This is a genomic window from Exiguobacterium sp. s101 (assembly GCF_018617835.1).
GTDB lineage: Bacteria > Bacillota > Bacilli > Exiguobacteriales > Exiguobacteriaceae > Exiguobacterium > Exiguobacterium marinum.
Genome location: NZ_JACSKX010000002.1, coordinates 113939 through 227816, shown reverse-complemented (window position 1 = coordinate 227816; position 113878 = coordinate 113939). Strand labels below are relative to the sequence as shown.

Annotated in this window: 125 protein-coding genes and 4 pseudogenes (2 of these 129 cut by a window edge); 97 read left to right on the top strand and 32 right to left on the bottom strand. The window is 48.5% G+C overall.

Going from position 1 to position 113878, the window contains the following annotated elements:
- From fsa to KNO76_RS03300, 6 genes are all read left to right on the top strand, one after another.
- Window positions 1-337: the 3' portion of a fructose-6-phosphate aldolase gene (fsa, locus tag KNO76_RS03325; protein WP_214700194.1), read on the top strand. 314 nt of this gene lie to the left of the window's left edge; only the last 337 of its 651 coding nucleotides appear in the window; its start codon lies off the left edge, out of view; it ends in the stop codon at window positions 335-337.
- Window positions 338-364: 27 nt separating this feature from the next.
- The gene (gene murA, locus KNO76_RS03320; protein ID WP_026825066.1) at window positions 365-1621 is read left to right on the top strand and encodes a UDP-N-acetylglucosamine 1-carboxyvinyltransferase; all 1257 of its coding nucleotides are present in this window, start codon (window positions 365-367) and stop codon (window positions 1619-1621) included.
- Window positions 1622-1635: 14 nt separating this feature from the next.
- Window positions 1636-2607, top strand: coding sequence for a class II fructose-bisphosphatase (glpX, locus tag KNO76_RS03315; RefSeq protein ID WP_026825067.1), 972 nt, complete (start codon window positions 1636-1638; stop codon window positions 2605-2607).
- An 87-nt stretch (window positions 2608-2694) separates the two neighbouring features.
- On the top strand, window positions 2695-3621 hold the full coding sequence (locus KNO76_RS03310; protein WP_026825068.1) for a daunorubicin resistance protein DrrA family ABC transporter ATP-binding protein: 927 nt from the start codon (window positions 2695-2697) through the stop codon (window positions 3619-3621).
- Window positions 3611-4381 (top strand): ABC transporter permease, encoded by a 771-nt coding sequence (locus KNO76_RS03305; RefSeq protein WP_214882509.1) that lies wholly within the window; start codon window positions 3611-3613, stop codon window positions 4379-4381. The genes KNO76_RS03310 and KNO76_RS03305 overlap by 11 nt, the downstream gene beginning before the upstream one ends.
- A gap of 12 nt (window positions 4382-4393) precedes the next feature.
- The gene (locus KNO76_RS03300; protein WP_214703160.1) at window positions 4394-4879 is read left to right on the top strand and encodes a DUF421 domain-containing protein; all 486 of its coding nucleotides are present in this window, start codon (window positions 4394-4396) and stop codon (window positions 4877-4879) included.
- A 43-nt stretch (window positions 4880-4922) separates the two neighbouring features.
- On the opposite strand, the gene KNO76_RS03295 is transcribed toward KNO76_RS03300, so the two are convergent.
- Window positions 4923-5624, bottom strand: coding sequence for a C40 family peptidase (locus KNO76_RS03295; RefSeq protein WP_214882506.1), 702 nt, complete (start codon window positions 5622-5624; stop codon window positions 4923-4925).
- A gap of 395 nt (window positions 5625-6019) precedes the next feature.
- On the opposite strand from KNO76_RS03295, the gene rho reads away from it, so the two are divergent.
- The 10 genes from rho to KNO76_RS03245 all read left to right on the top strand — a co-directional run bounded on the left by rho (window position 6020) and on the right by KNO76_RS03245 (window position 14230).
- Window positions 6020-7357, top strand: a complete 1338-nt coding sequence (gene rho, locus KNO76_RS03290; protein ID WP_214882503.1) for a transcription termination factor Rho — start codon at window positions 6020-6022, stop codon at window positions 7355-7357.
- Between the two features lie 82 nt (window positions 7358-7439).
- Entirely contained in the window at window positions 7440-7682 is a 243-nt protein-coding gene (locus KNO76_RS03285) for a type B 50S ribosomal protein L31 (RefSeq protein WP_012727387.1), read from the top strand.
- A 99-nt stretch (window positions 7683-7781) separates the two neighbouring features.
- Window positions 7782-9005 (top strand): cation:proton antiporter, encoded by a 1224-nt coding sequence (locus tag KNO76_RS03280; RefSeq protein ID WP_214882500.1) that lies wholly within the window; start codon window positions 7782-7784, stop codon window positions 9003-9005.
- 106 nt (window positions 9006-9111) lie between these two features.
- Window positions 9112-9723: a thymidine kinase gene (locus KNO76_RS03275; protein WP_214882497.1), complete on the top strand. Its 612-nt coding sequence runs from the start codon at window positions 9112-9114 to the stop codon at window positions 9721-9723.
- A gap of 82 nt (window positions 9724-9805) precedes the next feature.
- Window positions 9806-10876 (top strand): peptide chain release factor 1, encoded by a 1071-nt coding sequence (gene prfA, locus KNO76_RS03270; RefSeq protein WP_026825074.1) that lies wholly within the window; start codon window positions 9806-9808, stop codon window positions 10874-10876.
- Window positions 10876-11733, top strand: coding sequence for a peptide chain release factor N(5)-glutamine methyltransferase (gene prmC, locus KNO76_RS03265; protein WP_214878911.1), 858 nt, complete (start codon window positions 10876-10878; stop codon window positions 11731-11733). The genes prfA and prmC overlap by 1 nt, the downstream gene beginning before the upstream one ends.
- Window positions 11714-12724: an L-threonylcarbamoyladenylate synthase gene (locus KNO76_RS03260; RefSeq protein ID WP_214878734.1), complete on the top strand. Its 1011-nt coding sequence runs from the start codon at window positions 11714-11716 to the stop codon at window positions 12722-12724. The genes prmC and KNO76_RS03260 overlap by 20 nt, the downstream gene beginning before the upstream one ends.
- A 21-nt stretch (window positions 12725-12745) precedes the next feature.
- Window positions 12746-13246 (top strand): low molecular weight protein arginine phosphatase, encoded by a 501-nt coding sequence (locus tag KNO76_RS03255; RefSeq protein WP_034770840.1) that lies wholly within the window; start codon window positions 12746-12748, stop codon window positions 13244-13246.
- A gap of 4 nt (window positions 13247-13250) precedes the next feature.
- Entirely contained in the window at window positions 13251-13691 is a 441-nt protein-coding gene (gene rpiB / locus KNO76_RS03250) for a ribose 5-phosphate isomerase B (protein ID WP_026825076.1), read from the top strand.
- A 5-nt stretch (window positions 13692-13696) separates the two neighbouring features.
- On the top strand, window positions 13697-14230 hold the full coding sequence (locus KNO76_RS03245; protein ID WP_214703163.1) for a TIGR01440 family protein: 534 nt from the start codon (window positions 13697-13699) through the stop codon (window positions 14228-14230).
- A gap of 48 nt (window positions 14231-14278) precedes the next feature.
- Here KNO76_RS03245 and KNO76_RS03240 read toward each other — a convergent pair whose 3' ends face one another.
- Window positions 14279-15064: an alpha/beta hydrolase gene (locus KNO76_RS03240; RefSeq protein WP_026825078.1), complete on the bottom strand. Its 786-nt coding sequence runs from the start codon at window positions 15062-15064 to the stop codon at window positions 14279-14281.
- Window positions 15065-15195: 131 nt separating this feature from the next.
- On the opposite strand from KNO76_RS03240, the gene glyA reads away from it, so the two are divergent.
- The 23 genes from glyA (at window position 15196) to KNO76_RS03125 (ending at window position 35725) form a co-directional block, all read left to right on the top strand.
- Window positions 15196-16449, top strand: a complete 1254-nt coding sequence (gene glyA / locus KNO76_RS03235) for a serine hydroxymethyltransferase (RefSeq protein ID WP_214882494.1) — start codon at window positions 15196-15198, stop codon at window positions 16447-16449.
- A 4-nt stretch (window positions 16450-16453) separates the two neighbouring features.
- A complete protein-coding gene (locus KNO76_RS03230; protein WP_214882491.1) occupies window positions 16454-17401 on the top strand; it encodes a hypothetical protein in 948 nt (315 codons plus the stop codon).
- A 99-nt stretch (window positions 17402-17500) separates the two neighbouring features.
- The gene (locus tag KNO76_RS03225) at window positions 17501-17749 is read left to right on the top strand and encodes a hypothetical protein (protein ID WP_214703166.1); all 249 of its coding nucleotides are present in this window, start codon (window positions 17501-17503) and stop codon (window positions 17747-17749) included.
- Between the two features lie 66 nt (window positions 17750-17815).
- Window positions 17816-18493 carry a response regulator transcription factor gene (locus KNO76_RS03220; protein ID WP_026825082.1) on the top strand — a complete coding sequence of 226 codons (678 nt, stop codon included), beginning with the start codon at window positions 17816-17818 and terminating at the stop codon, window positions 18491-18493.
- Window positions 18494-18496: 3 nt separating this feature from the next.
- Entirely contained in the window at window positions 18497-19732 is a 1236-nt protein-coding gene (locus KNO76_RS03215) for a sensor histidine kinase (RefSeq protein WP_214703167.1), read from the top strand.
- Between the two features lie 110 nt (window positions 19733-19842).
- On the top strand, window positions 19843-20508 hold the full coding sequence (locus KNO76_RS03210) for a hypothetical protein (protein ID WP_214882488.1): 666 nt from the start codon (window positions 19843-19845) through the stop codon (window positions 20506-20508).
- Window positions 20509-20712: 204 nt separating this feature from the next.
- Window positions 20713-21927, top strand: coding sequence for a hypothetical protein (locus KNO76_RS03205; protein ID WP_214882485.1), 1215 nt, complete (start codon window positions 20713-20715; stop codon window positions 21925-21927).
- Window positions 21928-22024: 97 nt separating this feature from the next.
- Window positions 22025-22654 (top strand): uracil phosphoribosyltransferase, encoded by a 630-nt coding sequence (gene upp, locus KNO76_RS03200; protein ID WP_026825086.1) that lies wholly within the window; start codon window positions 22025-22027, stop codon window positions 22652-22654.
- A 659-nt stretch (window positions 22655-23313) separates the two neighbouring features.
- The gene (locus KNO76_RS03195; RefSeq protein ID WP_026825087.1) at window positions 23314-23541 is read left to right on the top strand and encodes a hypothetical protein; all 228 of its coding nucleotides are present in this window, start codon (window positions 23314-23316) and stop codon (window positions 23539-23541) included.
- Complete coding sequence (locus KNO76_RS03190; RefSeq protein WP_214882482.1) at window positions 23538-23945, top strand: ATP synthase subunit I; 408 nt, start codon at window positions 23538-23540, stop codon at window positions 23943-23945. The genes KNO76_RS03195 and KNO76_RS03190 overlap by 4 nt, the downstream gene beginning before the upstream one ends.
- Complete coding sequence (gene atpB, locus KNO76_RS03185; RefSeq protein ID WP_026825089.1) at window positions 23945-24682, top strand: F0F1 ATP synthase subunit A; 738 nt, start codon at window positions 23945-23947, stop codon at window positions 24680-24682. The genes KNO76_RS03190 and atpB overlap by 1 nt, the downstream gene beginning before the upstream one ends.
- A gap of 65 nt (window positions 24683-24747) precedes the next feature.
- Window positions 24748-24969 (top strand): F0F1 ATP synthase subunit C, encoded by a 222-nt coding sequence (atpE, locus tag KNO76_RS03180; RefSeq protein WP_012727360.1) that lies wholly within the window; start codon window positions 24748-24750, stop codon window positions 24967-24969.
- A 71-nt stretch (window positions 24970-25040) separates the two neighbouring features.
- Window positions 25041-25568 carry a F0F1 ATP synthase subunit B gene (gene atpF, locus KNO76_RS03175; protein WP_026825090.1) on the top strand — a complete coding sequence of 176 codons (528 nt, stop codon included), beginning with the start codon at window positions 25041-25043 and terminating at the stop codon, window positions 25566-25568.
- A complete protein-coding gene (locus KNO76_RS03170) occupies window positions 25568-26101 on the top strand; it encodes a F0F1 ATP synthase subunit delta (protein ID WP_214882469.1) in 534 nt (177 codons plus the stop codon). The genes atpF and KNO76_RS03170 overlap by 1 nt, the downstream gene beginning before the upstream one ends.
- A gap of 18 nt (window positions 26102-26119) precedes the next feature.
- Complete coding sequence (gene atpA / locus KNO76_RS03165) at window positions 26120-27628, top strand: F0F1 ATP synthase subunit alpha (RefSeq protein WP_026825092.1); 1509 nt, start codon at window positions 26120-26122, stop codon at window positions 27626-27628.
- Between the two features lie 36 nt (window positions 27629-27664).
- The gene (gene atpG, locus KNO76_RS03160; protein ID WP_214882466.1) at window positions 27665-28522 is read left to right on the top strand and encodes an ATP synthase F1 subunit gamma; all 858 of its coding nucleotides are present in this window, start codon (window positions 27665-27667) and stop codon (window positions 28520-28522) included.
- A 49-nt stretch (window positions 28523-28571) separates the two neighbouring features.
- Window positions 28572-29975: a F0F1 ATP synthase subunit beta gene (gene atpD, locus KNO76_RS03155; RefSeq protein ID WP_371742778.1), complete on the top strand. Its 1404-nt coding sequence runs from the start codon at window positions 28572-28574 to the stop codon at window positions 29973-29975.
- Between the two features lie 28 nt (window positions 29976-30003).
- A complete protein-coding gene (locus KNO76_RS03150; RefSeq protein WP_026825095.1) occupies window positions 30004-30414 on the top strand; it encodes a F0F1 ATP synthase subunit epsilon in 411 nt (136 codons plus the stop codon).
- 148 nt (window positions 30415-30562) lie between these two features.
- Window positions 30563-31753 carry an EAL and HDOD domain-containing protein gene (locus KNO76_RS03145; protein WP_214882463.1) on the top strand — a complete coding sequence of 397 codons (1191 nt, stop codon included), beginning with the start codon at window positions 30563-30565 and terminating at the stop codon, window positions 31751-31753.
- Between the two features lie 200 nt (window positions 31754-31953).
- Complete coding sequence (locus tag KNO76_RS03140; protein WP_084483563.1) at window positions 31954-32172, top strand: DUF1146 family protein; 219 nt, start codon at window positions 31954-31956, stop codon at window positions 32170-32172.
- Window positions 32173-32410: 238 nt separating this feature from the next.
- On the top strand, window positions 32411-33712 hold the full coding sequence (murA, locus tag KNO76_RS03135; RefSeq protein WP_214798364.1) for a UDP-N-acetylglucosamine 1-carboxyvinyltransferase: 1302 nt from the start codon (window positions 32411-32413) through the stop codon (window positions 33710-33712).
- Window positions 33713-33793: 81 nt separating this feature from the next.
- Window positions 33794-34780 carry a rod shape-determining protein gene (gene mreB / locus KNO76_RS03130; protein WP_026825099.1) on the top strand — a complete coding sequence of 329 codons (987 nt, stop codon included), beginning with the start codon at window positions 33794-33796 and terminating at the stop codon, window positions 34778-34780.
- Window positions 34781-34963: 183 nt separating this feature from the next.
- Window positions 34964-35725 (top strand): SDR family oxidoreductase, encoded by a 762-nt coding sequence (locus KNO76_RS03125; protein ID WP_214882460.1) that lies wholly within the window; start codon window positions 34964-34966, stop codon window positions 35723-35725.
- Between the two features lie 38 nt (window positions 35726-35763).
- On the opposite strand, the gene KNO76_RS03120 is transcribed toward KNO76_RS03125, so the two are convergent.
- Complete coding sequence (locus KNO76_RS03120; protein ID WP_214882458.1) at window positions 35764-36543, bottom strand: response regulator; 780 nt, start codon at window positions 36541-36543, stop codon at window positions 35764-35766.
- Window positions 36544-37024: 481 nt separating this feature from the next.
- Here KNO76_RS03120 and KNO76_RS03115 point away from each other — a divergent pair, with 481 nt between their 5' ends.
- From KNO76_RS03115 to KNO76_RS03100, 4 genes are all read left to right on the top strand, one after another.
- The gene (locus KNO76_RS03115; RefSeq protein WP_214882455.1) at window positions 37025-38980 is read left to right on the top strand and encodes a HAMP domain-containing sensor histidine kinase; all 1956 of its coding nucleotides are present in this window, start codon (window positions 37025-37027) and stop codon (window positions 38978-38980) included.
- Window positions 38981-39078: 98 nt separating this feature from the next.
- Complete coding sequence (locus KNO76_RS03110) at window positions 39079-39852, top strand: flagellar hook-basal body protein (protein WP_214882440.1); 774 nt, start codon at window positions 39079-39081, stop codon at window positions 39850-39852.
- A gap of 11 nt (window positions 39853-39863) precedes the next feature.
- Window positions 39864-40646, top strand: coding sequence for a flagellar hook-basal body protein (locus KNO76_RS03105; RefSeq protein WP_214882438.1), 783 nt, complete (start codon window positions 39864-39866; stop codon window positions 40644-40646).
- Between the two features lie 64 nt (window positions 40647-40710).
- Entirely contained in the window at window positions 40711-41814 is a 1104-nt protein-coding gene (locus KNO76_RS03100; RefSeq protein WP_214882436.1) for a glycerate kinase family protein, read from the top strand.
- A 17-nt stretch (window positions 41815-41831) separates the two neighbouring features.
- Here KNO76_RS03100 and mscL read toward each other — a convergent pair whose 3' ends face one another.
- Window positions 41832-42212 (bottom strand): large conductance mechanosensitive channel protein MscL, encoded by a 381-nt coding sequence (mscL, locus tag KNO76_RS03095; RefSeq protein ID WP_026825106.1) that lies wholly within the window; start codon window positions 42210-42212, stop codon window positions 41832-41834.
- 194 nt (window positions 42213-42406) lie between these two features.
- On the opposite strand from mscL, the gene KNO76_RS03090 reads away from it, so the two are divergent.
- From KNO76_RS03090 to KNO76_RS03045, 10 genes are all read left to right on the top strand, one after another.
- A complete protein-coding gene (locus tag KNO76_RS03090; RefSeq protein WP_026825107.1) occupies window positions 42407-42667 on the top strand; it encodes a DNA-directed RNA polymerase subunit beta in 261 nt (86 codons plus the stop codon).
- Between the two features lie 13 nt (window positions 42668-42680).
- Window positions 42681-43103, top strand: coding sequence for a 3-hydroxyacyl-ACP dehydratase FabZ (gene fabZ, locus KNO76_RS03085; RefSeq protein ID WP_026825108.1), 423 nt, complete (start codon window positions 42681-42683; stop codon window positions 43101-43103).
- 11 nt (window positions 43104-43114) lie between these two features.
- Complete coding sequence (locus KNO76_RS03080; RefSeq protein WP_214882433.1) at window positions 43115-43570, top strand: hypothetical protein; 456 nt, start codon at window positions 43115-43117, stop codon at window positions 43568-43570.
- A gap of 140 nt (window positions 43571-43710) precedes the next feature.
- Window positions 43711-43887: a hypothetical protein gene (locus KNO76_RS03075; protein WP_214882431.1), complete on the top strand. Its 177-nt coding sequence runs from the start codon at window positions 43711-43713 to the stop codon at window positions 43885-43887.
- Entirely contained in the window at window positions 43847-44173 is a 327-nt protein-coding gene (locus KNO76_RS03070; protein WP_214882428.1) for a hypothetical protein, read from the top strand. Before KNO76_RS03075 ends, KNO76_RS03070 begins: the two co-directional genes overlap by 41 nt.
- Window positions 44149-45198 (top strand): C45 family autoproteolytic acyltransferase/hydrolase, encoded by a 1050-nt coding sequence (locus KNO76_RS03065; RefSeq protein ID WP_214882425.1) that lies wholly within the window; start codon window positions 44149-44151, stop codon window positions 45196-45198. Before KNO76_RS03070 ends, KNO76_RS03065 begins: the two co-directional genes overlap by 25 nt.
- A gap of 57 nt (window positions 45199-45255) precedes the next feature.
- Window positions 45256-45534, top strand: a complete 279-nt coding sequence (locus KNO76_RS03060; protein ID WP_012727334.1) for a hypothetical protein — start codon at window positions 45256-45258, stop codon at window positions 45532-45534.
- Between the two features lie 117 nt (window positions 45535-45651).
- The gene (locus KNO76_RS03055) at window positions 45652-47190 is read left to right on the top strand and encodes a maltose/glucose-specific PTS transporter subunit IIC (RefSeq protein WP_026825113.1); all 1539 of its coding nucleotides are present in this window, start codon (window positions 45652-45654) and stop codon (window positions 47188-47190) included.
- Window positions 47191-47213: 23 nt separating this feature from the next.
- Window positions 47214-48017, top strand: coding sequence for a MurR/RpiR family transcriptional regulator (locus KNO76_RS03050; protein WP_214882422.1), 804 nt, complete (start codon window positions 47214-47216; stop codon window positions 48015-48017).
- Window positions 48018-48022: 5 nt separating this feature from the next.
- Window positions 48023-48718, top strand: coding sequence for an N-acetylmannosamine-6-phosphate 2-epimerase (locus KNO76_RS03045; RefSeq protein WP_214882419.1), 696 nt, complete (start codon window positions 48023-48025; stop codon window positions 48716-48718).
- 145 nt (window positions 48719-48863) lie between these two features.
- On the opposite strand, the gene KNO76_RS03040 is transcribed toward KNO76_RS03045, so the two are convergent.
- Together KNO76_RS03040 and tnpA are read right to left on the bottom strand one after the other, a co-directional pair.
- Entirely contained in the window at window positions 48864-49940 is a 1077-nt protein-coding gene (locus KNO76_RS03040) for an RNA-guided endonuclease InsQ/TnpB family protein (protein WP_214882416.1), read from the bottom strand.
- A gap of 4 nt (window positions 49941-49944) precedes the next feature.
- Entirely contained in the window at window positions 49945-50346 is a 402-nt protein-coding gene (tnpA, locus tag KNO76_RS03035; protein ID WP_214882410.1) for an IS200/IS605 family transposase, read from the bottom strand.
- 294 nt (window positions 50347-50640) lie between these two features.
- On the opposite strand from tnpA, the gene KNO76_RS03030 reads away from it, so the two are divergent.
- Entirely contained in the window at window positions 50641-51213 is a 573-nt protein-coding gene (locus KNO76_RS03030; protein ID WP_251127858.1) for a GGDEF domain-containing protein, read from the top strand.
- Window positions 51214-51318: 105 nt separating this feature from the next.
- Here KNO76_RS03030 and KNO76_RS03025 read toward each other — a convergent pair whose 3' ends face one another.
- On the bottom strand, window positions 51319-51948 hold the full coding sequence (locus tag KNO76_RS03025; RefSeq protein WP_214882407.1) for a class I SAM-dependent methyltransferase: 630 nt from the start codon (window positions 51946-51948) through the stop codon (window positions 51319-51321).
- Window positions 51949-52012: 64 nt separating this feature from the next.
- On the opposite strand from KNO76_RS03025, the gene KNO76_RS03020 reads away from it, so the two are divergent.
- The 7 genes from KNO76_RS03020 (at window position 52013) to KNO76_RS02990 (ending at window position 59078) form a co-directional block, all read left to right on the top strand.
- On the top strand, window positions 52013-53494 hold the full coding sequence (locus tag KNO76_RS03020; RefSeq protein ID WP_214882405.1) for a cryptochrome/photolyase family protein: 1482 nt from the start codon (window positions 52013-52015) through the stop codon (window positions 53492-53494).
- Window positions 53495-53694: 200 nt separating this feature from the next.
- Window positions 53695-54282, top strand: coding sequence for a glycerol-3-phosphate responsive antiterminator (locus KNO76_RS03015; RefSeq protein WP_483297383.1), 588 nt, complete (start codon window positions 53695-53697; stop codon window positions 54280-54282).
- Window positions 54279-55370, top strand: coding sequence for an ABC transporter ATP-binding protein (locus tag KNO76_RS03010; protein ID WP_214882399.1), 1092 nt, complete (start codon window positions 54279-54281; stop codon window positions 55368-55370). The genes KNO76_RS03015 and KNO76_RS03010 overlap by 4 nt, the downstream gene beginning before the upstream one ends.
- A complete protein-coding gene (locus KNO76_RS03005) occupies window positions 55367-56272 on the top strand; it encodes a carbohydrate ABC transporter permease (RefSeq protein WP_026825126.1) in 906 nt (301 codons plus the stop codon). The genes KNO76_RS03010 and KNO76_RS03005 overlap by 4 nt, the downstream gene beginning before the upstream one ends.
- Window positions 56269-57078, top strand: a complete 810-nt coding sequence (locus KNO76_RS03000; protein ID WP_214882396.1) for a carbohydrate ABC transporter permease — start codon at window positions 56269-56271, stop codon at window positions 57076-57078. Before KNO76_RS03005 ends, KNO76_RS03000 begins: the two co-directional genes overlap by 4 nt.
- A 16-nt stretch (window positions 57079-57094) precedes the next feature.
- Window positions 57095-58402, top strand: a complete 1308-nt coding sequence (locus tag KNO76_RS02995) for an ABC transporter substrate-binding protein (protein ID WP_214882393.1) — start codon at window positions 57095-57097, stop codon at window positions 58400-58402.
- A complete protein-coding gene (locus tag KNO76_RS02990; protein WP_214882379.1) occupies window positions 58365-59078 on the top strand; it encodes a glycerophosphodiester phosphodiesterase in 714 nt (237 codons plus the stop codon). Before KNO76_RS02995 ends, KNO76_RS02990 begins: the two co-directional genes overlap by 38 nt.
- 21 nt (window positions 59079-59099) lie before the next feature.
- Here KNO76_RS02990 and KNO76_RS02985 read toward each other — a convergent pair whose 3' ends face one another.
- Both KNO76_RS02985 and KNO76_RS02980 read right to left on the bottom strand, forming a co-directional pair.
- Window positions 59100-60206, bottom strand: coding sequence for a GGDEF domain-containing protein (locus KNO76_RS02985; protein WP_214882376.1), 1107 nt, complete (start codon window positions 60204-60206; stop codon window positions 59100-59102).
- A 90-nt stretch (window positions 60207-60296) separates the two neighbouring features.
- Window positions 60297-60440 carry a hypothetical protein gene (locus KNO76_RS02980; protein ID WP_026825140.1) on the bottom strand — a complete coding sequence of 48 codons (144 nt, stop codon included), beginning with the start codon at window positions 60438-60440 and terminating at the stop codon, window positions 60297-60299.
- A 239-nt stretch (window positions 60441-60679) separates the two neighbouring features.
- Here KNO76_RS02980 and KNO76_RS02975 point away from each other — a divergent pair, with 239 nt between their 5' ends.
- Window positions 60680-62122 carry a carbon starvation CstA family protein gene (locus KNO76_RS02975; RefSeq protein WP_214882373.1) on the top strand — a complete coding sequence of 481 codons (1443 nt, stop codon included), beginning with the start codon at window positions 60680-60682 and terminating at the stop codon, window positions 62120-62122.
- Window positions 62123-62146: 24 nt separating this feature from the next.
- On the opposite strand, the gene KNO76_RS02970 is transcribed toward KNO76_RS02975, so the two are convergent.
- Both KNO76_RS02970 and KNO76_RS02965 read right to left on the bottom strand, forming a co-directional pair.
- Entirely contained in the window at window positions 62147-63292 is a 1146-nt protein-coding gene (locus tag KNO76_RS02970; RefSeq protein WP_214882370.1) for a sensor histidine kinase, read from the bottom strand.
- A gap of 158 nt (window positions 63293-63450) precedes the next feature.
- Complete coding sequence (locus KNO76_RS02965) at window positions 63451-64971, bottom strand: multicopper oxidase family protein (protein ID WP_214703197.1); 1521 nt, start codon at window positions 64969-64971, stop codon at window positions 63451-63453.
- A 133-nt stretch (window positions 64972-65104) separates the two neighbouring features.
- On the opposite strand from KNO76_RS02965, the gene KNO76_RS02960 reads away from it, so the two are divergent.
- Window positions 65105-67123, top strand: a complete 2019-nt coding sequence (locus KNO76_RS02960; RefSeq protein ID WP_214882367.1) for a heavy metal translocating P-type ATPase — start codon at window positions 65105-65107, stop codon at window positions 67121-67123.
- A 58-nt stretch (window positions 67124-67181) separates the two neighbouring features.
- Entirely contained in the window at window positions 67182-68126 is a 945-nt protein-coding gene (locus KNO76_RS02955; RefSeq protein WP_214882364.1) for a F510_1955 family glycosylhydrolase, read from the top strand.
- Between the two features lie 18 nt (window positions 68127-68144).
- Here KNO76_RS02955 and KNO76_RS02950 read toward each other — a convergent pair whose 3' ends face one another.
- The 3 genes from KNO76_RS02950 to KNO76_RS02940 are packed head-to-tail and all read right to left on the bottom strand — an operon-like array spanning window position 68145 to window position 70594.
- A complete protein-coding gene (locus KNO76_RS02950; RefSeq protein WP_214882361.1) occupies window positions 68145-69554 on the bottom strand; it encodes a sensor histidine kinase in 1410 nt (469 codons plus the stop codon).
- The gene (locus tag KNO76_RS02945) at window positions 69551-70225 is read right to left on the bottom strand and encodes a response regulator transcription factor (protein ID WP_026825147.1); all 675 of its coding nucleotides are present in this window, start codon (window positions 70223-70225) and stop codon (window positions 69551-69553) included. Before KNO76_RS02945 ends, KNO76_RS02950 begins: the two co-directional genes overlap by 4 nt.
- A gap of 30 nt (window positions 70226-70255) precedes the next feature.
- Entirely contained in the window at window positions 70256-70594 is a 339-nt protein-coding gene (locus KNO76_RS02940; protein ID WP_214882358.1) for a hypothetical protein, read from the bottom strand.
- A gap of 169 nt (window positions 70595-70763) precedes the next feature.
- Between KNO76_RS02940 and KNO76_RS02935 the strand changes: the two genes are divergently transcribed.
- Window positions 70764-71240: a DUF305 domain-containing protein gene (locus KNO76_RS02935; protein ID WP_214882355.1), complete on the top strand. Its 477-nt coding sequence runs from the start codon at window positions 70764-70766 to the stop codon at window positions 71238-71240.
- A 199-nt stretch (window positions 71241-71439) separates the two neighbouring features.
- Window positions 71440-72156, top strand: a complete 717-nt coding sequence (locus tag KNO76_RS02930; RefSeq protein ID WP_214882352.1) for a peptidoglycan DD-metalloendopeptidase family protein — start codon at window positions 71440-71442, stop codon at window positions 72154-72156.
- 46 nt (window positions 72157-72202) lie between these two features.
- Here the strand turns inward: KNO76_RS02930 and KNO76_RS02925 are convergent, their stop codons facing one another.
- Window positions 72203-72364, bottom strand: coding sequence for a hypothetical protein (locus tag KNO76_RS02925; RefSeq protein WP_161634144.1), 162 nt, complete (start codon window positions 72362-72364; stop codon window positions 72203-72205).
- 89 nt (window positions 72365-72453) lie between these two features.
- A complete protein-coding gene (locus KNO76_RS02920; RefSeq protein ID WP_214703203.1) occupies window positions 72454-73371 on the bottom strand; it encodes a TerC family protein in 918 nt (305 codons plus the stop codon).
- 148 nt (window positions 73372-73519) lie between these two features.
- Here KNO76_RS02920 and KNO76_RS02915 point away from each other — a divergent pair, with 148 nt between their 5' ends.
- Window positions 73520-74377, top strand: coding sequence for an SDR family oxidoreductase (locus tag KNO76_RS02915; RefSeq protein ID WP_214703204.1), 858 nt, complete (start codon window positions 73520-73522; stop codon window positions 74375-74377).
- A gap of 38 nt (window positions 74378-74415) precedes the next feature.
- On the opposite strand, the gene KNO76_RS02910 is transcribed toward KNO76_RS02915, so the two are convergent.
- The 4 genes from KNO76_RS02910 to KNO76_RS02895 form a co-directional block, all read right to left on the bottom strand.
- Window positions 74416-75948, bottom strand: coding sequence for a methyl-accepting chemotaxis protein (locus KNO76_RS02910; RefSeq protein ID WP_214878666.1), 1533 nt, complete (start codon window positions 75946-75948; stop codon window positions 74416-74418).
- A 129-nt stretch (window positions 75949-76077) separates the two neighbouring features.
- Window positions 76078-76719, bottom strand: coding sequence for a TVP38/TMEM64 family protein (locus tag KNO76_RS02905; protein WP_214882349.1), 642 nt, complete (start codon window positions 76717-76719; stop codon window positions 76078-76080).
- 78 nt (window positions 76720-76797) lie between these two features.
- The gene (locus KNO76_RS02900; protein ID WP_214882347.1) at window positions 76798-77229 is read right to left on the bottom strand and encodes a DUF1801 domain-containing protein; all 432 of its coding nucleotides are present in this window, start codon (window positions 77227-77229) and stop codon (window positions 76798-76800) included.
- The gene (locus KNO76_RS02895) at window positions 77226-77582 is read right to left on the bottom strand and encodes a DUF2200 domain-containing protein (RefSeq protein ID WP_214882344.1); all 357 of its coding nucleotides are present in this window, start codon (window positions 77580-77582) and stop codon (window positions 77226-77228) included. Before KNO76_RS02895 ends, KNO76_RS02900 begins: the two co-directional genes overlap by 4 nt.
- A 115-nt stretch (window positions 77583-77697) precedes the next feature.
- Between KNO76_RS02895 and KNO76_RS02890 the strand changes: the two genes are divergently transcribed.
- Both KNO76_RS02890 and KNO76_RS02885 read left to right on the top strand, forming a co-directional pair.
- On the top strand, window positions 77698-78150 hold the full coding sequence (locus KNO76_RS02890) for a MarR family winged helix-turn-helix transcriptional regulator (RefSeq protein ID WP_214882341.1): 453 nt from the start codon (window positions 77698-77700) through the stop codon (window positions 78148-78150).
- A gap of 13 nt (window positions 78151-78163) precedes the next feature.
- Window positions 78164-78676: a GNAT family N-acetyltransferase gene (locus KNO76_RS02885; protein ID WP_074035808.1), complete on the top strand. Its 513-nt coding sequence runs from the start codon at window positions 78164-78166 to the stop codon at window positions 78674-78676.
- Between the two features lie 51 nt (window positions 78677-78727).
- Here the strand turns inward: KNO76_RS02885 and KNO76_RS02880 are convergent, their stop codons facing one another.
- Complete coding sequence (locus KNO76_RS02880) at window positions 78728-79339, bottom strand: haloacid dehalogenase type II (protein WP_353047862.1); 612 nt, start codon at window positions 79337-79339, stop codon at window positions 78728-78730.
- A 71-nt stretch (window positions 79340-79410) separates the two neighbouring features.
- Between KNO76_RS02880 and KNO76_RS02875 the strand changes: the two genes are divergently transcribed.
- From KNO76_RS02875 to KNO76_RS02850, 6 genes are all read left to right on the top strand, one after another.
- Window positions 79411-80004: an FMN-binding negative transcriptional regulator gene (locus KNO76_RS02875; RefSeq protein WP_214882338.1), complete on the top strand. Its 594-nt coding sequence runs from the start codon at window positions 79411-79413 to the stop codon at window positions 80002-80004.
- Window positions 80005-80159: 155 nt separating this feature from the next.
- Window positions 80160-81191, top strand: a complete 1032-nt coding sequence (locus KNO76_RS02870) for an iron-siderophore ABC transporter substrate-binding protein (RefSeq protein WP_214882625.1) — start codon at window positions 80160-80162, stop codon at window positions 81189-81191.
- A gap of 20 nt (window positions 81192-81211) precedes the next feature.
- Window positions 81212-82213 carry a FecCD family ABC transporter permease gene (locus tag KNO76_RS02865; protein WP_483297384.1) on the top strand — a complete coding sequence of 334 codons (1002 nt, stop codon included), beginning with the start codon at window positions 81212-81214 and terminating at the stop codon, window positions 82211-82213.
- Window positions 82210-83241, top strand: a complete 1032-nt coding sequence (locus KNO76_RS02860; protein WP_214882335.1) for a FecCD family ABC transporter permease — start codon at window positions 82210-82212, stop codon at window positions 83239-83241. The genes KNO76_RS02865 and KNO76_RS02860 overlap by 4 nt, the downstream gene beginning before the upstream one ends.
- The gene (locus KNO76_RS02855; RefSeq protein ID WP_214882333.1) at window positions 83242-84078 is read left to right on the top strand and encodes an ABC transporter ATP-binding protein; all 837 of its coding nucleotides are present in this window, start codon (window positions 83242-83244) and stop codon (window positions 84076-84078) included.
- A gap of 178 nt (window positions 84079-84256) precedes the next feature.
- On the top strand, window positions 84257-84655 hold the full coding sequence (locus tag KNO76_RS02850; RefSeq protein ID WP_214882330.1) for a cytidine deaminase: 399 nt from the start codon (window positions 84257-84259) through the stop codon (window positions 84653-84655).
- A gap of 354 nt (window positions 84656-85009) precedes the next feature.
- Here KNO76_RS02850 and KNO76_RS02845 read toward each other — a convergent pair whose 3' ends face one another.
- Complete coding sequence (locus KNO76_RS02845; RefSeq protein WP_214878654.1) at window positions 85010-85747, bottom strand: GntR family transcriptional regulator; 738 nt, start codon at window positions 85745-85747, stop codon at window positions 85010-85012.
- 143 nt (window positions 85748-85890) lie between these two features.
- Between KNO76_RS02845 and KNO76_RS02840 the strand changes: the two genes are divergently transcribed.
- On the top strand, window positions 85891-87243 hold the full coding sequence (locus tag KNO76_RS02840; protein ID WP_214882327.1) for a 6-phospho-alpha-glucosidase: 1353 nt from the start codon (window positions 85891-85893) through the stop codon (window positions 87241-87243).
- Window positions 87244-87314: 71 nt separating this feature from the next.
- Entirely contained in the window at window positions 87315-88868 is a 1554-nt protein-coding gene (locus tag KNO76_RS02835) for a PTS transporter subunit EIIC (RefSeq protein WP_214703217.1), read from the top strand.
- Between the two features lie 38 nt (window positions 88869-88906).
- Here KNO76_RS02835 and KNO76_RS02830 read toward each other — a convergent pair whose 3' ends face one another.
- Entirely contained in the window at window positions 88907-89797 is an 891-nt protein-coding gene (locus tag KNO76_RS02830) for a helix-turn-helix transcriptional regulator (protein ID WP_214882324.1), read from the bottom strand.
- Window positions 89798-89872: 75 nt separating this feature from the next.
- On the opposite strand from KNO76_RS02830, the gene KNO76_RS02825 reads away from it, so the two are divergent.
- Complete coding sequence (locus KNO76_RS02825) at window positions 89873-90388, top strand: dihydrofolate reductase family protein (protein WP_214882321.1); 516 nt, start codon at window positions 89873-89875, stop codon at window positions 90386-90388.
- Between the two features lie 237 nt (window positions 90389-90625).
- Here KNO76_RS02825 and KNO76_RS02820 read toward each other — a convergent pair whose 3' ends face one another.
- From KNO76_RS02820 to KNO76_RS02785, 8 genes and pseudogenes are all read right to left on the bottom strand, one after another.
- Window positions 90626-91105: a GNAT family N-acetyltransferase gene (locus KNO76_RS02820; RefSeq protein WP_251127857.1), complete on the bottom strand. Its 480-nt coding sequence runs from the start codon at window positions 91103-91105 to the stop codon at window positions 90626-90628.
- Between the two features lie 5 nt (window positions 91106-91110).
- On the bottom strand, window positions 91111-91437 hold the full coding sequence (locus KNO76_RS02815; RefSeq protein WP_251125136.1) for a hypothetical protein: 327 nt from the start codon (window positions 91435-91437) through the stop codon (window positions 91111-91113).
- Between the two features lie 72 nt (window positions 91438-91509).
- The gene (gntK, locus tag KNO76_RS02810) at window positions 91510-93009 is read right to left on the bottom strand and encodes a gluconokinase (RefSeq protein ID WP_214882316.1); all 1500 of its coding nucleotides are present in this window, start codon (window positions 93007-93009) and stop codon (window positions 91510-91512) included.
- Between the two features lie 16 nt (window positions 93010-93025).
- Window positions 93026-94368 (bottom strand): annotated as a pseudogene (locus KNO76_RS02805) (GntT/GntP/DsdX family permease).
- A 91-nt stretch (window positions 94369-94459) separates the two neighbouring features.
- Window positions 94460-95341, bottom strand: coding sequence for a phosphogluconate dehydrogenase (NAD(+)-dependent, decarboxylating) (gene gnd, locus KNO76_RS02800; RefSeq protein ID WP_214882313.1), 882 nt, complete (start codon window positions 95339-95341; stop codon window positions 94460-94462).
- A gap of 309 nt (window positions 95342-95650) precedes the next feature.
- Window positions 95651-96739 carry an IS200/IS605 family element RNA-guided endonuclease TnpB gene (gene tnpB, locus KNO76_RS02795; protein ID WP_214882310.1) on the bottom strand — a complete coding sequence of 363 codons (1089 nt, stop codon included), beginning with the start codon at window positions 96737-96739 and terminating at the stop codon, window positions 95651-95653.
- Window positions 96740-97010: 271 nt separating this feature from the next.
- Window positions 97011-98216, bottom strand: a complete 1206-nt coding sequence (locus KNO76_RS02790; protein WP_214882308.1) for an MFS transporter — start codon at window positions 98214-98216, stop codon at window positions 97011-97013.
- Between the two features lie 371 nt (window positions 98217-98587).
- The gene (locus KNO76_RS02785; RefSeq protein WP_353047859.1) at window positions 98588-101095 is read right to left on the bottom strand and encodes an EAL domain-containing protein; all 2508 of its coding nucleotides are present in this window, start codon (window positions 101093-101095) and stop codon (window positions 98588-98590) included.
- Between the two features lie 109 nt (window positions 101096-101204).
- Between KNO76_RS02785 and KNO76_RS02780 the strand changes: the two genes are divergently transcribed.
- The 4 genes from KNO76_RS02780 (at window position 101205) to KNO76_RS02765 (ending at window position 103895) form a co-directional block, all read left to right on the top strand.
- Window positions 101205-102053 (top strand): MurR/RpiR family transcriptional regulator, encoded by an 849-nt coding sequence (locus tag KNO76_RS02780; RefSeq protein ID WP_214703223.1) that lies wholly within the window; start codon window positions 101205-101207, stop codon window positions 102051-102053.
- Window positions 102054-102136: 83 nt separating this feature from the next.
- Window positions 102137-102523 (top strand): hypothetical protein, encoded by a 387-nt coding sequence (locus KNO76_RS02775; RefSeq protein ID WP_012727263.1) that lies wholly within the window; start codon window positions 102137-102139, stop codon window positions 102521-102523.
- 144 nt (window positions 102524-102667) lie between these two features.
- Window positions 102668-103282, top strand: a complete 615-nt coding sequence (locus tag KNO76_RS02770) for a flavodoxin family protein (RefSeq protein WP_214882306.1) — start codon at window positions 102668-102670, stop codon at window positions 103280-103282.
- A 19-nt stretch (window positions 103283-103301) separates the two neighbouring features.
- A complete protein-coding gene (locus tag KNO76_RS02765) occupies window positions 103302-103895 on the top strand; it encodes a hypothetical protein (RefSeq protein WP_214703225.1) in 594 nt (197 codons plus the stop codon).
- Window positions 103896-103943: 48 nt separating this feature from the next.
- Here the strand turns inward: KNO76_RS02765 and gnd (KNO76_RS02760) are convergent, their stop codons facing one another.
- Window positions 103944-104870 carry a phosphogluconate dehydrogenase (NAD(+)-dependent, decarboxylating) gene (gnd, locus tag KNO76_RS02760; RefSeq protein ID WP_274356607.1) on the bottom strand — a complete coding sequence of 309 codons (927 nt, stop codon included), beginning with the start codon at window positions 104868-104870 and terminating at the stop codon, window positions 103944-103946.
- 85 nt (window positions 104871-104955) lie between these two features.
- On the opposite strand from gnd (KNO76_RS02760), the gene KNO76_RS02755 reads away from it, so the two are divergent.
- From KNO76_RS02755 to KNO76_RS02700, 15 genes and pseudogenes are all read left to right on the top strand, one after another.
- Window positions 104956-105801: a YihY/virulence factor BrkB family protein gene (locus KNO76_RS02755; protein WP_214882303.1), complete on the top strand. Its 846-nt coding sequence runs from the start codon at window positions 104956-104958 to the stop codon at window positions 105799-105801.
- A gap of 101 nt (window positions 105802-105902) precedes the next feature.
- Window positions 105903-106826 (top strand): LCP family glycopolymer transferase, encoded by a 924-nt coding sequence (locus KNO76_RS02750; RefSeq protein ID WP_214882301.1) that lies wholly within the window; start codon window positions 105903-105905, stop codon window positions 106824-106826.
- 86 nt (window positions 106827-106912) lie between these two features.
- Entirely contained in the window at window positions 106913-108118 is a 1206-nt protein-coding gene (locus KNO76_RS02745; protein WP_214882298.1) for an alpha-amylase family glycosyl hydrolase, read from the top strand.
- Window positions 108119-108124: 6 nt separating this feature from the next.
- Window positions 108125-108892 carry a tyrosine-protein phosphatase gene (locus KNO76_RS02740; RefSeq protein ID WP_214882296.1) on the top strand — a complete coding sequence of 256 codons (768 nt, stop codon included), beginning with the start codon at window positions 108125-108127 and terminating at the stop codon, window positions 108890-108892.
- 183 nt (window positions 108893-109075) lie between these two features.
- A complete protein-coding gene (locus KNO76_RS02735; RefSeq protein WP_214882293.1) occupies window positions 109076-109411 on the top strand; it encodes an HTH domain-containing protein in 336 nt (111 codons plus the stop codon).
- 21 nt (window positions 109412-109432) lie between these two features.
- Window positions 109433-109843 (top strand): PRD domain-containing protein, encoded by a 411-nt coding sequence (locus KNO76_RS02730; protein ID WP_214882291.1) that lies wholly within the window; start codon window positions 109433-109435, stop codon window positions 109841-109843.
- 120 nt (window positions 109844-109963) lie between these two features.
- A pseudogene (locus KNO76_RS14145) lies at window positions 109964-110146 on the top strand (PRD domain-containing protein); the annotation flags it as partial.
- Between the two features lie 15 nt (window positions 110147-110161).
- Window positions 110162-110878 (top strand): PTS sugar transporter subunit IIA, encoded by a 717-nt coding sequence (locus KNO76_RS02725; protein ID WP_285800428.1) that lies wholly within the window; start codon window positions 110162-110164, stop codon window positions 110876-110878.
- A gap of 80 nt (window positions 110879-110958) precedes the next feature.
- Window positions 110959-111531 (top strand): annotated as a pseudogene (locus KNO76_RS14140) (PTS fructose transporter subunit IIBC); the annotation flags it as partial.
- Between the two features lie 5 nt (window positions 111532-111536).
- Complete coding sequence (locus tag KNO76_RS14135) at window positions 111537-111977, top strand: PTS sugar transporter subunit IIA (RefSeq protein WP_285800422.1); 441 nt, start codon at window positions 111537-111539, stop codon at window positions 111975-111977.
- 79 nt (window positions 111978-112056) lie between these two features.
- Window positions 112057-112308 (top strand): annotated as a pseudogene (locus KNO76_RS14230) (type I phosphomannose isomerase catalytic subunit); the annotation flags it as partial.
- A 165-nt stretch (window positions 112309-112473) separates the two neighbouring features.
- Window positions 112474-112947 (top strand): class I mannose-6-phosphate isomerase, encoded by a 474-nt coding sequence (locus KNO76_RS14225; protein ID WP_353047866.1) that lies wholly within the window; start codon window positions 112474-112476, stop codon window positions 112945-112947.
- A gap of 57 nt (window positions 112948-113004) precedes the next feature.
- Window positions 113005-113481, top strand: a complete 477-nt coding sequence (locus tag KNO76_RS02710) for an ROK family protein (RefSeq protein WP_214882619.1) — start codon at window positions 113005-113007, stop codon at window positions 113479-113481.
- Window positions 113481-113705 carry a tRNA-dihydrouridine synthase gene (locus KNO76_RS02705; protein ID WP_214882283.1) on the top strand — a complete coding sequence of 75 codons (225 nt, stop codon included), beginning with the start codon at window positions 113481-113483 and terminating at the stop codon, window positions 113703-113705. The genes KNO76_RS02710 and KNO76_RS02705 overlap by 1 nt, the downstream gene beginning before the upstream one ends.
- 65 nt (window positions 113706-113770) lie before the next feature.
- Window positions 113771-113878: the 5' portion of an aldose epimerase family protein gene (locus KNO76_RS02700; protein ID WP_214882280.1), read on the top strand. The gene runs 861 nt beyond the window's last position; the window shows 108 of its 969 coding nt (coding positions 1-108); its start codon is at window positions 113771-113773; its stop codon lies beyond the right edge, outside the window.

Genomic DNA, 113878 nt, shown 5'->3' with positions numbered 1-113878 from the left:
GAACGTCACGCTCATCTTTAATGCGAATCAGGCGTTACTCGCAGCGCGTGCCGGAGCTTCGTATGTTTCTCCATTCATCGGACGATTAGATGATATCGGACAGGATGGACTCGATTTAGTCGAGACGATTGCGAACATCTTTGCGATTCATGGCATCGAGACAGAGATTATCGCGGCATCTGTACGTCACCCGATTCACGTGACGAAAGCCGCACTCCTTGGGGCTGACATTGCGACAGTACCATACAAAATCATCGAACAGATGATGAATCATCCGCTCACAGACAAAGGTATTGAGCAGTTCTTAGCGGATTGGAACAACGCTCAATCCAAATAAGTCCGTCGTAGAAAGGTTTTGATCAGCGTGGAAATTCTCCATATCGTTGGGCAGCAAAAACTAGAAGGAACCGTCGAGATTAGCGGAGCGAAACAGAGCGCTCTTCCTTGCCTTGTGGCTGCACTTCTCACGGAAGAGTCGGTGACGATTGAAAACGTCCCGATGATTGAAGATGTAGAAGTGATGGTCAATCTGTTGACAGAGCTAGGGGTTCGAGTGGAGCGCGATGGCGAGCAGGTGACCATTCATTCGAATGAAGCGGTTGCGATGCCCCTTCTCGGTTCCGAGACGAGGAAAGTTCGTGCCGCTGTCTATTTACTTGGTGTCTTCGCCGCTCGTTTCGGAAAAGGAGCAGTTGGGCTACCTGGAGGATACGCGATTGGTCCACGACCGATTGATTTGCATGTGAAAGCACTAGAACGGCTCGGAATACACGTTGAGAATGAATCTGGTTTGTATCATGTCCGAGTCGAAGAACTCGTCGGGAATCGAATTTATTTGGATTTACGGTCATTTGGGGCAACTGTAAGCGCGATGCTTGCTGCGGTCTTAGCGAAAGGGACAACGGTCATTGAAAATGCAGCCTGTGACCCTGAAGTCGTTGATTTAGCGACGATGTTGACATCGATGGGGGCACATGTGAGCGGAGCAGGGACAGATGAGATTCGCATCAAAGGGGTTGAACGGCTACACGGATGTACACATACATTGATTCCAGATCGCCTCGAGGCAGGAACATTCATGATGTTCGGTGCCGTATCTGGTAGTGTGACCGTACAATCAATCATTCCAACACATCTTGAGGGTGTCATACAAAAACTATTGGATTTTGGTGCAAATGTGGAAGTCGGTGAGGAGTCAATCACCGTTACCGCCAATGAATTTGTGCCGACGGATATTCGTGTGTTTCATTATGCGGGGTATCCGAGTGATTTGCAGCCAATCATGTCAGCCGCTTTGTTGAAAGCGGACGGCACGAGCATTGTCACAGATAAATTGTATGCCCAGCGCTTCCGACATATTGCGGAGATGCGTCGAATGAATGCACAAATCACACTTGAAGACGCGTCGGCTGTGATTCGTGGGGGAAACCAACTTGCGAACGCAGAGATGGAGTGTACAGACGCAAGGAGTGCTGCGGCACTTGTCTTATCGGCACTTCAAGCATCAGGAGAATCCACATTACTGCATGCAGAACGATTAAATGATTCATATGTCGACTTCGTCGGCAAATTAAAACAACTCGGTGCGCTCGTTTGGCTAGAAGAACACACTGAGGCATAAAGGGGAGATTTCGGGTGGAAAGAAGTTTATCGATGGAACTGGTTCGGGTGACAGAAGCAGCGGCACTTGCTTCAGCCCGTTGGATGGGACGAGGTTTGAAGGTCGAGGCAGATGATGCAGCGACAACAGCCATGCGAGATGTCTTTGATACGATTCCGATGAAGGGGATTGTCGTCATCGGGGAAGGTGAAATGGACGAAGCGCCGATGCTCTATATCGGAGAAAAGGTCGGGAATGGTTATGGTTCGCGTCTTGATGTCGCAGTCGATCCTTTAGAAGGCACGAACATCGTCTCCACAGGGACGTGGGGGGCGCTCGCAGTCCTCGCGGTTGCGGATGCGGGGGATCTACTTCATGCACCGGACATGTATATGGATAAAATCGCGGTGGGACCGGAAGCTGCAGGTCTCGTCAGCCTCGACAACTCGATTGAAGAAAATATTGAGATTGTGGCAAAAGCGAAGAAGAAAAACGTGGAAGATGTCGTCGTGACGATTTTGCATCGGGATCGACACGAAGAAATCATCCAACGCGTTCGGACGACTGGGGCGCGAATTAAACTGATTCCAGACGGGGATGTCGCCGCAGCCATCAATACGGCTTTCGCGAAAACAGGTGTCGACTTGTTACTTGGTTCAGGTGGGGCACCGGAAGGCGTCATTGCAGCGGTCGCGATGAAATGTTTAGGAGGAGACTTCCAAGGACGTTTGCTTCCAGAAGACGAAGCTCAAAAACAGCGTTGTCATGACATGGGCATCGAAGACACGGATCGAATCCTACTCCTAAATGATTTAGTGAAAGGTGAAGATTGTATCTTTGCGGCGACTGGTGTCACGGACGGTGAATTGTTGCGTGGGGTACAATTCACATCACAAGGTGGACAGACACATTCAGTTGTTATGCGTGCGAAGTCTGGTACGGTGCGTTTTGTTGAAGGGAACCACTCTCTCAAGAAAAAACCAAAAATGGTCATGAAGCCAGAATAACGCGAAGTCGTGGACGTGCAAACGTCCGCGGCTTTTTTTGTGATGAAACATCTAAAAACGGGAATGGATAGTGAGGAGGTGGGTGTGGTGATTGAAGTAGAAGGGCTCGTGAAAACATATAAAGATGTTCCCGCTGTAGATCATGTTTCATTTTCTGTAAACGAAGGAGAAATCTTTGCGTTCTTAGGGCCGAACGGTGCCGGAAAGTCGACGATGGTGCAGATGTTGACGACGCTTGTTCGTCCAACGTCAGGATCTGCTCGGGTCAATGGATTTGATATCGTCAAACAAGAAAAAGATGTTCGACTTTCCATAGGAGTCGCTTTACAGGAGACAGGCATTGACAAAGTGTTGACCGGGCGTGAACTGCTCGTCTTACAAGGTCGTTTATTCAAAATGTCGAATGAGGAGGCACGACGTCGTGCAGATGAGTTGTTAAAAGTCGTGTCTTTGACGGATGCCGCAGATCGACGAAGTGGTACGTATTCCGGAGGGATGCGGCGACGTCTCGATTTGGCACTCACGCTCGTTCATCGACCGACGGTGTTGTTTTTAGATGAACCGACGACAGGTCTCGACCCGGCAAGTCGAATCGAGATATGGAACGAAGTAAGACGATTGAACCAAGAGTTTGGAACGACAATATTTTTAACGACTCAGTACTTAGAGGAAGCCGATGAATTGGCTGACCGAATCGCCATCATCAATCACGGTCAAATCGTCAGTGAAGGGACGGCTGATGAGTTGAAGCAACTTGTCGGTGATGAGACAATCGCAATGGACTTTTCAAGCGAATCGGATGCAGCAGCAGCTGCGACGTTATTTGATACGACTGCGGATGGGGCACATGTGTCTTTCGAGTTGCGCGACGTCACGTTGACTGAGATTGTTCGTGCGTTAGATGAACAGCGACTTCAACCTGAACGTCTGACCGTGAAACAACCGTCGCTCGATGACGTCTTTTTAAAGGTAACGGGAGAGTCGTATGAAGGGGGAGAGATTCATGTGGACTGAGACATGGTTATTCACAAAGCGGAGTTTATTGACGACGATTCGAAATCCGTTTTCATTTATTCCGAACTTGATTATTTCTGTATTTTTTTTACTCGTCTATACGAGTGGTTTATCGAGTGTGGCCTCTCTTCCACAATTCGAGGGAAGTGATTATTTGAACTTCATCTTGCCGGTATCGATTGTTTCAGGTGCAGTCGGTGGGGCAGGCGGGACGGGGCAAGCGCTCGTTCGTGATATCGAAAGCGGTTATTTCGCAAGGCTACTGTTAACGCCTGCGACTCGGACGTCCATCGTGCTCGGACCAATGATTGCTGGCATGTTGCAACTGTTCGTCCAAACATTACTTATCTTTGCTGTCGCTTTTCTACTTGGTCTCACGATTCCTGTCGGGGCAGTTGGATTCTTTTTCACGGTACTACTCGCCATCGGGTTTGGACTTGGGTTCGCCGGGTATTCTGTCGGTGTTGCACTGAAGACGAGGAATGCGCAAGCAGCACAGGCCGGTACACTTTTGTTCTTCCCACTCATCTTCTTATCGACCACGTTCGTTCCGAAAGAGTTGATTGAAGCGGAATGGCTGAAAGTGGCCGCCACATTCAATCCAACGACGTATATTTTCGAAGGGATGCGGGCGGTTCTGACTCAACCTGAGATTGATTGGGGTGCCTTGTCAGCAGGACTTGCGGTCGCTGGCACGATGAGTGTACTCATGATTGTTTTTGCAGCAACAAACGCGAGAGGGGCGCTGAAACAAAAATAAGGGAGGAGTTAGATGGAACAGCTATCGACAATCATCCGTATTGTCTTGACTGGGGTTGGGGCGTATATCTCAATCATTCTGATGTTGCGTGTTTCCGGAAAAAGAACGTTGGCAAAAATGAATGCGTTCGATTTTATCGTGACGGTTGCATTAGGATCAATCTTAGCGACGACCTTGACGAGTCAACAAACTTCTTTAATCGCTGGGTTGACCGCGTTTGGCACACTGGTCGCCTTACAATATATATTGGCGAAATTGTCGAAGCGTTATTCAACAGTGAACAAAATGATTAAATCAGAGCCGACTTTACTGTTCTATAGAGGGGACTATCTACACGAGTATTTAAAAAGGGAGCGAATATTAGAAATGGAAGTCGTTCAGGCGATTCGTGCAAGTGGGACTCCTGTTGATCAAGTCGAAGCGGTCGTACTAGAGACGGATGGGACATTCTCAGTGCTGAAAGATTCGCAATATTTGATGGAACATGTGAAAATATAAAAAACGACTCGGTTCCGATGAACCGAGTCGTGTTACTGTTGTATTAGAGATATGATCCAGCGCCAACGTAACGCGGTGCCCAATATCCAGAAGTGAAGCTCGCGTACTTGACGCCACCTGTTTCTGAGTTGATCATTTTTGTTTTGCTAAGAGCCATTCCAACGTGATGAATCGTACCGCCTGAATGAGAGAAGAAGACGAGATCTCCTGCTTGAATCGATGACTTCGAAATTTTCTTCGCGCTTGAGTATTGCTGACGTGAAGAACGTGGAAGTGTCTTCCCGATTGCTTTTTTGTAAACATATCCTGTGTAACCAGAGCAGTCAAATCCAGAAGTTGATGTTCCACCGTAACGGTAAGGTTTACCTAAATATTTTTTTGACTCAGCGACGAGTTTTGAACGTTTGCTAGATGATGATGTTGAAACCGTTTTTGAAGTTGATGTCGATGTTCTAGGTTTCAAGTAAGAATATTTTGAAGAGGCTGAGATATAACGATGTTTGCCTTTATAATTGATTTTATAGAACGAACCGGATTTACCAAGGTATGTATAGCGTTGACCTTTATCCATTTTCGCAACAACTTTCGATGACGTAAGTGACGGGGCAGTACGGATGTTCAAACCGTTAACTTTCGAGTAGGCAAAAGTTCCTTTAGCGGCTTCTGCTTGTTCTCCTGTTGAGAACATGAGACCCGAGAAAGCAACAGTGGCAGCGACGACGATAGATGCAATACGCTTTAACATTGTATAAATCCCTCCGTTTTTTAAAATCAATATGTGGCTATATGACAGAATCGAGTAATATTATTAGGTAGAGCACAAGTTGCGAGATATACCCGGTTTCCTGTGCAAATAAACTATATCATGCGCAAGACCGATAGCATTTTTCAATCACAAGTCAAAAAAGCGTTTTCTTGTAATGGAAATGAAACAATATGTGGATATAGCACTTATTTTGTTACAAAACTATCATTTACTGTGTAAGGATTTGTACAAGAGGGAAACGGTTGAACAAAAGGTGATTTTTGCACAGTGACGGCACGGACAAAATATGGTTAGATGATGGCAGAACATAAATGAAAAGTTTGCATAAACTCGAATACTTCTTGTAATGAAATGTAGAAAGATAGGTGACTTGAATGAGTCAACAGACAGAACCGGCAAAGAATTATACGCTTCGTGAACTAGAAACGAAGACGTTAAAAGAACTATATGAGATCGCCAAAGAAGTGAAAGTACCAAATTTTCGAGAAGCACGGAAACGTGAACTCACGTTTCGTATCTTGAAGTCACAGGCAGAATCAAAAGATTTGTATTTCCTCGAAGGTATTTTAGAAATCATACCACCGAACCCACAGTCCCAAAATGACGGCGGTTTCGGATTCCTCCGACCAATCAATTACTCCCAATCTTCCGAAGACATTTACATCGCCGCCTCACAAATCCGTCGCTTTAATCTTCGAAACGGAGATCTTGTCACGGGGAAAGTCCGTAAGCCGAAAGAGAATGAACGCTTTCAAGGGTTGTTGAGTGTAGAAGCGGTCAATGGTGAGTCGACGGACTCGACACGTTCGCGTGATTATTTCCCGGCGCTGACACCGATTTATCCTGAACAGCAAATGGAGCTCGAGACGGAACCGAAGCATCTTTCCGTTCGCGTCATGGATATGATTGCACCAGTTGGGTTCGGACAACGTGGTTTGATTGTGGCGCCACCAAAAGCCGGTAAAACCTCACTCTTAAAGGAAATTGCGAATTCAATCACGACGAACCATCCGAACGTCGAACTGATTATTCTCTTGATTGATGAACGACCAGAGGAAGTGACTGACATCCAACGGTCGGTACCGGGTGCGGACGTAGCGTTCTCGACATTTGATGAGACACCGGAAAACCATGCACGAATCTCGGAACTCGTACTTGAACGGGCGATGCGTCTCGTTGAACATAAGAAAAACGTGGTCATTTTACTCGACTCCATCACTCGTCTCACTCGTGCGTATAACCTTTCTGTCCCGCCGAGTGGGCGGACACTATCTGGGGGGATTGATCCGGCGGCTTTCCATAAACCGAAAAAATTCTTCGGCGCAGCTCGAAATATCGAAGATGGAGGAAGTTTGACGATTCTTGCCACGGCACTCGTTGAGACCGGTTCACGAATGGATGACGTCATCTATGAAGAATTCAAAGGGACTGGGAACATGGAACTTCATCTAGACCGGAAACTAGCTGAACGTCGCATCTTCCCGGCGATTGATATTCGTCGATCGGGTACACGGAAAGAAGAGTTGTTGCTTGGGAAGGGCGAACTTGATTCACTATGGACGATTCGTCGCACGATGAACGAGTCTCCAGACTTCGTTGAACAGTTCTTACGTCGCGTTCGTGAGACAAAAACGAACCTCGATTTTTTCGCTGCGCTTGAGGCAGATAAGAAAAAAAGACGACCAGTGAAAAAAACGAAATCAGACTTGTAAATCCTATAGTTGGGTGATATTATATTCTAGTGAACTTTCTCTAGGTTGAAAGAATACTTAGGGCCGAAGGAGTTGAAAAGCAATGAAACAAGGAATCCACCCAGAATACCGTAAAGTCGTATTCATGGACTCGACGACAGAATTCAAATTCATCACTGGTTCAACTCGTTACTCTAACGAGACAATCACGATGGAAGATGGAAACGAGTACCCACTCATCCGTGTCGATGTATCTTCTGATTCGCACCCGTTCTACACAGGTCGCCAGAAATTCGCATCTGCAGATGGTCGTATCGAGCGCTTCAACAAGAAATACCAACGTTAATCGTAAAGTTGTATGCTCACCGCCTAGGGATTGCCCTTGGCGGTTTTTTGTTACAATAACGCGGGTAAAGAGACGAAAGAATGTCATGAGGGGGCCTTTATGGAATTTATACTCATCAGTATCAGCTTGTTAATCGGAGTCGGTATCATGTCACAATGGTTGGCATGGCGCTATCAAATCCCAGCAATCATCATTATGACACTCGCCGGAGTATTGGCAGGTCCGATTCTTGGCCTGTTCGACCCACGTGAATTATTAGGGGATCTATATAGTCCTATCATATCGTTTGCGGTTGCCATTATCTTATTTGAAGGAAGTCTCGGGCTTCATTTCAGCGAAATCAATCAGTTCCGTCGGTCGATTGTGCGAATCGTTACAGTCGGGGTTGCCTTGTCGTTTGTCGGGTCGTCGCTACTCATCCAATATGTCGGTGGGTTGCATTGGGTGGTCGCGTGGACCATGGGTGCGCTCTTCGTCGTGACGGGACCGACCGTCGTTATTCCGTTGTTGCGCCAAGCGCATTTGAAAGATCGGGTCGGTGCGATTCTGAAGTGGGAAGGAATTATCGTGGATCCTGTCGGTGCGCTACTTGGTCTCTTCGTCGTACGACTTGGCTACATCGTATATGAAGGGATGGATTTATGGATGCAACTCCTCTTTGCAGGTGCTTGTATCGTAGGGATTGGACTCGGTTACTTGTTTGGTCATCTCTTGATGGGGTGGTTTGTCGCTGAAAAAGTGCCGCGTTACCTTCGTGCCTCGGTCACATTGACGGCCGTCCTCGTCTTATTCTCACTGAGTGAGCTTATGATGCACGAAGTCGGGCTTCTTGCCGTGACGGCAATGGGGATGACGATGGCCAACACGAAGCATCGGGATGAAGAAATTATTGAAGAACTGCAATCATTTAAAGAAGATATTTCGATCTTGCTCATCTCATCTGTATTCATTTTATTGACGGCATCGCTGTCCCGAGAGGAACTATTGAATATTTTCCAATGGCCACTTCTATTGACGATTGCCGGCATCCTTCTCTTAGTACGTCCGGTAGCAATTTATTTTTCCACGATCGGTGGGGGCTTACCGCTTGCGGAACGAGGGTTTATCGGTTGGATTGCACCACGTGGTATCGTGGCGATGACGGTTGCTGGATTCTTTGCCGAAGAGGTCGCGCATCTTGGGATTGAAGATGCGAAGCAAATGTTACCGCTCACCCTCGGACTCGTCTTCATTTCCGTAACGTTGCACGGTCTCACGATTCGACCGCTCGCACGCAAATTGAAATTAATTGATGAGCAAAAAGAAGCGAATGCCGACGAATAAAGGACTTGTCCACGGCTAATGGGAATTGAGAGAAGTCAACCCTTTTCCTCAACTCGAAAGATAGGTATAATCGGAAAGCGATTATCGATGGAGAGGGCGAAGAATAATGATGCATGTGACGAACCGATATGGTTGGATTGAAGTGATTTGTGGGAGTATGTTTTCAGGGAAGTCGGAGGAATTGATTCGCCGTGTCCGCCGCGCTCACTATGGAAAGATTCCGGTCCAAGTGTTCAAACCAGCAATCGACGACCGGTATCATGAAGAGAACGTCGTCTCACACATGGGCAACTCGGTCGTGGCAGTACCTGTCGCATCGAGCCAGGACTTATACGATGCCGTACGTGAAGAAACACAAGTCATCGCGATTGATGAGGTGCAATTCTTTGATGAAGGCATCGTTGATGTCATCGAACAGCTCGCGAACGAGGACAAACGCGTTATTTGTGCAGGGCTCGATATGGACTTTCGTGGTGAACCGTTCACGATGATGCCTGAACTGTTGTCCCGTGCCGAGTTTGTGACGAAACTGCAGGCGATCTGCCTGTCTTGCGGGGCACCTGCTTCGCGGACACAGCGTTTGATTGACGGGAAACCGGCTCGTTATGAAGATCCGATCATCTTAGTCGGAGCTTCAGAATCGTATGAGCCGAGGTGCCGTCATTGTCATGATGTGCCGAATAAACCACGTCCGGTCCGCCATACGGTGGTAGACTGATGAATCGACGGACCGCCCTCGGCGGTCCGTTTTTTTGCTATAATAGATAGAGTTTGATTTGACGGAGAAAGGACGGATCATCATGTTTGACCGTTTAAGTGTATTAGAAGATCGTTATATGCAATTGAATGAGATGCTCGCCGACCCTGAGGTGCTCAGTGACTCGACGAAGTTGAGACAATATTCGAAAGAGCAAGCACAGTTAGAAGAGACGGTACAGATGTATCGGCAGTATAAGGGTAAGAGTGAGGCCTTCAAGGAAGCGAAGTCGATGCTCGAAGACCGGACGCTCGATGCCGAGATGCGTGAACTTGCAAAAGAAGAGATGCAGCTTTTAGAACCGGAAGTAAAAGAGTTAGAAGCGAAGTTACGGATTTTGTTACTTCCAAAAGACCCGAACGATGACAAAAACGTTATCGTCGAAGTCCGAGGTGCGGCAGGTGGAGACGAAGCGGCCCTTTTTGCAGGAGATCTTTATAAGATGTACACACGATTCGCTGAACGTCAAAATTGGAAAGTTGAATTGATCGATGCAAACTATACCGAGCTCGGCGGATTTAAAGAAGTCACGTTCATGATCAATGGGGCTGGTGCCTACTCAAAACTTAAGTTTGAGAATGGGGCACATCGTGTGCAACGGGTCCCGTCTACGGAATCGGGTGGACGAATCCATACGTCTACGGCAACGGTCGCTGTCTTACCTGAAGCGGAAGATGTCGAGGTCCATATCGATATGAAAGATGTGCGTGTCGATACGTTCACCTCGTCCGGTCCAGGTGGACAGTCAGTCAACACGACACAGTCTGCCGTTCGTTTGACACACATCCCATCAGGCCTCGTCGTGTCTTGTCAGGATGAGAAGTCGCAACATAAAAATAAAGACAAGGCGATGAAGGTCCTTCGGGCACGCCTGTATGACAAGATGCAGAGCGAGCATATGGAAGAACTGTCGGCACAGCGGAAATCCGCTGTCGGGACAGGTGACCGCTCAGAGCGGATTCGCACATATAACTTCCCGCAAAGTCGTGTCACAGACCATCGCATCGGTTTAACGCTCCAAAAGTTAGACCGTGTGTTAGCGGGTGAACTAGAAGACATCATCGACGCACTCATCATGGATGAACAGGCACGTCTCATGGAGGATGCAGAATGATGCGTGTCGCCGCGCTACTCAAACAGACAGAAAAACGGCTTTCAGAAGCCGGGCGCGACCACGCGGCTGCCGAGTGGTGGCTCATGCATGTGCTTCGCGTTGATCGGACTGGTCTCCTCGTCCGCCTGTCGGATGAACTGTCGGAAGATGAGGCGACACGATTTGAGGAAGGCGTTGAGCGTATGTTGACCGGGGAACCGGTACAACATGTGATTGGACGAGCGCCGTTTTACGGGCGTTCTTTCGAAGTGAATCGCGACGTCTTGATTCCGAGGCCAGAAACAGAAGAATTGATTGACTGGGTGCTCGGTCAAATTCGTCACATAACGGACGATGAAATCGTGGATGTCGGGACGGGGAGTGGAGCGATTGCGATCACGCTTAGTTTAGAACTCGGTATCCGGGTACACACGGTCGATATTTCTCCGGAAGCGATAGTGGTCGCGAAACGAAATGCGGAAGCGCTCGGTGCGAATGTTCGTTTTTATGAAGGAGACGGGCTCGCTCCAATCGCCGATCGGTCGATTCGTATTCTCGTCTCGAATCCGCCTTATATCGAAACGGAAGTGCTGTTAGATGAGACCGTTGTCGCCTACGAGCCGCATCTAGCCCTCTTTGGAGGCGCGGACGGACTTGATATGTATCGTCAACTCATTTCGGAATCAGTGCGCGTCTTACGTGCCGATTGGCAATTGATTGCGTTTGAAATCGGGTATAACCAAGGACAAGATGTGAAATCATTGCTGTCTGAACGTTATCCTGAAGCAGAAACGGGTATTTTAAAAGATATAAACGGTAAGGACCGTATCGTCTATGCCGTAAGGGAAGGGATTGCGTATGGAAACGAAATGGATTAAATCGAATGAGGTTGAAGAGGGGGTACGTCTTCTTCAAGCGGGTGAAATCCTCGCCATGCCGACAGAAACCGTTTATGGTCTCGCGGGGGACGCCATGAATGATATGGCGATTCGCAAGATTTTTGAGGCGAAAGGTCGTCCGTCGGATAACCCACTCATCGTCCATATTGCTTCAATCGAACAAGCGAAAATGTTCGCCGATTCGATCCCTCCCGTTGCCAAACGCTTAATGGATGTGTTTTGGCCAGGCGCTTTGACAATCATCTTGCCTTCAAACGGCCGAGCCTCATCGCTCGTGACCGCGGGCCTCGATTCCATCGGATTACGGATGCCGAACCATTCGGCAGCACTTGAATTGATTCGTGAGTCGGGTTTAGGACTTGCGGCTCCAAGTGCGAATCGTTCTGGGCGCCCCTCGCCGACCACCGCTCAACATGTGGCTGATGATTTGGCCGGGCGAATCGCAGGGATTGTTGATGGGGGTCCAACTGGAATCGGTGTCGAGTCAACCGTCATCGATTGTACGGGTGACATGGTGACGATTTTACGACCTGGTGGTGTGACGCGAGAAGAAATCGAAGCCGTCATTGGATCGGTCGCTTTAGATGCCAACTTAAGTGACGAAGAAGCCGCACCAAAGTCACCGGGAATGAAATATACGCATTATGCCCCGACAGCGCCCGTCTTTTTGGTCGATGGCACACGTGAAGATTTAGAGCGTGTCATCGAAGAGCGTCAGCGAGTGGGGCGGCGTATCGGTGCACTCGTATTTGATGAAGAGCCGACATTGGCAGAAGTTACCTTTTCTCTCGGTACCTCGATGGAAGTGGCGGCGCAACGTTTATACGATGCCCTTCGTCGATTTGATGAGACAGATGTCGAAGAGATTTATGTGAACAAGATTGAACCGGTCGGGGTCGCGTTAGCCGTCTATAACCGCTTATACAAAGCGTCCGGAGGGAAGGTCGTGCAACCGACGAAAGATGCCTAAAGACATAGAGGAGGACACGCGATGTCAATGAAACGCGTATTATTCATATGTAGTGGCAACACGTGCCGAAGCCCGATGGCGATGGCCTTGCTCCGTTCGAAAATGACAGGAGATGAATTTGATATTCGTTCTGCCGGTCTACGGACGATGCAAGGATTCGATGCTTCTGAAAATGCACTGCAAGTTCTCAGAGAACGTGGGATTGAACTCGATCATGTCACGCAAACGTTTGATGAGGTGTTAGGAAACTGGGCGGACATCATCTTGACGATGACGCGTGCACACCGTGAACAAATCCGGGATACATACCCGGATTTAGGGGAGCGGACGTACACTCTCTATGAATTCGTAACAGGACTTGAACGAGACATCAACGACCCGTTCGGCGGCTCGATGAATGTCTATCGCCAAGTGCGAAATGAACTTGAGCCACTCGTGAATCGACTTGTGTTAAAATTAACGAATGATGGGTCAAAGGTGACGAAACCACCGAGACGCCTACCAAAGAAGACGGGGGAATGAACGAATGAAAATTGCAATTGGCGCCGATCACGGCGGATTCAACTTAAAAAAAGAAATTGTAGCCTTGCTTGAAGAGCTTGGACATGAGTATAAAGATTTCGGGACCCACTCAGCTGAATCGATTGACTACCCAGACGTAGCCATCCCGGTCGCTGAAGCTGTCGCGGCTGGTGAGTTCGATCGTGGAATTTTGATTTGTGGTACGGGAATCGGAATCGGGATTGCGGCGAACAAAGTCAAAGGGATTCGTGCGGCACTCGTCCATGATTCATTCAGCGCGAAAGCGACACGTCAGCATAACGACTCGAACATCATGACGATGGGCGAGCGTGTCATCGGACCTGGTCTTGCACTCGACTTGGTGACGACGTGGCTCGATACGAACTTTGAAGGTGGTCGCCATTCAAATCGTGTCGGCAAGATGAGCGCTTACGAATCGAAGTGAGCCTGATGAAGACGGAACTTCTCGGATTATTAACGGAGCTAAACGGACGGTTTCCGTTACATGATGAGCGTATTCTCGTCATCGGATGCTCCACAAGTGAAGTCCTTGGCAAAAAGATCGGCAAGGCGGGGTCCATCGACGTCGCAAGTGAGTTGATGGAAGCCTTCCTTGAATTTAGAGAAAAGACGGGTGTCCATCTGGCGTTTCAAGGGTGCGAGCACATCAATCGTGCCCTCACCGTTGAGCGCCGGACACTTAAACAGTTCGGCCTCACTGAAGTGACAGTCGTCCCGGTCCGCGCGGCCGGCGGAGCGATGTCAGAGAAAGCTTATGCAATCTTCGATGAGCCGTGTGTCGTCGAATCGATTCAAGCAGATGCTGGAATTGATATCGGCTCGACATTGATTGGGATGCATTTGAAGCCGGTCGCCATTCCGGTCCGACTATCATCGAAGCATCTCGGGGAGGCGTACGTCACGTTCGCGATTACGAGACCGAAACTGATTGGTGGGCCACGGGCTCAATATCCAAACAAATGAAAAGCATCGCATTCGATTTTTTCGACCGGATGCGATGCTTTTTTGTGATTATAATTCTTCACCGAATAAATACGACACGACCATCGGGAAGCGCTCGCGCCAGGCAAGTTCGTTATGGACGCCTTCTTCAATCACTTCGAAACGGATGTGTTCGACCTTGTCCTTTAACAAGTTATACACGCGTTCGCTCGATTCGCGATACATCTCGTTCGTCGGACCGTTCTCCATCGGTTCCTCAACTTCTTTGGCGCCGACGTCTAAGTAAAGACGCTCGACGCCCTTCACGTCGCTCGCTTCAATCAATTGTTCCAGCTCCGTTTGGTTGAACCAAAACGCGGACGACAGGGAAGCGACCCGCTTGAAGATGTCTGGATATACACACGCTGCGTACACGGAGATAAGCCCACCCATCGAACTGCCCATCATCGCCGTTTCTTCCGGGATGGTCCGATAGTCGGCATCGATTTGAGGTTTCAATTCCTGAGCGATGTATTCGATATAGGCTGAACCTTGCCCTCCGAGTACGATGTCTCGTCCGAGCAAACTTTCCCCGATGAAGGGATTTTCCCATGGTCCATACTCATCAAGTCGTTGTTCGCCTGGCGCACTATCAATCGCAACGACAATTAAGTCGCGCTTCGAGTCGTTCAGATATTCACTTACGCGCCAGCTCATCTTGTAGCTCGCGTCCTCGTCATTAAAGCAGTTCTGTCCGTCATGCATGTAGAGGACCGGATACTGTTTTTCCGATGTCTCATAGTCAGCAGGCGTGTAAATTCGGACTGTTCGTTTACGTTCGAACGGTGTAATCGTCATTTCTTTTGTCTCAATCATAAGTGACCTCCTCACAGTTGCATTCTTTCTAATGATACCCAACTTTCCGTCAGATTATAGCGATACCCAAAAAAACAAGCATATGGTACGATGGGGATATTGATTTTTAGACATTTAGAGGGGGTCTTCACATGGTAAACACGACGAAGTTAAAAGTGCAGGATGCGGAATTGTTTGAGGCAATGCAACACGAGCTCGGTCGTCAACGCGACAACATCGAACTCATCGCCTCAGAAAACTTTGTTTCAGAAGCGGTCATGGAAGCGCAAGGAGGCGTATTGACGAACAAATATGCCGAAGGATATCCGGGACGCCGTTACTATGGCGGCTGTGAATTTGTCGACGTTGCGGAAAACTTGGCGCGCGACCGTGCGAAAGCATTGTTCGGTGCAGAACATGCGAACGTACAACCACACTCTGGTGCGCAAGCGAATATGGCGGTTTATTTTACGGTGCTTGAAGCAGGAGACACGGTGCTCGGGATGAACCTTTCTCATGGCGGTCATTTGACGCACGGTAGCCCGGTCAACTTCTCGGGTATCCAATACAACTTCGTCGAATACGGTGTAGACAAAGAGACAGAACACATTGACTATGACGTTGTCGCGGCGCTCGCGAAAGAACACAAGCCAAAATTGATTGTGGCAGGGGCTTCGGCTTATCCACGCACAATCGATTTTGCGAAGTTCCGCGAGATCGCGAATAGTGTGGATGCGTACCTCATGGTCGATATGGCCCACATCGCCGGGCTCGTGGCGGCGGGTCTGCACCCGAACCCAGTCGAGCATGCGCATTTCGTCACGACGACGACACACAAGACGCTTCGTGGACCACGGGGCGGGATGATTCTTTGTAAAGAAGAGTCCGCCAAAGCAATCGACAAGTCAATCTTCCCAGGTATTCAAGGCGGACCCCTCATGCACGTCATCGCAGCGAAAGCGGTCGCATTCGGTGAAGCACTCCAACCGGAATTCAAGGATTACCAGCGTCAAGTCATCGCCAATGCGCAAGCCCTTGCGGCAGGTCTTGAAGAAGAGGGACTCCGAATCGTATCGGGCGGAACGGACAACCATCTCTTACTCGTCGACCTTCGCGGCATCGACATCACGGGAAAAGCAGCGGAGCACGCACTTGATGCAGCGGGGATCACGGTTAATAAAAACACGATTCCGTTCGACCCGGCATCACCATTCGTCACAAGCGGTGTTCGTCTTGGAACGGCGGCGATGACGACACGCGGTTTCAAACAAGAGGATATGAAAGAAGTGGCACGCTTAATTGGTCGTGTGCTCAAACATCATGAAGACGAGTCGGTACTCGCAGAAGCACTTCAAGACGTGCGAACGTTAACTGCGAAGTTCCCACTCTATCCTGAACGAGGCTGAGTCAATGGATATCCGGACACTAGCAGAACGAGAGCTATCCGAACTTCCATTGTTCGATATGACGGAATGGTTGGCTCGTAAAGGGGAATACGACCCTTCTTTCCGTCTTGTCGCCAGTGAGTTTGAGGTCATCACGACGCTCCTCGACCATGACTATTATGAAGAAGCGAGCGAACGAATCGTGCCGCTCCTCGGGATGAAAGTGCCTGCTGCTTTCCATCGACTAGGTCTTGCGCTAGAAGTGAAGGCGAACGGGAAAAAAGCGGCCAAGCGCCGCTTTCGTTCGTTCTCGTCGGCTGTCATCCAACATTCGGATTTAGCCGAATGGCGACAAGTGTTCAAGTTTGATAAGAAATGGCTGGGGCTTCCACTAGTCGTCGTTCTCGCGGCGGGCGTGCTCGCGTTTTGGCCAAATGCTGAACCTCCAGTCGTTACACCGGACGAATCGGACCAAGTCGTCATGGAGACGGTGACCGAGGAGGAGGCGCTCGCGGAACGCCTTGAGGAGTTAGAAGCGGAAGTCGCGCGACTCGAAGAAGAGAATGAGAAACTTCAAGATTCGGACGATCAGAAACCGACTGAGTCAACAGAAGAAGCACCGGCCGTTTCAACGAATATTGTCCCGCTGACCGAAGTTGAAGCGCTCGTTCAAGACAAGCAGTACGAAAAAGCTGATCGACTATTGGGTGGTAAAGCGAAAGCTGGTCAAGAACAAGCAGTCGGATTTTATCGACTTCTCGTCGACAATAAGTTAGGACAAGCAGAAATTAATGATTATGCAAATTATGTCGATTCTTATCCGGAATCCGGTTATAAAGCGGATGTTTTATGGATGAAAGGGATTGCCGAGAAAAAGGCAAATGATCCCGCTTATCGCGATACGTTGACGACCGTTTCAGAAATGGAAGGGACATATTGGGCACCGATTGCGAAGTCTGTGCTCGAAGAGTAAGGTGCTGCGTGAGCGGCGCCTTTTCTCATAGAATTCTAATGAAGGCCACCACGATTTCTCGTTTTCTTGTCGTATGATTTGAGTAGGAGGGATGCGTGTATGAAACGTGTAATGAAAACTATTGGAACAACGCTTTTCGCAATCGGACTTATAGGAATCGGACTTGCCGGATTCTTATTCTTCACTCCCCCCGGCCAATCTAGCTTGACTCAACTATCCCTGGCGGCGATGGAAGTCGAACAGCAGATCGATCAAGTCGATACGACGTGGGATGAATGGGAAGATGAGTTAGAAAGACGGGTCGAGCAAGCGATTCCAGAAGGAGTTCGTCTGTTTTTTGCTGATTGATTTCGGGAAATGAATAATAATACGTCGAGCGAGTTGCTCGGCGTTTTTTTCAAAGGAGTGAGCGGGATGCAGACGATTCTCGTCGTAGAAGATGATTTGAAGATTGCACGATTGTTAGAGTTGGAGTTGAAGCATGCGGGATATGCCGTCGTCGTGGCCACGGACGGTCGTGGTGGTTTGGAGAGGGCACTTGCCGATGACATCGACCTCGTCTTACTCGATATTATGTTGCCTCAGATGAGTGGACTTGAGGTGGTTCGTCGTCTGAAAGAAGAGCGACCTCTGCTGCCGGTTCTGATGGTGACAGCTCGAGGAGATCGCTACGATAAAGTGAGCGGTCTCGACCTCGGTGCAGACGACTACATCACGAAACCGTTTGAAATAGAAGAAGTGCTTGCCCGGATTCGAGCTTTTTTGCGCATGCGTCAGCTCGTTCATCAAGACCATTCTGAATTAGTGTTAACATATGAGACATTAACGATCGATGTGAATCGGCATGAAGTATATTGTGAAGGAAATAAAGTCGATTTGACACGTCGCGAATTTGATCTATTGGTTTTCTTTTTAGAACATCCTGAGCGTGTGCTGACACGTGATCAACTCGTCGAACAAGTATGGGGATTTGATTATTTCGGTGATACGAACGTCGTGGATGTATATGTCCGCTATGTTCGAAAAAAATTGACAGGTTCCTGGATTCAAACGGTCCGCGGTGTCGGCTATATGTTGAAGCGTGGTGAGTGACCGATGTTACGAACAAAAATCGCATGGGCGATGACAGGATTCATGTTGATTCTCCTTTTCATCTCGTTTGGTGTGACATGGTTCGTTGCCCGTCAAGAGATTGTGGATTCGCGCTTTGACGTGTTACTGCAAGCACTGAATATTTTAGAAGAAGATGTCCGGAATAGTGATGCCGTATTATCGCTCCATAAGGATAGTGTCGTATTGGAACGCCAAGAAAGCGGAGAGTGGGGAATCATCGGTGGAGAGGTACCGAATGGGACGACATTCCCCATCAATTATGGCGAGCCGGCACTTATTGATGACTGGTTTGTGGTCGCAACGACCGACGGCTTAGCGTTCGGCTTTCAAGATCGGGCCGTGAGCAACACGATTCAAGCACTCGCAACCATATTTCTTGTCATGTTTTTCCTTGCAGTTATATCGACATTCTTTGGAACGTGGTGGATTTTACGTCAAGGCTTGTCACCGTTACGACGATTGACAGACACGATGGAACGCATCACCAAATCCGGGAAGTTAGAGACGATCGAAGTGGATGACAGAAAGGATGAAGTGACGACACTCTCGCACGGATTCAATCATATGATCGAGCGGGTCGAAGGAACGATGGAGCAACAACGCCGTTTCGTCGCCGATGTTTCACATGAACTTAAGACACCGTTGACCGTCATCGAAGGCTATGCGAAGTTATTACAACGATGGGGACAAGAAGATGAGGGTGTGCGCAACGAAGCGATTGATCATATTTTGACGGAGTCGCGACAAATGCGAAATGACTTGATTGAACCCATGCTCGAATTGAATCGATTCACGGCACTCGATCAGGTCGACCGAGAAGAAATCGATTTAGCTGAACTCGGGGAATCGTTAACGGAACGTTTTTTACGGTCGCACGGCGTCCACCTCCCCATCGAAGCGACGGGCAGTTGGTTTGGTCATCGTGAGTCGTTACAACGGATTCTTGTCATTTTGATTGATAATAGTTTGAAGTATGCAGAGGAGACGACTCTTCATTTGAAGAGTGATCGGATTGAAGTACGTGATCGAGGACCAATCCTTTCAGATGAAATAAGAAATCGTCTGTTCGACCGATTTTATCGATTGGATGAAGCACGAGATCGAAGTGGAAGCGGTCTCGGTCTTGCGATTGCGAAAGAAGTGGCGGACTTGAATGAATGGACGATTGGAAGTATATCGAATGATCCCGATGGTAGTGTATTTTTCCTGACTCGATGATGAATGTTCCTTATTTTCTCATCAAATTTTAATGAAGCCTTAAATGCTCTCTCACGCACAAAGCTTATGATGAAAATAAGAAGAACGGAACACAACGAGGAGGAAATAACATGAAACGCATCGGCTGGATCATCGGAGCTTTACTTGGCGTCATGGCAATTGTAGGGATTGGATTTTATGTTAGTGGTAATCAGGCGGACACGGTCATCGAGCCACAAGCAATCAACCAAACGAGCGGCAATCCATCAGCGGACAACTCAAGTGATTCCGCTACACCGGATGACTCGAGTAACGCATCAGATGATTCATCATCACAAGTGGAGGATGGGGACGACTATGCACTGTACGGTACACTCGTGAAGTTGTCGAAAGAGGATGTCACCATTAGCTTCAATGGAAAAGAATCCACATACCGTTTAGCAACCACACATGAAATCGACGATGACACGCCGCGAGTTGGGGACCGGGTCAAGCTCGAATTGAATCGAAATGATGAAGTGAAAGAAGTGGACCGTGAGAGTGGCGACGATGATGGGTACGTTTACGGCACACTCGTCAAACTCACGAGTCAAGAAGTTACGATTAATATCGATGGAACCGATAAAGCGTATCCACTAGCTGCACGTGCTGAAATTGATGACGACACACCGCGAGTCGGAGACTTCGTCAAACTTGAATTGAATCGAGAGGAAGCAGTCATTGAAGTAGATCGTGAATCAGAGGACGGCCAGTATGAGCAAGATGATTCATCTGAAGATGAGCGAGAATACGACTGATGGAATGACTGAAAAGAACTAATCTCTTGATTGATTAGTTCTTTTTTGGTTGCTAGATGTTAAGTCAGAAAAAGGATGGAATTGCTTTAGGGGCATCATCAGAAACGTAATAATTCTGAAATTATCACAAAAATAGGTTATATGTTATGATGTACAAGAAAAATTTAGGTTTTTTCACCTAATTGGGAATGGGAGGGGACATCAATGCGAGTGTGTTGGGGAATCTTTCTCAGTTGTATCTTGTTGAGTGGATGTGGTGCCGAGACGTTGAATGCGATTGAACTACGTCCTCTGTCTTCCTATCGAGTTGAGCAAGAACCTGAGATGTCATTATCAGAACAAACAAAAAAACAAATTCTTACATATTGCGAGCGTCAACCGACCGATGTCTTACCGAAGCGAAGAGCTAAGGTGGCAGAAGTAACATTCCATCACCCTTTATATGAAGTACTCGGATCTAAAACCGTAAAGTACTTTGCGACAGGGAATAAGCGATATATCACTTGTTCGAACAGCGATCAACTGATGGAGCGAGCTTTTTCCGTAAAACCGATTCAGGAATTTGAAGCGCTCGACGAAGACTACTTTCGAGAGTCAGACGTGGTTTCGACGGTTGAATTCGAACGCGTCGACGACATCAAACAAATCGTTAATTTATTCAACCTGAATGACAGTCATGAAGAGGTTATTTCGAATTCGGCTTTTCACTACACGACACCAGATACGGGAGCGATTTATGTGACGTTCGAGACCGTCAGGAATGGACGCACACTCGACCCGATTATCGAGCCGAAACTCTTCCCATTTAAAAGTGGAGAAAATGAAGGGTATGTCTTTTTGACAAGGCGAGCCGATAATCGTGTCGCACTTCGATTTGGAGAAGAGTCATCGCCAAGACAACTCGTTCTTCCGAGTATGTATGAGGCTCCTTATATGAAAATTGATACAAAAGAAGAGGGGCTTTCTCTCGAAGGGGATCATCGTGAACTGATGAAGCGAATTATTTTATCAGATCAACCAATTGAGGGAGATCTGGCGAAACAGACTTCATTGGCACTGTCGAAAACATACGGCACTGTCCTTGAGATCTGGGGTCATGTCCGTCGCCCGGTGACAAATAAAATGTCGTCACGCCCGGCCGACGGAGAGAAAAGGTTGGCCGTTTTCGAATCGGACGAAAATGCCATTTGGTTAGACGGACCGAAGACCCAAGAATTGTTTGACGAGCTGTTTCACGTAAAGATGCGAGAGATGCCGACTACAGCCGTTCAGACCGGACAGTTACACCTGTATGAAGAATTGACGGAACAGTCATTTGACGTGTGGAAAACGGAGACGGAACTTTACTTGGTCGACGAAAAAACGTCCAGGTCATATGAATTACCTTCGAATGACTATTTCAAAGTCAATCAACCGTGAGGGTGTCTGACCTTTGACAAAATAGAAGTTGACTCTACCCATCTCTAGAGAGTTAGGGTACAATGCTCGAGAGAGAATGAGAGAGGAGTGAAGCAAGATGGGAAAAGTACATGTTTATGACCATCCTTTGATTCAGCACAAAATGACGATTATGCGTAAAGTCGAGACGGGGACGAAGCAGTTCCGTGAACTCGTTGACGAAGTTTCTTCACTTATGGCATACGAAATCACGCGTAGCCTACCCCTGACAGACGTAGAAATCGAGACACCGGTCTCTGTTTCGACTCAAAAAATGATTGCCGGCAAGAAATTGGGAATTGTCCCAATTTTACGTGCAGGGCTTGGTATGGTGGATGGGTTCCTCAAAATGATGCCGAACGTAAAAGTCGGTCACATCGGTCTCTATCGCGATCCAGAAACACTTGAGCCACATGAATACTACTTGAAACTTCCGACAGACGTGACGGAACGCGACTTCATCGTCGTCGATCCGATGCTCGCAACAGGCGGTTCGGCTGCCGATGCTATCGCTTCACTTAAAAAGCACGGAGCGAAGTCCATCAAGTTGGCTTGTCTTTGTGCTGCACCAGAAGGCGTAGAACGTGTACAAGCAGAACATCCGGATGTGGAGATTTATCTCGCGGCACTCGATGAAAAGTTAAATGATCACGGTTATATCGTTCCTGGACTTGGAGATGCGGGTGACCGTTTGTTTGGTACAAAATAAAAATGAAGCGAGAGTCGCCTGTGCGATTTTCGCTTTTTTCATGAGTGCTATAAAGGGTTACTTATCATCTGTCGTTGTCACGAAATAGACACAAAATAATATGGTGAGAATCATCATATGAGATAGTAACATGCTGTTCCTTCATATTTAAAAGTATAACACTAGTTTGGTTCTGGAAACGCGGGAAACATGTCCATGCTGAGAACAATGAGATTCCTCACAAAAAAATGGGTAAAATCGCTCGACACGGGAAAAACTTCCTCGGTATACTGATACAGGACGTTGAAAACGATTTCAAAATAAAAATGCCAGTCGTTTCGTAACTCTTTGTGAACGTAAACGCTTACGGATTGAATTTTCCAAAACGTGGGGGTATAACTGAACTATTCTTCATCTGATTCCTTTTGTGAAATGTTATAAAGTCAACATTTTTATTTCAACGTTTCTTCACACTTTCTTAAAAAAGAGCAGTAGTCATTAAGTTTATGAAGTGCGTAAAACTATTGATATGACTTGATTTAAAGCGCTTTTATAATTGTGAAATCCATTGACTTCTTATGCCATTTCTATTACTCTGAACTTGTGTGACTTTTGATGGTCACGCGAGTGTGAATTAGTGAAGAACAGAGGATCACGTAATGCTCGAAAGGAGGATTCTGATGGCGAAAAAAGACAATCGTTATCTATCCTACGCCTCGCTCGCTTCACAAATCTCGACAGCACTTGCCGGACCGATCGTCATTGGTTATCTCGTCGGACAGTACGGCGAAAGACGTGAATTTTGGGGCACGTTTGGTTGGAATGTGTCGATTATCCTCGGACTCGTGTTCGGGATTACGGCGCTAGTTCTCACCCTTCGGAGTTTATTGACAGGAGAGGACGAATGAATACGATTCAAGCAGACAGAAAAGCGCAGAAAGAATTGATGAAGCGTTATACGAAATGGTTTACCGTCTGGTTTGCAATTTTGTTGATTGGCGCCCTCATCATCCCGATGTATAAATCCGTATTTCTCGGGTTGTTCATCGGCGGGGTCGGAAGTCTCATTATTCTACATATGCAGAATCGAAGCGTCATTCGCATGTATGACGTCATCGAGCATGGACGACGACCAAAGTCGCATGGGACCGTTTCAAGAATGGCGGTCGGTGCGTTAGCAGTGATAGTCGGTCTTCTCTACGAGGATCGGGTGTCCGTCATAGCGGTGGTAACTGGTCTAATCGCCGGCCACATCATACAATTTGGCGAGTTTACACTTGCCCAGCTCAGCAGGAAAAGAGGTGAATATTAATGGGTCATGAGTTTCCCACATATTCTCTGCACTTTGGGGACTATACGTTATACGGGAGCTGGACGAACGTCATTACAGTGCTAATAGCAGCTTTACTCGTCTTCGCATTCGCCATCTGGGGGACAAGACGTTTGGCTATGAAGCCGACTGGCAAACAAAACTTCATGGAATTCTTCGCAGAGTTCGTACGTGGAATCATCGCAAGTGCGATGGACTGGAAGACAGGTGGCCGCTTTATCGGATTTGGGATGACGTTGATTTTGTTCATTCTCTTCTCAAACTTGATGGGTCTACCGTTTAACGTCATTTCCGGACACTATCTGTGGTTCAACTCACCGACGGCCGATCCTTACGTAACCTTGGCGTTGTCGACACTCGTCGTTGCAATGTCGCACTATTATGGGGTGAAGCTACACGGATTGAAACACTATTCGGCGGAGTTCGTGAAACCAGTTTGGTTCTTGCTTCCGATCAAATTGATTGAGGAGTTTGCAAACACGTTGACGCTCGGTTTGCGTCTATACGGTAACATCTTTGCCGGTGAAATCATGATTACCATCATCTTGGGACTCGCGATTACAGCCGAAGGAGCACTTAACCCACTCGGCGCAATCTTTGCGGTCTTCCCAATGATTCTATGGCAAGGTTTTTCAATCTTTATCGGGGTTATCCAATCCTACATTTTCCTGACGCTTGCAATGGTGTACATCGGGCACAAAGCTTCGGCCGAACATTAATTCGGACATCTCGCCAAAGCGTTACAATCAAATTATTTACTTAACTTTTAGGAGGAATATACACAATGGAACAACTCAATCTTCTCGCAACAGCACTTGTTATCGGACTTGGAGCACTCGCAGCTGGTATCGGTAACGGTTTGATCGTATACGGAACAGTACAAGGACAAGCACGTCAACCAGAACTCAAAAACGAACTTCGTCAAACGATGTTCATCGGTATCGGTTTGGTTGAGGCCCTCCCGATCATCGGTGTGGCTGTCGGTTTCCTTCTCCTCAACTCTTGATTTCGAGTTAACGAGAATAGCATAAGAGGGAGCACGTCTCCCTCACTTATTTAGTCAAGAGGAGGGTATGCATGGATACGATGATGATTGCAGCTGGTGCTGGCGGCGAAGGCCTCCGCATTCTGGATATGATCTTTACAATTTTCACATTCCTCGTACTCTTGGCCCTGTTGAAGAAATTTGCTTGGGGACCACTCCTTGGAATGATGAGACAGCGTGAAGAGTATGTAGCGAACGAAATTGAACTCGCTGAAAAGAGCCGCAAAGATGCGGAAAACTATGTCGTCGAACAACGTGATGCACTTAGTGCGGCACGTACAGAGTCGAAAGAAATGCTCGATGCAAGCCGTCGACAAGCAGAAGCGGAACAAGCACGCTTGGTGGAGCAGGCGCGTTTGGAATCCGAACAAATTAAAATCGAGGCAGAGAAAGCGATTGAGCGCGAGCGTGAGCTTGCGAAACAATCCCTTCAAACCGAAGTCGTCACACAGGCGCTCTCGGCAGCACGCCACGTCCTTCAATCAGACCTTAAAGGCGATGAAGCGAAACAACGTGCCCTCGTCACAGACTTCCTGTCTAAAGCGAAAGGTGCGAACTGATGAACGCATCATTAGCAAAACGCTATGCCAAAGCGCTCTTCGACTTAGCGCGGGAACAAGGCACGCTCGACCAAGTCGAAGCGGAAGTGCGTCTGCTCGATGAAGTGCTCCACGCGACTCCTGAACTCATGGATCTCTTAACAAATCCGGCAGTCAGTGACAGCGAGCTTGCACAACTTTTAAAAGACAGCTTTGGTGATATGACGGCGATTGTCGTGAACACACTTCTCGTCATGGTCGAGAACGACCGTGCGTCAGAGGTTCGCGCATTGCCACGTTACGTCCGCGATTTCATCAACGACTACCGTGGGATTGCAGAGGGTATTGTCACAAGCGCCTTCCCGTTGTCGGCAACAGACTTGAAAGACGTTGAACTCGTCTTTGGAGAGAAGCTTGGGAAGACGCTCCAATTGAAGAACGTCGTCGATGAAGAAGTCATCGGTGGACTCCGTGTCCAGGTCGGATACACGACGTACGATGATACGATCGAAACGAAACTTACACGCCTTGAGCGTGAATTGTTGAATGCGTAAGAAATAGGGGTGAATTCAATGACAATCAAAGCTGAAGAAATCAGCGCCCTGCTAAAAGAACGAATCGCTTCGTACGGTTCTGAAATCGAAGTCAGTGAGACAGGTACAGTCATTCAAGTAGGTGACGGTATCGCTCGTGCACATGGACTCGATAACGTTATGGCGGGGGAACTCGTAGAGTTCTCTAACGGCGTAATGGGCTTGGCGCAAAATTTAGAAGAAGGTAACGTCGGGATTATCATCCTTGGCGATTACAAAGGCATCAAAGAAGGCGACTCTGTCAAACGTACAGGTCGCATCATGGAAGTTCCAGTTGGTGAAGCACTCCTCGGACGTGTCGTGAACCCGCTCGGACAACCAATCGATGGTCAAGGACCAATCGTGACCGACAACTATAACCCGATTGAGCGTAAAGCTTATGGCGTTATGGCACGTAAATCAGTTCACGAACCACTTCAAACAGGAATTAAGGCGATTGACGCCCTCGTTCCAATCGGTCGTGGTCAGCGTGAGCTCATCATCGGTGACCGTCAAACAGGTAAAACATCGGTTGCGATCGATACAATCATCAACCAAAAAGAAGAAAATATGATTTGTATTTACGTTGCTATCGGTCAGAAAGAATCGACTGTACGTGGCGTAGTAGAGACGCTTCGTCAAAACGGCGCGCTCGACTATACAATCGTTGTTTCGGCATCGGCATCACAGCCGGCACCACTTCTTTACCTCGCACCATTCGCAGGGGTATCGATGGGTGAGTACTTCATGGACCGTGGACAACACGTCCTCGTCGTATATGATGATCTCTCGAAACAAGCGGCAGCTTACCGTGAGCTCTCGCTACTTCTCCGCCGTCCTCCAGGCCGCGAAGCCTACCCAGGGGATGTCTTCTACCTCCACTCACGCCTTCTTGAGCGTGCGGCGAAGTTGAACGACGAACTCGGCGGTGGTTCATTGACAGCACTTCCGTTCATCGAGACACAAGCATCGGATATCTCAGCATATATTCCGACAAACGTTATTTCGATCACGGATGGTCAGATTTTCCTTCAGTCGGACCTCTTCTTCTCTGGGGTACGTCCAGCGATTAACGCCGGTCTTTCAGTATCACGTGTTGGTGGTTCGGCTCAGGTGAAGGCGATGAAGAAAGTTGCTGGTACACTTCGTCTTGACCTCGCATCATACCGTGAGCTTGAAGCGTTCGCACAGTTCGGGTCAGATCTCGATAAAGCGACGCAAGCGAAGTTGAACCGTGGTCAGCGTACGGTTGAAGTCTTGAAACAAGACTTGAACGAACCGCTTTCTGTAGACAAGCAAGTTATCATCATCTACGCACTCACGAAAGGTCATCTCGATGACATCCCAGTCGAAGACATTCGTCGTTTTGAAACAGAAATGAACGCATGGCTCGACCAAAACCGTAAAGACCTCTGCCGTGAAATCCGTCAGACAGGAAACCTTCCTTCAGACGAGGCAATGGTCGATGCAATTACGGAATTCAAAAAGACGTTCTCGCCATCGGTTTAATCCGGTGACGAGCGTCTATTAAGGTGGTGAATCGAAATGGCATCATTACGTGAGATCCAGATGCGGATCACCTCGACCCAAAGCACGAAGCAAATCACGAAAGCGATGAACATGGTGTCGGCGTCGAAGTTGAACCGGGCCCAAGGGAACAACGCCAACTTCAAACCGTACATGGAAAAGTTGGAAGAAGTCATCTCGTCGATCGCCGGTGGTACATCAGGCGCGACACACCCGATGCTTCAAGTACGTCCCGTCAAACGGACTGGTTATATCGTCATCACGTCAGACCGTGGACTCGCAGGCGGATATAACGCCAGTGTCTTGCGTGACGTGTACCGTGAACTGAAAGACAAGCACGCATCAACAGATGAGTATCGTCTTTATGTAATCGGAAAAGTCGGTGTCCAGTTCTTCAAGTCACGCAACATTCCGGTGTATAGCGCGATGACAGGGCTAAACGACCAACCAACTTTTGTTGAAGTCACAGAAATCGTCAAACAGACGGTTGGTGCCTTCAGCGAGAGCGAGATTGATGAATTGAAGCTCTGCTTCAACTCATTCATCTCGGTCATCAGCCAAGAAGTGAAGATTCAACAATTGCTCCCGCTCGGGGATATCGAACAGTCCGCATCCAATGTGATGTATGAATACGAACCAGAAGAAGAAACGATCTTAGCGGCGCTCCTCCCACGTTATGCGGAAGGACTCATCTACGGCGCATTGCTCGATGCGAAAGTATCAGAGCACGCAGCCCGGATGACGGCGATGGCGAATGCGACGGATAATGCGGATGAGCTCATTCGCGGACTCAAACTCAAATTCAACCGCGCGCGTCAAGCAGCGATCACACAAGAAATCACAGAGATTGTCGGAGGTGCGGCGGCGCTGGAATAAGCGCGCGCCCTCTAGATTGTAGGAGGCTAACACGATGAACGAATACGGCATGAAAGGCCGCGTAGTCGCAGTCATGGGCCCAGTTATCGACGTGAAGTTCGACAACCACTTACCGAACATCTACAATGCTCTCAAAGTCACTCACGTGGCAGCGACGGCAGAAGATGTTAGTGTCGACTTGACGCTCGAAGTAGCTGTTCACCTTGGTGACGACACGGTCCGTACGATTGCGATGGACTCAACTGACGGCGTTCGCCGCGGTATGGAAGTACTTGACTTAGGCTCACCGATTTCGGTACCGGTTGGAGAAATGACACTTGGACGTGTCTTCAACGTTCTTGGTAACCCAATCGATGATAAAGAAGTGGCAGCTGACGTGCTTCGTGCACCGATTCACCGTCAAGCGCCAACATTCGACGAATTGTCAACGAAAGTTGAAATCCTTGAAACAGGGATCAAAGTCGTCGACCTTCTCGCACCTTATATCAAAGGTGGTAAAATCGGACTCTTCGGTGGTGCCGGTGTAGGGAAGACCGTTCTCATCCAGGAACTCATCAACAACATTGCGCAAGAGCACAGCGGGATTTCTGTATTCGCAGGAGTCGGTGAGCGTACACGTGAAGGAAATGACTTGTTCCACGAGATGACGGACTCAGGAGTTATCAAGCAAACAGCGATGGTATTCGGGCAGATGAACGAACCACCAGGCGCACGTCTTCGTGTTGCCTTAACTGGTTTGACAATGGCGGAATACTTCCGTGACGAGCAGGGACAAGACGTTCTTCTCTTCGTCGATAACATTTTCCGTTTCACACAAGCAGGTTCGGAAGTTTCGGCCCTTCTCGGACGTATGCCATCGGCGGTAGGTTACCAGCCGACACTTGCTACTGAAATGGGTATGCTTCAAGAACGGATTACATCGACTGCCAAAGGATCAGTTACATCGATTCAAGCGGTATATGTACCGGCCGATGACTATACAGACCCGGCTCCAGCGACAACGTTCGCTCACCTTGATGCAACAACGAACCTTGAGCGTCGTCTTTCAGAGATGGGAATTTACCCAGCCGTTGACCCACTCGCTTCAACATCACGTGCCCTTTCACCTGACATCGTCGGAAAAGAGCATTATGCGGTAGCACGTGACGTGCAGCAGACGCTTCAACGCTATAAAGAACTTCAAGACATCATCGCAATCCTTGGGATGGACGAGTTGTCTGAAGACGACAAACTCACGGTTCACCGTGCACGTCGTATTCAGTTCTTCTTATCACAAAACTTCCACGTGGCTGAGCAGTTTACAGGCCAAAAAGGTTCGTACGTACCAGTCAAAGAGACAGTTCGTGGCTTCAAAGAGATCCTCGAAGGTAAACACGATGATCTCCCTGAAGATGCATTCCGTCTCGTCGGTCCAATCGAAGACGTCATCGAAAAAGCGAAGACGTTGGTCTAAGACCTACGCGGAAGGGGGAAACTAGACGATGAATACTGTTCACGTCAACGTCGTCACCCCAGATGGTGCAGCCTTTGAAGGGGACGCACGAATGGTCATCGCCAAATCGGTCACTGGTGAGCTTGGTATTTTACCGAAGCACATCCCGATGGTGACACCACTCGACGTCTCAGTCCTCAAACTGCGCCACGAAGATGGTGGACGCACGCTGATCGCAATCAGCGGTGGTTTCATGGAAGTTCGTCCCGATACGGTGACGATCTTAGCTGAAACAGCCGAAATGGCGGATAAGATTGACTATGACCGCGCTTCTGCGGCGAAAGTTCGGGCCGAACGTCGTCTTCAAGACTCAAAGCTCTCAGAACTCGAATTCCGTCGTGCGGAGCTTGCGCTTAAAAAAGCGATCAACCGCTTGAGCATTCGCGATATCAATGAATAATCATGACTCTCACACGAAAGTGTGGGAGTTTTTTTGGTTCGAGTAAAAGATGGGTCTTTTGTCGTGCTTCTAAATGACATGACTAGTATAAAATATATAGGAGAAGACCGATAATAAGAGTGGGAATGATTGCAAAGGAGATTAAAAGATGAAAGTTTACGTTGCGCGACAACCGATTTTTGATCAACAATTACGTGTTTGCGGCTATGAATTGTTATATCGCCGCAGCGAAGATAATATCTTTGAAAATGTCGATGATTCGTTAGCGACGGCCGATGTCATCCATAACGCATACCTCGTCTTTAATTTTCGGGAGTTGACGGAGGGGACACGTGCATTTATCAACTTTCCTCAGACGCTGATTGAAGGAGAAGTGCCGTCACTGCTACCTCGTCAATCGCTCGTCATTGAAGTGCTCGAACATGTCGAACCGACTGAAAAAGTTTTACATGCTCTTCGTTCATTGAGACGTCAAGGGTATACGATTGCACTTGATGATTTCGTGTTTGAGGAGAAGTATCGGCCATTGATCGGATTGGCCGACATCATCAAAATCGATTATCAGGCGACACCAGTGGATCAACAACAAAAATTGATTGATGCACTTGGACATCGGGTTGAATTTTTAGCGGAAAAAATCGAAACACCGGCAGAGTACGAGATTGCGAAACGATTAGGTTATAAAATGTTTCAAGGCTACTTCTTCAGTCGTCCGATTGTTGTTCACGGGGCTGAAGTTCATCCGTTACATCATACGCTCACTGAAATGTTAAAAGAGCTCGATCGTCCGGAACCGAGTTTCCAGCGCATTTCAGCGCAAATCGAGCGAAGTGTCGACTTATCCTATAAGATGCTCCGTACGGTCAATACGGTGTATCAAAAAGGTCGTCGCACGATTCAATCGATCGAACAAGCCGTCGCGCGAATCGGATTGGATGAGTTGAAGCGGTGGTCGTATTTGATGTTACTTCGGGAGATGCAAACGTCTGAGTCAAAAGAATTAATTAAACAGAGCGTTATTCGTGGCAAGATGATGGAATTGATTGCAGAGGACACGTTAGATGATGTATCACCGTTTGATGCGTTTATTACCGGGATTTTCTCATCACTCGATGTCATTTTGGATGAGTCGATGCAAGCGCTGATTGTGGAGTTGCCGGTAGCGCCTTTTGTGAAGGCAGCGCTCCTTGGGGAACAGAATGGGCTACGAGTGTTACTCGAAGAAGTCATCGCTTATGAAAAGTTGACAATTCCTATTCATAACACAAATTCAGATTGGTCTCAATATTATGTCGAAGCAATTCGTTGGTCACGTAGCCTTGACGAATCCGATGAATGATGTTTGAAATATGTGAGGGGCGTCAATTAATGTAGTAAGACCTTACTGCTGATGACGTCCTTTTTGGTGTGCTTGTAGAGAAAGTGAATTGGTCGAATGGTTCAAACCGCTCGAAGCTTGAGACACTGAGTCTTTTTTTCTCTAACATGACATGATATGATTAAAAATGGTACGAATTTTAGAAAAGAGGGGAATCGTCGATGATCAATACCGTATTTTCGCTAGCGATTTACGTTATAGCGATTTACGTCGCTTGGTGGGCGCTCTTACCCGTCAAATGGGATAAGTTGCTCAATCAAGTGAAGAGTCCGCAAGCAGCAGTTTTGCGTGTTCTCGTAGCTGTCGTCTTCGGTTCACTGATTGCCCAGTTCTTTTTGGAGTATATCCGATTGGCGCAGGCGCTCGCACCTATACAGTAGTCGCAGAATATTTAACAAACTGTAATCCTGCTGTAACGACTCCTATATGATTATCATGTAGGATAAATTCGTCTGACATGATGCGTTTTCATTTCGTTTGCATTTATTTATTTCATTTTTTGTGAAATGAAAAACCATCACGTTTTACAAACCATTCTAATAATCGACATCATCACATCCGGAAACGGATCACGACGCATTATATAAAAAACAACGAAGTTGGAGGACAAAGAGAGATATGAAGGATTTGATTGTAGTCCGTGGAGGACGTAAACTGTCAGGTACTGTACGCGTTGAGGGAGCAAAAAACGCCGTACTTAAAACATTGGTTGCCACTCTATTAGCTAGCGAAGGAAAGTCAATCTTACAAAATGTACCACGTCTTGCTGACGTGTACACGATTAATAAAGTACTTCGTCACCTCGGTGCAGAGGTATCGTTCAATGAAGAAAAGAATGAAGTAACTGTCGATGCGTCGGGCAACATCAAAGATGAAGCACCGCTTGAGTACGTCCGTAAGATGCGTGCTTCAATCCTCGTCATGGGACCTCTTCTCGCTCGTCTTGGTCATGCTCGTGTAGCGATGCCAGGCGGATGCTCGATCGGCTCACGTCCAATTGACCTCCATTTAAAAGGATTCGAAGCGATGGGTGCGAAGACGGTCATCGGGAACGGATTCGTAGAAGCCTCTGTAGAAGGTCGCCTTCAGGGTGCTAAGATTTACTTGGACTTCCCATCTGTTGGTGCGACTGAGAACATCATGATGGCTGCTGTGCTCGCAGAGGGTACGACCATCATCGAAAACGTTGCAAAAGAACCTGAAATCGTAGACCTTGCGAACTTTTTGAACGGAATGGGCGCACACGTACGCGGTGCAGGTACAGAAACGATTCGCATCGAAGGTGTGGAAGCACTCCGCGGGGCAGAGCACTCAATCATTCCTGATCGCATCGAAGCAGGTACATTCCTCGTCGCCGGCGCGATTACAGGAAGTGACATCGAAGTCATCGGCGCAGAACGTGAACATCTTCGTCCACTCATTTCAAAAATGGAAGAGATGGGTGTTCGTTTCGAGGATACTGCTGAAGGCATGCGTGTCTCAGCACCGGATGAGTTGAAGCCGGTTGATGTGAAGACAATGCCACACCCTGGATTCCCGACAGACATGCAATCGCAAATGATGGCACTCGTCTTGAAAGCAGGTGGCACATCTGTCATTACGGAAACGGTGTTCGAGAATCGTTTCATGCACGTGGAAGAGTTCCGTCGCATGAATGCGGATATTAAGATTGAAGGACGTTCAGCAATCGTCAAAGGAGGCGTAGGCCTTCAAGGAGCAGAGGTCGTTGCAACTGACCTTCGTGCTGGAGCATCACTTATTCTCGCAGGTCTTATCGCAGAAAAAGAGACTCGCGTTGGTGATTTATATCATATCGATCGTGGATACGTCGACTTCCACAAGAAACTTCAAGCACTCGGTGCAGACATCGAGCGTATTGAAGGGACTGTCGAAGCTGCTGAAGAAATGGTTCAGAACTAAGAGACGAACACGAAATAGAGGGCGAGGAGAGACTCTTCTCGCTCTTTTCAATGAAGAAACGAACGGAGGAACCTACACATCATGTTTTCAAAAGATATCGGGATTGATTTAGGGACAGCAAATGTTGTCATTCACGTCAAAGGGAAAGGAATCGTCTTAGACGAGCCTTCAGTCGTTGCGATGAAACGTTCTACAGGGAAAGTACTAGCAGTCGGTTCAGAAGCGTATGAGATGGTTGGTCGTACACCTGGTGATATCGTAGCGATTCGTCCTCTCCGTGATGGAGTCATCGCCGATTTCGCCACTACAGAAGAAATGCTCCGTCACTTCATCGAAAAAATTCAAGTCCGAGGCTTCTTCGGAGGCATTCGTATGTTGATTTGTACACCTGCGAACGTCACACCGGTCGAAGCAAAAGCGATTCGCGAAGCAGCTGAGAAAGCAGGAGCGAAAGAGGTCTTTCTTGCCGTAGAACCGAAAGCGGCAGCCGTCGGTTCAGGCATGGATATTTGGAAGCCAGTCGGTCACATGATCATCGATATCGGTGGTGGGACGACAGACGTCGCCATCCTCTCGATGGGAGACATCGTCTGTGGTGAAACAATCAAGATTGCCGGGGACCGTTTCGATACGGACATCCTTCGCGCCATCAAAGAAAAGCATAAGCTCATCATCGGGGAGCGTACAGCCGAGCAAATAAAGAAAGAAATTGCAACCGTATTCCCAGGTGGGCGCAATGAAACGATGGATATTCGTGGACGTGACATGGTACGTGGATTGCCACGTACGGTGACCATCACGTCGGAAGAACTTCGCGAAGCAATGGCTGAATCAGCCAATGAAATCGTCGAAGCGACGAAGCGGGTGTTAGAACAGACACCACCAGAACTCGCAGCTGATATTATTGACCGTGGCATCATCATGACAGGTGGAGGATCACTCCTTCACGGCCTTGACCAACTCGTAGCAGAGCGCGTCATGCTTCCAGTCATGATGGCCGAGGAGCCGACACTCAGTGTCGCGCACGGGACAGGCATCATGCTCGAGAACTTAGATCGATTGAAGTAACCGCGCGAGCGGTCGCTTGTTTTGTATAGGTAGACGAGTTTTTCGTTCATGAAATGTTTCTTCACTACCTATAACTGGATAAAATTGTATATAATGAAATCAACAATTCAAGAGAGGGAAATCATGATGGCACCGATTTACTAGAGAACTGAACGGAATAAACCAATAGAAACGGGGGACATCATGAACAAACCACTTACGCTTATCACGGGAGTCAGCCGTAATCAAGGGATCGGAGCTGCGATTGCGCGAAAACTTGCCTCTGAAGGACATGACTTGTACTTAACACACTGGAGTTTGTTTGATGCTTCAGAAGGTATCGGAGAAGAAAGAGGTTTTATCGAACGATTGGTTCAAGAATTGACCGAGAGAGGTGCCCGTGTCGAGCACGAGGCTTACGATTTGGCTTCAGGAGACGAACTCGGTCTACTCGATCGAATCGAGGCTAAACTTGGTGTACCGAGCAGATTGATTCATAATGCCACATATGAGCGTCACGTCAATGTCGAGAACTTTGAGACTGCGGTCTTGAGAAAGCATTACATAGTGAATAACGAAGGGGCACTTGGGCTCACATTTGCGTTTATTGAACGCTATAAACAAGCGGGACATCAAGATGGTCGAATCCTGTTTTTTGTATCGGGAGGGGCGGATGCAAACAACCTAGCCTACATTGCAACGAAAGGCGCTTTGATTGCCATCACACCTGCGTTGGCGAACGGATTAGGAGAGTACGGCATTTCGGTGAATGCGCTCGATCCGGGTCCGACAGATACGGGGTGGATTAACGACGAACTTCGCGAACATCTGCTGCCATTGTTTCCGTACAAGCGAGTGGGAACGCCTGAAGATACAGCTCGTTTTGTTTCTTTCTTGATGGGGAGAGACGGGGCATGGGTGAACGGACAACATCTTCATGTGGATGGTGGTTTCACGGGACGCTAATACAAAAAGGCATCTTGCTTTTTGCGAGATGCCTTTTCTTAGTGCCACGTATAGTCTTTGTCGACAAACAAGCGATTTTTCAAGTCCGTTTTTGAAATCGTAGATTCAGTCGCATCAAGCCAATCATAATAATCACATGCACAGGTATCACCAAATTCGATGGAATAGCCATTATTTATCGTATTGACAATAATATCGAGTTCATGTTCAGCTAACGTCTTCTTCAATCGATAAATGGTGTTGTATACGTTGTGTAAGGCGCGTTGTGGTTCATCGATGTCCGGATAAAGTGTTTCAGCAAGCACCCATTTATTAACGACCTGTTTACGATGATAGACCAAATAAGCGAATAACTCCTCCGTTTTTTGCGTTGGCCACTTCACAAGGTTTCCATCTTGTGTTCGTACCGAAAAACGATCCAAGAATTGTATGCGACAAGATTGATGGAGGTTCTTTTGTTGAATTGTCTCATAGCGCTGGATGATACGTGGAATGACATTATGAATCATCTGCTCAGTGATTGGCTTCAACAAGTAATGTGTCGCATGAAGATTGAATGCTTCGACTGCATATTGTTGATGGGCCGTTGTAAAGACGATCTGCGTCCGTTCAGGCAAATAGGTGGCAAGCTCAAGCCCGGTCATTTCAGGCATCTCGATATCTAAAAAGACAAGGTCTACCGGGTGCTTTTGAATAAAAGTGAGAGCTTGAACCGGACTTTGGAACGAACCAATCCACTCAAGAGACGGCTCCTCTTTTATAATCCGCTCCATCATCCCTAAAATATGATGTTCATCTTCAATTAAAATCGTACGCATCTAAGTGATTCGTCCTTTCCTGTTTTAGTAATCGCAATTAAAAGTAAAGGTTAAGTCGAATGTTGCGCCATGGAGGTGCTCAGGTGACTAAGTAGAGGAGCGGCATCGGGTGGTGATGTATAGCAAAGTGCAATCGCGTTTCCAAACGTATTGTAGAGGAAGTGTGTGGTTTGATTTGATGTAACAGTTAACTGGGACGATTGAATTAATCGATTGATGTCGAATCAATAAAGTGAGACTGACGCCAATCAACATCACAAGGATGAAGATAAACGTCATTCGATTACGCGTCATGTGCACATTCCCTTCAATCTTTGTGAGTTTCTTGTGAGGTCCTTCCGTTATTCTTCCTATTAGGTGAATGGATTTTTGAAGTGACTCTCCGTCTCATCATCGTACCCGAACTTTTTTTGTTTGAACAGAAAAAGGTCATTCACCATACGGAATGAGACACTCTAGGAGTAAAGGAAGAAGGCATTCCATGAAACGTTGGATTGAACAACGCATTAGTCGACAAGTTATGACAATTTTCTATATATTGATTGCCTTAGTGACGCTCACGTCGATTGGAACCTATTTTTATACACAGCAATCGATTCAGCAAACGACCGTTCAATTGGAACGGATCAGTGAGCAACGTGCACGGGTGACAGACCTATTTGAAACGTGGCAATCGATGCAATACGAGTTAAGAGGTCACGTGCTTCTTGGAGAAAGTGCTCTATTAGAAGAAGTACGAACAGCTCAGACGAATATCAATGAGCAAACAATCTGGTTCGAGACACAAGCAAAGAATGAAGAAGAAGTACAGTTTGCTGAAGATGCGCGCCTCCTCTTTTCTATCTATACGACGCGCGTCATGCCGGCACTAGAGCAATATGTGGTTGCGAAGCAGGCAGGAGAAATTGATGAATCGTTCCTGCAGATGCGCACCGTAGGACAATTCATGCCGAAAAATGAGACGGCCACTCAGACGCAATTTAAACTGAATTCAACTAGTGCCGCTGATATGAGTGCGAGTATCGTCGATATGGAGTCGGTCTTTACCGATTATCGACAAAATCTTGATTTTCAAGAAAGTGAATTACGAGACTCGCTGTCGAAACAGTTAGTGAAAGCACAATGGATGTGGCTCTTGATTTTACTCGGGGCACTCTTCTTGTTATTCGTCGGCTTACAACCGTATATTTTAAGACTGACAAATCAATTGCAAACGCTGATGGTCAACAGTGAACGACTCTCGAATAATCCGAATGCGACCCTTATTCCAATCAAACCGTTGAAAAACGAAGTCGGACAGTTATCGAAGGCATTTAATGAAATGGCGACCTCCCTTCGGAGCCAACAAGATCAAGTGGATCTCGAACGAGAGAAGACCGCTCGAATTTTGCACACGATGCGCGATTCCATCGTCTACACGGAACTCAAAACGAATGAACGCTTTGGGAACAGTGCGCTCTTTGATTTATATGACCATCCGATTCCGACAACAGAACGGGGCAGTCTATACCCGATTGCGATGTATTACCCGATGTTCATGAATCAAATTGATGATCAAGAGGGACTGAATCGCTTCACGAAGCGTGCTAAAGAAGAGGGCATGTTCGATGAAACGTTCACGTATACGATGCAGGAAGGTCAGAAAACGATTCGCATGTACGCCGAACCGATTGATCTTCAAACGGAACGCGTGGGTGTCATCTTCGTGTCACGAGATATTACCCAGGAAACAGAAATCAATCGCTTGAAGACTGAGCTTGTGGCGACAGTATCTCATGAACTGCGGACGCCTCTTACCTCGATTCTCGGGTTTTCAGAACTACTCAAAAGTCGTCAATTGGAAAACGCGAAACGAGAACGCTATTTAGACATGATTGCGAGTGAGACGAAGCGACTCGAGCGGCTCGTGAGTGACTTGTTAGATGTTCAAAAAATGGAGGCGGGTATGAGCGTACCAGACTTTAAAGTAGAGAGTCTCTATGATTTATTATCAGATTTACTCGAAATTCACGCAGGGTCGACGGAGCATCATTTCTTCCATTTTGATTGTGACGAATCGTTATTCGTCGCAGGAGATCCGGCCCAACTGCGTCAAGTCTTCTCGAACATTCTGAACAATGCCATCAAATATTCACCGAACGGTGGGAATGTGACGATTGATGTCATGTGTGAAGGTGATGTGATTCGAGTCGGAATCAAGGACGAAGGATTAGGTCTTTCGGAAGAAGATGCAGCGCGAATCTTTGATAAATTTTATCGTTCGGCCTCGGAAGAAAGTAAACGGATTGGTGGAACCGGATTAGGTCTATCCATTTGTAAAGAAATCGTTCAACTGCACGGTGGTACCATCTCTGTTCAATCTCAACTTGGCGAAGGAACGACGATGATTGTCGAGTTACCGATGGTCGAGCATGTCAACGAAGAAAGATCATCCTAATTTTGGGGATGAACTTTTTTTGAAAAAACGGTGAATGTCACGCTCGTTTGGTACGATATAAAGAGTGAATCATGTTATAGGAAGAAAGGAAGACGATTATGCTACGCGGATTATATACAGCAGCGGGTGCGATGAATGCCCTGCAACGCCAACAAGAGATTTTGAGCAACAACCTTGGTAATGTGAGAACACCAGGCTTCAAAGCATCTGACGGCGTGGTCCGATCGTTTCCGGAGATGTTACTCGCGCAAGTCAGTAACCCAGATAACGGGAAGTCGCGTGTGAAAGGAGAGGTAGGGACTCTTTCGATGGGTGTCTATCTTCAAGAAACGATGCCCCGTTTCTCAGCTGGGAGTATCACAGAATCCGGTAGCCCGACAGACCTTTATTTAAAAGCACCTACTAATTTTACGGGAGCCCCGATGTTTGCAGTCGAACAGGGCGGCGAGACGTTATATACGACAAATGGACGTTTCTCGATTGATGAGGCGTTCTTCCTTCGTTCTGCGGACGGCGGATATATCCTTTCTGATGAAGGAGAACGGATCCAACTGCCATCGAGTGAGTTTCAAGTAGGAAAAGATGGCGTCATCACTTCGCTCGGGCAAAACGTGGTGACACTCGGTGCTTATCAAATCGATGACTTGACGACGCTTGAACAAGTCGGGAATGACTGGCGTGTGACGGGGGATGCACCTGCACCGGCCCAGGTCGAAGTGTTACAAGGATTTATTGAAGAAGCGAATGTCAATCTCGATCAGACGATGGCAGATCTTATGATGACGTATCGTCAGTTCGAGGCGAATCAAAAAGTCGTCCAAGCGTATGATAAAAGTGCCGAGCGGGCGATCGAAATCGCTCGTATTCGTTAAGGAGGAGAACCATGCAGTCCATTTATAACTCGGTCAACTCTCTGTCTCAACTCCAACGTCAATTGGATGTGACAGGTCACAATATCGCAAACGTCGATACGGTCGGCTTCAAGCGGCAACAAGGTCATTTTGCTTCGCTATTGTCGCAGGCGTATAACAACCAACCGCGCCCGGAATTTGAAATTGGCCGTGATACGCCGAATGGGATTCGAATCGGCGTTGGTGGACATGTCGCCGACATCACACAACAATTCAATATCGGACAAGTACGTACGACAGATCGCGGTTTGGACGTCTTCTTGAAGGCGAGCCGTCAATTTTTCGTTGTGGACACACCGAATGGCGTCGGTGTGACACGCAGTGGGAATATGCAACTGTCAGTTGGTGACGAGACGACACTTGTCGATGTGAACGGAAACCCGCTTCTTGGAGATGACGGCAATCCGATTACGATGCCGAACGATGCGACGAATCAGCGTATTCGCCAAGATGGCGTAGTCGTCGCAAGCATGAACGGAGTGGAACAAGAATTTGGACGTCTCGACATCGTGGAAGTCCGCAATACATCGGAATTAAGACCGCTTGGGGATAACGTGTTCGCAGCGGATTTGGAGACCGAAGTCGATCGTCCGCTCGGAAATCTATTGATTGAAGGGACACTCGAGTCATCGAACGTTGATTTGACGAAAGAGATGACCGACATGACCATTACACAACGTGCGTATCAAATGAACTCACGGGCCATGTCGATGAGTGATCAAATGATGGGACTTGTCACAGCATTGCGTCCATAACGCATACCGCTTCTCATACCGAGGAGCGGTTTTTATATAACTGAAAGAACAGGAGGATCAACAGATGCGAATCGTGGTTGCGATGGACTCATTCAAAGGCTCACTTTCGAGTATGGAAGCCAATCAAGCCGTCATGCATGCACTCGATGGGCATGAAGTGATCGCTATTCCGATTTCGGACGGAGGTGAGGGGTTTCTTGATGCCTGGTTCAAGTCGCACGAAGATGCGACTGTCGTGGAAGAGGTCGTCACATGTCTGGATGGAGTAGAACGTACCGCTCGATTTGGTTTCGAACCGTCGACGAAACATGCGGTCATCGAAGTGGCAGAAACGACAGGTTTGACACTCCTCTCGCATGTCGACCCGTGGCGCTACAGTTCAATTGGAGTTGGACATCAGATTGTTCAAGCACTAGACTGTGGAGCAAGCGTGATCACCGTTGGGCTTGGCGGGAGCGGAACGATTGATGGTGGGAAAGGATTGCTTGAGGCGCTGGGTGTTCGCTTTTTTGATACGTTCGGGTCAGTGTTATCTACTATCCCGCATCAGATTCATGAGGTAGCATCGATAGATTGGTCAGGGGTCGATCCGAGAGTACGCAACGTCGAGTGGCGAATCGCCTCCGATGTGCGTAATCCGCTGATTGGAGAGAACGGGGCAGCGCATGTGTTCGGTCCTCAGAAAGGATTGGCAGCAGATGAAGTAATCCGATATGACGAAATCCTTGAAAGCTATGCGAATTGTTTTGAACAGGATATGAGAATATGGCAGGGAGGAGGGGCAGCTGGAGGCATCGGGTTTGCGTTCTTACAGCTCGGTGCAACATACATGAAAGGCATCGAAGAAATAGTCAAGTGGTCTAAGATGGAAGAACTGTTGAAAGAGGCAGATTGGCTCATCACAGGAGAAGGAAAGTTTGATGCGCAAAGTCTTGAAGGAAAGGCACCTTACGGATTGGCCCGTCTCGCACATACGTATGGGGTACCGACACTCGTCTTCACAGGACAATCCGATTATACCTCTCATGTGGAATCCGGCATCGTTGCGATTTTTCCGATCGTGTCACGGGTTATGACGTTAGAAGAAGCGATATGGGAAGCGGCCCCGCTGCTAACAAATGCAGTTCGACGTGTACGTCACGTCATTGAAAAAGTGCCTCGACAATAGTCAAGGCGCTTTCGTGTTCACTGGGAACGTTCTTTCAAAAGATCACGAATTTCTGTCAACAATTGTTCTTCTTTCGTAGGAATCGGGGCAGCGGCCTCTTCGACTTCCTTCTCACGTTGCAGACGGTTGATGACTTTTACGATCAAGAAGAGTGCGATGGCAATCAAGACGAAAGATACAATTTGTTGAATGAAGTTCCCGTATAGGACGTCGACGCCAAGTACGCTTACTTTTAAACTAGAAAAATCAATTCCTCCAATAATGATTCCGAGAAGCGGCATAAAAATATCGTTGACGAGCGAGTTCACGATGGCTGTGAATGCTGCACCTAATACGACAGCGATCGCCAAATCGATGACATTTCCTCGCATCGCAAATTTTTTAAATTCTTTCCACATAGACAGTCCTCCTAATATTGAATAGCATAAGCGTAGCATATTTTTAAGAAAAGGAAATAATCGTTCACCTTCTGTCAGGGAAGGATGCTTGTTCGACATTTGTGCATAGGGTACACTAAAAAGGTAGCAATTTATGCATTTTAATACCAGGTACTAATATGATATAATCATTTTAGCTGAAAGGATGGTTGGACGTGGCGAACGATGAACAAACGAGTTCGGAAGAACAAAAAGGTTCACCGGAACAAGAGACAGAGCAGAAAAAGCGATCACGATTGTCGAATCATCGTCGATTCCCGATCTTACTGCGTGTACTCGTTGTTTTAGTGCTGGCAATCGCGATGCTCGCACTCGGAGCGATCATTGGATATAGCGTCATTGGCGGAGGCGATTGGAAAGATGTATTTGACATCGAAACATGGCGCCATATCACCGACTTTTGGCTAACCTCTTAAAGGCGGTGGATGGATGTATACAGTTGAGCAAATCAAAGAAGTAATTCCACACAGATACCCGTTTCTGTTAATTGATCGAATTTTAGAAGTCGAGGAAAAGAAGCGTGCTGTCGGATTAAAAAATGTCACGGCGAACGAAGAGTTCTTTAACGGGCATTTCCCAGACTATAACGTCATGCCAGGCGTCTTGATTGTTGAGGCACTCGCACAGGTCGGTGCTTTCGCGATGTTGAAAGACGAATCAAATCGAGGCAAGCTCGCCTTTTTTGCAGGGATTGACAACTGTCGTTTCAAACGTCAAGTCGTTCCGGGCGATCAGCTGCGTCTTGAGGTGGAAATCATGAAAATACGTGGCCCAATCGGTAAAGGACGTGCCGTGGCTACGGTAGATGGAGAAGTTGCTTGTGAAGCAGAACTCACTTTCGCCTTGAAGTAAGGAGAAATGGGATGCGTGCTTTAGTAATTGTGTTACTAGTTGGCTTAATGACGATTGTGGGCTGTCAGCAACTACAGACGGAAGAGTCGAAAGAAGAAAATGTCGTCTATGAACAAAATGTGGATGAGACGATGATTGAGAAGCGTGCCGGACAATCCGATGCGATTGCCGTTTCGCTCGAACGTACGAATAGTACAACGATGCTCTTTACGATTCGGATGCTTGAAAATCGTCGCCTCGACCCGACGACTGTCATGAGTTATGAGGTCGATGGAGAACGGATTGCGATTCCGTTTGGTGAATTGATTGCAGAACGGGAAGAAGACATTCGAAAGTATGAATATCAGACAGACGTAGACCCTGAACTTTTCGTATCGGAAACACTTCCGCTCTTCCATCTCGTAGAGGAAGGCGAATCAGAAGTTACGATTCCGCTCGAAATTGTCAATTCGACAAATATTGAATAGAAACAGACGATTTTGTTGAAAATCGTCTGTTTCTTTGTGGAGATTGATGCGTTCTATCCGATACAAAGAGTAAGGACAGAATGGATGAGATCGAGATGAAATAGAAATCACAATCCTAACAGACACGCATTTTAGCAACGATGTTAGTCTTCGTCACGTTGCTCATCGTCACGTTCGGGGTCGTTCAGTATTTTAGTACGAAACATTCCGTACTCAGCACGCTTCATGCGACGATGATTGAAGACGGCGAACGAATTAATGAGGAGTTCGATGCAGATGAATATACATCCTTTTTTGGGGAATCCGTCAAAAAATGAACAATATGAACAGTTTCGTGAATATCTAGATACATATCGCCAACAAATCGGAGCTATGTATGTGTATACGATTGCCACTGAGGATGAAGACGTTCAAATCATCGTGGATGGCTTGAATTCGGCAGATGCAGCGGACATCGGGACGTCGACCACAGCGCTGACGTATGAAAGAGTAGAGGCAGCATTTCAAGTTGTAAAACAGTCTCACTTCAGACAGACCTCTCGCGTGTCCGCTATAATGGGCGCAAGGGAGGTTTTTTTATGCAACAATTCTCTAGTGAACTGACACAATTTCGTGGAAGTCATTATGATTTCGGTCGATTTCAAGGTAAATATATAAAGCGAAGTCAATTGCTCGAGAATCGGACGGATCAATGGAAACTACGTGTCCCCCGATTTGAGATTGATGCCACAGAGGCGAGGGCTGCTTTTGAGGAGTTCGCTCCAAAGATTTGGGAAGAGTTGATTGGCCTCCAAGATGAGCTAAAATTATCACTCAATGATACACTGCTTCATTTCGGGCATTTCCGCGTCAATAATCCAATCAGCGGATGTTCGATTCTGACGGGAGATAACTTTCTCGTCCGCAATTACGACTACCATCCAATGACGTATGACGGACGTTACAACGTCTTTCAGCCCGATGATGGATATTCAGTCATCGGACCGGTCTCTCGCATTACGGGTCGGATGGACGGGATGAATGAAAAAGGACTCGCCATGGGCTATAACTTTATCAATCGTCGTCGACCTGGAGACGGCTTCGTCTGTCAGATGATCGGACGCATCATTCTCGAAACATGCGCGACGGTGGAAGAAGCGGTCGACTTATTAAAAGAGATTCCGCATCGCGGCTCATTTACGTACGTCGTTCATGACAAGTCGTCGAAAACACGTGTGATTGAGGCGACGCCTCGTGACATTCAAGTCCGCGAATCAAATATCTGCACGAATCATTTCGAACTATTGCAACATGAGAATCGCTACCACCTTGATGATTCCACGCGTCGCATGATGGAAATTAAAGTGGTGCAGCACTTGATTCAAGATGCGGAAAGCGCATTTCGTCTCATGAACGACTCCGATAAAGGAGTCTTCTCTGAACTTTATAAAAGTTGGGCCGGGACGATTCACACGGCTGCCTATTTCCCGGAAACACTCGAAACATGGTTTGCGCTCGGCGGGGACCGCGACCCGGTCATCTTCGACTTCCAAAAGTGGCTCGACGGGGAAGACTTCGATATTCTTGCGCTGGACGGTGAACTCTCGACCGATATTGAGTTTGCGAACACGGTTCAACTTTGGCGCTGACGTTTGTCAGTGCTTTTTTTCGAGAAACGGGAATACACATAACAGGAGGGATAAACGATGAAACGATTTGGTATCATACTCATTATGTTGACGCTCGTCACATTGCTTGGAGGCTGTGTACCGGGTGATGGAACGTACACGACAGACCCGGCAGGTTTTTTCTGGGGCATTTGGCATGGATGGATTGCACCGATCTCACTTATCTTAGGGCTATTCAATGATACGTACCGTGTTTATGAAGTGAATAACACAGGCTGGTTTTACGATTTAGGATTTTACATCGCCGTGATTAGTGGATTTGGTGGATTGACGTTGACGCGGAAGAGTCGGGGATAATCTTGAGTGGCCCAAAGTGGTCACTCTTTTTTAAAATCTTTTTTACCGTAAACGCTTGCATTAAAATATTTTTCATATTATGATTCAGGTGAAAATGATTTTAAGGAGGAATTATTCATGTCACGTCTCTTTGAACGAGCGCAACAATTCGGGAAATCGTTCATGTTGCCGATTGCTGTCTTACCGGCAGCAGGACTATTGTTAGGGATTGGGGGCGCATTGTCTAACCCAAATACGGTACAAGCATATCCGTTTCTTGACATCGACTGGTTGCAACATCTGTTCACGATTATGGCAGCCGCAGGTTCGATTGTATTTGCGAACTTGGCTGTATTATTTGCTATCGGTGTCGCTGTTGGACTTGCGAAGTCTGATAAAGGAACGGCCGGTTTGGCGGCAATGCTTGGTTATTTGATTATGAATGCGACCATCAACGCTATGCTTCAGATTACAGGAGAGTTGATGGAAACGAACTTAGCAAGTGCCGGTCAAGGAATGGCACTTGGAATCCAAACACTCGAAACCGGTGTGTTTGGCGGGATATTGATTGGGATTGTCACGGCACTCTTGCATAACCGCTATAACAAGCAAGTACTTCCACAGTTTCTCGGTTTCTTCAGCGGATCACGCTTTGTGCCGATTATTACATCATTCGTGGCGATTGGTGTTGGGATTGGACTCTATTTCATTTGGCCGACGGTACAGAATGGGATTTTCTCACTAGGTGGTATCGTTGAGAAAACAGGTTATATTGGAACGTTCATCTATGGGTTCGTCCTAAGGATGCTTGGGCCATTCGGGTTGCACCATATTTTCTACATTCCGTTTTGGACTACTGGACTCGGGGGCTCAATGGTCATCGACGGTACATTGATTGAAGGAACACAAAAGATTTTCTTCGCACAATTGGCTGATCCAAATACGACACAGTTCTATGAGGGGACAGCGCGTTTCATGTCTGGACGATTCATCACGATGATGTTTGGTCTTCTCGGTGCAGCGCTTGCGATGTATCACTGTGCCAAACCAGAGCAAAAGAAAGTCGTATTCGGTCTCTTGTTTTCTGCCGCACTCACATCGTTCTTGACGGGAATCACGGAACCCCTCGAATTTGCGTTCTTATTCGTGGCACCAGTCCTCTATTTGGTCCATGCCATCTTTGATGGACTTGCCTTTATGATGGCTCACATCTTTGAGATTACAATTGGTCAAACGTTTTCCGGAGGATTCATCGACTTTATTTTATTCGGGGTTTTACAAGGGAATGACAAGACGAACTGGATGCTCGTACCGGTCATCGGTGCCTTCTGGTTCTTGCTCTACTACGTTACGTTCCGCTTCCTAATCACGAAGTTCAACTTCATGACACCAGGACGCTCGGATGAGGTAGCGAAGACGGCAGACATCGCAGCATCAGGTCGTACAACAGCCATTATTGCGGCACTAGGTGGCGATGATAATATTGAGACGGTCGATTGCTGCGCGACACGCCTCCGCGTTACCGTTAACGACAATCAACATGTCCGTGAAGACTTGTTGAAAGAGACAGGCGCGCACGGGGTGGTTCAAAAAGGGAATGGGATTCAGGTAATCTACGGTCCTTCTGTTACAATTATTAAGAATGAAGTCCAAGAGGCGTTAGGCCGGGGCGAATAACAAATGTGTTGGAGGGAAGAACCGTGTGGGAGCAAATGAAGCACGTGTATTCAGAAATGACAGACAGTGAGAAAAAGATTGCGGATTATCTCATGGCAAACATGAATGAGGCAATCGAAATGAACATTACCGATTTAGCAAATGCGATTACGACTTCTCCAGGAACCATCACGCGGTTTTGCAAAAAAATCGGAGTGGGAAGTTATAGTTCACTGAAGCTCATGATGCAAAAGACGTTGACGGAAACGAATTTGCCCCAAACAACTTCGCTCGAACCGATGCAGCGATCATATATTGAATTGATTCAGACAACCGCTCATTTGATTGATCAAGACGAGTTGCTCGCTATTTGTAAGGAATTTACTTCGAGCCGTTCCATCCATTTGTATGGATTGGGCAACGCTGGACTGGTTGCTCAAGAGATGGAATACAGGTTGAGACGGATGGGACTGTTGGCAACTACGGCTTTTGATAGTCATAGCATGGTCATGGACGCGTCGATTGTCACTGCAGAAGATTTGGTCATTGCTTTCTCAAACAGTGGAGAAAGTCGAGAAGTCGTCCAAGCCGTTCAACTCGCAAAAGAATCGGGCTGTACGACAGTCGCGTTCGTCGGATATCAGCATTCGCCACTTGCCGAGCTTGCCGACTATCGTTTGTTGACCGCCGGTGCATCAGGAGAGGCATTCTTGATTAATACCCAACTCCCGCTTCTCTTTACGGCAGATGCGGTGACGAAAACATTGATGGAGACGAATGAAGCATTAAAAGCGCACTATATGCGAACGCTTAAAGCGCTTGATCGTTTAAAAGAAAGAAGTGAATAATCAGTATGACAACATTACCGACTGGATTGATTGTTTCGTGCCAGGCTTTAGAAGATGAACCGCTTCATAGTGAGTTCATTATGGGACGGATGGCCATCGCGGCCGTTCAAGGTGGCGCCAAAGGAATTCGGGCCAATTCAGCGAAAGATATTCAAGAAATTAAAAAACAGGTCGCTGTTCCGATTATCGGCATCGTCAAACGTGACTATGAAGACAGTGACATTTTTATCACGGCAACGATGAAAGAGGTCGAAGAGTTGATTGAAGTCGGCGTGGACGTAATCGCCCTCGATGCGACACAACGCCTCCGACCGAACGGGGTGACGCTTCAAGAGTTGGTGCATGCCATTCGTTCGATTTATCCGAAACAGGCAATCATGGCGGATTGTGCAACACTCAACGATTGTATCGAAGCGGATCGTCTTGGTTTTGACTATATTTCGACAACGCTACATGGATATACAAAAGAGACAAACGGATCTCTCCTCTACCATGATGATTTCAAGTTTCTAAAAGATGTGTTAGACCACGTGTCTCGACCGGTTATCGCAGAAGGAAATATTTTGACACCTGAGATGGCGAAGCGTTGTATGAATTTAGGAACATATGCTGTCGTCGTAGGTGGAGCGATTACTCGCCCGCATCAAATTACCGCACGGTTTGATGAGGCACTCGCTTCCAGTTTGAAGAGTCCGCTTTGACACTCCCACGGCTAAAGCCGCAAGCTCACCCTTCGGGATGAGTGGGATTCTGAAGTGCTTGTGCGAGCGCAGTCCATTTCTGTTTTGCTCAAACCTCCAGATGAGGGTGTGTCATCACCCCTCCTGAGACAGATCATATAGATTCTCAGGCTGATTGACTTTTACCATCAACCACAGGTGCGTATCGGATATTCATCGCACCAACTACATCTCGATGTTTATTAAATCCGCAAGAACACGAATAGGTACGGTCTTTCGCCTTGTTTCGTTCGCCACAAGAGGGACATGTCTGAGATGTGTGTGCCGGGTCGACATGCTCGACCTTGATCCCTTCTAGTTTCGCCTTATACTCGATAAATAATGCCAAGCGATAGAACGACCATGTATGCAGATTCTTATTGTGTTTACGGCTTGTTCTTGCCGTCTGTCGGATGTTCGCTAGCTTCTCTAGGCGAATGACAGAAATGTTGTTCTCTTTTGCGAAGTCGACGATCTCACGGCTCACCTTGTGATCCTTGTCTTTCATCCAACGCTGTTCCTTGTTGTCCAGTTTCTTGATCGCGTTCAGCTTCTTCTTTTGACCGAGCTCTTTTCGTCTCGCCCGGAACTTTCGTTTCATGAACTTGTTCTCGCGACCGTTCCCAAAGAACCTCACCTTGTCGCAATCGGTCGATGCGACCGCCGGGACTTTTAGACCGAGGTCGACACCAAGAACCTTCGTACCGGTCTTCTCCGTCGTGGGGATTGTGACGGCGATTTGAGCCATCCATTTATTTGACTTCTTCGTGATACGAAGCGTACCCAGCTTGTTATTCAGAAGGGAGAAGTTACGATTGTCTCGATCGACCATCTCGGCACGGATCTCTGTCCTTTTGACCTTCCCGTCTACCATGATTGGAAGAAAAATGGACTCAAAATCGAACGAATAGTTCTGGTTGTTCCATGTGCAATAAGGTTTCTTCAGGACAGGGACGACCTTGTATTTCGACTTCTTCACTTTCCGGAATACACTCTGGGCATCTTTGATGACCTGGTTCTTGACGGCACTAGGCAGATGAGCGCAAACACTTTTACTTGTCAATTTGAGCATCGCTTTAGCATCCACCATATCGGAGATAAGTTGATTGACCGTCTCGATATATGTTTTTGCCATGCTTTTTAAAACAACTTCCTGTTCTTTTGTCGGCTTCAGTTTAATGTTAACTGTCAGCGTCTGAGACACGGTGTCACCCCCTTGTTTTTTGTTGTTCAACATAACGTTTAATCGTTTCGCTCGATACGTTTCCAGCGGTGGAGACGAAATAGGATCGTGTCCAGAGACTTGGCAAATGTTGAAGATGAGGAAATTCCTCTCTTAACTTTTTAGATGTTACTCCCTTTATTTTTGCCATGATGTCAGCAGGACTCAGTGTTGGAGGGGCGTTAAGGAACATATGCGTATGATCTTTATCGCATTCCAAGGCTATAATTTTGATATTCAGTTCTTCGCATATTTCGGACATCAAACCTTTGAAACGTATTTCTACATCGTTACGAAGGAATATCTTTCTTCTGTATCGAGGACAGAAAACGAAGTGATAATTGATTAGAGAAACAGTAGTATGAGTTCTTCTATAGTTGGTTTCCATATTAATATTGTGTCAGTTTAACCAACAAACTGCAACAAGAAGATTTCCAGATACTTAAAGCGCCAAAACCTTCGGATTCTTTACTGACACTCCGCATCCTGCCGAGCTTTCATCCCACCCCTAAAGGAGTGGGCTTTCCCGCTCGGAAATTCTGTAAGAATGAATCAATCAGGACGCTATTCAATACCTCACGACGCGATGGACGTCGTGAGGTATTTTTTATATATCGGTACAGGGAAAGACCAAACTGTTCGATATAATGAGTGTGGATGATTTTTAGCGTGGAGGTGCCATATGCACTCATATGAGTTTCAAATGTATCGGAATTTCGATAAACTAGCGATTGAGTTAGCAGTGGTTCGGATGTTCAGTTACTATTTAGAACTCGAACGTCGTGCCTCACGGGACGAATTGACGGATCTTTATAACAGACATTACTTGTATAACTATTTTGAGACGAATCCGAATCTAGGTGGGGCACTGTTCTTGATTGATTTAGATGGGTTCAAGTGTGTGAATGATACATTCGGTCATGATGAGGGAAACCTTGTCTTGAAAGAAGTGGCGCTTCGCCTGAGACGTTTGATAGAGCCGATTCCTGATTCAAAAGTGTATCGCTTAGGCGGGGATGAATTTCTAGTTAAAATCGCACACGCGTTATCAAAAGAGACTGTCATCGGGTATGCTGAACAGATCTTGTCTGTATTGAAAGAATGGGACGACCATCTCCCGTTGTCAGCGAGCATCGGCATCGCTCAATATGATTCCGACGAACAGGCGGATCTCAGCCGATTGTTGAAAGTGGCGGACGTTGCACTATACCAATCTAAATCGAGCGGGAAGAACACATATCATTTTGATCAATAACACCAATAGGCTAAACCGATGGATTGTCATTGGTTTAGCCTTTTTTTGCATTCAGCAACAAGGAACCGATTGTCGTGAAGAAATCGAATGAAAAACGGGTACTGATTAGAGCATCGGTTTTTGCCCGATTACGGCGACCGTATGATAGTCACGGGAGTCCGGTCCACGTTGTACCGATACGTTCTTGAATCCGAGACTCACCGCCGCGGGGATGAATTGATGCCGAATCATCTTGGAGATGTCGTTCCATTCGGCATCACCTTTCCCGTCACAGTAGGTGATGACAAATGCGCCATTCGGTTTCAAGACGCGCTCGATTTCAGACAGAACGGTCGTGACATCTCTCCAGAAATATAGTGTGTGAACGCTGAACACGTGATCGATGGATGCGTCCATCACCTCAAATTGATGCAAATCTCCTTGAATCAAATTGGCCCGTTTTGTTTGCATCGAAGCATGATTACGCTGTCGTGCGGAATCGAGAATCGTCTTCGAACGGTCGAGACCCATGACATGTACGTCAGGATGTCGTTGAAGGATGGTCGCCATCGCATCACCAGCCCCGCACCCGAGCTCTAAAATCGATGTACCGGATTGAATATGTAACTGTTCAATCGTCCATTTGACTTCAATTCGGTGTTGGCGCACCATCTTTTCCCCGATATATTTTCCGACAGGGCCGCGTGGATTTTCATACTGACTGTCCACCCAGTTTTTGAACACTTGTGGGAGCATACTGTCACCTCACTTTGAAAGTAGCTCGATTGTAGCATATTGATAAGGTAAAGGAGTCAACAACATGAGTTCATTTTGGATACTCGGCAACCAACTCTCGCACGAGCTTGCGATGTTGAAGGATATAAAAGAAGATGATGTCATCGTCATGATTGAGGCGACATCACGCGCGACGTGGCGTCAGTACCATAAACAAAAGCTCGTCCTCATCTTCTCTGCGATGCGACACTTTGCGGAAGAATTGCGCGACAAAGGATATACCGTGGATTATCACGAGGCGGATTCGTTCCAAGAGGCATGGGACAACCATGTGAAACAGTACAATCCGGACGAAATTCATGTCACCGCCGTCACGGACGAACCGATGGCAAAAAAACTGAAACAATTCGGGAAGAAGCATAAACTGGTCGAACATACGGATGTCCCGCTCTTCTACTTATCAAAAGAGGAAGCGACCGAGACGCTCGGGAATGAGCCGTGGCGGATGGACCGTTTTTATCGCCACATGCGGAAGCGATTCGATGTCTTGCTTGAAGATGGAAAGCCTCAAGGTGGAAAATGGTCATTCGATGCGGATAACCGAAAACCACCGAAAAAAGACCTATCGTTTCCATCGGCCATTCATTTTCGTCCGGATTCAATCACGAAAGACGTTATCGAAAAAGTCGAGTCGACGTTCTCGGAACATCCGGGGGAGGTGACCCCGTTCCATTGGCCGGTCACACATACCGAGGCGAGACGGGCACTGAATCGGTTCGTGGAAGAACGACTTGAGACGTTCGGTCCGTATCAAGATGCGATGATGACGGATGAACCGGAGATGTCGCACAGTCTGTTGTCGGCTGCCATCAATATCGGTCTACTGACACCGCGAGAAGTCGTTGATGCGGCATGTCAGGCGGATGCACCGCTATCGTCGATTGAAGGATTCGTTCGGCAAATCCTCGGTTGGCGGGAATATATGCGCGCCGTCTATCTCGCTGTCATGCCCGGTTATGAAGACGTGAACACGTTCAAGCATGAACGCGACTTACCGTCCTTCTTCTGGGATGGGAAGACGGATTTGAACTGTCTGCATCAAAGTTTGAAACCGGTCGTCGCGCATGCCCACAATCATCATATCCAGCGACTGATGGTGCTCGGAAACTATGCGACATTGTTCGAAATTTCACCGCAACAGACGAGCGACTGGTTCAACGAGATGTACATCGATGCCTATGACTGGGTCGTCTTACCGAACGTTCTTGGGATGGCCCTTCATGCGGACGGTGGAAAGCTCGCCACAAAACCGTATGTCGCTTCCGGAAAATATATCGATCGGATGAGTGACTACTGTCGGGATTGCGCATACAACCCGAAACATACGACAGAAGACGACGCCTGTCCGTTCAACGCCCTCTATTGGCGGTTCATCGATCGTCACGAGGAACGATTCTCGAAAAACCAGCGGATGAAGATGATGGTCCGCAATTGGCAAGGACGGGATGATGATGTGAAATCTGATATCTTAGCGAAAGCCGAACAGACGTTGACCGATTCCCCGTGAATCGGTTTTTTTACGTTCTCTTCATGAAACTTTGCAATTTCTTTATCGTGTCTTTACAATCGTCCGCTACGATAGGAGCTGTGAGACCCCCTCACTCCAAGTGAATAGTTACCGGTAGAACCTTTGAGAGACCAACAGAAGCCCGTACGTCGATGACGTGTCGTTTCTGTTGGTCCTTTTTTCAAGAAAGGATGATTCAAGTGAATGAAGCGATTGCACGAATCGGACAAGAACGGATGATTGCCTCCATCAAAAGTCCAAAACAAATCGAGGCGTTTTTACGGACAGATGTGACGACGACGTTTCTCATGATGGGAACGCTCAGCACGCTCGACCGCTATGTGGCGCACTTAAAGCGAGAGAATCGAACGGTCTTCCTCCACGCTGAGCGAATCAATGGCATCAGCCTCGACCGGGACGGGATTGATTACCTCGCCAAACGTGTCGGCGCCGATGGGATTGTCACGACGAAAGCATCCGTGCTCCAGCATGCGAAGCGAGCGGGGCTCTTGACGGTACAACGACTCTTTCTCGTCGACTCGGACGCGATCACGAGCGGGCTCAAGCTCGCCGAGGCGCAACAACCGGATGCGATTGAACTCATGCCTGGTCTGATTCCGAGCGTCGTCGAGAAGATTTCCCGGGACGTCTCTTTTCCGATTGTGACAGGTGGCATGATTCGTCAACCGATTGACGTGCATCGCGCCCTCGATCATGGGGCATTCGCCGTATCGACCGGGGATGAACGACTTTGGCACGTACAAAGTCAGAAGGAGGAATTAGCATGAAATCGATACAACTACAACAACTGGCGAAATCATTCGGGGAGACGGAAGTCATTCGAGGGATTGACGTGACGATTGAAGCAGGAGAGTTCTTCGCACTCGTCGGTCCATCCGGCTGCGGGAAGAGTACGATGCTTCGGATGATAGCCGGGCTCGAATCGATCACAAGCGGCACACTTCGCATCGACGGAGTGGCAGCAAACGGGATGAAGCCGAGTGAGCGTCACTTGTCGATGGTGTTCCAAAACTATGCCCTTTACCCACATATGACAGTTGAGAAAAATATCACGTTCGGTCTACATACGAAAGGACTGACGAAACTCGAGCAGCGAGAGCGTTGCCTACAGGCGGCGGAGACACTCGGGCTCACCGATTATATGAAACGGAAGCCGCGCGAGCTCTCAGGTGGTCAGAGGCAACGGGTCGCGTTGGCACGAGCAATCGTGACGGAGGCACCGATTTGCCTGATGGATGAGCCGCTCTCGAATTTGGATGCGAAACTACGGGCGAAGATGCGTTCAGAGATTCGCCAGTTACAGCGAAAACTCGGACTGACGATGATTTATGTCACCCACGACCAAGTCGAGGCGATGACGATGGCGGACCGGATCATGCTTCTCAATGAAGGGGAAGTACAACAAGTCGGAAAGCCGCTCGACTTATACAATAAACCGGCGAATACGTTCGTCGCTTCCTTCATCGGGTCACCTCCGATGAATCTCGTCGACGTAACACGACAAGAAAAAGGCTGGATGGCATCAGACGGACGACTGTTCCATCCGAGCGCATTGACAGAAATGTCAGAGGCGACGCTCGGCGTACGTCCGGAACAGATCAAACCGGCAGACGAATACGTGACGTTTTATGCAGAGTTGAAAAACATCGAAGTACTCGGGACCGAGACGATTCTCGCCTTCGATGTCGGTGGTAATGAATGGTTGGCGAAATGGCCAGGACAATGGCCGCTCACCGTCGGAGAAAAAGTGGCGTGTTATGTGGACCCGAAACAGATGTCGCTATTTGATACGAACGGGCAGCGCATTGAGCCACGACAACCGAAACTGTTTGAGGCGTTGGAGGTGTTCCAATGACGGTCGCCTTACCGAGAGAGAAAGTCCGGACACGGCTATCTGACGCAGCGAGCGGATTGTTGTACTTGTCTCCGTCCATTGTCTTGTTCGGTGTCTTTCTCGTCTATCCGCTGTTGCGAACAATCTATTTAAGCTTTTTCCGGACCGACACACAAGGGACACCACTCGAATTTGTCGGAGTGGGGCACTACAGCAATCTGTTCACAAGTGCGGCATTTTGGCAAAGCATTCAGGCGACGGTTGGATTCGTTCTCTTGACGGTCCCGCTCACGATTCTCGTTGCGCTCGGTCTCGCACTCCTCGCCAATGAGAAACTGAAAGGGATTGGCATCTTTCGGACAGCGTTCTCGGCGACGATGGGGATGAGCGTCGCGGCGTCATCGGTCATTTGGATGTTCATGTATAATCCGTCGATCGGTATCTTCAACCGGTTTCTCGAGGCAGTGGGGGCAAGTGGCGTCCAGTGGCTCCTCGATCCACAATATGCGCTCCTTTCCGTGTCGCTCGCGACCGTCTGGATGAATATCGGCTTCACCTTCTTGATTCTGCTCGGTGGTCTGCAAAACATCGACCGGACTTTGTATGAGAGTGCGGACATTGCCGGGACGAGCTATTGGACACAACTTCGCGCCATCACGATCCCAATGTTGTCGCCGACACTCTTCTTCGTCGGCATCATCTCACTCATCAACGCCTTCCAGACGTTCGGGCAGATTGATTTGTTGACGAAAGGCGGACCGACGAATGCGACGAACGTCATCGTCTATGCTATCTATAAAGATGCGTTCATCAACTACAACGTTGGGAGTGCCAGTGCCCAGGCCGTGCTCTTGTTTATTGCCGTCCTTCTGTTGACATGGCTCCAGTTCAAACTGGTCGAGAGGAAGGTGCATTACCAATGAGATTACGGAATGTAGGCGTATATGTCTTACTCATCTTGAGTGCGGCCGTCATGCTGTTTCCAATCGGGTACGCATTCTCCATCAGTCTGATGGACGGAAAGGAAGTGCTTCAAGGAAATCTGCTTCCACGTGAGCCTTCATTTGAAAACTATGTGGCCGCGTTCGAGCGCATCCCGATGATGACATACCTGCTCAACAGTTTGATCGTCGCGCTCCTCGTGATGGTCGGACAGGTCGTCTTGTCGAGTCTAGCGGCGTTCGCCTTTGTTTTCATCGACTTTAAAGGAAAAGGGCTCATCTTCATGCTCTTCCTGGCGACGATGATGGTGCCGTGGGAAGCGACGATGTTGCCAAACTTTTTGACAATCCAGTCGCTCGGCTGGCTGAATAGCGTCTGGGGACTGTCTGTGCCGTTCTTCGCACTCGCATTCGGGACGTTCTTACTTCGGCAACAGTTTAAAACGATTCCGTATGAGATGTACGAGGCGTCCCAAATTGCTGGAATCAGTCGCTTCCGTTTCTTTTGGAATGTCGTCTTGCCGGTCTCGAAGACACCGCTCGTCACATTGTCAGTGTATAGCTTTTTAACGACTTGGAATATGTACTTATGGCCGCTTCTCGTCACGAACACGGAACAGGCGAGGACGGTCCAAATCGGAATCAAGCAGATGCAGTCGAACGAGGTCGCCTCGGACTGGGGCGTCGTCATGGCGGCGGTCATCTTGATTATCATTCCGACACTTTTATTGTTATTCGCAGGACAAAAGCACTTGCAAGAAGGGTTGACGCAAGGCGCAATCAAATAATAGGGGGACATGACAAATGAAAAAGCTTGGATTATTCGCAGGGTTGGCAAGTTCAGTGTTACTACTCGGGGCATGTGGAAGTGAAGAAGCGGCGCCGGTCGCGGCGACGACGGAAGAAGGAAAGACAGAGGTCGTCTTTTGGCACGCGATGAGCGGTGACTTGGAGACAGCATTAAACAGTCAGGTCGATGCGTTCAATGCTTCGCAAGACGACTATGAAGTGAAGCCAATCTTTCAAGGAACGTACGAGGAAGCGCTGACGAAGTTCAATGCGGTCGCCGGCTCGGAAGACGCGCCTGCCATCATGCAGACGTTTGAGGTCGGGACGAAATACATGATCGACTCGAATAAAATCACACCCGTTCAGGAGTTCATCGACAAAGAGGACTTTGACACGAGCGTATGGGAAGAGAACATCTTGAGTTATTACCAAGTTGATGGGAAACAATACTCAATGCCGTTCAACTCATCGACACCGGTCCTCATCTATAGCAAGGAGGCGTTTGAAAAAGCAGGGCTCGACCCGGAGAAGGCGCCACGGACGTATGACGAGTTGAAAGAGGCGGCGAAGAAGTTGACGACGGACGGTCAGACCGGCTTCACGATGCTAAACTATGGTTGGTTCTTTGAACAGCTCGTGGCTGCACAAGGTGGGCTGTACGTCGACAACGATAACGGACGAAGCGATGAGCCGACGAAGGCGGTGTTCGATGGGGAAGAAGGTCAGAATGCGTTCAACCTCATCAAAGAGATGTACGATGAGGAGACGTTCCTAAACGTCGGTCAGAACTGGGACGATATGCGTGCGGCATTCCAATCTGGAAAAGTCGCCATGTATCTTGATTCGTCAGCAGGAATCCGGACCGTTGCGGACAACGTAGACTTTGAAATCGGCGCATCGTATTTACCAGTACCGAATGAAGCAGATCGTCAAGGTGTCGTCATTGGAGGGGCTTCACTCTGGATGGGTGACGGGATTGCTGACGAAACGAAAGAAGGTGCATGGGAGTTCATGAAGCATGTGTCATCAACGGAAGCACAAGCGCAGTGGCATGTCGATACAGGATACTTCGCCATCAATCCTGAAGCGTACAACGAACCAGTCGTGAAAGAGATGTGGGCGAAATATCCACAGCTCAAAGTGACGGTCGACCAACTCAGTGAGACGAAGGCGTCACCGGCGACACAAGGTGCGCTCATCTCGACATTCCCGCAATCACGTCAAAGCGTCGTCAACGCGATGGAAAGTTTGTATCAAGGTGTGTCGGTCGAAGAGGCATTGAAGCGTGCGGCTGACGAGACGACTTCCACCTTGGGGCAATGAGATGTTGATTTACGCACATCGTGGCTATAGCGCCAATTACCCGGAAAATACACTGTCGGCGTTCGAGGCGTCTCTCCCGTACGTGGACGGAATCGAGCTGGACGTACAGTTATCAAAGGACGGTCGTCTCGTCGTCATTCATGATGAGACCGTCGACCGGACGACAGACGGGACCGGATGGGTGAAAGACATGACACTACAAGAACTACGTTATTTGAAGATTGACGGGTTTGAGCGTATTCCGACGCTCGAAGAAGTGCTCGGGTTGATTGAACAGAGTGATGTCACGCTGAACATTGAACTGAAGACGGATCGACTAGACTATCCGGGCATCGAACGCCTCGCTTGGCTCGCCGTCAACGAGTTTCAGCTGACTAATCGAGTTGTCTTCTCCTCATTCAATCGGGAGACGCTCGTCCGAATGCGGGATGTGGCGCCGCACGCACGTCTTGCGGTCTTGACGCTCACGGGCGAGTCGGACATCGTCTCTTTTGCTGAGACGATTCGGGCCGAAGCGATTCACGCTCAGGTTGAATTTATCGGTTCAACTGCATGGGAAGACATGAGGCGCACGTCACTTGAGGCACGTCTCTACACAATCAACAACGTGAAGGACCTACCTCCGTTTCCGGTTTCAGCCATCATGACGGATGAAGTCGAACGGTTCGTGAAATAAGCAAACGAAAACCCAGCTCCTTCAATAGAGGGAGCTGGGTTCATTCATGTCATGATTGGTTCTGGTGTTATAAGTCGAGACGACGACTTGATTGCGTCCTTCGTTCTTCGCTTGATAGAGCGCTGAATCCGCAAGGTCGACCATACGCTTGATGGAAAGGGCGGTACCATGGGCGACACCTACAGATGTAGTGATTTGAATCGGAGGAAAGTTATTTAAATAAAATACTTCAGTGGCAATTCGTTCCCGAATGCGATTAGCCACTTTTTCCACTTTTTTTGGGGTCAAGTCGTACATCAAGATGACGAATTCTTCTCCGCCGATGCGAGCGACCGTATCGTGGGCACGTGTCTCCACCTTAAGGATGTCAGCAAACTGTTGCAAGACGAGATCACCATTACCGTGACCATATGTATCGTTCACTTGTTTGAAATGATCGATGTCGAGAGCGAGGACGTTGTAGGTACGATCTTCTTCTCCAAGTGTGGCGGTATAACGATCCCAGACTCGACGATTGAACAATCCGGTCAAGTGGTCTCTTTCGGAAGATTGCTTATACTCGAGCGCGCGTCGAGTCGTCTTCTCTAAATCAATCGTGAGCGTACTCGAGAGCAGCCCGACGAGCATGCCGACCATCCAAATGGTCAAAACGAGGGAGACAAAAGCAGGACCCCATCCCATATTGATGAATATGGTGATGGAGATGATAAAGAGCGCCCATATATTTAAGAAGATACTTTGCAGGAAGAGGCGTTCTAACAAAAGTCGGTGAATCCAAAGCATGCCGATGCTGACGATGAACGTCGCGATAAAGGCAATCACAGCCTGCTCGGTCACTCCAAACAAGAAACGCGTACTCGCGATAACAAGTGTGGCAATCAACAATGGAGACCGAGCTCCATAAAAAGCGAGTAATACGAGTGGTAGGTGACGTAAATCTACACGAACTGTGTCATTGGCTTTAACAGCGTTATACATTAAAAAAAGACCTAGCGCACCTGCCATCAAACCGATGATGAAGCCACGGAGACGCTGAGAATTAAATAGAGAAGAGTGATAAATTTTTGAAATCACATAAAACCCGGTGAATGCGACACAGGCATTGAGCAATAGAACAGTGAGCGTCATTCTTTCACGACCTTTTTCATAGACTATACGTTAACCGTAGCAGTCTGCAAAATAATGTCAATCGTAAGATGTGCAAAAATCATATGGTCTTCACGCTTTTTTCTTCGTACCTCGAAACGCGAAGAACATGGCGATGCCAATCCCAATGCCGAGCCACCAGTTGTCGAGTGTAAGACCGAAGACGACAGCGAACACAACAGCGACCGGAATCGATAAGTATCCACGTTGTTTCATGATTTGTCACCCTTTCTTTGTCCTGCCATCTTTATTCCCGCAAATGCAACCCTTCATGCAATTCCGAGAACGCTTTCATGAAAATGGCTCAACCATGAGGTTTGTCCAAATAATGAACAGATAAATAAACATGTGAAAAAATGAACAATCTATCTATTCAAAGGGAAAAACTCTTGCTATATTGTTTATGTGATATTTTTCACAATAAATCAATTTATTCTTTAATGGAGGCATCCTACATGATTACATTTTTCATTGCTTTAGGAATATTATTACTTGGTTATCTCGTATACGGTCGCTACGTCGAGAAGACGTTCGGCATCAAGGAGGAGCGGACGACGCCCGCCTACGCTTCCCAGGACGGCATCGACTACGTGCCGATGGGCAAGAAACGGAACTCGATGATCCAGCTGCTCAACATCGCCGGCGTCGGACCGATTTTCGGGCCGATCATGGGGGCGCTCTATGGACCGGTCGCCTTCCTTTGGATCGTGTTCGGGTCGATTTTTGCCGGGGCGGTTCATGACTATTTGACCGGGATGATCTCCCTGCGGAACAACGGGGCACACTTGCCGCAGCTCGCGGAGAAGTTTCTCGGGCGCTCGCTCCGTCATGTCGTCAACGGGTTCGCACTTTTACTTCTCTTACTCGTCGGAACGGTGTTCGTCACGTCGCCGAGCAACATGATCAACAACTTGTTCGACGGGAATGCAACGACGCTCATGTTCGTCATCTTCGGCGTGTTCGCCTACTATATCTTGGCGACGCTTCTCCCGGTCGATAAGATCATCGGGCGCATCTACCCGTTCTTCGGGGCATTACTCGTCATCAGTGCCATCGGGGTCGCGGTCAGCCTGTTCGCGCAAGGGTACCAAGTCCCGGAGATGACGTTGACGAACATGCACCCGGACGGTCTGCCGGTCTGGCCGCTCCTGTTCTTCACGATCTCGTGCGGGGCGCTCTCCGGTTTCCACGCGACACAGTCGCCGATCATCTCACGGACGACGATGAACGAGAGCAACGGCCGCTCCATCTTCTACGGCATGATGATCGCCGAGGCGGTCATCGCGATGGTCTGGGCCGGGGCGGCGATGGCCATCTTCGAGCCGGGCGAATTGCTCGGGCTCATCAACTCAGGGACGCCGGCGCTCGTCGTCCAGGAGGTGGCGACGCTCATGCTCGGCAGTATCGGCGGGACGCTCGCGATCCTCGGGGTCATCGTCCTGCCGATCACGTCAGGCGACACGGCGTTCCGTAGCGCCCGGATGATCATCGCCGACTACTTATCGATCGCACAGAAGAAGTTCTCGTCACGCCTTTGGATCGCGCTCCCACTCTTCGGGGTCTCCTACGTGCTCACGAACATGGACTTCCAGATGCTCTGGCAGTACTTCAACTGGGCGAACCAGACGACGGCGGTCATCGCGCTCTTCGTCGGGGCGATGTATCTCTATATCAAAGGACGCAACCACTACATCGCGCTCCTTCCGGGGACGTTCATGTTGTATGCGGTCTGGTTCTACATCTTGACGGCGCCGATCGGCTTCAAGCTCGATGGGGTCCTGCCGTACGTCATCTCGACACTCGGGACGCTGACGCTGCTCGTCCTATTCCATAAGCGGGCACGCGCGATGCGGGCGGCACAGATGGAGTGTGACATTCCAGTGAAAGAAGTCGCATGAAAAAGGTTCGGCTGATCAAAAGTATCAGTCGAACCTTTTCACGTATGGTGGCGTACGAACATAAGAAGATGCGTGACGTGCATGCAGTTCAATCGTGAATGTCGTACCTTCTTCATAAACGGAGTCCGCATGGATTCCCCAACCATGGGCCTCGGCAATTCGCTTACAAATACGTAGACCGAGCCCTGTTCCTTTAATGGTGTGATGGGCTTTCGAATCGACACGATAGTATTCATCAAAGACATATGGGAGTGCATCCGCTGGAATTCCGATTCCTGTGTCAGAGACGGATAAGGTGACGGTACCTGCCTGATCCTCGACCTGTGTGTGCACAGTTCCTCCTTCAGGGGAGTATTTAATCGCATTTCCAATCAGATTATGGAGCATTTGTTTCAGTTTTTCTTCGTCTGCTTGAATATGGATGGGAGGAGCAGCGTAAGTCACTTCATGATTTGGTGACATGGCCTGATAACTCTCCGTGATGTCTTTAAGCAAAGGAAGAAGAGGAAAGGTTGTGACGGTCAGTTGTTCTGCCGAATAATCAATTTTTTGATAATCGAGGAAGTTATCGACGAGTCGATCTAACCGTTCTGCCTCTTCTTTGACATGTCTCAACATTTTGGACGTTTTTTCATTACCATCATGATTGTTCATCAACAATTCAGTATAGCCATGAATGGCAGTCAGAGGAGTACGGAAGTCATGGAACAGTTCAGCGATAAACGCGTTTCTTCGTTCTTCAAAGCGAACGGTCTCGGTTTGGTCACACCACATGATGAAGACGCCTCTTGGTGTTCGGGTGAAGTTGAAGATCAGGTGTAGCGTCCGGTCATCAAACTGAACGCGTCGTGACGTCATGCTTGGCCATGTCTCGGTCTCGCACTCGAGCAATTCTTGAATCATGTGCGCAACTTGCGCCATATCTGCTCCATGCTCTTCAAAAATTGTATAGAGGAAACGAGTTAACGTTTCCATGGAAGTGAACGATTGTGTCATCATCGAAGGGCACCAGTGACGAAGCAGGTGATTCGTATAAAGACGGTGTTTCGAAAAATCGATATAACATATCGCATCCTGCACTTCTTCCACAACGGAAGCGATGGAGAACGTGTGACGTTCCTGTTTTTGACGAGCGGATCGCTTTTGTACTACCCTACGAAATCGGCGCATCAACCTACCTCCTCGCAATCATTTGTACAGTCGTTCACAACTAGTATACGACATTCGAGCGGGAATCCCTATACAGGCGATAGTCCTAACAGAAACGTACCGAAATTGGGACGGACATGCAAAACACCTCTCCGTTGAGTGAACGGAGAGGTGTTGGGTCATTCGGTCACATTTAATTGTCCCATCATCCCGTTCTCTTCATGCTCGAGGATGTGGCAATGATACATGAACGTGCCGGTTTCGGTGAAGGTAAGTTCAATTTTTACCCGTTCATCAGGAGCGACGGCTACCGTGTCTTTCCAACCTTTCTCATAATCGGCTGGTGGGTTGCCATCCCGACTGATGATTCGGAACTGGACACCGTGAATGTGGAAGGGATGCGTCATCCCGCCCATCATGTCTGGTTTGTTCTCGATTTCCCATATCTCTGTGTCCCCTTGTTTCACTTTTATATCGATTCGGTCTGGATCATACGTATCGCCGTTGATGGACACCATGTTCCCCATCCCGAACAAGGTGAGCTGACGGTCTGTTTTCGTATTCACTGGAGTCGGTGTTTTCTTGCTCGTTGGTATATCGATGGACGCTTTGTCGAGTTCACCAACACGAAACGTAGTGAAAGATACTCCATCAGCCTCTAAGGCGACATCATCTTCTATTTCTGAAAAATCAATTAACACTTCGGCCCGTTCACCTGGTGTCAACGAGATGGTCTTCAAAGAAACCGGTTGTTCCAACAGCCCGCCGTCTGCCGCGATTTGCGTCATGTTTTCCCCATTCGATAGTGTAAAGTCAAAATCGCGCGCGTTCGAACCATTGACAAGGCGGACTCGGAGCGTTTCGGTTTGGACATCAAACGTTGTATTAATGGCTCCGTTCGCAAGAATCGTATCGCCCGTCGTCCCGTCGACGTTCATATGAGCATCGTAGTCAAGTTCACCATCTTTTGTGAAGAGCCGATCCTGTACGATAAGCGGGATGTCGTCGACACCATAGTCATTCGGGAGACCACTCTGTGCATCGTCGGTCACATAAAGAAGACCGGCGAGCCCTTTGTAAACTTGTTCAGCTGTTGCGCCCATCGGATGGGGGTGAAACCAAAGCGTACTCGGCTCTTGGTCGATATCGAGTCGAACTTGTGCACGGTCGCCCGCTGCTATAGCTTGATGCGGCCCTCCGTCCATTTCGGCAGGGATGACAAGACCGTGCCAGTGGAACGTTGTCGGTTCATCCAATCGGTTGATTGTATCAATCACGACTGTCTTTCCTTTTGGGAGCTCGAGCATCGGTCCGAGTAAGTTTCCGTTATATCCAAGCGTTTCTGTCGATTTTCCATTTTGAAAGAACTGTGACGTTCCTTCATCTGCTACTACCGTATAATAGACGGTACTGTCCGTGACGCGGTTTGGTTTCAAGGGGGAGGGAATCGGAAGCGATTGTTCCGGTTCATCAGATGCCTCGATTGCTTGCGTCGTTCCGTGTCCCATCGGTCCGCCATTTCCTGTCATTCCATCGTTGCCCATCATATAATCATCCATCTGTTCAAACGTTGAATTGTTGTCCCACATATGATTCATATTGTTCATGTTCCATCTTCCATTGAATAAGACGAACAGTAGAACTAGAATGATCCCGATCAATATCCCCGTTAATAGGAACCATATTCCTTTTGATTTCATCATTTAACACTCCTTTATCTATCAGTCCTTACTTTGTTTTACCACTTAATTGTGAAAGAAACATGAAAGCCTAAATTCGTTTATCAATATACCGCACAGGGGTATATCATCCGTATAAAGGAGAGGATGAATAATGGAGCATGAACATCACGAACATCACGAACATCATGAACACCATGAAGAGAGTCATGATTCTCATCGCGGAGGACATGGACATGAACATATGATTGAAGACTTTAAACGGCGCTTTTTTGTTTCGCTCGGTTTGATGATTCCGATCCTCCTGTTGTCGGATATGATTCAAGAATGGCTTCGATTTGAACTTGATTTTCCATTTGAAAAAACAATCTTGTTTGTCTTAGCGACGATTGTGTATGTATACGGTGGATGGCCATTCTTAAAAGGGAGTGTGGATGAGCTGCGGGATCATAGCCCGGGTATGATGATGCTGATCGGCTTGGCAATCAGTGTCGCTTACTTCTATAGTGCCGCTGTCGTCTTTGGATACGGAAGTGGACATGACTTCTTTTGGGAACTCGCTTCACTGATTGTGATCATGCTACTCGGTCACTGGATTGAAATGCGTTCGGTCATGGGGGCGTCAAATGCGTTGGAGCAACTCGTCCAACTGTTACCGAACGAGGCGCATCGCATCAACGGGGAAGAGACGGAGGACGTCCCGATCTCTGAGCTTAAAGAAGGAGATCGGATTCTCGTCAAACCAGGGGAACAGGTTCCGGTAGACGGGAAGATTATCAAAGGGCAGACGACAATCGATGAGTCGATGTTGACAGGTGAATCGGTCCCGGTCGAAAAGTCCGAAGGTGAGGACGTCATCGCAGGTTCCATCAACCAAGAAGGGAGTTTGACGATTGAAACGATCGGTACGGGAGAAACTACGTATTTGTCAAAAGTCATCGAGTTGGTGAGCGAAGCCCAAAAATCGAAGTCACGGGCTCAAAACTTGGCAAACCGTGCGGCGAAATATTTGTTCTACATCGCGATTGCTGCTGGAGTCATCACGTTCACCATCTGGTTCATGCTCGGCTACTCGGTAGGGACGGCGGTCGAACGGATGGTGACGGTCATGGTCATCTCGTGTCCGCATGCACTCGGACTGGCGACACCGCTCGTCGTCGCAGTTTCGACAGCGCTATCGGCGAAACAAGGTCTTCTCATCCGTAATCGGACCCAATTTGAAGAAGCACGTCGACTCGATGCCGTCATCTTTGATAAGACCGGTACGTTGACGGAAGGGAATTTCGGCGTCACGGACGTACAGGCGAGCTCATCTTATACGGAAGAAGACGTGTTACAACTTGCAGGATCGGTTGAGCGTGAGTCGCAACATCCACTCGCACAAGGAGTATTGAGAGAAATAGAAAAACGGGAGTTGAAGCTCTCCGCTGTCGATCATTTTGGCTCCATCACAGGTGTCGGTTTAGAAGGAACGGTTGACGGTGCGCACATACAAGTCGTCAGTCCACGTCATATCCGTGATCAACACATTCAAATCGATGAAGAAACGTTCACGCGATTATCGGAAGAAGGCAAAACCGTCGTCTTTGTCCTGAAGGACGGTGAATGGGTCGGTATGATTGCGATGGCCGATCTAGTACGGGAAGAGGCGAGGGAGACCGTCGAGGCCCTTCGTGAAAAAGGCATCCGCTCCATCATGTTGACGGGGGACAACGAGAAGGTCGCGCATTGGGTCGCGGGTCAGCTCGGTATCGATGACGTGTATGCCGAAGTATTGCCAGACGACAAGGCGAACCAGGTAAAAGACGTCCAGAAAGATGGCAGCAAAGTAGCGATGGTCGGAGATGGGATCAATGATGCCCCGGCCTTAGCGCAAGCTGATGTCGGAATCGCAATCGGGAGCGGGACAGACGTTGCCGTCGAGACGGCAGACATCGTCCTCGTCCGCAGTAATCCGAAAGATGTCCTATCGATTTTGGAACTTTCACAAAACACGTATCGTAAGATGATTCAAAATCTATGGTGGGCCGCTGGTTACAACATCGTCGCCATCCCACTCGCTGCGGGCGTGTTGGCACCAATTGGCATTATCCTATCACCAGCCATCGGTGCCGTTTTGATGAGTCTAAGTACAATCATTGTCGCCATCAACGCCCGACTTTTGAAGATTTAACAAGTTTTTCATCTTTAGCACGTATGCTAGATGGGATGCTAATGATGGAGGGATTGAGATGAAACGAACGTTTATGCTATCACTATTACTGACTCCCCTGCTCTTGTCGGCGTGTGGAGCAGAAGAGGAACCATCGGATACAAATCAATCAGAAAACGAAACGACAGCGACACAGGACATGTGGCAACGCGTGGGAGCGGATGAAATGGTCTCCCACATCCACGGGGCAGGATTTTGGCAAGACGACGAACGTCCTGTCATCGCAACTCATGCCGGGTTGATGGAATATCGAGAAGACGGTTGGTATACGCTTCCGACAAATCGCCATGACTATATGGGGTTTGAAGTCGTCGAGGATGGATTTTATGCGAGCGGTCACCCCGATCGTCGGACAGATTTCAAAAATCCACTTGGGGTCATGCATGGAAAAAATCATGGGGTGGTACTCGAGAGTCGGTCGCTTGAAGGAGAGGCAGATTTTCACTATATGAGCGCCGGTTATGCCACAGGTATACTCTACGTTTATCTGGAAGAAGCGACCTCGGAGCTAGAACCGGGATTTTATCGTTCCATCGATGGTGGGAGCTCATTTGAACCGATGCAGGTGCAAGGAATAGAGGAAGCGCAAGTGGCAGGTATCGTCGCCGATGCGACGGATGCGGAGCGCGTCTTCTTGTACGGGCCGTCCGGCATCCTCGTTTCGAATGACTCTGGAGATTCGTTCGAGCCACTTGTTGAAGCAGAACAAGTTGTCACGGTCGGAGCGGATGAGGGACAGTTGGCCTACGTACGACAGACAGATGGTTCTTTCGAAGGGGTTCGTTTCAACTTAGACGATGAGTCGACAGAGACGTTCAACCTTCCAGAGCTTCAAGCGGATGCTGTGCCAATCAAATTGGCAGTCAAAGAGGAGCGCATGTTGCTCGTCACATCGGATAACAGCGTATATGAGTTTACAGACGGGGAATGGGAGATGCGCCTCGACAAAGGTGAGCTCAACTGATCAAAAGACGCCTTTCCATTAAAGGATAGGCGTCTTTTTGTCGAGTGGAAGCATGATGGTGAAAGAAGTGCCCGATGCGTCAGACGTGACTGTCAATTCTCCGCCGTGACGGTTGACGATTTGGTCAGCGATGGCGAGTCCGAGTCCACTGCCACCGGTCTGTCGGGACCGTGATTTTTCCACACGATACAGGCGGTCAAAAATGTGAGGTAAATCTTTTTCAGGAATGCCTTTCCCATTGTCTGTAATGGTCAGGATCAGGTGAGTGTCCGTGACGTTTGAGCGTAGGGAGACATGAGAGGCCTCACTATGTTCAATCGCATTATGGGCGATGGAGCGGAAGACTTGGAGCATCCGGTGCCGATCCAATGTAAGAGCGATGTCTTGTTGTCCCGTGTTCGGTGCAGCATCGAAGTGAATCGTCGTCATCCGGAACATCGTATCGAGCATTCGACGTAAGTCCACACAAAACGTCGTGACGGTCACTTCTTCTCGGTGCAACAAGAATGTGTTTTCATCGAGCTGTGCCAATTGAAACGCATTTTCGACGAGCTCTGTGAGCGACCGGCTCTCATCTAAAATCGTTTGAATCGACTGTTTGCGTAATGATTCGGGCGTGCCTTCTTTCGAAGCGATTTCGGCGTAACCCCTCAAGTAAGTGAGAGGGGTCTTGATTTCATGCGATAGGTCGGATAAAAACTGACGACGTTCCCGCCGTAGTCTTGATAGTTCCACTGACATCGATTCGATGGCACGCGCTAATTCACCGATTTCGTCGACACGATTCGTCGGTAACCGTAAATCGTCTGGGTTTGTCAATACGTTCTCCGTTGCTTGTTTCAATGATTGAATTGGTTTTGAAATCAATCGACTCAAGAGGATGAACGTCAAGACGGTCGTTACGAGCGCGATCGCCGTGATATATAGGAATCGCCACTGGAGCCGATGGCTAATTCCATGAATGATTTCGGTCGGTAAAAACATATAGACGTATCCATACCGTCTGTCGGTATCATCTGTGATTGGCGTACGAACGCTCAAATACGGTTCGTTTTCCCAGTCGTCCTCTAGGACAGTCGTGTCGTCGAAGGGGCCAGTTTGTTTTTTAGAATCGACTGTATCGGCAAGGACTTGGGGAAAGAAGCGTGAAGTCTGAAGAAGATGATGCGTGGGATCAGTGATGGCGACTTTCGTATCGGTCTCACTTTCCATGGTCGCTACATGATCAATCGTCTCTTCGGAAAAATTCATTGCTAATACGCTCGCATGGCTCTCGGCCCGAGATTCGAGGCGATTGATTTCTTCTACAACGCGTTCGCCGAGAAGCGTGTGATAGAGGAGAAGAAACAACACACCTTCAATCAATAGGGTTGATAGGAGAAAGACGAGGCTGATGCGAAACGGTAGACTGTTACGACTTCGCTTCATCCGGAACGCTCCTCGGTCCATCGATATCCACGTCCCCATACCGTCTTTAAATAATCATCAATCGGAAATCCTGCATCTCCTAACTTTTCTCGAATCATACGAATATGCGCATCAACTGTGCGAGGGTCGGATTCTGCAGAGTAGGGCCAGACGAGATCAAATAAATCTAGGCGATTGAAGAGTCGATTCGGGTGCTGAAGGAACAGTTTCAAGATGGCCGTCGCTTTCGGTGTGAGGACAATCTCTTGTTCTTCATACAAAACGCGTCCGCTCTCCTCATCGTAACGAAGTGGTCCGTATTGGATGTTGACGACACGGGTCCGGCGCAAGACGGCACGAATACGAGCGAGGAGCACGTTACCATCGAACGGTTTGGTGACGTAATCATCCGCTCCAGCATCTAATCCTTGGATGGTCGTCTCATTGTCTGAACGTGCCGTCAACAAGACGACAGGTAATGCAGGATCCATCGTCTTTAACTGACGACAAAGTGAGATCCCATCTACTTCTGGCATCATAATATCTAAAAGGACGAGATCCGGTCGCTCTTCGATTTTGTCGAGTGCGGAACGGGCATCGCTCGCCTCGATGCAAGAGTACCCGTCACCCTCAAGAAACAAACGAATCAAATGTCTCATTTTTTCTTCATCGTCTACAATGAGAATCTTCATCTTGTACTCCTCCTTTCTTTATTCTTATTATTATCGTTCCGCGTGCTTCACGTGATTTCCTTCCGTGGCGAAAAGAGTCTGTAGTTGTTCACATGCGCGCGTGACGTCTCGACAGTAAATGACGGGAACTCTCGCATCAATCGGGCGATCCGTGACAATGGCGACTGCCCCGTTCCGAATGGCCGCCTTCACTAAATCGACACCCCGTTCATTAATCGGACGTTTGCATACATATAAAAAAGTTCTTTTTATTTTTTCTGGTGTCGTTCCGATGCCGTGAATCGCCATCTCTTCAGGACGGTCGAGATACGACCAAGATAAGACAGAATCCAATGTTGCCAATACATCACGTAACGTCAGCTCTTGCATTGTCGTTCCCCTTCCTTGCATAATCTCAATTTCACTAGTGTACCCGACGTTTGTGAAAAAGAAGTGAAAGTTTAGAAGAACACATCAAGCATAAGAATATTTAGGTTTGAGTTTAATACAGGTAGGTAAAACTATTTCTACACACATAACTTAAGAAAGGGTGAACGAAATGAAATCGTACGGTAAATTTGGAATTATGATTGCAGTCTCGACATTCCTGATGTATTGGCTCATGTATTTGAACGTCTTTCAAATTAATCATATCTTCTTTAGTCAGACCAGGTTATATATGGCACTCATCATGGGATCAGTCATGGCATTCGTCATGCTTCTCTTCATGTGGGGAATGTATAAGAATAAAACCCTTAACTTTATCATTCTAGGTGTCAGCGCTCTCGTCTTCAGTGCCTCGCTTTGGCTCGTACGTAGCCAGACGACCGTCGATGATGTCAGTTGGATGAAAGCGATGATCCCTCACCACTCGATTGCCATTTTGACAAGTGAACGCGCTGAAATTGAAGACCCACGCGTGAAAGAATTGTCTGAAGAAATCATCAAGGCACAGCGCCGTGAAATTGAAGAGATGAAGCGATTGATTGAAGATTTAGAGGATGAAGAGGAGAACGCCGAGGAAAATCGTGAGTAACAGACATGCACAGTCGAAAACGGCTGTGCATTTTTTGTATGTTGAAAAGGAAAAATAAAGAAAGTAAGTTATAATTTGTTTTCCTTTATTTGAAATATAAATGACATATTTGTCGGTTCGTTTTGGTGGTAAAATTTTTTCAGTTAGATAATATAAAAAATAAAAATTTAAATACATAATTGAAAGGATTTACCACATCATGAAACGAAAGATGCTCTCTCTCTTCTGTGCAGTCTTACTCACCATGGTAATCTTCACTCCACCCAGTATCCCTGCTGAAGCGGCGACCATGTATTATGTCAAAGTCACGACCAACAGTTTAAACGTCCGTTCGGGTCCAGGCACGATGTATAAGATTGTCGGTAGCGCGAAGTTGGGACAGTCGTTCAAATATCTCGGCGTGGGCGGGGGATGGACGAAAATCAATTTCAACGGGACATCCCGCTACGTATCGAGTACATATGTGAAGAAGTATAGTGTCTCCACGCTTTCAACGACATCGACTGCGAAGATGATCATCCCGACAAAAGGGACGTTGACACAAAAGTATGGTCCTGCGAGCGGGCAGTACGGTTATACGTTCCATAACGGCATCGACTTGGCTGCTCCAAGAGGAACACCGGTCGTGGCAGCCGCGTCTGGACAAGTCATTGTCTCCCGAAACTACGGGGCGTACGGGAATCACATCATGATGACCCATCAGTTAAATGGCCAAACCTACATCACGGTATACGCACACCTCGACCGCCTCCATGTCGTCAATGGACAGACGGTCACAAAAGGGGCGACGATCGGAGCCGTCGGGAATACCGGCAACTCGTTCGGGAACCATCTCCATTTCGAAGTACACCGGAACAGCTATGTATATAGCAGTTCAGCGCCTGCCAACAGTATCAATCCATATACGATGTTTTGACGCAAAAGCACGCGCTCCCCAATCGATGGGGGCGCGTGCTTTTTGGTTAGTGGATCGTTGTTCGTTTGTTTCGTCCGAGTTGGTTGGCAACGATGAGGCTCGCGCCAAGAACGACACCGAACACTAATCCGAATAAGTTGTTGAAGAGTAACATGAGGATGATCCCGAAGACGAGACCGATACTCATGAGGCCAATCCGATCAAACATAGTGAATCCCCTTTTCTGTAGTTGTGCACCTCAATGATTACCCGAGAATTTCAAAGAAAGAACACCTACGAAATGGATCGATTGATTCATTATACGTGTTTGTCCGAACTAGGTTTCGTTTTGTAGAAACTATAGAGAACGCTAATCAAGATGACGAGAACGATTGTCCCGAGCGACATCCAGATCGGCATCTTGTACACATCACCTAAAATCATCTTCGCCCCGATAAAGACGAGCATGAAACTGAGGCCGTGCTTCAAGTAATAGAAGCGGTCGATCAAGTTGGCGAGAACGAAGTAGAGACTACGAAGTCCAAGAATCGCCATGATATTCGCATAGAAGATGATATACGGGTCACGCGAATACACGAAGCTCGCGGCGACCGAATCGACGGCGAAGACGATATCTGACAACTCGATGAAGATGAGCGCGATGAAGAGCGGTGTGAAGAACAACTTCCCGTTGATCCGTTTCGTGAACTTCCCAGATGAAATGTCTTGTGTGATCGGAAGGCGTCGTTCGAGCCAACGAATCGTCTTATTTTCTTCAAGTGACTCGTCTTTCCCGATATTTTTATACATCACCCAACCCGTATAGACGAGGAACGCTCCGAACACGTAGTACACCCAACCGAAGTTTTCTAACAACGATACCCCAGCGACGATGAAGACGGCGCGGAAAAGAATCGCTCCGAGAATCCCCCAGAACAACACTTTGTGCTGATACTTGAGCGGGATGGCGAAGTAGGCAAAGACGAGCGAGAAGACGAACACGTTATCAATCGCGAGTGCCTTCTCGATGAAGTATACGCTCGCATATTCCGTCGCGGCCGTACTGCCTTGCGTGTAGAACAACCATCCCCCGATTACGAGGGCAATCCCAATCCAGACAAACGTCCATGTCCATGCCTCGTGGAGCGAGACTTCGTGTGCCTTGCGGTGGAACACCCCGAGGTCAAGCGCGAGCATGAAGATGACGATGAGTAAAAACCCGATGAGTAGGGTCAACAACAATTCATCCTTTTAAGTTCATATGAACCTTTATATCGTTAATTTAAGTTCGAATGAACTTAAAGTCAAGTGTTATTTTGTTATCGAGTTAATTGCATGTAGAGAACGGGAATATATTCTGAAGCATGAGAAAGGGGATGGCCGCATGAAATATTTAGTCACCGGAGCAACGGGTAAACTAGGCTCAAAAATTGTGGAGGAGCTACTCAAATCAATTGATACGAGTGATTTAGCTGTCAGTGTACGGAATCCAGAGAAAGCCGCTTCACTCAAAGAGCGCGGGGTCGATGTGCGACATGGTGACTTCGATCAGCCGGACACACTCGATGAAGCGTTCAAAGGTGTCGAGCGTCTGTTGATTATCTCGGCAGATGGTGATAACGACACGCGAATTCGTCAACATACGAACGCGGTCGAGGCGGCAAAACGGGCTGATGTTTCATTCATCGCCTACACGAGTCTCGCCGATGCGACAGACAGTGAGAACTTGATGGCACCTCCACACGTCGTCACCGAGGAAGCAATCGTGGAATCAGGGATACCTTACGCGTTCTTACGGAACAACTGGTACTTAGAGAACGAGTTGTCGAGTATGCAAGCAGTTGTTGACGGGGCACCGTGGATCACGGCGGCTCGGGACGGGAAAGTCGGTTGGGCACTGCAACAAGATTATGCAGAAGCTGCGGCGAATGTCCTGTTGAAAGAACAGCAGGAGAGTGCTGTCTATGAATTGTCTGGACCACTTCATACCCAGCAAGATCTTGTAGACGCACTCAGTGAAGTGTTAGGCCGTGAAGTGATGATGCAAGAGCTGAGCCTCGAGGCATACGAAGAGACGATGCGTGGGGCAGGGATGCCCGATGACCTGGTCGCACTTCTTGCTGGCATTCAACGAAGCATCCGTCAAGGAACGCTCGAGATTCACGAGAGCGACTTTGAACCGGTTCTCGGACGTCCGGTCACACCGCTTCAAGAAGGAATTCGTCAATTACTCGATCGATAATACAAATGCCCCCGACCGCTTGGTCGAGGGCATTTGTATTACGTGCGTGATGCGTGATCTTCGAGTTGTGTCGTCACATCTTCAAGTACGTTCGCCGTGATGGCAAGACGGTCTGACATCGAACTGAGCTCTTTTTGGACGGCGACCTGTTCTTCCGTTGCGGCGGCCACGTGATGAATCTGTTGTTGCAGTTCGCTTGAAGCGTGTTTCGTTGATTCGAGGCGTGTTTCGAGCGTCTCCATCTGCGTGGTCACGAGTTGTCTCGTTTCTTGAATCGACGCGATTTGTGCATCGATTTCGGACACGTCTTCAGTGAGGCGACCGAAGACGGCCGTCACGTCATTTGTGACGGTTTGACAGTTCTCTGTTGCTTGTTTGAAAAGGTGAGCCGATTTCGACACGACCGTCGTATCATCCATCAATCCACCGAGGACACGGGTCATCTCGGATGCATATTCGCGTGACTGGGCGGCGAGCTTCCCGACTTCAGAAGCGACGACGGCAAAGCCACGACCAGCTTCTCCGGCACGAGCCGCTTCAATGGATGCGTTCAAGGCGAGCATATTCGTCTGTTCACTGATTGAGCCGACTTGCTGCAAGATGCCTTGGATTTCAGAGGAACGATTCGTCATCGTTGCGACGATCTGCTCGAGTTGCTCGGATTCCGTGATGATTTCATGTACTTTTTCTTCCATGAGACGCATATCCGTATTCCCAGAGAGGGCGTCTTTGGCGATGCGGGAAGAGGCTGCTGCCGTTTGCGCCATCCGTTCCTGGATGAGTGCTGTCAGGGAACGAATCGATTGAATTTCATCAGCCCCTTGCACCATGGAAGCTTGTTGGGACGAGGCGTGCGCGACAATCGGGTCGACCGTGATGGCAATCTGTTCACCAGATTCGAGTGACTGGTTCGCAGCCGATTCGAGTTCTTCCGCGTGACTATTTAAGGACTGAACGAGGGAACTGACGTCTTGAATCGCTTGTCGCAATAACTGTCGCGTCTCCTGCTCGTGCGCCTTGACACGTTCCGTCTCTTTGTTGCGGAAATGAATCTGGGCGACGAGTACGGCACTGAGCAGAATCAAGTACACGGCGTGGACGAGCAGTAGGCTAAAAGGATAATCGCTCGTCCCACAGATGAGTGCCGGGAATAAAAAATATCCCGCCAAATGTTGAACTGCGAAGATGCCTGCACTATATAAAATCAAGTCGATTCGACGCATGAACGACAAAATCGCCAAGACGACAAAAATCGAGAAGTGATATTCAACGAGTCCTTGTCCACCGGCGACCGTCGAGATGCTCGCGAAGGTGAGCGTGAGCATCATCCAATACGGGAACGTTTTATCTTCTCTTTTTAGGCTGACGAGCATCATTCCGAAGAAGACGAGTGGGAGTGCGAAGAGCACCCACGTCACACTTGAATACACATAGTCATCTGCGCCGTTTCGTAAAATCGTATACGTATAAGCAAATTCCGTGAAACGGTGAAGCAAATGGACGACAACCGACGTCATTACAATCAATAACGTCGTCAACAACATCAACTGATTTCGTTTCGTAAAACTCATGTTTCTTTCCTCACATTCTCGTTTTCATTTGTTGTAGCTCTATACATATCGGAAGAAGTTCACAGAAGTTTATTCTATTTACACATTCACGGCACAAAAAAAGAGCATGATGCTCCTTTTCATGAGTTTTCAATTCAACCCAAGCCACTTTTTAACAGGCTCACGGAAGATATATGTGACAACAATCAACCCGGTGAAGACGAGCGTGGCGATGAAAATCGTGGTGACACTACCTGAAGCGAGGCTTGCTCCAAGAAAACTATAAGCGAACGTACCTGGAATCATGCCGAGCACGGTCGCCGGGACGAAGGCACGGAAACGGACGCGTGAGATTCCGCCGGCGTAGCTGAGTAAGTCAAAACTGACGAGCGGGATCAGTCGTAGGACAAATACATATAAAAACCCCCGGCGCTCCATCTGGGTGAACAGTTTCTCTGACCACGGATAACGGTCAACATTGATAACCGAGCGACCGAAAAAGCGCCCCATAACGTAACCGGTCGTCGCAGCAGCGGTCGCACCGATGATGATATAGAGGACTCCTGGCCATACGCCGAACGCGAGACCGGCTCCAAGTGACAGCACAGATGTCGGTAAAAAGGCGACCGGCCCGATGGCATAAAGAAAAATAAAGAAGAGTGGACCCCAAAATCCAAATGATAAGACGATGTCCCGGATGTCAGACGGACGCAACTCATAATGGAAATGAGTGATATAAAACAACGTGCCGAATACGAGTAAAAACAAAGTGATTTTTAGCCAACGTGGCATGAGGCGTCCCTCCTTTTTTCTAAGCATACCGTAAACTCAGCTCATGAAAGAATACGAATGTGCGAAAAAACCGAAGCGTTAGCCTCGGTTTCTTTCATAGCGCTGAATCCATTCCTCGACAGTCATCTTCTCGACGAGTTCCCCAACTAAGTCAAACGGGATCCGTTTCACGTTATTGAAACGGATACAGCTTTTTCCCATATCAAGTTTCGTCGGGACACGACTGGCATACTCCCGTTCGAACCAAGCGATTAATTCAGGGTCAGCGTAAATGCCCATGTGATACAGTCCGACATGGCGCTTTTGCGCGATTACACTGATAAACGGGAGCGGGGTACCCGGTGTGACATGATACCCGGACGGATATCGATCGAGTGGAACGACGTAATGGACACCATGTCCGTCCGTCGTTTTTTCAAATCCGCCAGGTAAATGATCGTGGATAACTTCAATCAGATGAATAAATGAATCGAGTCGTTCTTCGTCGACGAGTGTCGTCACGTCCATCATGATTCGCCTCCTCGTAAAATTTTCTCCATTTTCTTTCCTTTTGCCAACTCATCGATGAGTTTGTCCAAATAACGAATCTCGCGCATGAGCGGTTCTTCTACGTTCTCGACGCGGACCCCACAGACGATGCCTTTGATGAGGGTGCGGTCTTCGTTGAGACGAGGTGCGGCAGAGAAGAATGTGTCAAAATCAACCCCATCAGCAATTTGACGCTCGAGTCCGAATTCATCATACCCGGTCAACCACTCAATGATGGTGTCGACTTCTTCTTTCGTGCGTCCTTTCCGTTCCGCTTTGGCGACGTAGAGTGGATAAACGCTCGCGAAACTCGTCGTATAGATTCGGTGACCCATCTCTAATTCATCTCCTTCTTAGCGAAAATTCTTACTTTCATTCTCTCACAAATTACGATATGCTTATATAAAGTATTTTGTTGCATTTGCAACAAAGCGATAGAGGTGTCTCATAATGCATGACCATTTACGAGAGATCGGGATGATTGCGCGTGCCCTCGATTCAATCAGCAACATTGAATTTAAGGCACTCGGTTTAGAAAAAGGGAAGTACTTGTACATCGTTAGGATTTTTGAACACCCAGGTATCATTCAAGAACGGCTAGCAGAGTTGATTAAGGTAGACAGGACGACCGCCGCACGTGCCATCAAGAAACTGGAGCAAGAAGGATGGATTGAGAGGCGGTCAGATCTTGATAATCAGAAAATCAGACGTTTATACGTGACGGAGAAAGGACAGGTATTGTACCCGCTCATCATTCGCGAACACGAATATTCTACATCGGTCGCATTATCAGGATTCGACGAGAAAGAAAGTGAGGAGTTGTTACGCCTTTTGAAAAGAGTACGAAGTAATGTTGAAACAGATTGGACCGAAGTGAAGAAAGGTAAGCATCGAGAATACTGAGAGGAGCGAGAACATGATTGAAATCTCAAAAGTGACAGACGTAGAAGCCTTACGTCACATTAGCATCCAGACATTTACGGAGACGTTCGCACGTCACAACACAGAAGAACATTTGAACGCTTACTTAGAAAAAGCGTATGCGCCTGAGCAGTTGCAGCATGAGTTGGCACATCCCGATTCTTATTTTTATTTTGCACATGTAAAAGGTGAGTTGGCAGGCTATTTGAAAGTGAACGTACGCGATGCTCAATCTGAACCGATGGGCGAAGATGCGATTGAAATCGAACGAATCTACGTATTAGAAGCGTTTCAAGGTCAAGGGGTGGGGAAAGCGTTATTTACTCAAGCAACCGAATTGACGAAGGAACTACACAAACGAAAGATGTGGCTCGGCGTATGGGAACATAATGAAAGAGCGATTCAATTTTATCGACGAAACGGGTTCGGACAAACGGGTGTCCACACATTCTTTATGGGAGAGGATGCACAAAACGACCTCATTTTCATGAGGCCGTTCACGGACTAAAGCCATTCTGACAAGTTGTTCAAGTTCGGATAGATGGCATTTGGTTCTATATCAAATGCTTTCAAATGGTAAGTCATTCCGATTGATCCAGGCCGCATGGAATCCAAAATTTTTCGCCCCGGCGATGTCCCAGCCGTTCGAGGATAAAAAGAGCACCTCGTCACGACGAAGACCGGACGTCTTGAACCAGTGCATGTAGGCGGCAGGCGTCGGTTTCGGTTGTTTGATGCCGTCAACGCTGACAACTTCATCGAAATAATCACTAAGACTGGCGTTGTGAAGCAATGCCTTGAGCATCTCGTCCGTCCCGTTCGAGAGGATGACGGTCTTCACGTCATGCAGCTCTTTTAGGACCGACTCGACCTCTTCATACGGGGTGAGGTGCGCATACGATGCGATCAGACGTTGTTCAATTTCCTCCGTCGATGTTGCGTCATGCACGGCGAGCGCGTAACGGAGTGCGTCCTGGGTCACTGTATCGAAATCTTCATAACGCCCCATCATGTGCCGCCAAAAGAAATACTCGAGTTGTTTCGTCCGCCATACTTGGCTGATGGCTGCTCCCTTTTCAGGGAACTCTTGTTCACAGGCATCCTTCACCGAATGGACGTCGAATAAGGTGCCGTATACGTCAAAGACGATGGCTTTAATCGTTGGTTTCATAAATAACATTCCTCCTTCTGTGTCGTTATACCCGACTTGATCAGAACATAATAGGAGAAAGGGGGTCCGGCATGTATATTCCAAATCAATATTCCGTCAAAGAGCGAGCTGAGATTTACGCATTTCTCCATGCCCATCCGTTCGGTACGATCGTGACTCATGATGGGGACAAACCGATTGCGACACATGTCCCGTTACGATTCGATGAGGCGAACAGTCAATTGACGACGCATATTGCGAAAGCGAATCCGCAGTGGCGAACGATTGAAAATCAAACCGTTCTCGTCATATTTCAAGGACCAAACGCTTACGTGTCGGCGTCATGGTACGGCCATGAGGACGTTTCGACATGGAACTATCAAGCCGTACACGTGTACGGACGTGCGACGATTCTCAATGAGAAAGAATTAGTGGAGGAACTTTCAGGATTGCTCCAAGAGCATGAAGGGGAACGTGAGCATGCAGTGCGTTGGGATACATTATCAGAACCAGTAAAACGGCAAATGCACGGCGTCGTCGGGTTTCGGATCGACATCACGGATATGCAGGCGACGTTCAAGTTGAGCCAAAACCGAAACGACGTGGACCATGAACGGATCGTATCGGAGCTTGAAAAACAAGATGAACCGATCGCGGACGTCATGCGACAACATCGAAAGTCCTGATAAACCTGTCCTAAAACGACAGGTTTTTTCATTTTTCTATATCGAATAGCAGTTGACACGAAGGAATAGCAAGTCTATACTCATAACTGATAATGATTATCAGTATCGAGAAAATAGAGAAGTTGAAAAAGGAGAAGAAACACGTGAACAAGACAATGAAGAAGTGGTTACATATGTTTATTTTTGCTTCAGCGTTTGCACTCATCTTAGCCGGCTGTGGTTCGGAAGAAGCTGAGAACGCTTCCACGAACGAAGGGACAGAAGAATCAGCAGAAGGATATCCAATCACAATCGAGCATGCGTTCGGTGAGACTGTCATCGAAGAAAAACCAGAGCGTGTCGCAACGATTTCGTGGGGAAACCATGATGTCGCACTTGCACTCGATGTCGTACCGGTCGGATTTTCAGCTGCGAACTACGGTGTCCAAGATGATAGCGGGATGCTCCCATGGACAGCAGAGAAGTTGACAGCGCTTGGCGAAGAGAACCCGAACATCTATCAAGACACGGACGGATTAGACTTTGAAGCAATCGCAGATTCAAATCCAGATGTCATCTTGGCCGCCTACTCAGGCATCACGCAAGAAGACTATGACACGCTTAGCCAAATCGCACCGGTCGTGGCATATCAAGAAACACCTTGGGTCACCTCATGGCAAGACATGGTTCGTTATGACTCGCTCGCAATGGGACTTGGTGAAGAAGGTGAACAGTTAATCAAAGACACGGAGCAGTTGATTACTGACAAAGCGACAGCCGTTCCTGAGATTGCTGGAAAGAAAGCCGCTTTCGTCTCGATGAGTGCAGAAGATCTTTCAAAATTCTATATCTATACAACAGGTGATCCTCGTGGTGCCTTCATCGAAGAACTCGGCATGGAGTACCCACAAAACATTGTCGACGAGGCTGAAAAAGAAAATAGCTTCTATCTCGAGTTCAGCAAAGAGAACGCCGACATTTTGAACGACGTCGACATCTTCGTCGCATACGGAAATGAAGACACGTTGAAGGCGCTTCAAGCAGACCCGCTTTACAGTAAAGTACCAGCCATCGAACGCGGATCGGTCGTATTGATTGAAGACAACACGCCACTCGCAGCGGCTGGAACACCGACGCCACTCTCGATTGAATATACGATTGATGAGTACGTTTCACGCGTATCGGATGCCCTTGCGAAAGTAAAATGATGCAAAATCAGGTGAAACAGATGTATACCCCGAAGTACTTCCCGCTCCTGTTAGTTGGGACGCTCGTACTGACGGTGCTATGCATCGTGGCATCCCTTGCCTTCGGCTCTCGAACAGTCGGGTGGAATGAACTGCTGGACGGTTTATTCCGTCCGGCTGTTCAGTCGTATGAGGCAGACATTGTCCGGGAGCGGGTCGTCCGGACAATTTTCAGTTTTATGTGTGGCGCAGCACTCGGTGTGGCGGGTGCACTCATGCAGTCGGTGACGCGTAACCCGATCGCTGACCCGAGTATTCTTGGGGTCAACACGGGAGCGGCCCTCGCCGTCGTCATTGGAATCGCGTTCTTCAACATCGCGACGGCGAGTGCGTTCATCTGGTTTGCGCTTGTCGGGGCGCTATTGACGGCCATTTTCGTTTTCGGCATCGGTTCACTCGGAAGGGGAGGGGCGACCCCGCTCAAACTCGTCTTGGCGGGAGCGGCGACAAGTGCAGCATTATCGTCGCTCGTCATGGCTCTTATGATTCCACGCTCAAACGTCATGGACCAATTCCGCTTTTGGCAAGTGGGGAGTGTCGGTGCGGGAAATCTGGATTCGATTTATACATTTTTACCGTTTCTTCTAATCGGTCTCGTGATTGCGGTAGTGACCGCACCTTCCTTGAACGCACTTGCGCTCGGGGAGGAGATGGCGAAGAGTCTTGGTGTTCGGACGGGGACATTGAAGTTGACCGCCTCGTTCGCAGGCGTGATTCTGTGTGGGGCTGCGACGGCACTCGCTGGACCGATTGGGTTTATCGGACTTCTCGCCCCGCATTTGATTCGACTCGTGCTCGGTCCTGACCAACGCTACCTCATGCCGATGTCTGCCTTGGCAGGTGCCATCATTCTGACCTTCTCGGATGTCATCGGACGTTTGCTTGGAAGTCCGGGTGAACTTGAGGTCGGGATTGTGACGGCGTTCATCGGGGCACCAATCTTGATTCTATTGACAATGAAAGTGAAAGTAAGAGGACTATGATGCAACCAGCGATTGAACAAATCAGACAAGGTCGCATGAAGCGACGCCGTCGTTATGTCGGGATGACGCTTCTTTTGACCATCATAGCGGTAGCATTGAGCGGGTTGATGCTCATGTTGGGCAATACGATTTATCCCGTTCAAGATGTCATCCGCGTCTTGCTCGGGGAAGACGTAAAAGGAGCGACGTTCGCCGTAGAGGTACTTCGTCTCCCGCGTATGCTCGCCGGCGTCTTCGCCGGAGCGGCATTCGGGGCCGCGGGAACGATTTTCCAAACGATGCTCCGTAACCCGCTCGCCAACCCGAACGTCATCGGAATCACGACCGGTTCGAGTGCGGCGGCTGTCTTCTGTATCGTCGTCCTTCAGTCGAGTGAGGCCATCATCTCGATTGCCTCGATTATCGGAGGGCTCGTCACCGTGCTCGTCATCTATTTCCTATCCAAAGGTGCCGCGTTCTCCATTGGTCGTCTCGTATTAGTGGGGATTGGGATTCAAGCGATGCTCACAGCCGTTATCAACTATTTACTGCTAATCAGCCGACAAAACGATGTCGCGATGGCGATGCGATGGTTGACAGGAAGTTTAAATGGGGCGAAACTTGAGGAGTTGCCACCTTTAATCATCACGGTACTCATCTGTTTACCGATTGTACTGTTACTTACCCGTCAGCTTGAAATGCTCGAGCTGGGAGAAATGGCGGCGACAGGGCTTGGAATCAACACGAACCAGACCAGACTTCTACTCATTGTGGCGGCAGTATTCATGCTCGCCCTTGCAACAGCGACAACGGGACCGATTGCGTTTATTGCCTTCTTGGCAGGGCCCATCGCGAAACGTCTCGTCGGAATGAACCATGCGGGAATCCTCCCAGCGGCGCTTGTCGGGATTATCTTAGTGCTCGCGGCTGACCTCGTCGGACAATTCGCCTTCACGGCACGTTATCCGGTCGGTGTCATCACCGGCATCATCGGCGCGCCTTATCTCTTATACTTGTTGATTCGGATGAACCAGAAAGGGGACTTCTAAATGGCAACCATTATGAAAGTGGAACATCTCACCTCAGGATACGAGGACAAGATGATTTTGAACGATATCAGCCTTGAAATTCCGAGCAATCAGATCAGCATCATCATCGGTGCGAACGGTTGCGGGAAGTCGACGCTACTGAAGACGATGGCACGCCTCATCAAACCGAGTGCCGGTCAAGTGACGCTTTATGACAAGCCGATCTCGAAGATGGCACCGAAAAAGCTAGCGCGTATCCTCGGGATGTTGCCACAGTCCCCGGTCGTACCGGAAGGCATCACGGTCGCCGATCTCGTCGGTCGCGGCCGTTATCCGCATCAATCATTCTTGAAGGGGTGGACGAAAGCCGATTACGAGGCTGTCGCTGAAGCGATGGAGATGATGAACATCACCGAGTTCGCGGACCGTCCGATTGATGAGTTGTCAGGCGGACAGCGTCAACGCGTCTGGATTGCGATGGCACTTGCCCAACAGACGGACGTCCTCTTTTTAGATGAACCGACGACATATCTAGATATCACATATCAAGTCGAAATTCTCGACTTGTTGACGGACTTGAACCGAAAGTACGGGACGACGATCGTCATGGTGCTTCACGATATCAACTTGTCGGCGCGTTATGCGGACTATATCTTGGCACTCGATAAAGGGAAGTTGATTGCCGAAGGGAAGCCATCGAACGTCATCACGTGTGATTTGATTCATCGGGTCTTCAACCTTCGCTGCTCGGTCATGTGTGACCCGGTATCCGGTTCACCGTCCGTCATTCCGATTGGTCGTCATCACGTGCAGACAGAAACAGAAGAAGCGCCCGTCGCGCAACTTGAATTGGTATAACTACGTATAGAGAGTCAAGAAGGGGTGAGCGCTCCTTCTTTTTTTGTTCATTCATGAAAGCGTTTGTAAAAAGTCATTGACTTCTCTTCGGGGTGGGTGTATGCTAAAAATCCTGCCTAAAAATGAGAGGCATGGGGACTGGCATCAGTTCATTCGATATTCGAGAGGAATGACTTAGATGAACCAACAACAATTAGTCGAACGCGCACGCCAATTGAAGGACAATGCGTATTCACCATATTCGAAGTTCCGCGTCGGTGCGGCACTTCTCATGAAGGACGGTACGGTCATCGACGGCGTCAACGTCGAGAACGTTTCGTTCGGAGCAACAAACTGTGCAGAGCGTACAGCGATTTTCACAGCAGTCGCTCAAGGATATAAAAAAGGTGACTTCGAAGCGGTTGCCGTGTCTGGTGACACGGAAGACTTCTTGCCACCTTGCAGCATCTGCCGCCAAGTCATGGTCGAGTTCGGCGATCCTGACTTAAAAGTACTCCTCACAAACGGCAACGCCGATGTGAAAGAAGTGACGCTTGGGGAACTCGTCCCGCTCGCGTTCACGGATTTGGATATGTGATGTTGGGCCCCTCAGATTTCTGAGGGGTTTTCTTATCCAAAAAAGCGAAAAAGCAATCGTGGAATGGCCTGTATGACGTAAAGAAGAAGTTCTGAGAAATCGAGGGCTGCAATCCCATACGACTATCCCTCTTCCTCGCGGGAAGTGACCACTTTTCCACGAACTAGTCGCCATTGACCTTTCAATCGAATCGGTTCATAAAATAGCTTGTTAGAAACCATTTACCTGACGAGTAGTCCTAAAAATGCTGAACGTCTATTCGAATCCGTAAAGCAGCTGGAATAGCATAAGTCTGTAGGATAAATATTGAAGTATATAAGTTAGCATTTCAAAACACCCAGTGAATCGTTGGATTCACTGGGTGTTTGTGGTTTCATGTCTTCTCCCTGCTCGAATGATAAAGCGATATTCTTCACTCTTGAAATAGGTTTCGGTGAACTCAAATCGACTACCGTCCATGAGAAATGAATAAAGTTCGACTTTTAGTATTGGCGTTCGATCGCTCACCTCGAGCATTTCAGCAATTTCTTTCGCCGGTAAGACCGGGATAAATTCTTGAACACTGTCGGCAATCTTCAAGTTCTTGACGTTTTCAATGTAATCGTACTTCGAACGTGTCATTACCTCGTACGTTAAATCCGGGAACAATTGGAGCGGAAGATACGTATCTTCGACAATGAGCGGCTCTCCGTTCGCAAAGCGTAGACGGCGAATGTAGTAGACAAGAGCATCTTCATCGAGTTCGAGTATTTCCCTTATTTTTTCAGTCGGAGGTTGGACGGTGAAAGTGAGTACTTTACTCGTGACTTCCTTTCCTTCCCGTTTCATATCTTCAGTGAAGCTTTTTAATTCGTACATATTATGTTCAATCTTTTCGGATTGCACATACGTGCCGCTCCCTTGTCGCTTCCAAAGTAGACCTTCTTCTTGAAGTAGTTTGACGGCTTGTCGAACGGTGACTCGACTTGCTTTGAATTCCTCGACGAGTTGTGCTTCTGTCGGAATCGCTTCACCGGGCGCCCAATCGCCTGCCTCGATAAACGTGCGCATCTCCTGAGCAATCCGCTGGTATAGCGGAGATTTGGCTTTCATGTGGATAACCTCCTGATCTCATACATTCATTACTCATAGTATACAAAAATAAAACGTTTTCAAAAAGGTGTTGACGACTTAAATAATATGTATTAAATTTGTATTGTAATCAATTAGATATGTATTGAAAGGGGAACGCACATATGAAAACACCACAGCGTCTCGTAGTCGTCGGTGGAGGTAGTACGTACACAATCGGCATGATCATGAGTTTGATTGAGGAGAAAGCACACTTCCCACTTCGTTCCATCACGTTTTACGATACAGATGAATTACGTCAAGAACGTGTCGCGAAAGCAAGTGAAGTCATCTTGCGTGAGCATTATCCAGAACTTGAGTCGTTCGAATACACGACGGACAAAGAATATGCCTTCAAAGATAAGGATTTCTTCTTCGTTCAGATTCGGACAGGTGGCTTGGAGATGCGCGAAAAAGATGAACAGATTCCGCTTCGTCATGGCGTGGTGGGACAAGAAACGTGTGGACCGGGCGGAATGTCATACGGGATGCGCTCAATCGGAGATATGATTGAACTCATCTCTGACATTCGCGCCGGCTCACCGGATGGCTGGATCTTAAACTATACGAACCCTGCTGCGATTGTCGCCGAGGCGCTCAAACGTGCGTACCCGGACGATCAAAAAATATTAAATATTTGTGATATGCCGGCAGCAATTATGGTGAGCTATGCGAAAATTCTAGGTAAAGAGATTTGGGATCTCGTCCCGGAATATTTCGGACTGAATCACTTTGGCTGGTTTACAGGCATCTTTGATAAAGAAGGAAATGAATTAACGGAAGATATCAAACGTGCCATTTTAGAAGACGGCTTCATTCCAGAAGATTCAGAGATTGCGAATGATCCGTCGTGGATCAAGACGTTCAAGCAAGTCGAGAAGATGCTTACAGACTTCCCAGAGTACTTGCCGAACACGTATCTTCAATATTACTTGTATCCATCTGATATGGCAGAAAAAGAGGACGTCACGAACACACGGGCACGACAAGTGATCAACGGCCGTCAAGAACGTGTCTTCTCAATGTGTGACCAAATCATTGCGGACGACTCGCTCGAGAACGTCCACCTAGAAGTCGATATTCACGGTTGTTACATGATTCGAGTTGCGGCATCGTTAGCTTACAATAACGGTGATATTTTCATCGTCATGGTGAAAAATGACGGGATCATTTCGAACTTACCAGACGATGCGATGGTTGAAGTACCGGCGATGCTCACAAATCGTGGTCCAAAACCATTCGCAGTCGGGAAAATCCCACGTTTCTATAAAGGCATGATTGAAGGGCAACTAGCGTATGAGCAACTTGTCGTCGACGCATACTTTGAAAACAGTTATGAGAAGGCACTTCAAGCGCTCACACTCAATCGTACAGTCGTCGATGCACCGGTGGCTCGTCGAATCTTAGATGATTTGATTGAAGAAAACAGAACGTACTGGCCGGAATTAAAATCGGGTGAGACAGTAGCGATGCGGTAACTAGAGAGGGGAGAAAATCCCCTTTCTCATTGTCTAGATTGATAACGCTTACAATATGAGGAGTGAATCGAATGAGTCAATGGTTTGGAGTTTTTCAAAAGTTCGGGAAAGCGCTCATGGTACCGGTCGCTTTGTTGCCGGCTGCCGGAATTTTGCTGGGACTAGGTGCAGCACTCACAGGTCCCTTAGCGGATAGTTGGACTTTTTTACAGAACGGAACGGTAGAAGCAATCAGTGCTGGGATGTTACAAATCGGTCTAAGCATCTTTGCGAACTTACCAATCATTTTTGCCATCGGCGTCGCAGTTGGTTTGTCAGGGGGATCAGGGATTGCCGCACTCGCAGCACTCGTCGGATATGTCATTATGAATACGACAATCTCGATCTCACTTGGCATCACGGCAGAAATGGCTGCTGAGAGTGGGGAATACGGGATGTTACTTGGTATTCCTTCCCTTGAAACCGGTGTGCTCGGAGGGATTGCAGTCGGGTTGCTCGCAGTTTGGGTATATAAAAAGTTCCATACGTTCAATCCGCCAGAAGTGTTAGGGTTCTTTGCAGGTGATCGTTCTGTCGGGATTGTGATGGTCTTCTTCTCCATTTTACTTGGATTTGTCATGATGCTCATTTGGCCACCGATTCAATCGGCATTGACTTCAATGGCAAACGTCATCGCAAGTGATGCGACCAATCCGGCATACGTTGGGTTATATGGAATGTTGGAGCGGTTATTGATTCCGACAGGATTACATCATATTTGGTATGCCCCGTTCCTGTGGACATCTCTCGGTGGAACAGCGACGGTCGGTGATGCGGTAGTGAACGGCGATCAATATATTTTCCTCGCTCAGATTGCTGAAGGTGTTGAAGTGACGGCGGGTCGCTTCATGTCTGGTAAGTTCCCGATCATTATGTTTGGTTTACTCGGGGCGGCGCTCGCGATGTATCGTCAGGCTGATCCGGACAAACGTCCCGTTGTAAGAGGGTTGTTGATTGCCGCAGCCGGTACAGCCTTTTTAACAGGGATCACAGAACCGATTGAGTTCACTTTTTTATTCGTGGCACCAATCCTGTATGTTATCCATAGCGTGTTGACAGGGATTTCCTTCGCGCTCATGTATGCGCTCGATACACATATCGGTTGGGCTGGAGGATCGGGGTTGATTGACTATATTTTAGTAAACGTCTTACCAGGAACACCGCGTTGGTGGATGAATATCGTCGTCGGCATTGGGTTCTTCATCGTTTACTATAGTATCTTTACATTTGCCATCAAGAAGTGGAACTTGGCGACACCTGGTCGAGGTGGACAAGAAGCGAAACTGTATACACGGAAAGATTACAATGATAAAAAGTCAGGTCAGTCAGCGATTCAAACGACAGCACTCGCGATTGAGGAGGCACTTGGGGGCCGAGAGAACATTCTCGATATCGACGCTTGCTTCACACGACTACGTGTTGAAGTGAGAGATGTCTCTCAAATCGATGAAGACGAATTAAAAGCACTTGGGGCGGCGGGAGTCGTCAAAGTGAAAAACAACATTCAAGCGATTTTTGGAGGTCGTTCTGACCTATACAAAAATGAATTGTTACGGATCCACAAAGAAATGGATGAAGCAAACTGACAAATGGCTCAACCTCAAAGGTTGGGCCGTTTCAGTCTTTATACGTATAATGCGGCAAGGCGTTTTGTATGCTCCTTCATCATCTCCCGCAACGCACTCGGCGCCTTGACCTCCACTTCCGCTCCAGCCTTCAACAGCTGTCTCGACAAAAACGGAAGCTCTTCTTTAGGGACAACCCACTCATTCAATTCGTCGATATCGGGTAATATATCTTCAAGTAAACGACGACCGAGTGGCGTCAGTTCGAGTGCAACGGTCACACCGACCCGTTCGTCACTTGCCTGTAGTAATGTCACCAAGTCTTCGGATTCAAACGTTTCTTCCAGCAATTGTACCGCTTCGATGCGATCAACCCGATATTGACGGAGTCCTCGTTCGGAGAGCCCGAAGACGTACCACTTCAAGTCAAGGAGTGCCATGCCGACCGGCGCGACGGTGAACGTGCGTTGTCCTTTAGTCGTTCGATACGCTATCTCTATCTTGTTTCGATGTTCAACCGCCTGATAGGTGTTTTTCGTGAACGGAGCCTTTGGAATCTGTTTGTTCCAGAGCCACAGGATGTTTCGTTCCAAGCGATGAATCTTTGTCTCCAAGTCTTGTGGTAATTCGTTCGCGTACCAGTCGGACAGCGTGTTTCTTATATCACCGAATGGCACGTCGGGGATTTGTTCCATCCATTTGAGCGTGAGATAAAGGGCGACTGCTTCTTGTTCGCGGAGGTGGAGTGGCGGCAACAAGCGATTCGGTAACATCTCATAGCCCCCACCAATCCCGGGCACGCTCCAAATCGGATACCCGAGTTCTTCAAGTGACAGCATATCTCGTTGAATCGTGCGGATGGAGGCGCCTGTCTCTTGAGACAGTTCTTCTGCGGTAACACGTCGTCCACGATTGAGTAGCCGAATCAGTTGTAAATGTCTTTTTTTCATCGTGACCATTCCCGTCATCTTTTGTCGTGTTTATTCGTTAAGCTGACTATATCACGAATCAAGGAGGAAGATACGATGCCAAATGTAGTGTTATATATTGCGATGAGTTTAGACGGAAAGATTGCTCGGTCGAACGACCAGCTCGATTGGTTGTACGCGGTGGAGGGAGATGGGGACAACGGGTATGCAGAATTTTTCAAAACGATTGGTGCCGTCATCATGGGACGGAAGACGTATGAGGAAGTATTGCAACTCTCAGAAGAATATCCGTATCCAAATATCCCGAACTATATTTTGACACGTCAGCTTGACCGTGAAGCCAAGCATGTCACGTTCACGGATGAACCAATCGAAGAATTGATTGATCGGTTGAAAGGAGAAGTCGATCAAGATATCTGGCTCATCGGTGGTGGGAAAGTCATCAAAGCGGCGATGGAACATGAGTTGATTGACCGTTATGAGATTGCGATTGCGCCGGTCGTGTTAGGGGAGGGAATCCCTCTCTTTCCAGAAGGCACAAAAGAGACGAAACTTCAACTGACGAATCAGCGTGCATCCGGTCAATTTGTGATGGTGACATATCAAAACTAAATTTGAGTCGAGTCCAATCAAGGCTCGATTTTTTGGTGGTATGTAGAATGATAATAATCGACTTACTTTGAATAAGCACGGAATTCATATCTCCGTCTCAATTGGTATTGCCAATGGGAAGAGGAAGTATCTTTATATGATGTGTTTTTTACGAGAAGTTGGAGACACAAGGTGAATCACAGTCGTCTTTTCATTTATCCCTTGAGTCAAAATAAGCGACCTATGTAACCGACCTAATCACACATCCGAGACACCGAGCTGATAAATCTGTTCATCCATCTCTGTCGTGAGATAAGTGAAGTTCAATTTTCTCAATAATGCGATGGACGCCACGTTCTCCTCTAAGACACCGGCTTTGAACGCTTCCGCTCCTCGGTCGGCCAAGTGACGAATCAACTCCGACATCACCTCGAACGCATAGCCTTTTCGAGCGTGAGTGGGCGAAATCGTGTAACCGCTCCAATATGTTGTACCTTCCTGCTGGATATACACATCCCCTATCAGTTCACCGGTCACTTGGTCGATGATGGCGAGTTGCGCGCCTTGAAGAAGCGATTGTTCGCCGAGTAGGGCGTTTTCGTATTCTACGTAGCTAAGTCCTTTGAATGACTGATGCTTCATCCAGTCCAAGTCGTTCCGATACGTCGTGAACGACTCGATGTCTTGTCGTTCAAACGGACGGATGAGACAGCGGGTTGTCGTAAGTGTTATGGTCATATCATTCAAACCATCTTCTTTTCTTTTTTGAATAGACCGACCAATAGAAGAGCAAGACCACTAAAGAAAATCACAGGAAAAATGAACCACATGATTAGTGCGGCCCAACCGTTCTGCACACTCATTGCGTAGGAGAGTCCGATTGAAAAGGCCAAGGCCGGTGAAATAGGAATCATGAGAGCGACTCCCCATATTTTAAATTTTGTGTTTCGTGATTCGCCCGTACTAAACCAATACGCCACGAACGCGCCTATACTTGCGATGAGATATCCGATTGCGATCGCCAATTCCATCAATCCCTTCTTTACTTTCCACAGTTCAATCTCGCTCATATGTTCCACACTTGTAACGAAATCTCCTGTTCCCATTCAAAAAACCGAGCCCTTGAAGGACTCGGTTTGTCTTCATACATGCTTCCGCTGAAAGGCTGAAATGGCTTCATATTCTTCCGATAGATGACGCGACAGACGAATGTAGATTGGCAAGAGTTCGCGATATACGTTCGTTGCTTCCATGTTCGGTGCATGCTCATGGGTCACTTGCGGAACCTCTTGAAACTCCTGAATGTCCCCAAAGGCATACTCCCCGAGCATGACGGCCCCGAGGCATGAACTTTCGTGACTTTCCGGCACGACGACCGGCGTATCGAAGATGTCTGCCATCATCTGGCGCCATAGGCTCGACTGGGCGAATCCACCCGTCGCATGAATCCGGTTCGGTGCGCCCGTCAACTCGTCGAGTGCGAGCATGACCGTATAGAGATTAAAGATGACACCTTCTAACACAGCACGGATGAAGTGTTCGCGTTTATGGTGAATGCTGAGTCCGAAGAAGGAACCACGGGCGTTCGAATCCCAAAGTGGTGCCCGTTCACCCATCAAATACGGATGGAACAAGAGACCGTCCGCACCTGGTTTGACCGTTTCTGCGATTCGGGTCAACACGTCGTACGCATCAATCCCGAGTCGTTTCGCCGTCTCGACCTCACTTGCCGCGAACTCGTCACGGAGCCAACGGAGGATGATGCCACCGTTATTGACGGGTCCACCGATTACCCAATGTTTGTCCGTCAGTGCATAACAGAAGATGCGACCTTTCGGGTCTTCGACAGGCTCCGAGACGACCGTTCGAATGGCGCCACTCGTCCCGATTGTCACGGCGACAACACCTTGTTCGAAGGCACCGACACCGAGATTTGAGAGTACGCCGTCGCTTGCCCCGATGACGAGCGGGAAGTCAAAACCGAGTGTCTCGGTCACGTCAGGCGTCACGTGTAAAATTTCTGTCGTCGGAACGAGTTTTGACAGACGATCTGGCGTCATACCGGCGATTTCGAGTGCTTCAGCATCCCAATCCCGTTGTTTCAAATTGAATAGTCCCGTCGCTGAAGCGATGGAGTGGTCGACGACGAAGCGTCCCGTCAACCGATAGAAGACATACTCTTTGATGGAGACGAACTTATCTGTCTGTTCAAACACATCCAGATGTTCCGCCTTCAGCCAACGTAACTTCGACAGCGGAGCCATCGGATGAACGGGTGTGCCGGTACGCATATGGAGAGCGCTCGCATCAAAGTCGCGTTTGATTTCTTGCGTATACGGATTCGCACGACTGTCGGCCCATGTGATGCTGTTTGTGAGCGGACGTCCTAATGCGTCGAGTGCGATCAAGCTGTGCATCGCTGAACTGAATGATGCGAAGCGAATCGGACCATCCGCTTTGGCGCGGACCGCCGAGACGGCTTCGAGCACGGCCCCATAGATGACGACCGGATCTTGCTCGGCCGTCTCCGTACCGGGCGTGAGAAGCGGGTACAACACGTTATGTACCGCCAGTTGTTGATGACCGTTGAACAGGACAGCTTTCGTACTCGTCGTCCCGATATCGACCCCAATCGTAAACACATAATCACTTCCTAACTTAGATGATAAATAGACTAATCAAGAACACGACGGCGAAGCCGGTGAGTCCGATAATCGTTTCCATGATCGTCCATGACTTGAGCGTGTCTTTCACATCGAGACCGAAGTAACGGTTGACGAGCCAAAAACCTGAATCGTTGACGTGCGAGAGGACAATCGCTCCTGAGGCGATGGCGATGACGATCAAACCGAGTGCCGCGCCCGTGATGTTTTGGATTTCGAGTAGCGGTGTGATGAGTCCCGCTGCTGTGACCATCGAGACCATTGCCGACCCTTGGGCGACACGGACGACCGTTGCAATCAAGAAGGCGAGGACGATTGCCGGAAGTGGTGAACCGGCCATCATTTCACCGAGGACGTCACCGACACCTGAGTCGATGAGTACTTGTTTGAACACACCACCGGCCCCTGTGACGAGGATGATGATCCCGGCTGGTTCGAGTGCTTTCGTTGCGATTTCTTGAACCTCGTCACGTGAATACCCACGGCGTGTCCCGAGGAAGACGAACGTGAGAAGCGTCGCGATCGTCAAGGAAACGAATGGATGTCCGAGGAACGTCAAGAAATCACGGACGGCGTTGCTTTCGTCCAAGAGTCCGCAGAGAGCGTGTTCGCTAAAATCAACACGAGCGGGATCAAGATGAGCGACAAGATCTTTTTGAAGCTCGGCAATTCTTTCGATGTATCGATTTCTTTGAATTCCATGTAATCCGGAATCGTCACATGAATCTTCTTAGCAATATACTTCCCAAAAACAGGACCTGCTAAAATCATGGATGGAATCCCGGCGAGGACACCGAACAAGATGACCCATCCGAGGTCAGCACCAATCAAGTTGGCCACGGCGATTGGACTAGGTGTCGGTGGGATGAAGCTATGCGTGACTGCAAGACCTGCGAGGAGCGGAATCCCGTAGTAGAGAAGCGAACGTCCCGTCTTTTTGGCGAGACCGTATACGATTGGGACGAGAATGATGAATCCAACATCAAAGAAGACCAGGACGGCGACGATGAAGCCTGTAATCCCGAGTGCCCATTGCGCTTTATCTTCTCCGAACTTACTGACGATCGTCTGGGCGAGGCGTTCCGCTCCACCTGACACCTCGAGCATCTTCCCGAACATCGCACCGAGACCGACGACGACGGCGACGAAGCCGAGCGTTCCGCCCATCCCGCTCTGGATGGAAGCGATGACGTCCCCGAGTGGCATGCCGGCCGCGACCCCGACGATGAGACTGACAAGTAACAATGAAACGAATGCATGAAGCTTTGTGCGAATGACTAAAAATAAAAGCAAGAAGATCCCGGCTAAAGCGATCAAAATAAGTGTTGAGCCAGACATTGAGTGTTCCCCATAAATTCCGAATATGTAACCGTTTACAGTTTCTTACAAAGGAAAAGGCCAACTCCCCCGTGACCTTTTCAAACATTCCTTACTTCTTGACGACCGCGTGGCCACCGAACTCATTGCGAAGCGCGGCGACGACTTTTCCAGAGAACGTGTCATCTTCGAGTGAACGGTAGCGCATCATGAGCGAAAGGGCGATAACCGGTGCCGCTGCCTGAAGTTCGAGTGCTGTCTCGACCGTCCATTTTCCTTCACCGGACGAATGCATGACCCCACGAATCTCATCAAGCTTCGCATCTTTCTTGAAAGCATTCTCTGTGAGCTCCATGAGCCAAGAACGGACGACCGAGCCGTGGTTCCAGACACGTGCGACTTGTTCGTAGTCGTAATCGAACGGGCTCTTCTCTAGGATGTCAAATCCTTCTGCGATCGCCTGTATCATCCCGTACTCGATTCCGTTGTGGATCATCTTCAAGAAGTGACCGCTTCCGGCAGGGCCTGTATAGAGGTAACCGTTCTCGACAGACAAGTCTTTAAAGATCGGTTCGATCGTCGGCCACGCGTCCGCGTCACCCCCGACCATCGTACAGGCACCGTTTCGTGCACCGTCCGTCCCACCGCTCGTCCCGCAGTCGAAGAACTTGATGTCCTTCTCAGCAAAGTGTTCGGCGCGTGCGACCGATAGTTTGTAGTTCGAGTTTCCTCCGTCGATGACGATGTCGCCCGGTTCGAGTCGCTCATACAATTCGGCGAGCACGGATTCTGTGACGTCTCCGGCCGGGACCATCGCCCAGATGACACGTGGCGTCGACAAGTTGCTAACAACATCCTCGAGTGTCGGCACGATTGTGAACGCGTCCGATGTGACGTCCCCGACGTCCGTCCCGACGACCGTGTGTCCGTGGTCACTTAAGTTGAGTGCCAAGTTGTACCCCATCTTTCCTAAACCAATCAAACCAATTTCCATATTGTCACCTCTGAAAAAGAATTTTTTTCCGTCTCTGCATCCATCATATCAAAATAAATTCGATTTACAAGTCGAATCGCGGAATTTTTTTCGAGTAATGCAAAAAGAGCGTCCCGGCTTAATTCGTAGGCGGGACGACGGACAGGCACTCTTATATAGATACAAGAACGAACGATCAATCTTTGAGAGTGAACTACTCGCCACTTATTTGCTTCACAAATTGAAGGGGGAGCTTCTTGGGAAGACCGTGCTCTTACCAGCCACGGTTATGGACCAAGCTCGTCGGGCAGTCCCTGCCCTGAATGGTTGTCAGTCGGCTAACATCACTAGGTTGATGCTCGCGTTGATGTCACGGTCATGATGCGCGCCACAGGCACACGTCCATTCACGGACATCGACCGTCTTCTTCTCGCCTTTTACTCCGCAAGTGGAACAGATCTGGATCGATGCGAACCAAGGGTCTGCCTTGATGAGTGTCCGTCCATAGAAGTTTGATTTATATTCGAGTTGACGGACGAACTCGTACCAACTGACATCCCCGATGGACTTGGCGAGCTTATGGTTTTGGATCATATCCTTCGACTTCAATATCTCCACGACGATGATTTGGTTCTCGTCAACGATCCGTCTCGACAGTTTGTGAAGGAAGTCCTTGCGTTGGTTGGCAATCTTTTCGTGTTTCTTAGCTAAAAGTAATTTGGCCTTTTCACGATTCTTGCTTCCGATCTTCTTTCGCGACAGCGCCCGTTGCGCCTTCTTGACCTTCGCTTCGGACTTACGAAGGAAACGTGGGTTTTCGATTTTCTCCGATACCATCGCGTCGTTCGTCATGACGGCGAAATGTTCCAAACCGAGATCGATTCCGACCTTGTTCTCGGCTGGGATCCATGGTGCATCGTCCTGTTTGACGAGGATGGAGATGAAGAACTTGCCTGTCTTGGTCATCGAGACCGTCGCCGACCGGATGACGCCCTCGAACGGGCGATGTTGGGTGAACCGCACGAACCCGACCTTCGGCAGCCGGACTTTTCCCGCCTCGATGCGGATCGTGCCATGCTGGTTGTTCGTCGTGTAGGAGGCGCGCGACCGTCGTCTCGATTTGAACACCGGTAAGCCACCCGTCCCGGCGAAGAACTTCGCGAACGCGGTGTTGAGGTTCAGCTTCGCGTTCGCGAGCGCGAGGCTGTCCGCCTCGGCGAGGAACGGGAACAGGGGCTTGTAGGAGGCGGGTGTCGCCGGTTTCCGTCTCGTTCCGCTTCCCGCTTTCGCCTCCTCGCGGATGGCGATGCGGTCCTCGAGTAGCTTGTTGTAGATGAATCGGGCGCAGCCGATCGTCCGGACTAGGAACTCGGCCTGTACAGGCGTCGGGTGGAGCCTGTATGTGTAGCCTTTCAGCATGTCCGTCCCTCCTCCCTCCAGCAGATCGTGATATGTCTTCCTCATCCGATACCCGCGAAGGGGGATGGAAAATCTGACGGAATCACGAACTTTTGTTCGTCATATCTGTCACAAGGGGAAAAGATGTTTGGACCGGACGATTCATCTCCCACCTACGCTAAGCTTCGCCCCGAGACGCTTAGAGGAGGGAGAATTCTCGCCTACTTTTGTTAAATAAAATTCCCGAAATGCGATACAGGCGTTGATTAGTAACAAAGTGATTGCGGTAACCTTAAGACGAAACTTTCATTTGGTTCAGCCTGTCAAATAGCTTCGCATACAGCCCCATACCGATGAGTGCCGACAGCAAGATGAATGTGAACACAGCGAGCGGGGAGAGAAATCCTGATGCAAATACCGTCACCGGTGCGAGGAACTTGCCGATTGTGTTTTGGAGCGTATCGGTCGCGAGGTATTGTCCACGTGACTCGATCGGTGCATAGTGACTAACGAAACTCTGACTGACGGGAGAACGAATCAGCTCCCCGAACGTGAACATGGTCGTGACGATGAGCAAGTACCAGATATTTGATGAGAAGGCGACGAGAAACGTCCCGAAACCTCCTAGGAAAGTCGACAATAGTAAAACACGCCGTTCGTCCCACGCCCGAAACACACGTGTGACAGGAATGATGAAGACGACGAACAAGAGGCCGTTATATGCGACGAGCCAGCCGAATAAGACTGTATTCGAGACGTTGAACGTGGCCGGAGTTTGTTCAATCAAATAGACAGGTAAATACACGTCTAGCTGCATGATTGGGATTAAGGCGAATACGCCAGCAATCAGATAGAGGCGGAAAAGCGGGTCAATCAAAATCGTCGCATACGACCGCCCTTGGGTGAAAAATGTCGTTGCGACCGTCTTCTCGGTCGAGACCGGTCGTGTCTCACTGGTTAGAACCGCGAGCAAACCACCGTAACCAAAAAGAACAAGGGCGCAGCCGAGGAGGAGCGCCTGACGATACTCGAAAAAGAGGACCGCACCAAGAAGCGGACCGAGAACAGCACCGATATTGTTCGAAGCCATAAACGTCGCGAATACATTTCGTAAATGTTCAGCCGGAACGAGGTCGGCGACCATCGCCGAGCTGGCCGGTTTGTAGATGGCACCCATAAAACCGATGCTGATGTAGGTGATGTAATCGACATAGGCGTTCGTTGATAAAGCGAAAACGAGGAATAGGAAACCTTGTGAGAACGTCCCGGCGAGCATGACGGGGCGGCGACCAATCTCATCTGCAAGCGAACCGCCAATCAAGCTGCCGACTAGCAGGAACAACGGTGGCACGGCCATGAGTAGTCCGGCTAGCTCAACACCGAGCGTCCGGGCGAAATAGACGGTGATGAATGGAAAGTACATCCAAAACAAGAGGTTGAATAAGCCTTCGCCGAATAAGCGGACTTTCAGATTGAGGTCCCAACGGTATAATTCCATAGATATGCTCCTTTCAAGAGTCTCTCTTTAATGTAAGAGGTCGTGGAGAGAAAGAATAGACTTATGTTGCGGGATTTGCTAGACTAAAAATAGAAAAAGCGAATATATAGGCGCTTGTTTGCGTTGTACTATAAAACGAACGTATGTTTGTAAAATGACCTCCGAGATAATCATCGGAGGTCATTTTTATTGTGTCGTCTTCATCGTTTTAAAGCTATGGGCGAAAGATCCCTCAAATAGCTCGTCATTTTCAGGCAACAATTTTCCAATCATCGAGAGGTGTCGGGTAACCTGTGCGCATTGCTCGGTGTGACTCAGCAATCGTCAAAATCCTAGTAAAAAATCGACCCCCGTCATGGAGGTCGAATGAATCAACTCGATGATGTTTTCTTATATTGTTGGAAGAAGACTTCGATTTCTTCAGCCGGCAACGGACGATTGTAAAAATATCCTTGCGCCTGATTACATGATTCGGCTTTCAGGAAGGCGACTTGATGCGCTGTTTCGACACCTTCTGCGATGACGTTCAAGTCGAGCTCGTGCGCCATCCGAATGATCGTTTTGACGAGTGCCGCGTCCTTCTCGTCGCTCTCGATATTTTTCGTGAAGTGCTGGTCGATCTTGAGCGTATCAATCGGGAACAGCTTCAAGTAGCTGAGAGATGAATACCCGGTTCCGAAATCATCGATGGAGAGATGGACCCCAAGGGCGACGAGTTCATGCATCGTCTCGATGGCCCGGTCTGCACTTTGGATAACGCTTTCTGTCAACTCCAGTTCTAAATACTCTGCCTCGAGACCGGATGCGGCGAGAGCACGACTGACGACTTCCGGTAAATCTTTCTGGGCAAACTGGATGGCCGAGATATTGACGGCGACCCGGAACGGAGGAATCCCTGCATCTTGCCATGCCTTATTTTGGCGACACGCCTCATTTAAGACGAACTCGCCGAGGCGGTGGATACTTCCTGTCTCTTCAGCGATCGGAATGAACTCCCCAGGAGAAATCATCCCGAACTCTGGATGATTCCAGCGAACGAGCGCTTCCATGCCAATAACAGTCTCCGATTCTAACTGAATTTGAGGTTGATAGTGAACAGTGAATTCGCCACGACCGAGCCCTTTACGGAGTGCCATCGATAAGTTCGAACGACGGGACACCGACTCATTCAATTCATTGGTGAAGAACTGATAGCCATTTTTCCCGTCTGCTTTTGCCCGATACATGGCGATGTCGGCGTTTTTAATCAACTCATCGGCCGTGTCTCCATCTGACGGATGGAGGCTGATGCCAATCGAGGCACCGGTGAACACTTCCTCGTTCTCAAGCTCGAACGGAGGATGGAGGACGTTAATCAACTCCTGGGCGTGATGGGCCGCCAAGTTACTTTTCGTATGCGGCGACAAGATGATGAACTCATCTCCACCGAGACGTGCGAGCGTGTCCGATGTTTGAATCGTCGATTGGAGGCGGGTCGTGACTTGTTTCAAGAAATGGTCGCCGATCGAATGACCGAAGCGGTCGTTGATGACTTTGAAATTGTCCAAGTCGATATAGAACAAGGCGAATTGTTCAGATTGGCCTTGACCGAGTAATGCATTAAGCCGATCACTGAATAGGCGGCGGTTCGGGAGACCGGTGAGCGGGTCCAAATAGACGAGGTCGTTGATTTGTGCCTCGATTCGTTTCCGTTCACTGATGTCACGGATGATGCTACTGAAAAAGATGCCCTTTCCCGTCTTCCATGTCCCGAGAGACATCTCAATCGGTACTTCGGCACCATCTTTTCGTAATCCGATGAGTTCCACTGTTTGACCGATCACACGTTTTTCACCCGTTGTCTCGTAACGTTTCATGCCACGTTCGTGCGCTTCTTGGAAGCGCTCTGGGATGATGGTGGCCATCGACTGTCCAATCACCTCTTTAGATGTGTACCCGAACAAGTCGGTCGCCCCTTGGTTCCACTGAAGGATGGTGCGATTGTGATCGGCGACGATGATGGCATCGGAGGCAGATTCGATGATGGATTCGAATTTTAATTCTAGTTCTTCCGACTGTGCCTCGAGTTGTGATGCCGTCCGGAGCGAGATGTACATCAAGATGAATAGTGTCATGACGCTCGCCGCGATGACATAGGCGAGGAGGGTGCGATCGATCGCATAGCCACTCAAAGGCTGAGCGACTCCTTCCATCGGGGTGAAACGGGCTGCGCCCATCCCGACATAATGCATGCTAGAAACGGCAACCCCAATCAAGACCGAACTGGCTAGACGGCGCCAATGAAACCTTGAGACGTTTGGGATATAAAAGAGAATATATAGTCCGACGAGCGACGCAACGAAGGCGGCGATGGCAGATGCAATCCACATGATGGGGTCGTATGTGAGGATGGCGTTCATTTGCATCGCTTCCATCCCGATGTAATGCATGGAGACGATGCCGACGCTAATCAAGAAGGCACCGAAGACGAGCTGGATGGGTCGTGTCTCCGGATGGCTGATCATCCAAAAGGCAAGTCCGGAAGCGACGACGGCCGGCACGATGGATAATAGTACGATGCCGAGATGGTACGTCACATCATCGTGCAAGTGAAACGCCAGCATACCGATGAAGTGCATGGCCCAAATGCCGAGACCGAGGCTGAAGGCACCAGCGACGACCCACCTGAGTCGCGAGGCGTGCTTCGCATATTTCAAACGACTGCTAATATCGAGAGCGACACCGGCAGCGAAGATGGCGACAGCGATGGAAAGAATGACGAGTGGGAAGTTATATGAGCTACTCAGGTGATGTTCGATGAGAAACAGTCCTTTCAATTTCAAATGGTACAAAGAATGAATGAAAAAGTGCTTTATTAGAGTAGCACACTCGGGAATCACGCTTCTTGCCTACTTTTGTAAGGTGGGTCAATCATTTGCATGAATCACACATTGCGGAATTTTTTTCGAAACGGTATCGTTAGATGAAGAAGAGAAAGGGTGATGCTTGATGGAAAAGATGAACGGGACGGCTCACATCCGTGGCGCCTATTCGACACTGAGTAAGAAAGAACAACGCATTGCCGACTATATCTTGAAACAACCCGAAAAAATTATCCACCATACAATCAATCAAGTGGCAGAAGACCTCGACGTGGCGGAATCTACCGTGTTCCGTTTTTGTCAGCGGGTCGGATTCAAGGGCTACCAGGCGTTAAAGATTGCCCTCGCCTCGGATGTCGTCGCACCGTTGCAAGATATTCATGAAGATATCACGGAGATGGACACGGCGCTTGAAGTTGCCGAAAAAATTTTTTCGACGAACGGGAAGACGATTGAGTCGACTCGTCAGATTTTAGAGGCGTCTTCACTCGAAAAAGCGATTGAGCTGTTTCTCACAGCACGTCGCATCGAATTTTTTGGGAGCGGCGGGTCGGCCGTCGTCGCACTGGACGCCTATCATAAGTTTGTCCGGAGTGGGCTTCAGGTGAGCGCAATCCTTGAATCGCATATGCAACTCATGTCGGCTTCGCAATTGACGACAGAAGACGTAGCCGTCGTCATCTCGCACTCCGGTGCCTCAAAAGAGACGCTCGACATCGCAAAGCTCCTAAAAGAGAAGGGTGTACCGATGATTGCGATTACGAACTATGCGAAGTCACCGCTTTCTAAATTTGCGGACGTATCACTCTACACGGTGTCTCAAGAGACGGCGTTTCGTTCGGAGGCGCTTGTCTCTCGAATCGCTGAACTCAGTCTTGTCGACGCACTGTTCACAACCGTCATGATGCGGCGCGGTGAAGCGGCTCGCACCTCTCTTCAGCAGATGAGTGAAGCGATTTCGCTACGTCGAATTTGAGTGAAACAGGGTTAACTTCTACAAAAAGGTGGAAATTATAAACCCTGAGAGCAAAGCGAGGCTTAGAGAGAGAAGGTGGACCGATGAACCATATTGATTTTTTATCTTCCGACCACTACAACGAGTTCAAACGGTTGGCACAACGGCTCACGGATCCGGGCAGTACCGGTCGAGAATATTTCGCCGCGCTGTATGTGATTGCGGGAAACACCCATGTTCGTGAACGGTTGCTTCCTTATATGGATTTAGAAGCAGGGAAGATCCGGACCTCGACCATCATCGATGACAATACGTTCGATAAACGAGAATTTGTGCTCACCAAGCTCGTCATCCATCTGTATAACTCAAAAGAATGGGTCCTTCCGACCGAGTTGATTGCCTTGCCGGAAGAAGACTATAAGTTGGCGATGCAAGCAATCACGCTATGCCGCAATGAACAATTTGACGGGGTCACGATCCCGAACGACTGAGGACACCCTGTTCCTTTGACGGGGTGTTTTTTTGTTGAGAACGGGTGTGATGATATTTTGTATATGACGGCCGATTTAATCAGGTATAAAAACTTTTGGAAAGGGAACAGCTAATTGTGTTGACTCATTTGAAGGAGGGATTAGATGAAAGCTCTATTCTTGAACTGTACGTTAAAAGGTGGCGACACGACGTCGCATACGGAAGGGTTGATTCGTGATATCTTGCCACACTTCGATTTACTCGGGGTCGAATCAGAAATCGTTCGCATCGTCGACTATAATGTTTCTTTTGGGGTGACGGAGGACGAAGGAAACGGGGATGAATGGCCACGGATTTTTGAGAAGGTGAAAGAGTCAGACATCGTCGTCATCGGCACACCACTTTGGCTCGGTGAGAAGAGCAGCGTTGCGACACAAGTGATTGAACGGTTATACGGTGGTAGCGGGCTGACGAACGAGTTAGGACAGGCGATCTACTACAACAAAGTCGGTGGGGTCGTCGTCACGGGGAATGAAGACGGGGCGAAACATGCGTGTGCCGGCATTCTTTATGCTTTGTCGCATATTGGCTTCACCGTGCCACCGAACGTCGACACGTATTGGGTCGGGGAAGCAGGACCAGGTGACTCATATATCGATGCCGGGCGCGACAACGAGTTCACGAAGTCACATGGGGAAACGATGGCGTATAATCTCGTGCATTTTGCGCGCATGTTGAAGGCACACCCAATCCCGGCAGAAGGAAACAAGATGGAATAAAACATACGGAGGAACAACCATGAACACCTTTCCGAGTAAGACTCAATATTATCAAATGATTGAACTCTTTGAGAAAGCAAATCGGAACTTTCTAAATGACCATCTCATGTTACTAGAAAGTCGGGTTTCTGAAAGGACAATGTGTGGTCAGCTCCAAATCAATATCAATGATTTAATTAAGGGCGATGAGTTTTATGAAGGATATTATGTAGACGTCGAATACAATAGAAATGTGGGAAGAAGGGGTAAGAGAATCCGGAATGATCGATTCGAAAAAGTGAATATCAATTGTGATTTAATTGTGCACAGTCGAGGGAAGGATTTGGAACAGGATAATCTAATCGCCATTGAGATGAAAAAAGTCGAGCAAAGAAGTTTAAGAAAGGAAGAAGAAATTGTTAAAGATAAAGAGCGCTTAATGGCGTTGACTCGACCGAGTTATGGTGAAGATTGGCGATACGATGGTGAAAATTTACCTGATTTCGTATGTCGATTTATATTAGGTGTCTATTATGAAATCAATTATATAAACCGTAAGATATATATTCAATATTATCGGAGTGGAGAAATGGTGGATGATCGAGTCATTGACTTTGCTGAGATTGGATTATAAAGAAGAGCCTCACCTTGATTCAATCAGGTGAGGCTTCATTAACGTGTATTACTCTTTCTTCTCCACTGCATGCCCACCGAACTCATTCCTGAGCGCGGCGACGACTTTCCCTGAGAACGTGTCGTCTTGTAGCGAACGTTGTCGCATCATGAGAGAGAGGGCGATGACCGGTGTCGGCACGTCATACTCGAGTGCCGTTTCGACTGTCCATTTCCCTTCTCCTGACGCATGCATGACTCCTCGAATATCATCGAGCTTCGCATCTTTCGAAAATGCGCTTTCGGTCAGCTCCATCAACCAAGAACGGATGACCGATCCATGATTCCATACGCGTGCGACATCCTCATACTCATAGTCGAACGGGCTTTTTTCGAGCACTTCGAACCCTTCGGCAATCGCCTGCATCATCCCGTACTCAATCCCGTTATGCACCATTTTCAAGAAGTGACCACTTCCGCTTGGCCCCGCGTAAAGATATCCCTGGTCGGTCGAGACGTCTTGAAAGAGTTGCTCGATTTTTCCGAACGCCTCCATATCGCCCCCGATCATCGTACACGCTCCGTGACGGGCTCCTTCCATGCCACCACTCGTCCCGACGTCAAAGAAATATATGAGTTTTTCTTTGAAATGGTCGGCGCGCCGCATCGACTCTTTATAGTTCGAGTTCCCTCCGTCGATGACGATATCACCAGGTGAGAGGGCGTCATACAAGTCGTTGAGTACATGCTCGGTCACTTCGCCAGCTGGTACCATCACCCAGATGACACGTGGTGCCTGAAGCGCCGAAACGACTTCTTCTAGCGATGATTTTGTTTCAAATTGACTCGTTGACACATTTCCCGGGTCATAGCCATGGACGTGATGTCCATTGTCCGTTAAATTCAGAGCCAGGTTCAGTCCCATTTTACCAAGTCCAATCATGCCGATTTCCATTCGTTCCACCCCATTTTTAAAATTTACTCTTCTATAGGGCATACCCGAAATACAGCTTGCTCAAAAGGACAGGTTGATTGAGGTGTAGAATGATATAGATGAATACTTTATTGAAAGGCGGGCAGCTATGGGAGAGAATTTGTTTCGTTTGGCGGTGGACGTCAGGCACCGCTTCAAAGATCATCACATAAATGACTATAGCGCGACACTGGCCTTCTTCTGGTTTTTAGCCATCTTCCCGACGTTCTTTGTCCTCTTTGCCGTGATGGCATGGTTTCAAATTGATGATGCACTTCTCATCGAACAGATTGAGACGCTCATTCCAGGTTCGAGTGTCCGTGAGCTGTTGTCGGTCGTCTATGATGTCAGTGGGAATTTAAACGGAGGCTTGTTGTCAGTCAGTGCGATTATCGCGTTTTGGTCTGCTTCGAACGGGACGGCGCGACTCGTCAAACTGACTGTATTCGCTTATGGAGAAACGGAGGCGCGTGGTTACATTTTCCGTCGGTTGATTGGGTTACTCGTGATTTTAGCAGGCAGTATAGGTGCCGTCATCTTGATTGTCTTTCATCTATTTGGTCAGGAGTTTGTTCAACTTATTTATGCTCTTTATCCTGAAGTCGAAGAGTTTGACCGGTTGTCGACGATGACACGCTATACGGTCTCAACGCTCATCCTGATTATTGCATTCTCACTTTTCTATAAAATCGCACCACAACAGCGTGTGCGGTTCATGGAAACGATTCCGGGAGCCGTGTTTGCGGTCATCTCGTGGCAATTGTTATCAACCGGATACAGTATCTATGTCGAACGTTTCTCAATCCTCGGTGACACATACGGCACGATTGGTGCGGTCATCTTGCTGCAAATTTGGCTCTATTTGACGGCTGCGACGATGCTGATTGGTGCGGAAATCAATGCTACTTGGTCGAACCATATGACACGTCAACCGGAGAGGACGCATTTTCCGTGACAAATGAGGAGATATGACTATCATTTTTTGTGAACATACTTTAAAACAACCCGACCGCCGGGAATAAAATAGTACTATTTCACGGAAGAAGGTGTGGCCACGTGGCGAAACAACGTAAACCATCAAAGTGGAAAATCGTACTAATGGTTGTAGGAAGCGTCATGGCCTTGTTGCTCATTACAGGTGGAGCATTTGTCTGGTCGATGGTACAGGAAGTCGATGACACGGTTGCGCAAGTGAATGACAATTTAAAGATTAGCAAAGAACGTAAACAAGTGGAGACAATCGAACGAAAAAAAGCGGTTTCGATTTTATTGTTAGGAATTGACCGTCGGGGGAGCGAACAAGGACGGAGTGACTCAATCATCGTCCTGACGCTCAACCCCGAACTCGATGAAGGAGCGATGCTGTCGATTCCTCGGGACACAAAGACGGAGATTGTCGGAAAGGGGACACGTGACAAAATCAATCATGCTTATGCATTTGGTGGGGCCGAAATGGCCATGAACACGGTCGAGAACTTCCTCGATATCCCGATTGATTATGTCATCGAAACAGATATGGAAGCGTTCAGTGATGTGGTCGATGCGCTCGGCGGGATCACGGTCATGAACAAATTCGCCTTTGCGACAGACGGATTTACGTTTCCTGTCGGTGAAGTGAAGTTAGATGGAGAAGCAGCGCTCGCTTACACCCGAATGCGCTATGATGATCCGAATGGTGACTTTGGACGACAAGAACGTCAGCGAGACGTCGTCGCCGCCATCGTCGAACAGGGGCGGACGGACTTCTCTCTCGACAAGGTCACTGCGTTACTCGATGTCGTCGGAAATCAAGCGAAGACGAATATCGAACTCAATGAATTCGTCTCTTTGTCGACAGACTATATGAACGCATTTCGTAATGCGAGTGTCTTACGACTAGAAGGTACAGGAGGTTTAGAAGGGGATGGAATCTATTATTGGAATCCGGACGAGACCTCGTTGAGTGGCCTACAGGAAGAATTGAAGCGATTGATGGAGTGAGCTGTCTGACTAAGGTCAGGCAGTTTTTTTGTTTCAAACCGAACAGAAAGTGGGAGAAATAAAGAGATGCCAAGGAGGGATGAATCATGAAATGGGAAGCGATTGAAGAAGTGCTCCATGAACTCGGGGACACCGCACGACAAGACTGGAACCGATTGTTCGAGAAGTGGTCGAATCATCACTGGCACGATCATGGGCACCCTTCTGAAAAAACAAATATCTTGTTAGTGGATGCAGGCTTTATCCTCACGGACGGAAGAGCCAATTTAGAGGCGCTCCATCAATTGTTGGCGGATCACGTCCGAACGACAGTGAGTGACCTCTATCTCGTCTCACTGTTTCCATACAAAACGAGACAAAATGATACAGCCATCGACTCGCGCGTGCAACTGTTTGAAGATTTGGGGCGTTTCACGGATGAGTTTGATCTCATGTACGAGATGGTACCTGAAGCGTATAGCGAACATCAATTTGACCTGATCACCGAAACGGATGCACTCATTGAACGTTTAGCGTACGGAGCGACGAAAATCAGGGTTCACGTGGAATCGTTTCGTGGAATCGAACCAGAACGAATTAAACTAGTCCTCAAGCTGTGGAGAATGGTCATGCATGCGTATAAGCCGAATGCACAACTCGTCGTCGCCAATGAGCGAGTCGATTCTTCTATCGTGTACGAGCAAGAGGCGGATGTCGTCTGTCATTTTGATTTATCTAGTCATGTAATCTTAGCGTTTGCGCAGTCGGATGTGACAAGGTTGGCAGACTGGGTGAAACAGGTTCATCCACTATCATCGGATAAAACGTATTTTAATTTCCTATCTTCAGCGGAACGCGACCCGTTTGAGAAGAATTTAATGGATGCTACACCTGATGCGATTCTTGCTGCACACAGTGTGCTGTTCTCGCTTCAGGGCATTCCGTTGATTGACTACCGAACACTGTTTGGATTGGCACAACCAATCGAGCAAGACGAGTTGCTTCAAGCGCTAAAGCGTGATCCGAACCGCCTTCGTGTCTATGAGGGCATATTGAGTCAATTGAACGTCAAACGACTCCACCCGGCATTCTCACCTTATATAGGTCAAGAAGTGGTGAGTCTCGATCGTCGTATCTTTGCGGTCAAACGACAGCACAAAGATGAGACGCTTCTCTTATTGACGAATATGAGTGAAGAGACAGTGCAAACCGACTGTGAGGGGATGAGTCTTTTTACAGAAGAGCGGATGACAAATGTAACGCTTCGCCCGTATGAATACGTTTGGCTAAAACAATCTCACATTGGAGAGTGAACCCTCATGATTGATGTACATTGTCATTTGTTGCCTGAGGTGGATGATGGTCCACGCACAATCGAAGCGTCACTTCAACTGGCGAGACGCGCGGTGGAAGAAGGTGTGACATCGATTGTCGTGACGCCTCATGCGTATCATCCGTACTTTGAAACACGACATCACGATGTGGCGCTAGAAGTCGCACAATTGCAGCAACGACTAGACGAAGAAGGCATTTCATTAACTTTATACGTCGGACAAGAAATTCGGATTTTTGGGGAGTTGGTTAAAGCACTTGAGTCTGGGGAAGCACATTCACTCGCTAGGTCTCGCTATGTACTCGTGGAATTACCGAGTCAAAGCATACCGGCGTACACGGAAGCGTTGTTTTTTCAACTCCAAACGGCGGGTTACATTCCGGTCATCGCGCACCCTGAACGGAATCGCGAACTCGCGCTTCATCCTGAAAAATTGCATCATCTCGTATCGGCTGGCGCATTGTCGCAGGTAACGACAAGCAGTTTGACGGGGCAATTCGGAAGACAGGTGCGGGAACTGGCGCTTACGTTCATCAGTAACGCCTTGAGTCAAATCATCGCGTCAGACGCTCATAATGTAGAACATCGCGATTTCAATTGGCGAGCAGCGAAACAGGAAGTCGTCAATGAACTAGGAGAAGAGATGTGGGAGCAACACCTCCATTTCACGGAGCAAATCTTAGCAAATAAACAGATTGCGACGAACCCACCACGATTGCCAGAGAAAAACTGGCGGGGGAGTTGGAAGTGGTAAATAGAAACTGGATACCTTGTTTTTCTACTTTGAGTACAAGAAATGAAGTCCATCTCATTGGACCTCATTTCTTGTACTCTTATTTTTTAAATAAAGAAACAATTTGAAAGCAAATGTTCTTTACAGAATTTGTATAAGCGTTTATAACGAATATGCTATGCTTTTGGTGGAAAACTGCCAAAGATGGAATGCATGATGACGGAACGACAACAAAGGCTATTAGCGCTGTTACAACATAAAGAGTGGATGTCGACGAAGGATATCGCGTGGGCGCTTCCCTGTTCAGAGCGAACGGTGCGGACCGAGCTGCGGACGCTCGAGAAGCTGTCCGAGGTCCAGATTGAGACGAGTCGTGGGAAAGGGGTGCGGCTCCTCGAGAACCACTATGTCCTGATGCAGGAGGCAGAGCACGACGAGGGGCGCGTCGAACAAATCCTCATCCGACTCTTGTTTGACGAAATCAATTCACCTGCCGCAATCGCCAGCACATTCTACATAAGTGAGGCGACGGTCAAATAAGACATCGATACGATTGAACAGATGTTGACGGATGCGCATTTAACGTTTGATCGCCGGCATTGCCGCGTCGAGGGAGAGGAGCTCATTAGGCGGGAACTATTGACCCAGCTCTTGGTGAAGACGCGTTCGCCTCAGGCCCACGCGCAAGACGTGAGACTCGTCAAAGAGTTTCTAACTGATTGGGAGCAGGAGGTCGACAAACAGTATGCGGATACGGCGTCCGAACTCTTGCGGGCGCGCCTTCTCGTGGCGCTCAAGCGGATGCGCCGCCGCGCCTATGTGATGCTCTCGCCATCAGGACTTGAGATGGCACGCGCAACACGCGAATTTGTCATACTGATGCGCCGGGTGGATACGTGGGAACAATCACTCGGGATGAAGATTCCAAATGAAGAGCGGGCTTACTTCATGCTAGCGCTCTCAGACGCGTAAGAATTCAATCCGTCAGAAGATCATGTCACACCAGAGGTCGCGCGAGCCGCCAACCGGTTCGCCCTCGCCGTGAACGGAACGATTTATGGGGGTGCTTTACAGTGAGAGCTATATCGGTCTCTCCTCGCTCATATCCGGCCGATGGTGTATCGCCAACTGATCAAGGCGTATGTGCAAAACCCGCTCCTCAATCAAATCAAGCGACGTTTCACCGCCACTTACGCGGCCGTCTTACGACATGCCTCCATCTTGGAGAACGAGCTCGATCTCTATGTCACGGAAGATGAAGTCGGGTTTTTGACGCTTCATTTCCAAACGATGCTCGAAGAACGTCGGCGACAGGAGAAGAAACGAATCCTTTTAGTCTGTACATATGGGATGGGAACGAGCAAGTTGATTGCAGCGCGGCTACACAATCAGTTTCACGACTCGATTCACATCGTCGGCTACTCTTCGTTACGTGAGCTCGAGAAACAGGTCAAAGAGCATCAACCGGACTTGATTATATCGACTGTCCACATAGATGAACGAATGATTCCAGTCCATGTCGTATCTGCTGTCTTGACCGAACAAGACGTGAACCAATTGAGACAGCTAATCGGTGTGAATGGGAACTTCTATGCAACGATCGCATCTCTCGTCGAACACGTTCAATTTGTTGATGACATCTTGTCACGCGGACACGCCTTACATGTGTTGATAAATACGGCAAGTATTGATGAACGATACTCTGAAAGTGTATACAATCGAGAACGGAATGGTTCGACCTCGATCGGGCAGAACGTCGCCATTCCACACGGTGACCCAGAGCTCGCGACGACGAACCGAATCGATGTGCTCGTATTACGCACACCGATTGCATGGGGAGACGAACAGGTCCGGCTCATCTTCCTCCTTCAATTCCGAGATTCGGATCAAACCTTTTCGACACATCTGTTTGAAGAAATTGCCGCATTGACAGAAAATCCGAAGCTTGTCCGAGAACTGGTCGAGTCGAAAGACCCGCGTACGTTCCGCAATTTGCTGTTGCCGTAGACAACGGCAAAACGTTATCTGAAACCCCTTTCATATACGAATAAAGTACGGCCTGTCCAGTCGGGATTGCGCATACGTACATGGCGGCTGAGAAGCTCTCAAAGACTGGCACGGAACTCGGTCATGACGTCAAAGTCGAAACACATGGATCAATCGGGATTGAGAACGGATTGACTGAACAAGAAATCAAGGAGGCAGACGGGGTCATCATCGCCGCCGATAAGACGGTGGACCTCGAACGCTTCGCTGGGAAACGTGTTGTGGTGGTACCGGTCGCCGAGGCAATCAAACAACCGGCAGAACTGATCGAACGCATCAAAACTGCTCCGATTCAAAAGGGAGCAGTGAAGGACGTCAAGAAAGAGAAAGATGGAAACATTGTCTATCGAGCTCTCATGAACGGTGTCAGTCACATGATTCCATTTGTCGTCGGAGGGCTGTTGATTGCTCTTGCTCTCGCTATCGGAGGCGAACCGACAGCTAACGGACTTGCGATTCCAGAAGGTTCGATTTGGCAGAAGGTATTAGACGTGGGGGCGGCATCCTTCATGTTCATGGTTCCAATCCTAGCCGGTTATATCGCTTATGCGATTGCAGATCGTCCAGCCCTCGCACTGGGTATCGTCGGAGGATACATCGCTGCGAACGGTAGTACTACATGGAAGAGACATTGATTGAAGTGGACTTAGCGGCAACGTCACGTGAAGAAGCGTTTGAAGTATTGACACGAAAATTAGACGAAGCCGGGTACTTGAATGATCGTGTTGCATTTGTCACGGCACTTGAAGCGCGGGAAGCACTCAGTTCGACGGGAATCGGTTTTGAAGTCGCGATTCCGCATGGAAAGACGAATGCGGTCAATCGTCCAGTCATTGCCTTCGCAAAAGCACCGAAAGGGATTGAGTGGGATAGTCTTGACGGCGAACCGGCTAAATTGATTTTTATGATTGGTGTACCGGAAGCGTCAGAAGGGGATGAGCATCTACGGATTCTTGCTCTCTTGAGCCGACGTCTCATTGACGATGAGTTCCGTAACAAATTAAAGGAAGCGACAACTGTTGAAGAAGTCGTCATACAACTTGAAACGGTATACGCATAATGTATAGGACGCTCATGACGAGCGTCCTATTGGTATGCAATTAAATAAAAAATCAAAATAGGAGGATTCATGGGGTGGACGGAAGCTCGAAACGATGTTCGAATATGACATTCCAAAAGGGAACATCGGCGAGTGTTGGGGCATCTCGGACCATCCGAACGGGATGAGTGTCATCACTTCTAGGGAGTACGTGGGGCGTACGCTTGCTGAACTATGGAAGAAGGAACGCCATCTCTTCGGGGATTATACACTCGACAGCTTCACGCTTCTCGTTAAATTGCTTGATGCGGCGGATGACCTTTCCGTCCAGGTTCATCCGAACGATGAGGAAGCGATCCGCTTAGAAGGGGAGTCGTACGGAAAGACGGAATGTTGGTATGTCGTCGAGGCCGAACCCGGAGCAGAGTTGATTCTCGGTCATACAGCGGAGACGAAAGAAGAGTTGGCAAAGGCGATTGCGGACAGTGAGTGGGACACGTTGTTACATCGTCAACCGGTGAAGACAGGCGATTTTATTTTCGTGCCGAGCGGGACAATCCATGCGATTGGGGAAGGGATTGTCATCCTCGAGACGCAACAGTCTTCAGACACGACGTATCAGGTATATGACTTTGATCGGACAGACGATGCGGGAAATATCCGTGAGCTCCACCTGGCTCAAGCGATTGAAGTAACGACGGTACCGGATACGCCGTCAATCGTCCATCCGACGACGACAGAAGTGACGGGTGGAACGATTCAGACATTGATCGAGACGGACGAGTTCAACGTCTATCGGATGGATGTCACAGATGGGTTCACACTCAAGCCGCTAGACCGCTTCCGTCTCATCAGTGTACTCGACGGGACAGGTACGTTAGATGGGGTTCCGCTCGAGAAGGGCGACCACATCGTCGTAACGGTGAGCAATCAACCGCGCATCGTTACAGGTAGCATGGAGTTCATCGTAAGCGATTGCAACCCGAAGTGATGACGAACCGAGACTATTTTGATGGGAAGGGGATTTTCATATGTTTGGAGCGATTGAATTAGGAGGAACGAAAATCGTCTGCGGCGTCGGCACGGAAACAGGAGACATTATACGCCACGTGTCCATCCCGAAGACATATCGAACGGCGTCTGTCCGTATCACGGAGACTGCCTCGAAGGTTTGGCATCATGTCCCGCCATCGAGGCGAGACATGGCAAGAAGGCACACTTGCTCGATCCGACCGACCCGGCGTGGGACATTGAGGCGGATTATTTGGCGCAGGCGCTCGTCAACATCGCCCTCATTCTCGCACCGGAGCGGATGATTCTCGGCGGTGGTGTCATGAAGCAGTCACACCTGTTCCCGAAAGTACGTGAAGCGTTTCGACAGAAGATGAACGGCTATATCCAAAATCCGTATGTGAATGAGTTGGAGACGTATATCGTGCCACCGACACTTGGTGATTTCGCCGGATTAATAGGGGCGCTCGCCCTCGCTATCAAAAAAGGGGATGTCATCCATGCCGGGCGTTAATGGTTGGTAAGAAAGTGTATGAAGGTGACTTTCAATTTTTATGGGAAATGGTGCAGATTGTCTCGATTCCTGTCATTGCGGAAGGGAATGTGATTACACCGGAGCATGCACGTAAAGTTCTTGAAATTGGGACATATGCGGTCGTCGTCGGTGGCGCCATCACACGACCACAGCAGATTGCAAAGCGTTTTATGGAAGGGATTCACAGCCTGTCACCGAGGTAATGGAAGTGTAAGTCGTTCGATATGAGGGAATCGATAGGGAACGACTTTATAGGATGGGTGATTGGATGAAACAAGCAACGATTCAAAACAGTAACGGCATGACACTATCCGCCATCGACTATGGCTGTGCGATGACGGAGCTGACGGCCCCGGACCAAGAAGGTAACCTGGAA

Bases quoted from the DNA above. Each gene is read 5' to 3' on its own strand.
- KNO76_RS03305 (WP_214882509.1), top strand. From the start codon at position 3,611: ATGTGGACTGAGACATGGTTATTCACAAAGCGGAGTTTATTGACGACG.
- KNO76_RS03300 (WP_214703160.1), top strand. From the start codon at position 4,394: ATGGAACAGCTATCGACAATCATCCGTATTGTCTTGACTGGGGTTGGG.
- KNO76_RS03295 (WP_214882506.1), bottom strand. From the start codon at position 5,624: ATGTTAAAGCGTATTGCATCTATCGTCGTCGCTGCCACTGTTGCTTTC.
- rho (WP_214882503.1), top strand. From the start codon at position 6,020: ATGAGTCAACAGACAGAACCGGCAAAGAATTATACGCTTCGTGAACTA.
- KNO76_RS03285 (WP_012727387.1), top strand. From the start codon at position 7,440: ATGAAACAAGGAATCCACCCAGAATACCGTAAAGTCGTATTCATGGAC.
- KNO76_RS03280 (WP_214882500.1), top strand. From the start codon at position 7,782: ATGGAATTTATACTCATCAGTATCAGCTTGTTAATCGGAGTCGGTATC.
- KNO76_RS03275 (WP_214882497.1), top strand. From the start codon at position 9,112: ATGATGCATGTGACGAACCGATATGGTTGGATTGAAGTGATTTGTGGG.
- prfA (WP_026825074.1), top strand. From the start codon at position 9,806: ATGTTTGACCGTTTAAGTGTATTAGAAGATCGTTATATGCAATTGAAT.
- prmC (WP_214878911.1), top strand. From the start codon at position 10,876: ATGCGTGTCGCCGCGCTACTCAAACAGACAGAAAAACGGCTTTCAGAA.
- KNO76_RS03260 (WP_214878734.1), top strand. From the start codon at position 11,714: ATGGAAACGAAATGGATTAAATCGAATGAGGTTGAAGAGGGGGTACGT.
- KNO76_RS03255 (WP_034770840.1), top strand. From the start codon at position 12,746: ATGTCAATGAAACGCGTATTATTCATATGTAGTGGCAACACGTGCCGA.
- rpiB (WP_026825076.1), top strand. From the start codon at position 13,251: ATGAAAATTGCAATTGGCGCCGATCACGGCGGATTCAACTTAAAAAAA.
- KNO76_RS03245 (WP_214703163.1), top strand. From the start codon at position 13,697: ATGAAGACGGAACTTCTCGGATTATTAACGGAGCTAAACGGACGGTTT.
- KNO76_RS03240 (WP_026825078.1), bottom strand. From the start codon at position 15,064: ATGATTGAGACAAAAGAAATGACGATTACACCGTTCGAACGTAAACGA.
- glyA (WP_214882494.1), top strand. From the start codon at position 15,196: ATGGTAAACACGACGAAGTTAAAAGTGCAGGATGCGGAATTGTTTGAG.
- KNO76_RS03230 (WP_214882491.1), top strand. From the start codon at position 16,454: ATGGATATCCGGACACTAGCAGAACGAGAGCTATCCGAACTTCCATTG.
- KNO76_RS03225 (WP_214703166.1), top strand. From the start codon at position 17,501: ATGAAACGTGTAATGAAAACTATTGGAACAACGCTTTTCGCAATCGGA.
- KNO76_RS03220 (WP_026825082.1), top strand. From the start codon at position 17,816: ATGCAGACGATTCTCGTCGTAGAAGATGATTTGAAGATTGCACGATTG.
- KNO76_RS03215 (WP_214703167.1), top strand. From the start codon at position 18,497: ATGTTACGAACAAAAATCGCATGGGCGATGACAGGATTCATGTTGATT.
- KNO76_RS03210 (WP_214882488.1), top strand. From the start codon at position 19,843: ATGAAACGCATCGGCTGGATCATCGGAGCTTTACTTGGCGTCATGGCA.
- KNO76_RS03205 (WP_214882485.1), top strand. From the start codon at position 20,713: ATGCGAGTGTGTTGGGGAATCTTTCTCAGTTGTATCTTGTTGAGTGGA.
- upp (WP_026825086.1), top strand. From the start codon at position 22,025: ATGGGAAAAGTACATGTTTATGACCATCCTTTGATTCAGCACAAAATG.
- KNO76_RS03195 (WP_026825087.1), top strand. From the start codon at position 23,314: ATGGCGAAAAAAGACAATCGTTATCTATCCTACGCCTCGCTCGCTTCA.
- KNO76_RS03190 (WP_214882482.1), top strand. From the start codon at position 23,538: ATGAATACGATTCAAGCAGACAGAAAAGCGCAGAAAGAATTGATGAAG.
- atpB (WP_026825089.1), top strand. From the start codon at position 23,945: ATGGGTCATGAGTTTCCCACATATTCTCTGCACTTTGGGGACTATACG.
- atpE (WP_012727360.1), top strand. From the start codon at position 24,748: ATGGAACAACTCAATCTTCTCGCAACAGCACTTGTTATCGGACTTGGA.
- atpF (WP_026825090.1), top strand. From the start codon at position 25,041: ATGGATACGATGATGATTGCAGCTGGTGCTGGCGGCGAAGGCCTCCGC.
- KNO76_RS03170 (WP_214882469.1), top strand. From the start codon at position 25,568: ATGAACGCATCATTAGCAAAACGCTATGCCAAAGCGCTCTTCGACTTA.
- atpA (WP_026825092.1), top strand. From the start codon at position 26,120: ATGACAATCAAAGCTGAAGAAATCAGCGCCCTGCTAAAAGAACGAATC.
- atpG (WP_214882466.1), top strand. From the start codon at position 27,665: ATGGCATCATTACGTGAGATCCAGATGCGGATCACCTCGACCCAAAGC.
- atpD (WP_371742778.1), top strand. From the start codon at position 28,572: ATGAAAGGCCGCGTAGTCGCAGTCATGGGCCCAGTTATCGACGTGAAG.
- KNO76_RS03150 (WP_026825095.1), top strand. From the start codon at position 30,004: ATGAATACTGTTCACGTCAACGTCGTCACCCCAGATGGTGCAGCCTTT.
- KNO76_RS03145 (WP_214882463.1), top strand. From the start codon at position 30,563: ATGAAAGTTTACGTTGCGCGACAACCGATTTTTGATCAACAATTACGT.
- KNO76_RS03140 (WP_084483563.1), top strand. From the start codon at position 31,954: ATGATCAATACCGTATTTTCGCTAGCGATTTACGTTATAGCGATTTAC.
- murA (WP_214798364.1), top strand. From the start codon at position 32,411: ATGAAGGATTTGATTGTAGTCCGTGGAGGACGTAAACTGTCAGGTACT.
- mreB (WP_026825099.1), top strand. From the start codon at position 33,794: ATGTTTTCAAAAGATATCGGGATTGATTTAGGGACAGCAAATGTTGTC.
- KNO76_RS03125 (WP_214882460.1), top strand. From the start codon at position 34,964: ATGAACAAACCACTTACGCTTATCACGGGAGTCAGCCGTAATCAAGGG.
- KNO76_RS03120 (WP_214882458.1), bottom strand. From the start codon at position 36,543: ATGCGTACGATTTTAATTGAAGATGAACATCATATTTTAGGGATGATG.
- KNO76_RS03115 (WP_214882455.1), top strand. From the start codon at position 37,025: ATGAAACGTTGGATTGAACAACGCATTAGTCGACAAGTTATGACAATT.
- KNO76_RS03110 (WP_214882440.1), top strand. From the start codon at position 39,079: ATGCTACGCGGATTATATACAGCAGCGGGTGCGATGAATGCCCTGCAA.
- KNO76_RS03105 (WP_214882438.1), top strand. From the start codon at position 39,864: ATGCAGTCCATTTATAACTCGGTCAACTCTCTGTCTCAACTCCAACGT.
- KNO76_RS03100 (WP_214882436.1), top strand. From the start codon at position 40,711: ATGCGAATCGTGGTTGCGATGGACTCATTCAAAGGCTCACTTTCGAGT.
- mscL (WP_026825106.1), bottom strand. From the start codon at position 42,212: ATGTGGAAAGAATTTAAAAAATTTGCGATGCGAGGAAATGTCATCGAT.
- fabZ (WP_026825108.1), top strand. From the start codon at position 42,681: ATGTATACAGTTGAGCAAATCAAAGAAGTAATTCCACACAGATACCCG.
- KNO76_RS03080 (WP_214882433.1), top strand. From the start codon at position 43,115: ATGCGTGCTTTAGTAATTGTGTTACTAGTTGGCTTAATGACGATTGTG.
- KNO76_RS03075 (WP_214882431.1), top strand. From the start codon at position 43,711: ATGTTAGTCTTCGTCACGTTGCTCATCGTCACGTTCGGGGTCGTTCAG.
- KNO76_RS03070 (WP_214882428.1), top strand. From the start codon at position 43,847: ATGAATATACATCCTTTTTTGGGGAATCCGTCAAAAAATGAACAATAT.
- KNO76_RS03065 (WP_214882425.1), top strand. From the start codon at position 44,149: ATGCAACAATTCTCTAGTGAACTGACACAATTTCGTGGAAGTCATTAT.
- KNO76_RS03060 (WP_012727334.1), top strand. From the start codon at position 45,256: ATGAAACGATTTGGTATCATACTCATTATGTTGACGCTCGTCACATTG.
- KNO76_RS03055 (WP_026825113.1), top strand. From the start codon at position 45,652: ATGTCACGTCTCTTTGAACGAGCGCAACAATTCGGGAAATCGTTCATG.
- KNO76_RS03045 (WP_214882419.1), top strand. From the start codon at position 48,023: ATGACAACATTACCGACTGGATTGATTGTTTCGTGCCAGGCTTTAGAA.
- tnpA (WP_214882410.1), bottom strand. From the start codon at position 50,346: ATGGAAACCAACTATAGAAGAACTCATACTACTGTTTCTCTAATCAAT.
- KNO76_RS03030 (WP_251127858.1), top strand. From the start codon at position 50,641: ATGCACTCATATGAGTTTCAAATGTATCGGAATTTCGATAAACTAGCG.
- KNO76_RS03025 (WP_214882407.1), bottom strand. From the start codon at position 51,948: ATGCTCCCACAAGTGTTCAAAAACTGGGTGGACAGTCAGTATGAAAAT.
- KNO76_RS03020 (WP_214882405.1), top strand. From the start codon at position 52,013: ATGAGTTCATTTTGGATACTCGGCAACCAACTCTCGCACGAGCTTGCG.
- KNO76_RS03010 (WP_214882399.1), top strand. From the start codon at position 54,279: ATGAAATCGATACAACTACAACAACTGGCGAAATCATTCGGGGAGACG.
- KNO76_RS03005 (WP_026825126.1), top strand. From the start codon at position 55,367: ATGACGGTCGCCTTACCGAGAGAGAAAGTCCGGACACGGCTATCTGAC.
- KNO76_RS03000 (WP_214882396.1), top strand. From the start codon at position 56,269: ATGAGATTACGGAATGTAGGCGTATATGTCTTACTCATCTTGAGTGCG.
- KNO76_RS02995 (WP_214882393.1), top strand. From the start codon at position 57,095: ATGAAAAAGCTTGGATTATTCGCAGGGTTGGCAAGTTCAGTGTTACTA.
- KNO76_RS02985 (WP_214882376.1), bottom strand. From the start codon at position 60,206: ATGACGCTCACTGTTCTATTGCTCAATGCCTGTGTCGCATTCACCGGG.
- KNO76_RS02980 (WP_026825140.1), bottom strand. From the start codon at position 60,440: ATGAAACAACGTGGATACTTATCGATTCCGGTCGCTGTTGTGTTCGCT.
- KNO76_RS02975 (WP_214882373.1), top strand. From the start codon at position 60,680: ATGATTACATTTTTCATTGCTTTAGGAATATTATTACTTGGTTATCTC.
- KNO76_RS02970 (WP_214882370.1), bottom strand. From the start codon at position 63,292: ATGCGCCGATTTCGTAGGGTAGTACAAAAGCGATCCGCTCGTCAAAAA.
- KNO76_RS02965 (WP_214703197.1), bottom strand. From the start codon at position 64,971: ATGAAATCAAAAGGAATATGGTTCCTATTAACGGGGATATTGATCGGG.
- KNO76_RS02960 (WP_214882367.1), top strand. From the start codon at position 65,105: ATGGAGCATGAACATCACGAACATCACGAACATCATGAACACCATGAA.
- KNO76_RS02955 (WP_214882364.1), top strand. From the start codon at position 67,182: ATGAAACGAACGTTTATGCTATCACTATTACTGACTCCCCTGCTCTTG.
- KNO76_RS02950 (WP_214882361.1), bottom strand. From the start codon at position 69,554: ATGAAGCGAAGTCGTAACAGTCTACCGTTTCGCATCAGCCTCGTCTTT.
- KNO76_RS02945 (WP_026825147.1), bottom strand. From the start codon at position 70,225: ATGAAGATTCTCATTGTAGACGATGAAGAAAAAATGAGACATTTGATT.
- KNO76_RS02940 (WP_214882358.1), bottom strand. From the start codon at position 70,594: ATGCAAGAGCTGACGTTACGTGATGTATTGGCAACATTGGATTCTGTC.
- KNO76_RS02935 (WP_214882355.1), top strand. From the start codon at position 70,764: ATGAAATCGTACGGTAAATTTGGAATTATGATTGCAGTCTCGACATTC.
- KNO76_RS02930 (WP_214882352.1), top strand. From the start codon at position 71,440: ATGAAACGAAAGATGCTCTCTCTCTTCTGTGCAGTCTTACTCACCATG.
- KNO76_RS02925 (WP_161634144.1), bottom strand. From the start codon at position 72,364: ATGTTTGATCGGATTGGCCTCATGAGTATCGGTCTCGTCTTCGGGATC.
- KNO76_RS02915 (WP_214703204.1), top strand. From the start codon at position 73,520: ATGAAATATTTAGTCACCGGAGCAACGGGTAAACTAGGCTCAAAAATT.
- KNO76_RS02910 (WP_214878666.1), bottom strand. From the start codon at position 75,948: ATGAGTTTTACGAAACGAAATCAGTTGATGTTGTTGACGACGTTATTG.
- KNO76_RS02905 (WP_214882349.1), bottom strand. From the start codon at position 76,719: ATGCCACGTTGGCTAAAAATCACTTTGTTTTTACTCGTATTCGGCACG.
- KNO76_RS02900 (WP_214882347.1), bottom strand. From the start codon at position 77,229: ATGATGGACGTGACGACACTCGTCGACGAAGAACGACTCGATTCATTT.
- KNO76_RS02895 (WP_214882344.1), bottom strand. From the start codon at position 77,582: ATGGGTCACCGAATCTATACGACGAGTTTCGCGAGCGTTTATCCACTC.
- KNO76_RS02890 (WP_214882341.1), top strand. From the start codon at position 77,698: ATGCATGACCATTTACGAGAGATCGGGATGATTGCGCGTGCCCTCGAT.
- KNO76_RS02885 (WP_074035808.1), top strand. From the start codon at position 78,164: ATGATTGAAATCTCAAAAGTGACAGACGTAGAAGCCTTACGTCACATT.
- KNO76_RS02880 (WP_353047862.1), bottom strand. From the start codon at position 79,339: ATGAAACCAACGATTAAAGCCATCGTCTTTGACGTATACGGCACCTTA.
- KNO76_RS02875 (WP_214882338.1), top strand. From the start codon at position 79,411: ATGTATATTCCAAATCAATATTCCGTCAAAGAGCGAGCTGAGATTTAC.
- KNO76_RS02870 (WP_214882625.1), top strand. From the start codon at position 80,160: ATGAAGAAGTGGTTACATATGTTTATTTTTGCTTCAGCGTTTGCACTC.
- KNO76_RS02865 (WP_483297384.1), top strand. From the start codon at position 81,212: ATGTATACCCCGAAGTACTTCCCGCTCCTGTTAGTTGGGACGCTCGTA.
- KNO76_RS02860 (WP_214882335.1), top strand. From the start codon at position 82,210: ATGATGCAACCAGCGATTGAACAAATCAGACAAGGTCGCATGAAGCGA.
- KNO76_RS02855 (WP_214882333.1), top strand. From the start codon at position 83,242: ATGGCAACCATTATGAAAGTGGAACATCTCACCTCAGGATACGAGGAC.
- KNO76_RS02850 (WP_214882330.1), top strand. From the start codon at position 84,257: ATGAACCAACAACAATTAGTCGAACGCGCACGCCAATTGAAGGACAAT.
- KNO76_RS02845 (WP_214878654.1), bottom strand. From the start codon at position 85,747: ATGAAAGCCAAATCTCCGCTATACCAGCGGATTGCTCAGGAGATGCGC.
- KNO76_RS02840 (WP_214882327.1), top strand. From the start codon at position 85,891: ATGAAAACACCACAGCGTCTCGTAGTCGTCGGTGGAGGTAGTACGTAC.
- KNO76_RS02835 (WP_214703217.1), top strand. From the start codon at position 87,315: ATGAGTCAATGGTTTGGAGTTTTTCAAAAGTTCGGGAAAGCGCTCATG.
- KNO76_RS02830 (WP_214882324.1), bottom strand. From the start codon at position 89,797: ATGAAAAAAAGACATTTACAACTGATTCGGCTACTCAATCGTGGACGA.
- KNO76_RS02825 (WP_214882321.1), top strand. From the start codon at position 89,873: ATGCCAAATGTAGTGTTATATATTGCGATGAGTTTAGACGGAAAGATT.
- KNO76_RS02820 (WP_251127857.1), bottom strand. From the start codon at position 91,105: ATGACCATAACACTTACGACAACCCGCTGTCTCATCCGTCCGTTTGAA.
- KNO76_RS02815 (WP_251125136.1), bottom strand. From the start codon at position 91,437: ATGAGCGAGATTGAACTGTGGAAAGTAAAGAAGGGATTGATGGAATTG.
- gnd (WP_214882313.1), bottom strand. From the start codon at position 95,341: ATGGAAATTGGTTTGATTGGTTTAGGAAAGATGGGGTACAACTTGGCA.
- tnpB (WP_214882310.1), bottom strand. From the start codon at position 96,739: ATGCTGAAAGGCTACACATACAGGCTCCACCCGACGCCTGTACAGGCC.
- KNO76_RS02790 (WP_214882308.1), bottom strand. From the start codon at position 98,216: ATGGAATTATACCGTTGGGACCTCAATCTGAAAGTCCGCTTATTCGGC.
- KNO76_RS02780 (WP_214703223.1), top strand. From the start codon at position 101,205: ATGGAAAAGATGAACGGGACGGCTCACATCCGTGGCGCCTATTCGACA.
- KNO76_RS02775 (WP_012727263.1), top strand. From the start codon at position 102,137: ATGAACCATATTGATTTTTTATCTTCCGACCACTACAACGAGTTCAAA.
- KNO76_RS02770 (WP_214882306.1), top strand. From the start codon at position 102,668: ATGAAAGCTCTATTCTTGAACTGTACGTTAAAAGGTGGCGACACGACG.
- KNO76_RS02765 (WP_214703225.1), top strand. From the start codon at position 103,302: ATGAACACCTTTCCGAGTAAGACTCAATATTATCAAATGATTGAACTC.
- gnd (WP_274356607.1), bottom strand. From the start codon at position 104,870: ATGCCCTATAGAAGAGTAAATTTTAAAAATGGGGTGGAACGAATGGAA.
- KNO76_RS02755 (WP_214882303.1), top strand. From the start codon at position 104,956: ATGGGAGAGAATTTGTTTCGTTTGGCGGTGGACGTCAGGCACCGCTTC.
- KNO76_RS02745 (WP_214882298.1), top strand. From the start codon at position 106,913: ATGAAATGGGAAGCGATTGAAGAAGTGCTCCATGAACTCGGGGACACC.
- KNO76_RS02740 (WP_214882296.1), top strand. From the start codon at position 108,125: ATGATTGATGTACATTGTCATTTGTTGCCTGAGGTGGATGATGGTCCA.
- KNO76_RS02735 (WP_214882293.1), top strand. From the start codon at position 109,076: ATGGAATGCATGATGACGGAACGACAACAAAGGCTATTAGCGCTGTTA.
- KNO76_RS02730 (WP_214882291.1), top strand. From the start codon at position 109,433: ATGTTGACGGATGCGCATTTAACGTTTGATCGCCGGCATTGCCGCGTC.
- KNO76_RS02725 (WP_285800428.1), top strand. From the start codon at position 110,162: ATGCTCGAAGAACGTCGGCGACAGGAGAAGAAACGAATCCTTTTAGTC.
- KNO76_RS14135 (WP_285800422.1), top strand. From the start codon at position 111,537: ATGGAAGAGACATTGATTGAAGTGGACTTAGCGGCAACGTCACGTGAA.
- KNO76_RS02705 (WP_214882283.1), top strand. From the start codon at position 113,481: ATGGTTGGTAAGAAAGTGTATGAAGGTGACTTTCAATTTTTATGGGAA.